This window comes from Photobacterium sp. GB-56 (assembly GCF_003026105.1).
In the GTDB taxonomy this organism is placed as follows: Bacteria; Pseudomonadota; Gammaproteobacteria; order Enterobacterales; family Vibrionaceae; genus Photobacterium.
The window spans coordinates 1-115,343 of sequence record NZ_PYNW01000009.1 but is presented as its reverse complement, the minus strand read 5'-3'; the positions used below and the strand labels follow the sequence as shown (position 1 = coordinate 115,343).

Below are 115,343 nucleotides of genomic sequence, written 5' to 3'. Positions count from 1 at the left end.
GCTCCTTTTTTTATTACTCTGTTATTACAGATAATAAAAAACGGCACATTGATCGTGCCGTTTTTTTATTGTTACGTACTTAATAAGGCAAGCTAGCAGGAAATTATAGGCTGCTAGTGAAAGTACGTGCGATAACGTCTTGTTGCTGTTCACGAGTTAGTGAGTTGAAACGTACAGCGTAACCAGAAACACGGATTGTTAGCTGTGGGTATTTTTCTGGGTGCTTAGCAGCATCTTCTAATGTTTCACGCTTAAGAACGTTTACGTTTAGGTGCTGACCGCCTTCGATTTTTGCTGGTGCTTCGATAGCTAGCTCACGGTATTCGATGTCACCTAGATCTGATTGAGCAATAACTTGGTCAGCTTCAAAACCAGATAGTGCACATACACAACGAGCTTGGTTTGTTTCGCTGTCTAGGATCCAAATAGTGTTTAGTAGATCGTCGTTTGCAGCTTTAGTAATTTGAATACCAGTAATCATAACTTATCTCCGAGAAAGTGGTGTTAATTTAATCTTTTTGCTGAGTCTTTAATGCTATAACTCAGCACGGCTACTTGTGTATTGATCTAGATCAAATTACAACAAAAAACCTTAAATAAAGTAGGGCTGTTTTATTGAGCTAAGTCAATCTAACGCCATTTTAAGGGTTAATCAACAACAAATTTTAAGCGATAAAAAATAGTTTAGTTTAATAATGTTGTATTTTTACAACATTATTGAAGTGTAATTGTGATTATAATGTTTGTTAAATGTTTCTCTTTGGCTTGAAATGCCAAATAATATGAATAAGGTGAAAATTGTTATGAAACTGATTGGTGCTCATGTTTCTGCTGCTGGTGGTGTATTTAATGCGCCAGTAAATGCTGACAAAATTGGTGCGAATGCTTTTGCCCTGTTTACTAAAAACCAGCGTCAGTGGGTGGCTAAGCCGTTAGAGGCCGATGTGATAGCGGCATTTAAAGCGCGTTGTTCTCAATTAGAATTTAATGCCAATGCTATTTTGCCACATGACTCTTATTTGATTAATTTAGGTGCACCAGAGGCTGAAAAGTTGGAAAAATCGCGTGCTGCTTTTATTGATGAAATGTCGCGTTGTAAACAGCTTGGATTGCACCTTTTGAACTTCCATCCGGGGAGTCATTTAAAAAAAATTTCTGAAAAAGAGTGTTTAAAATTGATTGCTGAGTCCATAAATCTTGCGCATAAAGAAGTCAGTGATGTGGTTGCAGTGATCGAAAATACCGCGGGACAAGGTTCAAATTTAGGTTGGCGGTTTGAACATTTGGCAGAAATTATTGATCAAGTTGAAGATAAAACGCGGGTAGGTGTCTGTATTGATACCTGTCATACCTTTGCGGCGGGATATGATTTACGCACTGAAACTGCAACTGATCGAACTTTTGCTGAATTTGATGACGTTGTTGGAATGCAATATCTCCGAGGGATGCACTTAAATGATTCCAAAGGTGATTTAGGGAGTCATTTAGATCGCCACCATAGTCTAGGTGAAGGAGCGATCGGTTGGGATTGTTTTCGTTATATCATGCAAGATGATCGTTTTAATCATATGCCTCTTATTTTAGAAACGATTAATCCTGATATTTGGCATCAAGAAATTGCGACATTGCGAGATTTTGCCGCTCAAAAATAAGTGGCTATAAATGAAGGCGTCGATTATTTATCTCGCTTGTGATCTGATTTTGATATTCTTACTGAGTAAATTCTATTTATGAGGAAGTATTTATGACCGCTAGCTGGTCTACATTTATCGAGCAACAACGAGCACAAGCGTATTTTTCTGGGATTGAACAGGCGGTTGACGCTGCTCGTGCATCAGGAAAAGTGGTATTTCCTCCTCAACAAGATATCTTTAATGCATTCACTTCTACGCCATTAGAGAACACCAAGGTCGTGATTTTAGGACAAGATCCTTACCATGGGCCAAAGCAAGCTCATGGATTAAGTTTCTCTGTACTTCCAGGAGTTAAAACGCCACCGTCATTGGCGAATATGTATAAAGAATTAGCCACTGACATTGAAGGCTTTGTAGTACCTGAACATGGTTATTTACAGCCGTGGGCAGAGCAAGGTGTTTTATTACTTAATACCGTCCTAACAGTAGAGCAAGGGAGCGCGCATTCTCACGCTAAGATTGGTTGGGAAACATTTACCGATCGTGCGATTGAGTACATTAATGATAATACAGAGGGAGTGATCTTTTTACTGTGGGGCGCCCATGCTCAGAAAAAAGGTAAAAAGATAGATACCGAGCGTCATCATGTTTTACATTCAGCGCATCCTTCACCGTTATCTGCATACCGGGGGTTCTTTGGTTGTCAGCATTTTTCTAAAACCAATCAGTTACTCGCTGAAATGGGGAAATCAGTGATTAATTGGCAGCTATAAGTGAATTTATTTCTAAAAACAAAACGCCAGCAAAATGCTGGCGTTTTGTTTTTTTAGTCTGGAACTGTCTGTTAAAAGTCGAATTCATCGGCATTGTAACTACCGCACATATCCATATCTTGAAGTTCACGACGAAGTCGTTGACGATCTTTTAAGGCTTCGATTTCACGCCATTTACGTTTTTCAGGTTTTGCTCGAGAGCGACGAGAGACGGTTTCTGTGGTGAACATATCATCAAATGCAAAGCTATCCATAAAGCACCTCTTCCTATGATCTAGCTAAATATAAGCTACAAGGTCATTAATTATCACACTATGGGGTAGAGTAAAATTGAACTGTTTCTCATTTGTTGCTTAAAGATGAAATTTTTATGTGCTAAAAGTCAAATATATCCTTTTTATGACCGAAAATGTAAGAAAACAACTCGCGATTAGGCTTTATTTATGTTTGGATTTAGTGGGAAGTTTTTAGATATTTACTTAAAAAATATACCCTTAGTGTATTTCATGTGATAATGAATGAAATTTTTTTGATATATCCCCTCATAATAGACTTACAAAAATAAGAGAGGGAATATCCATGTGTAATCACTCTGTTTGGTTACTAAATTGTAATGATTTAGTTTGCGCTGCTTGGGTGGATACCACATCCATTGCCATTATTTATTCGATACGTACGGTGTTGTAGAAGGAACCCACTTGTCTAGCCAAATTACCTTTTTAAATGACTTACTCTGGGGCTCGGTATTAATTTATTTACTGATAGGAGTCGGTATTTACTTTACCTACCGTTTGAGCTTTATCCAGTTCCGTCATTTTGGACATATGTTTAAGGTGATGAAAAACAGTCGCAAATCAGACAGTGCCGGAATTTCTTCCTTCCAAGCATTATGTACGAGCTTAGCGGCTAGAGTCGGCACAGGTAATATGGCGGGAGTCGCCGTGGCCTTAACTTTGGGTGGCCCCGGCGCGATTTTTTGGATGTGGCTGATTGCTATGCTTGGTATGGCGACTGCTTTTGCAGAAAGTGCATTAGCTCAGCTTTATAAAACCCGCGATAATGATGGTAATTATCGTGGTGGTCCTGCGTATTATATGGAAAAAGGATTAGGCATGCGCTGGATGGGCGTTATGTTCTCGGTCTTTTTGATCATTGCTTTTGGCTTAGTGTTTAACTCGGTTCAAGCTAACTCGATAAGTCAGGCGGCTCATGTCGCTTTTGGCTGGTCACCGATATATGTTGGTATTGGGCTTGTGATCATGACTGGAGTGATCATCTTTGGTGGTTTGCGTACGATTGCAAGAACCGCGGAAATTTTAGTTCCTGCAATGGCATTATGTTATCTAGTGCTTGCCCTTTATATTATGGCGATCAACATAGAAAAACTGCCTGATATTATCATGATGATTTTTCGCAGTGCTTTCGGTCTAGAAGAAGCGGCATCGGGAGCACTGGGATATACCATCGCGCAAGGAATGATTAATGGGTTAAAGCGTGGCTTATTTTCGAATGAAGCCGGCATGGGATCGGCACCGAATGCGGCAGCCTCTGCAACACCTTATCCGCCCCATCCTGCCTCGCAGGGATATGTGCAAATGCTGGGGGTATTTATGGATACAATGGTGATCTGTTCATCCACTGTCGCGATTATTTTGATGTCTGGCGAATATGTTCCCCATAGTGAAGTGACAGGGATTGAGTTAACTCAGCGTGCCTTGAGCTCGCAAGTCGGCGATTGGGGCTCTGTGTTTATTGCCGTTGCAATTTTCTTCTTTGCGTTTACATCGCTCGTTGCTAATTATTCCTATGCTGAAACCAACCTTATTTTTCTTGAGCATAACCATAAAATTGGCTTGAATATTTTTCGTGTTGTGGTGCTCTTTATGGTGATGTTTGGGGCGTTAGCTGATCTGCCAACGGTATGGGCAATGGCCGATGTCTCAATGGGAATGATGGCACTGATTAACTTAGTCGCGATTGTTTTACTGTCAGGCACTGTGGTGAAGTTGGCTACTGATTACAATAAACAGTTATCGCTGGGTAAGGTGCCGACGTTTGATAGTAATGATTACCCAGAGCTTCATGCCCAGTTAGAAGAAGGCATTTGGGATAAGAGTAAATCATAGTGAACGCCTATTACTGAAATAACCAAAGCCACTTAGTTTCTAAGTGGCTTTTTTGTTGTTTAGTGATAATCTTTTCAAGTCAGACTTTAAAGGAAAAAGCCTTATGTTAATTGTGGTTTCCCCCGCTAAAACCCTTGATTATGAATCGCCATTGGTAACATCAACCTATACTTTGCCAGAGCTAACGGATCACTCTGCTGAACTGATTGATGTATGTCGTGAGTTAACGCCAATGGATATTGCGAGCTTAATGAAAGTGAGCGATAAAATTGCAGGTTTGAATGCAGCTCGTTTTGCTGAGTGGCAGCCACAATTTACGCAAGACAATGCTCGTCAGGCAATATTGGCTTTTAAAGGAGATGTTTATACTGGTCTTGCGGCTGAAACCATGACAGAACAACAGTTTGCTTATGCTCAACAGCATTTACGTATGCTTTCGGGTTTATATGGTTTATTGCGTCCATTAGATTTGATGCAACCTTACCGCTTAGAGATGGGGACGAAATTAGCGAACCCTCGCGGTACTAATCTGTATCAATTTTGGGGGGATATCATTACCGATAAATTGAACCAAGCATTAGTAGAGCAGGGCGATGATATTCTGATCAACCTTGCATCTAACGAATATTTTAAATCGGTGAAACCGAAGAAGTTGAATGCTCAACTTATCACACCTGTTTTTAAAGATTGTAAGAACGGTAATTATAAAGTGATCAGCTTTTACGCCAAAAAAGCCCGTGGCATGATGGCGCGTTACATTCTTGATAATCAAATCACATCGATTGAAGCTTTAAAAGAATTTGATACCGCGGGTTATTATTTTGTTGAAGCAGAATCAACAGCGAAAGAATTCGTATTTAAGCGTGAAGAACAATAGTAATAAATAATTGTTTTTAAATGAAAAAGGCCAACTCGTGAAAGTTGGCCTTGTTGTTTTATCTATGTGGTAAAAGAGAAATTACGATTTAGCTTGGCCTTTTTTTGCCGCTTGTTTGATTTTCTTTTTCGCTTTCGCTTCTTTTACTTTTTTACTCACTTTTTTCTTTTTCTTGGCAGTGCTTGCTTTTTTGGTCTGTGGACGTAGGCCATGAATAAAGCGTTCTGGCACTTCTTCTTTCATGTAGCGGCTGATACGTTCAATCATGCTTTGATCATGTGCTTCAACCAAGGAGATTGCCGTTCCTTTCTTACCCGCTCGTGCAGTACGACCAATACGGTGTACATAAACTTCAGCTGTACGAGGTAGATCAAAGTTGATCACATGGCTAACATCAGGTAAATCAATACCACGTGCAGCAACGTCTGTCGCAATTAATACGTTCACAACACCATCACGAAAACGAGTGATCATGTTTGTACGTGCAGCCTGTGCCATTTCACCTTGGATCCAGTTACAAGGGATGCCCATGGCTTCTAGTTGACCACGAAGTACAGCTAGGCGCTCACGTGTTTTGACAAAGATGATCGTGCGTTCAGCTTGCTCTTTAATGATGTTTTCTAACAGAGCAAGCTTGTGATCCATATTGTCACAACGAAGGTACATTTGGTGGATCTTTTTACGTTCGCGGCGAGAAGGATCTGCATTTACTTCAACAGGCTCATTCAAAATTGTTTCTGAAAACTCACGTACACCTTTACCTTCTAAGGTAGCGGAGAACAATAAGCTTTGACGACGCCAGCGACACTCATGGTTAAGACGCTCAACAATTTTACCAAAGCCCATGTCTAACATGCGATCGGCTTCATCAAGGATCAAACACTCGATAGCACGACAGTCAAATTTCTCAGCTTCAATGTACTCCATAAGACGACCTGGTGTTGCTACCACGATATCCTGAGTTTTACCCAGCATTTCGGCATGTTCGTCATATGAGATACCACCTGTGATGGTAAATACTTTTAGTGTTGTATATTTTGCTAATGCTCTTGCTTGATCGGCAACTTGAATGGCAAGTTCACGCGTTGGCGTTAAGATCAGAATACGTGCAGGTCCCGGTCTTTTACGTGGGAAATCTTGCAAGTGTTGGATCATCGGTAGAAGAAAGGCTGCTGTTTTTCCGGTCCCTGTTGGCGCAGAAGCCATTACATCTTTACCGTCAAGGGCATGAGGGATAGCCTGCGCTTGAACCACTGTTGGGCGGCTATAGCCGATTTCTTCAATTGCTCGTAACAGCTCGCTATCTAACTCTAATTCGGAAAAGTCTCTCACCAGTTATCTCTCCCAAGACAAATGCTATGTGTCATTATCGTATGCCAATTACAAAGAATAACAACAAGGGTATTAATATTTAAGGGGCGGCATTATAGCCACTCTTGGCGTAAGTGACACCGATTAAAACATAAAAACGTTAATCATTGATGATTATTACAACGTTTACAGGGGATATAAATGTCGTATTCGGTTACATTTTCAGATAGAAATCTTTCGTTAATGCTTTGAATTCAATTGAATAATCACCATTGTTATGAATGCAAAGGTGAGATGAATAACAGGTTTGTTTCTTTTTACTCAATTGTAGAAGTAATCGAATCGGTGCTTTTTTCTCGGTGCTTTGGACATCACAACGTTCAATACAATGTAAATGATATTCAGCAGCGGCTTCAATTAAACGCTGTCCTTCGTAACTTGGCAAGATAATACTGGCGATCCCTTCTTCTGTAAGAAGCCATTGAAGCGTTTTAAGTAGCTGTTGATGGCTAAACGTATCGGTATGTCGAGCAGTAGCACGGTGTGATTGCTCTGCTTGCTGACCAAAATTGAAATAAGGGGGGTTACACACAATCGCATTAATACTATTAGGGGGCTGTGTATGTCGCCATTCAGTGACATCTTGTTCAATACACTGTAAGCGTAGATGCCAAGGTGAATTTGTGAAATTTTGGCGTGCTGCCGCTGCGGCTTGTGGATCGATTTCGATAGCTTCGATAGTAATAGGTAAAGCTAACGTGCTTGTCCGCTGTGCAGCCATGAGTGCTAATAAACCACTGCCTGTACCAATATCCACCACTCTACCTTGTCGAGGCATAGCTGCCCATGCTCCTAGCAATACACCATCGGTGCTGATAGGCATTCCGCAGCCTAAATCATTGACGTGAAATTGTTTAAAACTAAAGCCGCGTGACATGGCTATTTTCCCTTTTCTTGTGTTTTGAGCTAAGTAGTTTGAGCTAAATATGGAATAAACGATTAACCGTAATGGTTATAACACTAATCATCACAACGGCTTGGTTATTGCGCTTTTATTGTTTTGACATAGTTAACTACTATGTTTGCTTTTTGTTTATATTTTAATCTTTTGTGTTTAGTTGGTTTTATATTCTATTCCTGTTTCTTTTATTGGTTTTATATTCTGGTTTTAATGCTTTGTTTATGTATTATGTGGTGTTTATTTCTACACTATTGCCAAGAATGCTGTTTTTATCCATTATGTTTTCGTTGGTTATATATGTTTAATTTTGTAATCAACGTGGATAATTATAAAAACACAACACGTAACCCATAAGAAGAGTGGAAGGTGCAGTTTGAAAAAGACACTCAAAGTAACAGACATTATAGCGTTAGGTTTTATGACTTTCGCTTTCTTTCTTGGTGCTGGGAATATTATTTTTCCACCATTAGCAGGTCAACTTGCCGGTGAAAATATGCTTTCGGCCATGTTTGGCTTTTTAGTTACAGCCGTTGGTCTACCTTTAATTGGCATTATTGCCGTTGCAATGGCAGGTGGTGGCTGGCAGGGGTTAACCCGTGATTTACCCTCAAAAATAGCAACGTTAATGGCGGTGCTGATTTTTATTATTATTGGTCCTGCTTTTGCTGCGCCGCGAACAGGTTTAGTCGCTTATGAAATGGCAGTAAAACCATTTATGGCGGCAGATGCTGGTCAAGCAAGCTTAACGACTTTTTCTGTGATCTTTTTTGCAGTCGCCCTCTTTTTTGCTTGGTCTCGTGGCCAGCTGATCGACATGATTGGTAAGTTCTTAACACCTGCACTGTTTATCGTATTGGCTATACTGGCTATTGCAGTATTTGTAAATCCACAAGGTTCGATTGTTGCAGCGCAAGGTGAGTATGTAACACAGGCGTTTACGAAAGGTTTCCTTGAAGGCTATAACACCATGGATACTTTCGCGGCCTTGATGTTTGGTATGCTGATTGTGGATGTGATCCGCAGTAAAGGTGTTAGTGATGAAAAAACAACCTGTACCTACCTGATCTACGCCGGTCTTATTGCTGCAGCAGGCTTAGCCTTTGTATATATCTCATTATTTTACTTAGGCGCGACCAGTACAGCGATTGCACCTAATGCGGCTAATGGTGGCGTTATCTTAACTGGCTATGTGATGGCGTTATTTGGTGCGCCGGGTCAGGTGATCCTATCTGCAATTGTATTACTTGCCTGTTTAACGACAGCGATCGGTTTGATCAGTGCATGTGCAGATTACTTCAGCTCTTTAACGTCACTGTCTTACAAAAAGTGGGCGGTGATTTTGGCGGTAATTTGTGCGGTGGTAGCCAATGTGGGTTTGAACCAGTTGATTGCGTTATCTGTACCTGTGTTATTTGCTTTGTATCCAGTTGCGATTGCACTGGTCGCATTAACCTTAGTACGTAAATGGTTACCGAATCCACGTTTATCATACCGTGTTGTGTTGTTGGTTTCTTTTATCTTTAGCATGATTGATGTGGCGAAATACTTGAAGTTTGATGTATCAATGTTCAGTGATTTACCACTATTTAATTATGGTATGGCTTGGGTATTACCGACTTTGATTGCGCTTGCGATCACGCGCTTTGTCGGTGGCAAAGCGATGGGGCCACAAGATAAGCTAGCGTAAATTCACTGTTGAGATAGAGATAGAAAAGGGATGCCATGTGCATCCCTTTTTGTTGATATATGCAATGTGATTGCTCACAAGGTTTCGGCGTACTCAAGCATAATTTGCTCACACCACTGGGTGATACGTTGATCGGAATGTTCGTATTGTGAGTCTTCATCCAGCGCAAGACCGACAAAGAATTTTTTATCGTCAGTAAGGGCTTTTGATGCTTCAAATTGGTAGCTATCATCATTGGGCCAGTAGCCAATAAATTGAACGCCTGCTTCTAATAGCTTGTCATGCAGCATTCCCATCGCATCAAGGAACCACTCGGTGTAACCTTCTTGATCGCCTAAGCCAAACAATGCAATGGTTTTATTGGTTAAACGTAATCCATCAAGCTGCTGCCACACGGCTTCCCAATCTTCTTGCAGTTCACCAAAGTCCCAGGTTGAAATACCTAAAATAAGCATATCAAACTGGTTCATCTCATTGATGTCTGCTTCTTTAATATTACGCAGTTCAATCAGCTCGGGACCAATACAATCACGGATCTTTTCTGCTGCCATTTCGGTATAGCAGGTGGTTGAGCCATAAAACAAACCGATTTTCATGCTGAGTATCCTAGTATTTTTATTTATTGTTTGAGTGTACCTGTAATGACCTTACAAGCTCAATAAAGTGAATAAAAGCATCCGATATTTTTTCACTTATTGTCTGTTGTAATAAGCCTCGTTACTTTTGCTTTAAAATATCCTATGATGAATGAAAGTACTGTGTTTTTATCCATGTGTTGAAGCTTTGCTAACACAGATTTTGGAGTGAAAAATGGAAAACGATGACGTTATTATCGAACGTTTTCTGGATGCGATGTGGATGGAGCGAGGATTATCTGAAAATACCTTGTCGTCTTACCGCAATGATTTAACCAAGCTATTACGCTGGTTAAAACAAGAATCACGTAATGTCATCAGTGTTTCAGTTGATGATTTACAGCGTTATCAGCAATGGTTATTTGATAAAGATTATAAGCAAACCTCACGTGCACGTATGGTTTCTGCTATTCGCCGTTTATTTCAATATTTACATCGTGAAAAGATGCGTGATGACGATCCGAGTGCGATGCTAGTGACACCTAAATTACCCAAACGCTTACCCAAAGATTTAAGTGAAGCACAAGTGGATGCGTTATTAGAAGCGCCCGATGTTAATGATCCGATTGAACTGCGCGATAAAGCGATGCTTGAATTGTTGTATGCAACAGGCTTGCGTGTAACCGAGCTTGTGACATTAACTATGGAAAATATTAGCTTGCGCCAAGGTGTCGTTCGCATTACTGGTAAAGGTGATAAAGAGCGATTAGTCCCGATGGGAGAAAATGCTGTCGATTGGATTGAACAATTTATTGATACGGGGCGTCCGCAACTGCTGGGAGAAAAAAGCTCTGATGTGTTATTTCCGAGTCGTCGAGCAAGACAAATGACCCGTCAAACGTTTTGGCATCGGATTAAACACTATGCTGTTTTAGCGGGAATTGATGCAGAAACATTATCACCTCACGTGATGCGTCACGCCTTTGCAACGCACTTATTAAATTACGGTGCTGATCTTCGTGTGGTACAAATGTTGCTTGGACATAGTGACCTATCAACCACACAAATTTATACCCATGTTGCAACGGAAAGGTTAAAACAATTACACCAAACTCACCATCCTCGCGCATAATTGTGAGAGAGTGTTAGGTAAATTCGTGAATACTGTTTGCGTTCCGTTAGAGTTGACTTATTCTTGCCTAGCAAATGAGAGTAGAAAATTTGAAACTATTTTACGATGAATTAGGTCTCATAAAGATTGAGAGTATCATCATTAATTAAGGATAAATTAAATGCACTTTATCAGCCGAACAATTGTGGCAACAGCGGTTGCTTTAACGGCTTTTTCAGCGGCAGCGAAGCCAGATGAAGCGGCGATTAGTCAGCAACTTGCGAAAGTCGGCTTAACCCCTTCATCGATTGAAGCGTCTCCGATTTCAGGATTAAATGAAATTATGACAGAGCGTGGCATTGTTTATGCTTCTGATGATGGTAAGTATTTTGTCGTTGGTCACTTATACGAAAATAATGGTGCGCAGCCTGTTAACTTAACAGAGCAAAAAATGGCAAAAATGAACAAGGATAAAATTGCAGCGATGGAAAAAGACATGATTGTCTATCCTGCAAAGAACGAAAAATATGTCGTTACCGTGTTCACCGATACAAGCTGTGGCTATTGTCGTAAATTACATAATGATATCAAAGGTTATAATGATGAAGGCATTACTGTTCGTTATTTAGCCTTCCCTCGTGGTGGTGAGCGTTCTGGCAACTTTAATCAAATGAGTGCGATCTGGGGTGCTAAAGATCGTGCAAAAGCGATGGATGATGCGAAGAGCGGCAATTTTGATACAAGTAAGATCACACCTCGTCCAGATTTAGTGCGTGCACAATACGAGCTTGGTGTTGCAATGGGTGTGAACGGTACGCCTGCTATTATTCTCGCTGATGGTACGATGATCCCTGGTTATCAGCCGCCTGCAGCATTACGTCAGCTACTTGATAGCCAACCAAAAAGCTAATTTAGCGTCGTAGATGATGGAATAATAGAAAGCCTGAGCATTATGTTCAGGCTTTTTTGTTATAGGCTATTTCGTTACTATGAAAAGATAATAATACTGATAAGAAGCCTGATTATGATTGAAATTAAACGTCGCCCTTTAGCAGATACTGAGGGGTTCTCAGATCAAATCCCTCCGATCTTACAACGTATTTATGCTAGCCGTGGGATCAAAAATGATGCTGAGTTAGAGCGTAGTGCCAAGGGGCTACTTAATTACAATCAGCTTCATGGTATGACTAGCGCAGTTCAGTTGTTAGTGGATGCGCTTTTGCAAAACACACGAATTATCATTGTTGGTGATTTTGATGCTGATGGCGCAACAAGTTCAGCATTATCTGTGCTAGCGCTTCGTATGCTCGGCTGTAAAAATGTTGATTATTTAGTACCTAACCGTTTCGACGATGGATATGGCCTGAGCCCTGAAGTGGTTGAACAAGCCATTGAACGTGGCGCAGAGCTGATTATGACCGTGGATAACGGAGTTTCTTCGATTGCTGGCGTTGCGGTAGCGAAAGAAAAAGGCTTGACCGTATTAGTTACCGATCACCATTTGCCAGGCGATTGTTTACCGATCGCTGATGCGATTGTTAACCCAAATCTTAATGAGTGTGGGTTTCCATCTAAAGCGCTGTGTGGTGTCGGGGTAGCTTTCTACCTCATGCTGGCACTGCGCGCTGAATTACGTCAGAGAGGTTGGTTTGAACAGCAAGGTATCGCCATGCCTAATCTGGCTGAATTACTCGATTTAGTCGCACTGGGAACTGTTGCTGATGTCGTTGCACTTGATGGCAATAATCGTATTTTAGTGCATCAAGGCTTACAACGTATTCGTGCGGGTAAGTGTCGACCTGGTATTCAAGCGCTCATTGAGGTTGCCAATCGCGATCCGGCGCGTTTAGTGACCAGTGATTTAGGGTTTGCCTTAGGGCCTCGCATTAATGCCGCAGGACGATTAGATGATATGTCGTTTGGGGTTGAACTCCTGTTGTGTGACAACATTCAATCAGCGCGTCGTATGGCATCAGAGCTAGATGGCTTAAATCAGACTCGAAAAGAAATAGAGCTGGGCATGAAAGATGAGGCCTTAGCGATTTGTGAGCGTTTGAAGTTTAATCAGCAAGATATGCCTTATGGTTTAGTGCTCTTCCAGCGCGATTGGCACCAAGGTGTGATTGGTATTTTAGCCTCACGTATTAAAGATAAATATCATCGTCCTGTGATTGCTTTTGCCGATGCGGGGAACGGTGAAATTAAAGGCTCATGTCGCTCAATTCCTGGATTACATATGCGTGATGCGCTAGATCTGGTCGATACCCAAAATCCTGGGATGATTTTGAAATTTGGTGGTCACGCGATGGCGGCAGGACTTACTATCCCTGAAGATAAATTAGATACTTTTAGTAAAGCTTTTGATGCGGTGGTTCGTAATGTACTTGATGAAGAAGCGCTAAAAGGGGTATTGATGACAGATGGTGAGTTAGGCAGTCATGAATTAAACCTAGATGTGGCTGAAATTCTTCGTGCTGGTGGTCCTTGGGGACAACAATTTCCTGAGCCAGCCTTTGATGGTACTTTCCGATTATTGCATCAAAAGTTAGTGGGCGGGAAACACCTTAAGATGATGGTAGAGCCGCTAAGTGGCGGTAGCGTAATTGATGCGATTGCTTTTAATGTTGATGTGAAACGTTGGCCTGATGCATCGGTTCAACAAGTTGAATTGGTTTACCGTTTAGATGTTAATGAATACCGAGGCAATCGCAGTGTGCAATTGATGATTGAACATTTGAACGCGAAATAAGTATTATTTTCATTTTTTGATAACGAATATCTTAGTGGCGAGGTTTTCAAGGCTGATTAAGCCTAGAATCTCGCCATTTTATTATTAATTTTCTTATAACCTTTCTCTCCCTCTGTATATTCTATCTACAATTCGATAGAATCTTTCGGTTATGTCCATTTCGACAATGAAGAGTGGCAATGTTCGAGATTAATCCTATTAAAAACCGACTTGAGGATGTGTCAGCACGTACTGATACCCTTAGGGGGTACCTTTGACTACGATGCTAAGAAAGAGCGTCTAGAAGAGGTAAACGCAGAATTAGAGCAACCAGATGTATGGAATGAACCTGATCGCGCACAAGCGTTAGGTAAAGAGCGTGCATCACTGGAAGCGGTAGTTGAAACCATTGACTTACTAGATCAAGGCGTTGAAGACGTTGAAGGTTTATTAGAGCTGGCGGTGGAAGAAAACGATCAAGAAACATTTGATGAGATTGAACCTGAGTTAGCTGAGCTTGAAGCTAAGTTAGCTAAGTTGGAATTTCGTCGTATGTTTGCAGGCGATCACGATGCGTCTGATTGTTACCTTGACCTTCAAGCAGGTTCAGGTGGTACAGAAGCACAAGATTGGACTTCAATGATGCTACGCATGTATTTGCGTTGGGCTGATGCCAAAGGTTTTAAAACCGAAATCATTGAAATCTCTGATGGTGATGTTGCCGGTCTGAAATCGGTTACCGTTCGAATCAGTGGCGAGTATGCTTATGGCTGGTTACGTACTGAAACAGGTGTTCACCGTTTAGTGCGTAAGTCACCGTTTGATTCAGGTGGTCGTCGTCATACTTCTTTTGCTTCAGCATTCGTTTATCCTGAAATTGATGACAATATCGTGATTGATATTAACCCATCAGATCTACGTATTGACGTATACCGTGCATCAGGCGCGGGTGGTCAGCACGTTAACACCACGGAATCTGCGGTACGTATTACCCACCTTCCAACTAACATTGTGGTGCAGTGTCAGAACGATCGCTCTCAGCATAAAAACAAAGATCAGGCAATGAAGCAGTTAAAAGCGAAATTGTTTGAATATGAAATGCAGAAGCAAAATGCTGAAAAGCAAGCCAGTGAAGATACCAAATCCGACATTGGTTGGGGTAGTCAAATTCGTTCATACGTATTAGATGACTCCCGCATTAAAGATTTACGTACTGGGGTGGAAAATCGTAACACCCAAGCAGTACTGGACGGTGATTTAGACCGTTTTATAGAAGCAAGCCTGAAATCAGGTCTTTAACCGAATTCCGGTAAAAATTTAAGGGTTACCCCATGACTGATCAATTACAAGATGAGAATAAGCTGATTGCTGAGCGTCGCGCTAAATTAGATATGATCCGCGAAAACTGCAAAGCAAATGGCCACCCCAATGATTTCCGTCGCGATAGCTTAGCGGCAGATCTCAATGCAAAATACGGTGAAATGACCAAAGAAGAGCTTGAAGAAGCGGGTCATGTATTTGCAATCGCGGGTCGTATTATGGCTAAGCGTGGTCCTTTCTTAGCTATTCAAGATGTATCTGGTCGTATTCAAGCTTACGCATCAAAAGATGTGCAGAAAGAGCTAAAAGAGAAGTATTCAGGCTTAGATATCGGTGACATTATCGGTATTAAAGGTGCTCTTCATAAGTCAGGTAAAGGTGATCTTTACGTGAATATGGATGAGTACGAGCTGCTAACAAAAGCACTGCGTCCTTTACCTGAAAAATTCCATGGCTTAACTGACCAAGAAATGCGTTACCGTCAGCGTTACGTTGATCTTATCGTTAACGATGATTCACGTCATGCTTTTGTGGTTCGTTCAAAAGTGGTATCTGCGATCCGTAGCTTCATGGTAACGAAAGGCTTCATGGAAGTTGAAACACCAATGATGCATGTGATCCCAGGTGGTGCAACAGCACGCCCATTTATCACACACCATAACGCACTCGATATCGATATGTACTTACGCGTTGCACCAGAGCTTTACCTTAAGCGTCTAGTGGTTGGTGGTTTTGAGCGTGTATTCGAAATCAACCGTAACTTCCGTAACGAAGGTCTATCTCCTCGTCATAACCCTGAATTCACCATGATGGAATTCTACATGGCGTACGCAGATTACAACGATCTGATGGATCTGACAGAAGAAATGCTAAGCAGCATTGCGATTGACGTTCTTGGTTCTTCTAAAATGCCATACGGTGAGTTTGAAGTTGAATTTGCAGGTCCATACACACGTATGAGCATGCTAGATGCTATCAAGCAGTACAACCCAGAGCACGCAGAGATCCAAGCATTAACTTACGAAGGCGTTGCTGATCGTGAGCTAATGGTGAAGATTGCTAAGTCTGTACACGTTGATGTTGAAGATTTCTGGACTTGTGGTCAGTTGCTAGAAGAGATCTTCGGTGAAACCGCTGAACCTCAACTGATGCAACCGACCTTCATTACTGAGTACCCAGCAGATATTTCTCCACTTGCTCGTCGTAACGATGAAAATCCATTCATTACAGATCGTTTTGAATTCTTTATCGGTGGTCGTGAAGTAGCGAATGGTTTCTCTGAGCTTAACGATGCACAAGATCAAGATCAACGCTTCAAAGCGCAGGTTGATGCTAAAGATGCGGGTGATGATGAAGCAATGTACTACGATGCAGATTACATTACTGCGCTAGAGCACGGCTTACCACCGACAGCGGGTCAAGGTATTGGTATCGATCGCCTAGTGATGTTATTTACCAATACACACACAATCCGTGACGTGATCCTATTCCCAGCAATGCGTCCTCAAAGCAACTAGTTCTAAGCTCTGATATAAAAAACCACCGCTAAGCGGTGGTTTTTTTTGCTAAAAACAAAACTGAATAACCATTTCCTTATATTTAATGGTGCTATTTTTTAATTTGTTGCATTAAAAATGAATGTGATTTTTAGAATAATTCATTAAGATTGTGATGTATTTCGATAAAATGTAACTTTTAAGATAAAAAATAGATGCATACTTTGAATTTAATAGTAAACATGTTGCTCACTGGTGTGGCGTACATATAGTATTGTTAAGTATTTGGTGCGGTTACTATTAATACACATTAAAACAACAGTCGTGCTACGTAATAACGTTATCAAGGGCGATTAGGGATGGATAAACGAAATAAGATCGGGGCAGCGAATTCAATTGTTGTCTTTGGCGGAGTAAATCAAAAGTGGCTTCCATCAATGGAGGCGGCTGGGTGGTCATGTCACCGTTGTTATGATTTACGCGCAGCAGAATCTTTATTGTTAGAAATGGGCCCCTGTGTAGGTGTTGTAGATCTAAGTAATGATGATTTCAGTTTACATAGCTTAGCCGCACTTGTGAATCGTAATAAGCAAGTACGCTGGATAGCGATTGTGCGTGATGAACAATTAAATAATGAAGCAATAAGTCAATTAATTGTGAATTTTTGCTTAGATTATTTTTCTACTCCTGTTCCTTGTGAGCGACTAAAGCAAACCATTGGTCACCAAAGTGGAATGCTAGCATTAGAACGTCAAGTTTGGCCTCAGTTAGGCCAGTTTGGGCAACAAGGCTTGCAAGGCAATACGCCAGTGATGAAGAAACTTCGTGATCAAGTTAAGCGTGTTGCATTAAGTGATGTACCTGTTTTAATCAGTGGTGAAATTGGTACTGGAAAATTAGTAGTAGCAGAAGCCTTACATCAAGCTTCGGTTCGAGCCAAAAAGCCGCTAGTACGTGTTAATTGTGAAAATTTACAAGCCGGGTGGATAAATGAGGTTGGACAAAATTCTTATCTCGATTATGCCAATAACGGTGTGTTAGTACTTAATGAGTTTACTTTACTTGCAGATGATCGAAAAAAAGAAGTACTGAAAATACTCAGTGATGGTGTCTATTATCATCCTGATGGCAGTATTTTAACGTTAGATATCCGTTTTATAGCCACCAGTAGTCACAATTTTGAAGATCTATCAGAGTTAGATACATTAACCCGTGATCTGTATTTTAGATTAAATGTGGTGTCACTAACGGTACCTGCTTTACGTGAAAGAGGCGGGGATATTGTATTACTAGCAGAGTTTTTACTCTTAAAATATGCTAGGCAATATAATAGTGTTGTTAAGACGTTTTCTGAACAAGCCAAAGCGATGTTGCTTCAATATCAATGGCCTGGCAATGTCCGTGAATTAATTAGTCAAATCAAGCGTTCTGTATTACTGGTTGAAACTAAGTGTATAGAAGCGGAGCATTTAGACATTCCCCGAGTGACTGAAGATAAGCAAAGTTTAAAGAAAATTCGTGAAGAATCGGAACGAACGGCATTATTAACAGTATTAGAAAATAACAAAGGTCAAATCTCTGCAGCAGCGAGAGAATTAGGTGTATCTCGCGCCACTATGTATCGATTGCTGAATAAACATGATTTGATCCCACCTCCTCGTTGTTTCCGCCAAGGTTAATATCATTTAACGTTGATTGATTAATACAACAGCGACTGCAAGGTGGCTGTTTTTTTAGATCTAAATATCATTCTCTCTACCAATACTACATAAATGTTTCTGCTGATATTTCATGAAAATATTGGTTTTAAATTAGTCTATAGCGAATAAAAGTAGAGTCTTATAGCATAAAAACATGCAGTTACATTGATGGCATAAATTTACTTGTTATATGTTAATGATTCGTTAGTATTGGTTTTAAGCATATCTTTCCAATTTGAAAATGTCCGATCCTTTAGCAAAGAACAGCGACATGGTTAGAGTGTGAATCTTAATTTAAAGCCAAGGAGAATGTCATTATGCGCCAGTCTGTGTATATCCGATTTGCTATTTTTTTAATCCAACAAGATGTGAAACGAGAAGAGGCGTTATGGCGACATCAGCAACGCCGAGTCAGTGTCTATTTACCTGTTCTTTCCCCTCACTTAATGCGCGATGTGGGGGTTGAAAGTGATGGACGTATTGCATTGAGTCATCTTGTTCATGCCGAGCGTAAAGTTCGTCATCTCAGACGAACATTAAGATTTAGACACAACACGTAAGGAGTAAGGCCAGCAAGTATTTTTACTTGCTGGCCAACCGTTACGTAATACTCAAACACTAAGGGCAAGGGTTTGAGTATTGAATACCAACTCGCTCTAAATCTGTCATAACTTCTTCAGAAAGCATGAGATCAATACTGTTTATATTGTTTTCTAACTGCTCTAGTGTAGTGGCACCGATGATATTTGCCGCAACAAAAGGACGTTGGTTAACAAACGCGAGTGCCATTTGGACGGGATCAAGTCCGTGCTTATTAGCGACATCAATATAAGCTTGTGTGGCTTGAATTCCTTGCTGATTAAAATAGCGTGAAAAGCGAGGAAACTCAGTGCATCGCGCCCCTTTAGGCTTGGCATTATTTAAATATTTACCGCTTAATGCGCCAAAAGCTAACGGGGAATAGGCGAGTAGCTCTACACCTTCATGATGGCTAATTTCAGAAAGTCCTACTTCAAAACTACGGTTAAGTAAATTGTAGGGATTTTGAATGGATACGATTCTTGGTAAATTGTGTTTTTCTGCGAGCTGCAGATAAGACATGACTCCCCAAGGGGTTTCATTGGAGACGCCGATATATCTGATTTTTCCTGCTGTGACTAACTCACTTAATGCCTCTAGTGTTTCAATTAACGTAACACCACAATGATCTTCTTCATAATGGTAGTTTAACTTACCAAAACAATTGGTTTGCCGTTGAGGCCAGTGCAGCTGGTAGAGATCGATATAATCGGTTTTTAAGCGTATTAAACTATCATTCACCGCATCATGAATATGACGTCGATTAAGCGACATATTGTCACGAATATAAGGCACATTACGGGGGCCTGCCACTTTTGTTGCAATCACAACTCTATCTCGTAATTGTGTTTTTTCTAGCCAATTACCAATATAACTTTCTGTTAAACCTTGGGTATTAGCATTCGGCGGGACGGGATACATTTCCGCAGTATCAATGAAGTTGACGCCATGCTCAAAGGCGAAATCTAATTGGCTATGGGCTTCATCCTGATTATTTTGTTCACCAAAGGTCATGGTACCGAGGCAGATCTTACTGATCTCTAAACTAGAATGCGGGATCGTATGGTATTTCATTCGCTGTCCTTGCCATTAATGTCTTTTATTTGACTATAGCTTGAAGCGTTTGGACTGAGAAGTGCATTAAATATGAAATGAATATTATATTACGAACTTGATAGGAGGAGAAAACTGACACATAGTTAATGTTAGATCTTTTATTTTTTTAGTGTAGATAAACAATGAAGCTATCTCAATTAAAGCCGTGGCTTAAAGCATCACCGAATAAGATCCCACATTGTGTATTAACCTGTTATGCGGGATATTCTGATTATCTGATGGAAATTGAATATAAGCATCAGTTACAGCCACTTAAAGATGAGCAAGATAACTTACTGCATTTTAAGACGATTGAGCAGGCGCAGGTATTATTGAAATCTATTGGGATCAGTAATATGACGTTACGTTTAACTGATCCCTATGATGAATTCTTACCGGAAGGGCTCACGACTGCTTGTGAAGAAGATATGGTGTTGCATTTTTAGTCCCGCGGTTTAACGCAGCACATAGCTTAAATAAAGTATCGAGCTAAAATTTCTGCCGTGAAGTGTGTTTTTAAATAAAAACCACGAGGTAAGGTTTTGATAGGCTGTCCATTTGCGCCGTAAGCTTCTGTGAGTACTTTGCTATTTGCCGCTTTGGGTCGTAATTGCAGTACCTCGCCATGGCGTGCTGTGATGTGTTCGACTTGGCCGAGTACGATCATATCCATTAACTCTTCCCAGTCTTGTTTTAACTGCGCATCTTCGTCTATCGATGGACTCCATATTAACGGTGATCCAACATGGCGTTCTGCTAAGGGAATATCACGTTCACCTTCGACAGGGATCCATAATACCCGTGAGAGCTTATGACGAATATGACTGGTTTCCCATCGTAATCCTTGTACTCCAATTAAAGGGGCGACACAGACAAATGTGGTTTCTAATGGTTTGCCATTATAGCCAATAGGGATCGTTTTAAGTTCAATCCCAAGATCGATAAAGTCAGGAACGGGCTTACTTCCCGCTGTTGCACCTAAATGCCACTCCAACAGCTGCCCAACCCATCCTTTATCTCTTTTTAGATCTGCAGGTGGAATAATGCCAGCAAGATCGGCTAGTTCTCCAAGCGTTAACCCTGCTAGTTGTTGGGCTCGATAGAGGAGTTCGTGTTCAGTGAGAGGGGGGGATGGTTGCTCAGGCTTTGGCATAGTGCTACGCGATGATCATGATCTAAAATAAGAAGAGTCAAGATCATAACATAGCTTTTTCCTGTTTGAATGGATAAATCTAGAGAAAAGGATCATTTTAAAAGATATCCACAGATTATTTTTATTAAATATTTATTTTGATGCTAACTGTTTAAATAGACAGGCTTGAGTTGGTGTTTTATTCATCTTGATTATCTTGTGTTCGATCATTTTTATTGTATGGTGTGGATAAAGTCAGAATTGATTGATCTTTAACCGATCGTTTTTTTGAGATGTGAATATTCTATTTTTTAAAATTTATTATGTATCTTTATTGATTTTAATATTTTGATTTTTATGTGTTTTTCGTTTTATCTTTTGACGTTTCATTGCTATTTATCAAATGATAATTACATATAAAACCGAGGTTTTTTTATCTTCTGCACAAATCTATCCACAGAAAGAGTGAATAAATGTGGGGAATGTCTCATTTAGATGTTTATAACCTCTAGTAGAGAGAGGAGTTATCCCTAATTTGAGGTTTAGTTAGGAAAATATCACGATCTGATCGAATCTTTGTTTACCGATCACGTCTACTATGAAAAAATCACTATTAATAGATATTTATACTTGAGGTCGTCCAGTGATTGATGGCGATGGATACCGCCCTAATGTAGGGATCGTTATCTGCAATAGCCATGGCCAGGTATTTTGGGCTCGACGATATGGACAACATTCTTGGCAGTTTCCGCAAGGTGGTATTGATGATGGTGAAACACCAGAGCAAGCCATGTTCCGTGAATTGTACGAAGAAGTAGGATTAACCAAAAAAGATGTCAGGATAATTGCGTCAAGCCGTCATTGGCTACGTTATAAATTACCTAAACGTTTAGTGCGGTGGGATTCGAAACCTGTTTGTATCGGGCAGAAACAGAAATGGTTTTTGTTGAGCTTGGAGTGCGATGAGTCCAAGGTCAATATGCAGCGAGGTGCTACTCCTGAATTTGATGGGTGGCGATGGGTAAGTTATTGGTATCCAGTCCGACAGGTCGTTTCGTTTAAGCGTGATGTTTACCGTCGCGCACTGAAAGAATTTGCACCTGTAGCCATGCCTTTTAAAGAATGGAAAGAGCGAAAATTCAAGCGTAATAATAAAAAGTAAATAAGGTAATACAGTAATATAGAGGTTATTGGCAATATAGAAGGATAATAAGGCTCGTTATGCTGACACAGCTTAGAGATATAGTTGACAAGGTTGTCAGCGCCCAGACCTTGATTGAAGCGCTAGATCAATTAGTGATGAGCACTTGTCAGGTCATGAAAACAGACTGTTGTTCGGTCTATATTGCTAATCATGAGCGTCAGCTTTATACATTGATGGCAACGCAAGGGCTGCATAAATCGCAGCGGCGTGTAAGTTTACGCTTTAATCAAGGTCTAGTTGGCCTTGTAGGGCGTAGTGCTGAGCTTGTTAATGTTGCTGATGCTCGTGTACACCCCCATTTCAAACATCTCCCGGGGATCGGAGAAGAATCCTTTCGATCTTTTTTTGGGACTCCTATCATTCATCAGCGCCAAGTTCTTGGTGTTCTTGTTATACAGCAACGAGAAAAGCGGGAATTTAATGAAAGTGAAGAATCTTTCTTAGTTACCCTTGCCGCTCAATTATCAGGTATTTTGGCTCACGCGAAAGCACAAGGAATGTGGTTTGAGCAAGGGAATAAATTACACCTTACTGGATCTGCGGCTTCTGCTGGTGTTGCTGTTGCTAAAGCATGGTGGGACGATACCCAACCGCTATTAGAGCATGTTGCTCCCACGTCTTGCCTTGATGTGAATTTTGAGCAAGAACGTTTAGCTATTGCGATAGAAGCGGCCAGTACAGAGTTTCGACGTTTACGCAAACGTTTTGATAGTGAACTGCAAAAAGAAACCCTCGCCATTTTTGATTTATTCAGTCATTTACTCAATGATCCTATGCTGCGCAAAGATCTGAAAGCCCGGGTTGCTTGTGGTGATCAGGCTGAATGGGCAGTGCGTCAAGTGGTCGAATCTTATTCCGCTCGTTTTGCGAATATGAAAGATCAATACCTTAAAGAGCGTGCACAAGATATTCGCGAGTTAGGCCAGCGCTTATTGTTCTTTTTACGTGATGAAGAAGTCGATGAGTTGCAGTGGGATGAACCTGTGGTGCTATTAACTCGAGAGTTAACTGCAGCAATGCTTGCAACAGTCCCTTTAGGAAAGTTAGCTGCGGTTGTTGCTCAAGAAGGTGCCGCTAACTCACATGCTGCTATTTTGTCTAGAGCACTCGGTATCCCTGCTATTATGGGGGTCGACTTTGTTCCTCATATGGTACATAACAATTTAGTTATTGTTGATGGTTATCGTGGTGACTTTCTTGTTAACCCTAATCGTCATGTATTAATTGAGTATCGTCGTTTATTGCGGGAAGAGCATGAACTAGCCAAAACCGTTGAAGGTGATCAGGATAAAGAAGCCTATACCAAAGATAATCAACGGATCATGGTGCACTTAAATGCGGGTTTAAGTGCCGATACCAGTATTGCGATTAATAAAGGGGTCGACGGGGTCGGCTTATATCGCACTGAAGTGCCTTTTTTACTGCAACGTAGCTTCCCTTCAGAAGATGAACAAATTAACCAATATCGTTCTATTTTGCAGACCTATCCCGAGCAAACCGTTGTGATGCGAACGCTCGATATTGGAGGCGATAAGCCGTTACCGTATTTAACGATAGAAGAAGACAATCCTTTTTTGGGTTGGCGTGGGATCCGTTTTACCTTAGATCATCCCGAAATTTTTTTAATTCAAGTCAGAGCGATGTTACGTGCCAGTATTGGCTTGAATAATATGGACATCTTGCTCCCTATGATCTCAGGGATAGCTGAGCTTGATGAAGCCAAAATATTAATTGAGCGCGCCTATCAGGAAGTGTCAGCTCAATATGATGGTGAATTAAGAAAACCTCGCTTAGGTATCATGATTGAAGTACCGTCAATGCTTTATCAGCTCCATGCGTTAGCCGATAAAGTTGATTTTATTTCAGTGGGTAGTAATGATTTAACTCAATATTTGCTTGCCGTGGATCGTAATAACTCTCGGGTCGCCAGTGTTTATGATGCGCTTCATCCTGCTGTTTTAAATGCGTTAAAACATATTATCGATAGTGCAGAGCGGTACCAAATTCCAGTTTGCGTTTGTGGTGAATTAGCAGGAGATCCGATAGGTGCAATTTTATTAGTCGGAATGGGGTATCGATCATTGAGTATGAATACCCGTAATGTAGCCAAAATAAAATATATATTACGTCATGTGTCAGCACTTGATATGACGCAATTGGCGGATGATGTTCTCGCGGTACATTTATCTTGTGAAGTAAGAGAGAGAACAACGTTATTTGTCGAGCAGCATGGTTTAGGTGGGTTTATCCGCGCGGGTAAGTAGAACACTTTTTTATATTGGTTACGTATTATGTATGAAACAACACTTTGGCTATTTAGCATGTGTTTGCTATTGGGATCTGTCGTCGGATTATTGGCTGGTTTATTAGGCATTGGCGGAGGCTTATTGGTTGTACCTGCTCTAGTTTGGTTATTACCGAAAGCCGGCATTGCATCGCATCTTGTGATGCATATTGCGTTAGCGACCTCACTTGCCAGTATTGTTATGACGTCAATGGCCTCAGCCCGTAATCACTTTAAGCTTGGAAATATTGATTTTTCAGTGGTGAAAATATTAGCGCCAGGGATCATTGTTGGTGGATTGGGAGGGAGTGTTGTTGCTGAGATCATCCCTTCACATTACTTACCTAAAATTTTTGCTGTCATCGTATTATGCTTAGCAATTCAGATGTTGCTCTCAATGAAAGTGATAAACAAGAAGCCTCTGCCAAACTCACTCGCATGTATAGCAAGTGGTGGCATCATTGGTTTGATCTCAAGTCTTGCTGGCATTGGTGGAGGATCATTAACAGTACCGTATTTAAGTTATTATGGTATTGAGATGCGACGTGCCATCGGTACCTCTTCGCTCGTTGGTTTCTTAATTGCTGTTTCTGGAATGATTGGCTTTATTTACGCAGGTGTTGGCAGTGAAGCGTTACCAGCGTTTAGTGCAGGTTATGTATATCTACCAGCTTTATTCGGTATTGCTGCAACATCGATGATCGCAACTCGTTACGGCGCGGCGTTAGTGAGTCGACTACCGACCCCGACACTGAAAAAGCTATTTGCGGTGTTATTGTTATTGATCAGTATAAAAATGTTTTTAAGTTAACAGTAAGGCCAACAGGCTTCTGATAGAATAACGATTACTAATTTTCGCGCCTAGCTTTTGCTGGGCGTATTCAATTTACGAGTAGGACTATGAAACAATATTTAGCCTTATGCCAACGCATTGTTGATGACGGTGTATGGATTGAAAATGAACGTACAGGTAAGCGTTGTTTAACGGTTATCAATGCTGATCTGACTTATGATGTTGCTAATAATCAGTTTCCGTTGATCACTACTCGTAAAAGTTTCTGGAAAGCAGCAATTGCAGAGCTTCTCGGCTACTTACGTGGCTATGATAATGCCGCGCAATTTCGTGCGATTGGTTGTAACACTTGGAATGCTAATGCCAATGATAACCAAGCATGGCTGAACAATCCTTATCGTAAAGGTGAAGATGACATGGGGCGTGTTTATGGTGTTCAAGGTCGTCGTTGGCAAAAATCAGACGGTACGCCAATTGATCAATTAAAGATGATTGTCGATGATTTAACCAAAGGTATTGATAATCGCGGTGAAATATTAACGTTTTATAACCCAGGTGAGTTTGATATGGGGTGTCTGCGTCCTTGTATGCATACACATACATTTTCACTACTGGGTGATACGTTATATTTAACGAGCTATCAACGCTCATGTGATGTACCGCTAGGGTTAAACTTCAACCAAGTACAAGTGTTTACCTTGCTAGCGTTAATGGCGCAAATAACAGGTAATAAAGCGGGTCAGGCTTACCATAAAATTATCAACGCACATATCTACGAAGATCAACTAGAGCTTATGCGTGATGTGCAATTAAAGCGTACTCCATTTTCTTCACCACAACTTAAAATCAACCCGAAGATCAAATCATTAGAAGATTTAGAAACATGGGTAACGCTAGATGATTTTGACGTGGTGGGTTATGAGCATCACGATCCGATTCAATACCCATTCTCTGTTTGAACTCATAAAAACATATATGAAAAAGTAAATATAATCAAAGTGATAAGAAATAAATAAAAAGCCCAGCATAAGCTGGGCTTTTTTGTTGCGCAGTATTAATTAAGCAGTTAATGCTAAAATTGTACCTGGGATAGCAATGAATATTAAGACAAGGTAACCTGCGACAGCTACTTTGTTTTTAGTTGCTAAGTCACTTAAGAAGAATGCGCACTTTAACGGAATTTCACGTAAGAATGGAACACCGTAAATCAGTACTGTTGCCATTACATTGAAACATAAGTGTACCAGTGCAATCTGTAATGCAAATACTGCGTTATCACCTGATACTGCTGTTGCTGCTAATAGCGCAGTAATACATGTACCGATGTTTGCACCAAGTGTGAATGGGTATACATCACGTACTTTTAGTACACCTGTACCTACTAGCGGTACCATCAAACTTGTTGTTGTTGATGACGATTGCACTAAAATCGTTACTGCTGTACCTGACGCAATACCATGCAGTGGGCCTCGACCAATTGCACTTTTTAGAATATCACGAGCACGACCAACCATTAGGCTACGCATTAGCTTACCCATAACCGTAATCGCGAAGAAGATTAATGCGATACCAATGAAGCTAAGCGCGACACCACCCATAGAACCAAATGCTTCTAGAGGACCTTTTACTAGCTCTACTGCAGGTTTAGTTAATGGCTTCATAAAGTCCATTCCCTTCATGCTCATATCGCCAGCATTTAAGAATGGAGACACTAACCAACTAGACATTTTATCTAGCAGACCAAACATCATCTCTAGTGGCAAGAAAATTGCTACAGCTAGTAGGTTGAAGAAATCATGGACGGTTGCACTGGCAAAAGCACGACGGAATTCATCCTTACAACGCGCATGTCCTAAGCTCACTAACGTATTAGTTAGTGTAGTACCAATATTTGCACCCATTACCATTGGGATTGCTGTTTCAACAGGCAAACCACCGGCAACAAGACCAACAATGATTGACGTTACCGTACTTGATGACTGAATTAATGCTGTTGCGATTAAGCCAATCATGAGTCCTGCTACAGGGTGAGAGGCAAATTCGAATAAGGTTTTAGCTTGTTCGCCAACAGACCATTTAAAACCGCTGCTGATCATGGATACAGCAACAAGTAAAAGATAAAGCATGAACGCTAGGTTGGCCCAGCGGACCCAACGCATAGAGCTGAACTTAGATACAGCAGTAGTGGCTTGGGTTGTCATAATCATTTCTCCATGACAATAGTATGTCGTTTTGGTGTCATTTGGTTGAAATCTGTGTGGATAGTAGATGGCTTTTATTTCAGAAATATTACACTGATTGTCACAAACATAATTTGTCGCTTTTTTGTGATGGCAAGCGATTAACTGGCACTATTTTATTTTTGTTTTTATATGATTAACTATCTGTTATATATAGATTATTAAGAGGCTTTTGGTGAAAAAGGAAATTTAAGTTTTTTTTTTATATGGTATATCGAAAGGTTGTCTTTTTTTACGATAAGTCGTAAAAATCGGTCAATTATGACAGTTTGCCTATATTTAATAGGGAAGCACATGACAGGGAAATGCGCGCTAATGTCAAAGGTTCGTTAATACAGCACGGTTATTATATTGTTATAGCTCTAATTATTCGGTATTTCCGAGTTATTGTATCTAAACAAACGATTTCACAAGTGCTGATAATGACGTTTACACTGCATTTAATTGATTAATTCATATTGTTTTATAGGAGTGACGGTCGATGACCGATGCTATTCGTAAGTTTCTTAAATTAGAATCAGCTGGTGGAATTGTGCTGATTATTGCTGCGCTTATTGCGATGATCATTGCTAATTCACCGCTAGCATCAGTGTATACCGATACATTGCACAGTTATGTTGCTGGCTTATCTGTTTCTCATTGGATCAATGATGGTTTAATGGCTGTTTTCTTTTTGCTTATTGGCTTAGAAGTAAAGCGTGAGCTAATTGAAGGAGCACTAAATACTAAAGAGAAAGCGATTTTCCCTGCTATTGCGGCAGTGGGCGGTATGGTTGCACCTGCATTAATTTATGTTGCGTTTAACTATAATGATCCAATGGCTATTAAAGGTTGGGCAATCCCTGCTGCGACAGATATCGCATTTGCATTAGGTGTGATGGCACTACTGGGTAATCGTGTACCGGTAAGCTTGAAAGTATTCTTGCTTGCACTTGCGATTATTGATGATTTAGGTGTGATTATCATTATCGCGCTGTTCTATAGCTCTGATCTATCAACGGTTGCTCTTGCGGTTGCTTTTGTTGCTACTGCGACCTTGTTCATCATGAATGCGAAGAATGTTACTAAGCTTTCTTGGTACTTAATTGTCGGTGCTATTTTGTGGTTCAGTGTATTGCAATCAGGCGTTCACGCTACGTTAGCTGGTGTTATCCTTGGTTTTACTATTCCACTAACGGGCAAAGATGGTCGTTCAGATAAACACTCACCATTGAAGCATTTAGAGCATGTACTACACCCGTATGTTGCTTTCTTGATTCTGCCTATCTTTGCTTTCGCTAATGCAGGGATCTCATTAGATGGCGTGTCTTTAGAAAGTTTGTCAGCAATGTTACCTGCAGGTATCGCAGCAGGTCTGTTTATTGGTAAACCATTAGGTATCTTTACTGCATGTATTATCGCTGTGAAATGTGGTTTTGCGAAATTACCTGATGATATTAACTTTAAGCATATTTTTGCGGTATCGGTACTGTGTGGTATCGGCTTTACGATGTCGATTTTCATCTCATCATTAGCATTTGTTGGGGCAGGTGAAAGTTTTGCAACTTACTCACGATTAGGAATATTGTTAGGCTCAACAGTAGCGGCAGTTGTGGGTTACGTGTTACTGAGTCGCTCTCTTCCAAAGGAAGCACAAAAAGTAGAGGCGTAATATGTATAAATACCTATTAGCTATACTGTTTTCAACTTTCGCAACCTCAAGTGTTGCAGCTATGAACTATCAACAATGTACAACGGCTGATAGAACTGAGGTTTGTCAGGCTTATTTGCAAGGTTTAAATGATGGGAAAGAAGAGGTAAAAAAAGTAATCACCTCTAAATCATCTTTCCAAGATCGAGCACTTGAGCAGCGAAGCGGTGAGCTATATCGCAATCTTGAACGATTTAATCGTCAACCTGCGAGTTAATAGGTTTCTATTACGCGCTTATTAGAAATAATAAGATAAAGATTGAAGACCCCAGTGGCACTGCGTAAGCTTTGTCGTTGGGGTTTTTTTATGGGTTGGTAAGGGTATGTCTCACTTAAACTATAATCACTTATATTATTTTTGGATGGTGTGTAAACAAGGATCTGTGACCAAAGCAGCGGATGCTTTATTTTTGGCACCACAGACAGTTACTGGGCAGATCCGTGCTTTAGAAGATCGTTTAAAAGGGCGATTAACTAAGCGCGTAGGGCGTCAGATTGAGCCAACTGAATTAGGACAAATGGTGTTTAAGTATGCCGATAAAATGTTTGATTTAAGTTATCAAATGCTAGATCGGATCAACTATACCCAGCGAGATAATCAGCTTTTTGAAGTAGGGGTTGCTGATGCGTTGTCTAAACGGTTAGTTAGCCAAGTGTTATTAGAAGGCATGCCTGATGATCAGCGAATTCATTTTAGCTGTTTTGAATCAACCCATGAGATGTTGTTAGAACAATTATCCCAGCATAAGCTCGATATGATCCTTTCTGATTGCCCCGTAGATTCAACCCAAAGCCCTGGTTTATACAGCAAGAAATTAGGGGAGTCTGGAATGAGCTTTTTCTGCTCAGATAAACTATCAGAATCGACGTTTCCCGCATGTATTGAAGATTATAAATTGTTAGTGCCAAGCCGCCGCTCTGCGATGGGGAGAAAACTGCACCAATGGTTTGATCAACAAGGGATCACACCTAATATTTTAGGTGAATTTGATGATTCAGCTCTGATGAAAGCGTTTTCATCTTATCAACAATCTATGTTTATTGCTCCCTCTAATTATGCTGATGAGTTAAAGGAATCGTGCCAAGTGCATGAGGTTAAACGAGTGAGTGATATTTCAGAAGAGTATTATGTGATTTTTGCGGAACGGATGATTATGCATCCATCGGTCACGCGTATCTGTGAGGCGGATTTTAGTCGGTTATTTGTTTAAGTAGCCTCATACCCATTTATGAGGCTACTAAAGTTGCAGGCTGATGGATAGCGCGCTTATGAGGGGCTTATTTATCAGCTATCAGAAAGCGTGTCTGTTTCTTCTTTGGTGTTTTTATCATTTTTTCCTTTGGGTGTAGAGATCCCTGCTGTTAGATTGTAGCGCATCGCTTCTTCGAAGGACCAATCAACAAGTGTCAAGTCTTCACGCTTAACCAAGGTTGTCACTCCAGCAATTTGATAGCTTAGTGGGAATAATACAGGAACCCAATCCCCCTCAGGGAGCGCATTAGCGAGCGGTTCTGGCATGTCGTCAGACATAATAAAGCCGATTACATAACTATCATTGGCTTGATGCACTAAAACCGTCTGCTGCCCTTTATTTTTATTATCGCTGCTGATGAGTGAGGCAATGTCATTGATGCTGCTGTATACCGTTTTAAAGAACGGAAAACGCATTAATTGTCGAATAATGAAATCATACAGCCAAGCAATAGGGCTAACAGAGAAAAGAAGACCAGCAATAAATAATAAAGTCAGGATCAATAAAAATCCTGCGCCTTTGAATAACTCAGTTATATGGAATAAACCAAATAAAAAGTTACCGACTTTGTCTAATGACTCAAATAATGACCAAAATAGCCATATGCTCAAGACTAAAGGTAGGACGTTGAGCAAACCTCGTAACAACGTTTTTTTCATGTTTTGCTCTTAATGAAGATAAGAATGAGAAGACAGTGTGCCACAAAAATAGCAGCTGAGAGTCAGAGGAATATAAATTTCAGGTATAAAAAAACCGACTCGAGGTCGGTTTTTTTAAATCTAAACTCAAAAATTAAAAATTAAAGAGCTTTGATTTTAGCAGCTAGACGAGCTTTATGACGTGCAGCTTTGTTTTTGTGGATCAGGCCTTTAGTAGCCATGCGATCCATAACAGGTTGCATTTCAGCGAAAGCTTGTGTTGCAGCTTCTTTATTACCAGCTTCAATAGCGATAATTACTTTCTTGAAGAAAGTGCGCATCATAGAACGACGGCTAGCGTTGTGCTGGCGACGTTTTTCTGAAGTTAGTGCACGTTTCTTAGCAGATTTGATATTTGCCAAGGGTGTAACTCCCAAATCTTGGTACGGTGACAATTTAAGGCCGAGGACTATGCCTTGGTTCTTTGTAATTGTCAAATGATTTGTGCGAATAACCGCCAGACCAATCAAGTTGGCACTTGCGGATTAACACGGTTAATATGGCGGCAGATTTTACCAGTATTTGGAATCAGAAGTCACCTTTCTGAGTCATCTTTTATGAGGTTTTTTTGTGAGTAAGCGTCTTTTACGCTCTGGAATGATAGTTAGCGCCATGACTTTGGTCTCTCGCGTACTCGGTTTAGTCCGAGATGTGGTGGTTGCTAACCTTATGGGAGCAGGGGCTGCGGCCGATGTTTTTTTCTTTGCAAATAAAATTCCCAACTTTTTACGTCGCCTTTTTGCCGAAGGGGCTTTTTCGCAAGCATTTGTACCTGTATTGACTGAATATCATGCGGCAGGCGATGTTGATCGAACACGAGAGTTGATTGCAAAAGCGGCAGGAACGCTAGGCGGCATTGTAACGATAGTGACATTGTTTGGGGTGTTAGGCTCCGGCGCTGTGACGGCGTTATTCGGATTTGGTTGGTTCTGGGATTGGCTACATGGCGGGGCTGATGCGGAAAAATTTGAACTAGCGAGTTTACTGCTAAAAATTACTTTCCCGTATTTGTGGTTTATTACTTTTGTTGCATTATCTGGCGCGATATTAAATACGTTAGGTAAATTTGCGATATCGTCATTTACCCCTGTTTTTTTAAACATCTCTATTATTGGTTGTGCGTGGTTTGTTTCTCCACATCTGGCTCAACCAGAGATTGGTTTAGCTATCGGTGTTTTCGTTGGTGGCTTAGTGCAGTTTAGCTTCCAATTGCCATTTTTGTATCGCGAAGGATATTTAGTTCGCCCTAAATGGGGTTGGAATGATCCGGGTGTGACAAAAATTCGCAAACTGATGTTGCCAGCGCTGTTTGGTGTTTCTGTTACCCAAATTAACTTATTGCTTGATACCTTCATTGCTAGTTTCTTAATGACGGGCTCAATCAGTTGGTTGTATTACTCTGATCGTTTATTAGAATTTCCTCTGGGTTTATTTGGTATTGCAATAGCGACGGTAATATTACCCGCGCTTTCACGTAAACACGTTGATAAATCGCCAGAACAATTTGCCCAGACAATGGACTGGGGCGTAAGAATGGTGCTACTGCTTGGTATTCCAGCCATGCTGGGGATGGTCACACTGGCTAAACCAATGTTGATGGTAATGTTTATGCGTGGGGAATTTAGCGTTTATGATGTAAACCAAACCGCAGCATCGCTATGGGTTGTATCTGCCGGTTTATTAAATTACATGCTAATAAAAATCTTCGCGCCGGGTTATTACGCACGACAAGATACAAAAACACCGGTGAAAATTGGCATTATTGCGATGGTGAGCAATATGGTGTTTAACGGTATATTTGCACCATTTTATGGTTATGTTGGTTTATCTATCGCTAGTGTATTATCGGCATTTTTAAATGCTGCATTACTATATCGTGGGCTGCATGTTGGCAATATTTATCGCATTAGCCGTCAAACGTTATTTTTTGTTCTGCGACTTGCTGTGGCTGGTGTTTTAATGGTGGCAAGCTTGTTATGGTTAAGCCCTACAATTGAACAGTGGTTGGGTTTTCATTTGCTCGAACGTGTCGGCTGGTTGTTTGGTTTAATTGCAATAGGCATTGGTGTTTATCTAATAATTGCGATGATTTTAGGCATTCGCCCACGACATCTGCGTACAGATAGCTGATTGAAAGCGTTGAGTAGTATATAATCCGCCAGCTTTATTGTAGAAAGAGAACATTTTTCGCAGCAATAGCGGCGGAGTTATTAGCTTAAAGGCGGATTTTAATTGGTTGCATCTTTTTGCGTGTAAACATTGATGAGTGGTAAGTAACAGAGCACATGGAATTAATTCGAGGTATACATAATATTCAACCCCAGCATCATGGCTGTGTGTTGACTATCGGCAACTTTGATGGTGTTCATTTAGGGCATCAAGCATTGCTACGTCAAGTGGTAGCTAAAGCCCATGCGATGCAACTTTCCGCAACGGTAATGACATTTGAGCCTCAGCCGTTAGAATTGTTTGCAGGAGATAAAGCGCCAGCACGCTTAACCCGTTTTAGAGATAAATATTTACAGCTAAAAAAGGTCGGTATCGATCGTTTATTGTGCGTAAATTTTAATCATCATTTTGCTACCATGAGTGCTGAAGATTTCGTTGAGTGCTTGTTGGTTAAGCAATTGGGTGTTAAGTTTCTTGTTATTGGCGATGATTTTCGCTTTGGACAAGGTCGTAGTGGCAGTTTTGATATGTTAGTTGCCGCTGGTCTAAAACATGGCTTTGAGGTGGTAAGTACCCAAAGCTTTTGTGTTTCGGAGCAGCGTGTAAGCAGCACAGCCATTCGTCAAGCACTGGCAAATAACGAACTTGAACAAGCGGAGATGATGCTTGGTCGGCCTTACAGTATTCGCGGACGTGTCTCACACGGACGCAAGCTCGGTCGAACTATTAATTTCCCTACCGCCAATATACCTTTAAAGCGACGTGTAGCGCCGGTAGCTGGTGTTTATGCTGTTGAAGTGTATGGTGCAGATAGTCGCCCTGTGATGGGGGTGGCTAATGTTGGTCATCGACCAACCGTAAAAGGTGTACGCCAACAACTTGAAGTACACTTATTTGATTTTAATGCTGATCTCTACGGACATCAGCTAGAAGTCGTGTTACGCCATAAATTGCGTGACGAAAAGAAATTTGAATCCTTCGATGCGCTTAAACGCCAAATCGAGCGAGATGCTCAAACAGCACGGGTGTGGCTGTCTGAGCGTAATAATGTCCAACTTCGCCCAAGTAACGGAATCTAGAATCAATGAGCGACTATAAAGATACCCTGAACCTGCCTGAAACAGGGTTTCCGATGCGAGGCAACCTAGCTCAGCGTGAGCCTGCAATGCTTAAGCGTTGGTATGATGAAGATCTTTACGGTGAAATCCGTAAAGCAAAGAAAGGTAAAAAATCTTTCGTATTACACGATGGCCCTCCATACGCTAACGGTGATATTCACATTGGTCACGCACTAAACAAGATTCTTAAAGACATTATTATTAAGTCAAAGACTCTGTCTGGTTTTGACTCACCGTATATTCCTGGTTGGGACTGTCACGGTCTACCTATCGAATTGATGGTAGAGAAAAAAGTGGGTAAGCCGGGTCAAAAAGTGACAGCAGCTGAATTCCGTGAAAAGTGTCGTGAATATGCTGCAGGTCAAGTTAATGGTCAAAAAGAAAGTTTCATTCGTTTAGGTGTACTAGGTGAATGGGACAAGCCTTACCGCACAATGGACTTCGATACCGAAGCCAACATTATTCGTGCATTAGGTAAAATTGCAGATAACGATCACTTGTTGAAGGGTTTTAAACCTGTTCACTGGTGTACTGACTGTGGTTCAGCACTGGCTGAAGCTGAAGTTGAATACCAAGATAAAGTATCGCTATCTATCGATGTGAAATTTAAAGCGGTAGATGAAGCGGCTGTATTAGCTAAATTTGGTTGTGTGGCTGATCAAGGTCAAGGCGATGTATCGATTGTTATTTGGACAACAACGCCTTGGACAATGCCTGCTAACCGCGCAGTAGCTGTAAGTGCTGATCTTGAGTACGCATTAGTACAAACACCAGTTACAGAAGCACATCCTCAGCCGCAACGTTTAATCGTAGCGGCAGAGCTTGTAAAAGATGTAATGGGTCGTGTTGGTTTTGAAGAATCAGAAATCCTGGGTTTCTGTAAAGGTGAAGAGCTTGAGCTACTTCGCTTTAACCACCCATTCTACAGCTTTGATGTGCCAGTAATTTTAGGTGATCACGTAACGACTGAATCAGGTACAGGTTGTGTACATACCGCTCCTGGTCACGGTCAAGAAGACTTCGTGGTAGGTCAAAAATACAATCTTGAAATTGCAAACCCTGTGGGCAGTAATGGTGTTTACCTACCAGATACTGAGATCTTTGCTGGTCAACACGTATTTAAAGCAAATGAAGCTGTTGTTGAAGTACTACGTGAGCACGGCTCACTATTGAATTTCTCAAAAATCACACACAGCTACCCACACTGCTGGCGTCATAAAACGCCAATTATCTTCCGTGCTACGCCGCAATGGTTCATTTCTATGGACAAAGCAGGTCTACGTACGAAAGCATTGGGCGAAATCAAAAATGTTCAATGGATGCCTGAGTGGGGTCAAAGCCGTATTGAAGGTATGATCGAAGGTCGTCCTGAGTGGTGTATCTCGCGCCAGCGTACGTGGGGCGTGCCAATTGCACTATTCATCCATAAAGAGACGCAAGAACTTCACCCTCAAACCTCTGAGCTAATTGAAAAAGTAGCACAGCTTGTTGAGCAAAAAGGCATTCAAGCTTGGTGGGATCTAGAACTGACTGATGTAATGAGCGCAGAAGATGCCGCAAATTACGAAAAAGTACTCGATACACTAGATGTATGGTTTGACTCAGGTGTTACGCATTTCTCAGTGGTTGATAGCCGTCCAGAATTTAACGGTCATTCAGCGGATCTTTACCTTGAAGGTTCAGACCAACACCGCGGTTGGTTCCAGTCTTCATTGATTTCATCGGTAGCGATGAAAGATAAAGCACCGTACAAGCAAGTGTTAACTCACGGCTTCGTGGTTGATGGTCAAGGCCGTAAGATGTCTAAATCTATCGGTAATGTCGTTGCACCAAAAGATGTCACGAATAAGCTTGGTGCTGATATTTTACGTCTATGGGTTGCTTCGACTGATTACACTGGCGAAGTAGCTGTATCTGATGAGATCTTAAAGCGCTCTGCCGATGCTTACCGTCGTATTCGTAACACGGCACGTTTCTTCTTAGCTAATTTAAGCGGTTTCAACCCTGAAACTGACTGTGTTCCAGCTGAAGAAATGGTAGCTCTTGATCGTTGGGCTGTTGGCCGTGCAATGGCAGCTCAAGAAGAAATTATCAAAGATTACGAAGATTACAACCTACACGCAGTAACACAACGCTTAATGCAGTTCTGTTCTATTGAGATGGGTTCATTCTACTTAGATGTAATCAAAGATCGTCAATACACAGCAAAACGTGGAAGCCATGCTCAACGTAGCTGTCAGACTGCGCTTTACTACATTGTAGAGGCATTAGTTCGTTGGATGGCACCTATCATGTCATTCACAGCAGATGAAATTTGGAACGAAATGCCAGGTCAGCGTGACAAGTTCGTGTTTACTGGTGAGTGGTTCGATGGTCTATTTGGTCTTGCTGATAACGAAGAGCTAAGCAATGAATTCTGGGCTGAAATCCAACAAGTTCGTGGCGCGGTGAACAAGTTACTTGAAACGGCGCGCAGTGAAAAAGTGATTGGTGGCTCACTACAGGCTGAGGTTATTCTTTCTGCTAATGCTAAATTGGCTGAGAAGCTGAATAAGTTAGAAGACGAACTACGTTTTGTTCTATTAACATCTAAAGCTCAAGTTGTTGTTGCTGATAGTAAGCCTGAAAATGCGCAAGAAACCGATATTGAAGGTTTATTCGTAACGGTTAAAGCATCTGAAGCTGCGAAGTGTGAGCGTTGTTGGCACCATGTTGCTGATGTTGGCACAATTGCAGGTCATGAAGAAATTTGTGGTCGCTGTGCAACTAACATCGATGGCGAAGGCGAAAAGAGAAAGTTTGCATAATGACAAGTACAGCACTGAAGCAATCGCTAACAGTTAAACAATCTGGCATCCGTTGGCTATGGTTAGCGGTTCTGGTATTTATCATCGATAATGGTACCAAACTGTTAGTGATGGACACGATGGGCTATGGCTGGCCAAACCGGATCGAAGTACTGCCGTTTTTTAATTTACTTTATGTGCACAATACCGGTGCAGCGTTTAGTTTTTTAAGTGACGCAAGTGGTTGGCAGCGTTGGTTATTTGCAGCTATTGCCTTTGGTGTTTGTGGCTTATTAATGTACTGGATGCGTCGTACACCTGCGACAAATAAAATCGCTAATATTGCTTATGCATTAATTATTGGTGGCGCATTAGGTAACTTATTTGATCGTATCTATCATGGTTTTGTGGTTGATTTTCTAGACCTTTACTATGGTAGCTACCATTGGCCTGCATTTAATATTGCTGATAGTGCAATATGTGTCGGTGCGGCTTTGTTGATACTTGATGGTTTTAAATCAGACAAGCAAGCTAAGTCGTAATTAGTTACCTTTAACTGGTATTAATAACACGTCAATATTAAACGCAGTTCATTTTATGAGCTGCGTTTTTTTATCTGTGCATATTGACGTCTTATTCTTGATTTAACAAATCAAGTGGTACAAATGTAAAACCTTAGTGCCTGTCCGTTGATACGCACGATGGTTTATTGTTAAATGGGAACATTAAAATAAAATGAGCGACTTGTTGTTAGATCAATAAGCGATCATACAAAAGGATGTGCTATGTCGGTGATTAAAGATAACAGCGAAGTGCTGATGCATTTTGCCATTAAACTTGATGATGGATCGGTTGCTGAATCTACTTATGCCGCAGGTAAGCCTGCAATGTTTCGCATGGGAGATGGCAGTTTAACTGACAATTTTGAAAAGTGTTTATTAGGGTTAACTATTGGTGAAAAAGGTACGTTTGAACTATCGCCAGAAGATGCATTTGGTTTACCTAACCCCGATAATATCCACCATCTTGATTTAGCTAAATTTGGTGCTGATGCTCCTGCTGAAGTGGGCAACATTATCGCCTTTGCAGGTCCCGATGGACATGATATTCCCGGAATAATTACAGCCGTTGTGGGTGACTCTGTTACTGTTGATTTCAATCATCCACTTGCAGGGCAAGCTGTCACCTTTGAGGTGGAGGTTGTCTCCATTGAAAGTTAAGAGCAATTGTTGATGAAAATCTTACTCGCAAACCCACGAGGTTTTTGTGCTGGTGTTGATCGTGCGATCAGCATTGTCGAGCGTGCGTTGGAAATGTACCAACCGCCTATTTATGTTCGCCACGAAGTCGTACATAACCGTTTTGTTGTTGAAGGGCTAAAGCAGCGAGGGGCGATTTTTGTTGAAGAGCTTAGCGAAGTGCCTGATGACAATATCGTTATATTTTCAGCTCACGGTGTCTCTCAAGCGGTGCGTAATGAATCTAAGCAACGTCAATTAACCGTGTTTGATGCAACGTGTCCATTGGTGACAAAGGTACATATGGAAGTGGCTCGTGCTAGTCGAAAAGCGATGGAAGTGGTGCTGATTGGACACGCAGGACATCCCGAAGTTGAAGGTACAATGGGGCAATATGCTAATCAAGATGGTGGTATGTACCTTGTTGAAAAACCGGAGGATGTCGATAAGCTGACCTCCATCGTTAAAGATCCAACTAATCTTCACTATGTTAGCCAGACGACATTATCTGTGGATGAAACGGCAGATGTCATTGATCGCTTGCGCCAAGTGTTTCCAAAAATCCAAGGGCCACGTAAAGATGATATTTGTTACGCGACTCAGAACCGCCAAGATGCTGTGCGTGAAATGGCTGAAACGGTTGATGTAATGATTGTGGTTGGCTCAAAAAATTCTTCCAACTCTAACCGTTTACGTGAGTTAGCTGAAAAGCTTGGAACACCGGGTTATTTAACCGACTGTGTTGAAGATATACAAGCTAGCTGGTTTGAAAATAAAACCAAGGTTGGAGTGACTGCGGGGGCTTCAGCGCCAGAAGAACTCGTTAATCAAATTATCGAGCAGATCAAAAAGTTAACAGGCTCTGAAGTGGAAGAGCTTTCAGGTCGTGAAGAAAACATGTTCTTTGAAGTACCTAAAGAGTTACAAGTAAAGAATATCTAATAGCATATTGATTTGTACAGAATAAGCCTCAGTGAAAGCTGGGGCTTTTTTATCGTCTGTAAAACCGCTACAGTATTGAGATAATTATATATTCATCAAGGGAGAAGCACGCAATGGTAAGAATTGCGATAGCCGGAGCTGCTGGCCGAATGGGGCGTCAGCTATTAAAAGCAACACAACTATCAGAAAAAGCAGAATTAGGTGCCGCGACTGAGCGTGCAGGTTCTACATTAGTAGGTGCTGATGCTGGTGAGTTAGCAGGAACGGGTGTTGCCAATGTGATCATTGTTGATGATCTTAACCAGGCTCTTGATGATTTTGATGTGTTAATTGACTTTACTGCACCTGTCGCAACATTGGCGAATATTGAGTTTTGTCAGCAACATAATAAAAAAATTGTAATTGGTACAACCGGCTTTACAGAGCAAGAGCGAGAGTTAATTGATCTTGCTGCTCGTGATATTTCTATCGTGATGGCGCCTAACTATAGTGTAGGGGTTAATCTGGTTTTCAAATTGTTAGAAAAAGCTGCCAAAGTGATGGGCGATTACTGCGATATTGAAATTATCGAAGCGCACCATCGTCATAAAGTGGATGCACCATCAGGAACAGCAATTGGGATGGGAGAAGCGATTGCGGGCGCGATGGGCAATAAATTAAGTGATGTTGCAGTTTATGCTCGAGAGGGGATCACGGGTGAGCGTACTCGTGATGAGATTGGTTTTGCTACGATTCGTGCTGGTGACATAGTAGGTGAACACACCGCCATGTTTGCAGATATCGGTGAGCGTGTGGAGATCACTCATAAAGCGACAGACAGAATGACATTTGCCAATGGTGCGGTGAGAGCGGCGGTATGGCTCAATGATAAATCGCCTGGTTTTTATACTATGGAAGATGTCTTAGGGCTTGATTCATTATAATCGAGACAAAAACCTGCTAATAAGCAGGTTTTTTTATATCTGAATAAAGTGGGAATAAATATTGTAAATACAAATAGAGATGAATTTATTCGTGTTATATCAGTATATTTTTGAGGTGGTTAAATATCGCACTGAGCTGGGTTTATTTACTGTATAAAATAGATGGTTGGTTGTGTTTTTTTTGTTAGATGGTTATTTGTGTTTGCTTAGTTATCATTTTTGGCTTTTTTGATGGGTGTTTGTATTTGTTAATGGTTTGGTTTTGATTGCAAACGGTTGCGTTCTCATTTGATTTGATGTTGATACTAAAAAATACGACTAAACATGTTATTTTAGCATTTTGGATACTTAATTGTGTTGAGATAGTTATTTGTTGAATTTATTTCTGCTCTTATGTTGACAGATTGCTAACAGATCAATAGAATTTGCGCAATTTGTCAAAAATCAGTAAGACGTGGTTTTTGATATGAAAAGGAATGGGTAATTGCAAGTTTATCTGTTTTAATTGCATTTTTATTTAATTGGAGGTTGTCTTGAGCAAATCTGCGCTATTAGTCCTTGAAGATGGGACTGTGTTCCGCGGCGTGTCCATTGGAGCAGATGGTTCGGCCGTTGGTGAAGTCGTTTTTAATACTTCGATGACGGGGTATCAGGAAATTCTCACTGACCCTTCCTACTCACAACAGATCGTTACCCTTACTTATCCCCACATTGGCAATACCGGTACTAATACCGAAGACGAAGAATCCACGGCAATTCATGCACAAGGTTTGGTTATTCGTGATCTTCCTCTTATCGCTTCAAACTTCCGCTCTGAACAATCTCTTTCTGACTATCTAAAATCACAAAACATCGTTGGTATCGCTGATATCGATACTCGCAAGCTAACCCGTATTCTTCGTGAAAAAGGTGCGCAGAACGGTTGTATCGTTGCAGGTAACAATATCGATGAAGGTTTTGCACTTGAACAAGCGAAAGCGTTTCCTGGTCTGAAAGGCATGGATTTAGCGAAAGAAGTGACAACAAGCGAAACTTACAGCTGGAAGCAAGGTTCTTGGACATTAGAGAATGGTTTACCAGAAGCACAAGAAGATAAAGAACTGCCTTACCATGTAGTCGCTTATGATTTTGGTGCTAAACGTAATATTTTACGTATGTTGGTTGACCGTGGTTGTCGCTTAACAGTTGTGCCTGCACAAACGTCAGCAGAAGACGTGCTTGCGTTAAATCCAGATGGCGTATTCTTATCAAATGGTCCTGGTGACCCAGAGCCATGTACTTACGCGATTGAAGCAACCAAAACATTCCTCGATAAAAATATTCCAATCTTTGGTATTTGTTTAGGTCACCAAATTCTTGCCTTAGCAAGTGGTGCAAAAACAGTAAAAATGAAGTTTGGCCACCATGGTGCTAACCACCCTGTTAAAGATTTAGATCGTGATGTTGTGATGATCACCAGCCAGAACCACGGTTTTGCTGCTGACGAAGCAACGTTACCTGAAAATTTACGTGCGACACACAAATCCCTGTTTGATGGCTCGCTACAAGGTATTCATCGTACCGACAAGCCTGCATTCAGTTTCCAAGGCCACCCAGAAGCGAGCCCTGGTCCACATGATGCAGCACCATTATTTGATCACTTTATCGAATTAATTAAGAAACACAGCGCCTAAGCCGGGAGTAGTAAGAAATGCCAAAACGTACTGATATAAAAAGTGTACTAATTCTAGGTGCTGGACCGATCGTTATCGGTCAGGCCTGTGAGTTCGATTACTCTGGTGCACAAGCTTGTAAAGCACTTCGTGAAGAGGGTTACCGCGTTATTCTGGTAAACTCTAACCCTGCGACTATCATGACTGATCCTGAAATGGCTGATGCAACTTACATAGAGCCAATTCACTGGGAAGTGGTACGTAATATCATTGCTAAAGAGCGCCCTGATGCGGTACTACCAACCATGGGTGGTCAAACCGCACTTAACTGTGCGTTAGATCTTGAAAAATATGGCGTATTAGAAGAATTCAATGTTGAGATGATTGGTGCAACAGCGGATGCAATTGATAAAGCTGAAAACCGTTCTCGTTTTGACAAAGCAATGAAAGCCATCGGCCTTGAGTGTCCTCGTGCTGATACTGCAACAACGATGGAAGAAGCTTACAAAGTTCTCGAAATGGTTGGCTTCCCTTGTATTATTCGCCCGTCATTTACTATGGGTGGTACAGGTGGCGGTATTGCATACAACAAAGAAGAATTTGAAGAAATTTGTTCGCGCGGTATCGACCTATCACCAACCAATGAATTATTGATTGATGAATCACTGATTGGTTGGAAAGAATATGAGATGGAAGTGGTTCGTGATAAGAACGACAACTGTATCATTGTGTGTGCAATTGAAAACTTCGACCCAATGGGTATTCACACCGGTGACTCAATCACAGTCGCACCTGCGCAAACACTAACAGATAAAGAATACCAATTAATGCGTAATGCATCGCTTGCAGTACTGCGCGAAATTGGTGTTGAAACCGGTGGTTCAAACGTCCAGTTTGGTATTAACCCGAAAGATGGCCGTATGGTTATCATCGAGATGAACCCACGTGTATCTCGTTCATCGGCATTAGCATCAAAAGCAACAGGTTTCCCGATTGCAAAAATCGCGGCAAAACTGGCGATTGGTTTCACCCTTGATGAACTGATGAATGACATCACAGGCGGCGCAACACCGGCATCATTTGAACCAACTATTGATTACGTAGTAACGAAAATTCCTCGCTTTAACTTCGAGAAATTTGCTGGCGCTAACGATCGCTTAACGACACAAATGAAGTCGGTAGGTGAGGTTATGGCGATTGGCCGTAACCAACAAGAATCATTACATAAAGCACTACGTGGCCTAGAAGTTGGCGCGAACGGCTTTGATGAAATGGTTGATCTTGATGATCCAAATGCGATGAGCAAGATCCGACATGAACTGAAAGAAGCAGGTGCTGAGCGTATTTGGTACATCGGTGATGCTTTCCGTGCGGGTATGTCGGTTGACGGTATCTTCAATCTAACTAACATTGACCGTTGGTTCTTGGTTCAAATTGAAGAAATCATCAAACTTGAAGAGCAAGTGAAAGCTGGCGGTTTTGCAGGTCTTAATGCTGACGTATTACGTAAGCTTAAGCGCAAAGGTTTTGCAGATGCACGTCTTGCTAAATTATTGGGTGTTAGCGAAGGCGAAATTCGTAAACTACGTGATCAGTTTGACATTCATCCTGTCTACAAGCGTGTAGATACGTGTGCCGCTGAATTCTCATCAGATACTGCTTACATGTACTCATCATACGATGAAGAGTGTGAAGCAAATCCAACGGACAAAGACAAAATCATGGTACTGGGCGGTGGTCCAAACCGTATCGGTCAAGGTATCGAGTTTGACTACTGTTGTGTTCATGCATCACTGGCGCTACGTGAAGATGGTTATGAAACTATCATGGTTAACTGTAACCCAGAGACTGTATCAACTGACTATGACACATCAGATCGTCTGTACTTCGAACCTGTAACACTTGAAGATGTACTGGCTATCGCACGTGTTGAAAAGCCAAAAGGTGTGATTGTTCAGTATGGCGGTCAAACACCACTGAAACTCGCTCGTGCACTAGAAGCGGCAGGTGTGCCAATTATCGGTACAAGTCCAGATGCGATTGACCGCGCAGAAGATCGTGAGCGTTTCCAACAAGCCGTTGACCGTTTAGGTTTACTGCAACCAGAAAATGCAACGGTAACAACGATGGAGCAAGCGATTGAGAAGTCGCGTGACATTGGTTACCCATTAGTGGTACGTCCATCGTATGTACTTGGCGGTCGAGCAATGGAAATTGTTTACGACGAGCAAGATCTACGTCGCTACTTCAATGAAGCGGTAAGTGTTTCAAATGAATCACCTGTACTACTCGATCGTTTCTTAGATGATGCGGTGGAAGTAGACGTTGACGCGATTTGTGACGGTGAGCAAGTGGTGATTGGCGGTATCATGGAGCATATCGAGCAAGCGGGTGTTCACTCAGGTGACTCTGCATGTTCATTGCCTGCGTATACCCTAAGCCAAGAAATCCAAGATGTGATGCGTGAGCAGGTGAAGAATCTAGCGTTTGAATTAGGTGTTCGTGGATTAATGAATACCCAGTTCGCCGTAAAAGATAACGAAGTGTACCTTATCGAGGTTAACCCTCGTGCTGCACGTACCGTACCGTTCGTATCTAAAGCGACAGGTGCACCGCTGGCGAAAATTGCTGCACGTGTAATGGCTGGTCAATCACTTGAATCACAAGGCTTTACCAAGGAAATTATTCCACCGTATTATTCCGTGAAAGAAGTCGTCCTACCGTTTAACAAGTTCCCAGGTGTTGATCCACTGTTAGGCCCTGAAATGCGCTCAACAGGTGAAGTTATGGGTATCGGTAATACGTTTGCCGAAGCATTCGCTAAAGCTGAATTAGGTTGTGGTAAAGAGTACCCTGAAGGTGGTCGTGCGCTATTATCTGTTCGTGAAGGTGATAAGCAACGTGTGGTTGATTTAGCTTCTAAGCTAATTAAGCTTGGCTACCAATTAGATGCAACACACGGTACAGCAGTTATTCTTGGTGAAGCGGGTATTAACCCACGTCTAGTGAACAAAGTACATGAAGGTCGTCCTCATATTCTTGACCGTATCAAGAATAATGAATACACCTACATTGTAAATACTGCATCGGGTCGTCAAGCGATTGAAGATTCAAAAGTACTTCGTCGTGGTGCGCTAGCTGAAAAAGTTAACTACACCACAACTCTAAATGCGGGATTTGCAACATGTATGGCGCATACTGCAGATGACCGCAATACAGTGTCTTCAATTCAAGAGCTTCACGCACGTATTAAATAAGTATTACTCAGTACGAAATAAAAAGCCGAACGTTAACGTTCGGCTTTTTTATTGTTAAATACATAATCACATATAACTCATTGAAATTTTATATCATTAGTTTAATCAGTTGCTGTTCAGATTTATTAACGTAAGATACTGGCGTCGCAGCAAGCGATACATTCTTCTTGGAGATTTTAATGAACAATACCGACCATCCCCCGAGTATGAAGCTGGAAAATTAGCTTAGGTAACGGTATTAAATAGTATATTCCGTGCTGCTAGGCTCGGAGTCATGTCTCGTAACCCACTTTTTTGAAATTATTCATTTTCGACATCTCTCCTGTAATTTTCCTCTTTATTTACTTATCAATAATATGAGCTTTAAATCTATGTTTACCACAACAGCGCGACTGTATTGTTATGTGGTGCGCGAGGGTTTATTGCAAATGTTAATGTGGTGGTCGTTACCTTCTCTTTCTAGAGAGACAGCTAATCGGGAGATTCGCCATGGCGGTAATGAATTATGCAGCTTTTTCAGCAACAACCCATATTGCGCAAAAAGAGGCGTTAGCAGTACGTAATGCATTTTTAAAATATGATCTAGTTGAACAAGCGCAATTATTGGCAAAAATGCCAGTCGTAGAGGCTTTAGCTATGTTACAGGAATGCCCATTGCGGCATGTGCAAATTTTATTAGATCGTTTAGATGAATTAGAAGAGGACATACGAGCCCGCCAACTAGCCAGTGGTTTAGGGTTAATTTGCTCTGAGGTTGAACCGAGCGGGCATTATTTAGAAAATAGTGTCTTAAACCATGTTAAGGAACGCATAGGTTGGATTGTAGGGCTGGCTTTAATGGGAATTGTCTCGGGCTTAATTATCTCTCACTATGAAGATACCCTGAGTCAATTAGTCCTACTTGCGATTTATATGCCGGTGATTGCAGCTGCGGGTGGGAATGCTGGCTCGCAGGCGGCAACACTGGTTGTGCGAGCATTGGCAATGGAAGAAATACGCTCAAAAGATTGGTTATTGGTGCTTTGGAAAGAATTTAGAGTTGCGATTATTATCGCGCTGAGTCTTGCAGTAGTGATCATTGGACGGGTGATTTTTTTTAGTGGGGATGTTGTGTTACCTGCAGGAATGGCACTAGACTCGATAGCATTTGCGATTGGGATAGCCATTGCTATTCAGGTGATTATTTCGACTAGTGTTGGTGGGGTTCTACCGATGCTAGCGAGATCATTAAATCTCGATCCTGCGGTATTAGTCAGCCCTGTCTTAGCTTCAATGGTCGATATCACGGGGATGGTGATTTACTTCAAGACAGTCAATTGGATGCTAGGCTTCGGTTAGTAAGATTGTTTGTATTAAAAAAGCCGCTATTGCTCGAATATTTCTAGTTGAAAGTATTTAATAGCGGCTTTTATCTCTCAGGTCTCTTATTTAGTCGTTTTTATACAGTGAGCTATAAAGTTGCTTTTCAAATTGGTAAATAGGCGGTAATGCTGCTTTTTTACCGTCATGCATATGTGGATAGTAATTCGTCACTAGCTGTACAAAGAGTAGTGGTTTACCGTTGTGGGTCTTAATCACACCTGCAAGGTTATAAGTTCCGAATAAAGAGCCACTTTTAGCAATAACCTTACCTTTTAACGGAGCATCACGAAGACTGCGACGGTACTGTAACGTGCCACTTTTACCTGATACGGGTAAATCGTTCATTAAACCTAATTTAGGGTGGTTATAAATGTAAGTGACTACTTTCATTAAATCACTTGCTGTTAAACGGTTGTTACGCGATAAGCCTGAACCATCCACCATCACGGTATCAGAAAGATCGATACCAGCTTTATCTTTTAGTATCGCCTTAATTGCTTCAATGCCATTGGTGTAACTACCGGCTTGGTGGTAATACTTGGCACCAATGGTTTTTGCAATGTTATCGGCAAATAAGTTATCAGAGCGCTTCAGCATAATATCAAGCAGCGTTGATAATGGGGCTGAGCGATGTGTTGCAATGATTTTACCGCTGACTTTATCGTTACGAAGTACCTTACCGTTTAACTTTATCCCTGCACGCTTAAGCTCTTGTTGAATAACTGCAGTTGAATACAAGGTTGTGTTTTGTACTGCAAATTTAAGTGGTAGAGGCTGTTTACGAGGTTGGATACAGCCACTAATTTGATACATATTACGATCATTCGATGTCATTGAAAGCTGGCAGTGCTGCTCTTTTTGCTGTGCTTTTGACACCACAATCGCAGAGGTTTTTACTTGAATTGGCTGGTGGCTAGGCACATTTACGCGTGTAACGTCACCCAAAGATTTATTGCTGTATAGCGCACCTTGAACACAGTTGTGCTCTAAGCTGATACTACTTGATGGCGCACTATAGCAAGAGCCTAAAATATCCCAAGGCCAACCAATAGCACGTTCATAGCCAGTAAAATGTCCACCGTTTAAGTACAGGTTACCTTTAATCGTAGCTATGCCTTGCTGTTTTAGTTGGCGAAGTAAATTGGCAATATCGCTGCGTTTAAGTGTTGGATCGCCATTAAATTTCAAAATGACATCATTACCTTTCGTTTCAAGGTAAGTATCAAAGCGGAAGTTATTACCGAGATATAGCTTTGCGGCAAGGGCGGTGATCGTTTTTTGGGTACTTGCAGGGGCTTGTAATTCATCTGCGCGTTTATCGTATATAACTTTGTTGGTGGCTGGGTTTACAATAAGAAGCGCGACATCACTCCCTTTGGGCAGGTGTTCGATAGCTTGCTGAGGTAAGAACGCAGCAAAAGAAGAAAAGGTCGTTGCCATTAAAGCGGAGCAAAGCAATTTTTTAAACATGTGAAGGCATAATTTTGGTTAAGAGATAGGCCTTAATCATAACGTTTATATGAGAGAGGGTAAAAAAAGAGAGGAAATAAAGACTAAAACTGACACAAAAGTAATAAAAAACGCCGACCGAAGCCGACGTTTCACTATATGTTGCTTTTAATCACAAGGATTAGAAGTCGTAACGAGCACCTAGAACGAATTGGTCAGATGCTGCAACTTTACCTACTTCGTTCTTATTAAGCATGTTGAATGTGTAAGAAGCGTAAGTACGGAAGTTGCTGTTGAAGTAGTAAGTAGCATCAACTGCAGCTGCATTTGCTAGCTCATCGTATACATTGTGAGCGTTTTCATCTTTCATGAAGCCGTAAGTAGTCGTGAATACAGTTTTACCCATAGTGTACGCTGCTGCGAATTCGTAGCCTTGAGTATCTGTTACATCGCCAGTTACTAAGTTAGTACCGTCGCGACGACCGGACTTGTATAGGCCACCGAAGTATAGATCGCCCATTGTGTAAGATGCTACTGCGAAAGTTTGCTCTGAACGTGCTTTGTGAGTATTCGCGTTACCAAGTTGGTCACGTTGCTCGCCGTAACCAGCACCTAGTGCAAGACCTGTATCAGCTACTTTGTATACAGCACCTGTTGAGAAACCGTGTACGTCTGTTTTGTTACCAGCTGTATCATAATCAGCGCCAGCGAAAACGTAGTTAGCTTTGAACGTTAGATCACCAAATGTACCAGCGTATGCTAGGTTGTTAGTTGTACGGTCAGCTACTGCTAGCTTAGTACCACCAACAACAGAACCAGCGTATGCCATGATATCAGTGAAATCAGTTAGCATACCTAGAGAGCCGTCAGCCTTACCGTAAACAATTTGACCGTATTGGTCGCTGTTTACACCAGCATACATGTAACGGTTTTCGTCATCAGAATTGTCGTCTTTGAACTCACGCTCGTAGAAACCAATACCCTGAACGCCATCTGCGATTTGTGTTTTCGCATCAATGTTTACACGTACACGTGAAATATCAGTTACTTCATTTTGTGTTTTTTGTAGTGTTGGTGCTACTACATTATTTTCAGCTTGCTCAGAAAGAAGAGCACGAGCTTCTACACGACCGCCGATAGCAAGAGAAGATGTATCATCTGAATAAACTTGTGCTGCTGATGCTGCGCCAGATAGAGTTGCTGCTGTTACTGCTAAAGCAATAAGGTGCTTGTTCATTACCGAATCCTTTTTTAAATTTTTATGTGTTGCATTTCTATGCCAAATGCATGCTGTTCTTTTTACTTGTGTCTACTGATTTATGTTAGTAAAAAAAACTGAAAAATACCTCATTAGTGTGTCTTTTTTGTTTTTTTTAGTTTTTATTGTTAATTTAATCAGTGTGTTATGTCTATCGATAAAAGTTCTAAATTAATTTTATTTTTTAGTTGTATTTAGGTAATCAATGGGAAATGCCTGAGTGAATATTTGTATAAATATTGTTGAAGTGTGAGATTATAACTTTTCTCAATGAATAAAAGGTGGTAGCGAGAGGCTTATTTCTTTGGTGAATGTTTTAACTATTGATTTGTTACTATGAATTATTGATATAGTATTTTTAGCATATTCATTGTTTTTGACTGTTATTAAAACGAAAAACAGATTAATGACGTAACGAGGATGATCTCTTGTCCATCTTTGTTTAATATGATAAACATCGTGACATATACACTGTTAGCTCAATCACGATTGGGCTAGCTTTTTTATTTCCTGAAATTGGCGTGCGCTATCAGGTTATTGAGGTAATTTATTTATGGAAAAAGTGCCAATGACTGTACGTGGCGAACAAAAGCTACGTAGTGAACTTGAAGTATTGTTGAAGCGTCGCCCTCTTATTTCTCAGGCGATCGCAGAAGCACGTGAGCTTGGCGACTTAAAAGAAAATGCGGAATACCATGCGGCTCGTGAAGAGCAAGGTATTTGTGAAGCGCAAATTCGTGATATTGAATACAAACTATCTGTTGCTCAAATTATTGATGTAACTACGATGCCAAATACAGGCAAAGTGATTTTTGGTACTACAATCACTTTGCTAGATTTAGATACCGAGAGTGAAGTGACATACTGTATCGTGGGTGATGATGAAGCGAATATTAAGGAAAACTTAATTTCAGTGAATTCACCAATTGCACGTGGTTTGATCGGTAAGATGGAAGGTGATGAGGTTGCGATTACCACGCCTGGCGGTCAAAAAGAGTTTGAAATTGTAGAAGTGAAATACATCTAATAATTTTAATGATGATTATATTCATCAGAAAATATAATCACTAAAATAGGTGATATCGATTAGCAATTAATGCATTTTTTTGTATTAATAATAGATACAAAAAAGGCCGCTAGGCGGCCTTTTTTATTTACGAGGAAGCTCGATTTTACGATCTTCACTCTGGCGGTAAAGAACTAACGTTTTACCGATAACCTGCACTTTTTCAGCTTTAGTTTCGCGAACGATAGCGTCGACGATTAAAACTTTAGTTTCACGATCTTCAGTAGCAACCTTAACTTTGATCAATTCATGATGGTTAAGTGCAATTTCAATTTCAGCCAATACAGCTTCTGTTAGGCCGTTTGCACCCATAAGTACAACTGGTTTTAGATTGTGAGCAAGACCTTTTAGGAATTGCTTTTGTTTGGTGCTTAGATTCATGATGACTCTATTTTTTTGGTTATTAGGGTTGAAAACGTGACATTCTACCGCCATCTAGACTAGAAGACTAATTTGTTTGCATTATGACAGCATGAAAATTTGTAGTGTTTGAGTTGTACTGCACATTTTGATTGTACATTTTAATGAATTAGATGCGATAAAGCCTTTGGCAGACGTATACTTAACAAGTATCTCAACTCATTAGGTTAGGCATGAGTAGAAAAAAACAATCCGGCAGTTCTGGCCGCTGGCTAAAAGAGCATTTCGACGATAAATATGTTCAGGAAGCACAAAAACGTGGTTATCGTTCACGTGCTTTCTTTAAAATTGAAGAAATTCAGAACAAAGATAAGTTATTAAAACCGGGCATGACAGTGGTTGACCTTGGTGCTGCACCAGGTGGTTGGTCACAATATGCGGCAGAAATTGTAGGTAGTGAAGGACAAGTCATTGCTTGTGATATTTTGCCAATGGATTCCCTTCCAGGTGTTAGTTTCCTGCAAGGTGATTTCCGAGAAGAGGCTGTGTTAGATGCACTATTGGACCGCATTCAACCAGATATGGTTGACGTGGTGATGTCTGATATGGCACCTAATATGAGTGGTAATCTTGCATCCGACCAACCGAGAGCGATGTATCTTGTTGAGCTTGCATTAGATATGTGTCGACAAGTACTTGCGCCGAATGGCAGTTTTACGGTAAAAGTTTTCCAAGGCGAAGGCTTTGACCAATATCTAGCTGAAATTCGTAGTATGTTCAAAGTGGTTAAAATTCGTAAACCAGATTCCTCGCGAGATCGCTCGCGTGAAGTCTATATTGTGGCTACAGGTTACAAACTGTAGTAATCTACATTCATCTTTTAGTTATCGCGAGGTTAACACCTTGAGTGACATGGCAAAAAACTTGATTTTATGGTTAGTCATTGCCGTTGTTCTTATGTCTGTATTCCAAAGCTTTGGAACCAACAGTAGTAAAGCAAGTGGTCAAGTAGACTATACGACATTTGTCCGTCAAATCGGTCAGGATCAGATAAAGGAAGTGCGATTCAATGATCGTGAAATCACTGTAACCAAACGTGATAATGCGAGCTATGTAACATACTTACCTGTCGCTAATGATCCTAAGCTGTTAGACGATCTAATTAACGCTAACGTAGCTGTTTCTGGTACACCACCTGAAGAGCCTAGCCTATTGGCTTCAATCTTCATTTCGTGGTTCCCAATGCTTCTATTAATTGGTGTTTGGATATTCTTTATGCGTCAGATGCAGGGCGGTGGTGGCAAAGGTGCCATGTCGTTCGGTAAATCTAAAGCGCGTATGATGAGCGAAGACCAAATCAAAACAACGTTCGCCGATGTGGCTGGTTGTGATGAAGCGAAAGAAGACGTTAAAGAACTGGTTGATTACTTACGTGATCCAAGCCGTTTCCAAAAGCTAGGTGGTAAAATCCCAACAGGTGTGTTGATGGTTGGTCCTCCTGGTACAGGTAAAACGTTACTTGCAAAAGCGATTGCAGGTGAGGCGAAAGTACCGTTCTTTACTATTTCTGGTTCTGACTTTGTTGAAATGTTTGTTGGTGTTGGTGCATCTCGTGTGCGTGACATGTTCGAACAAGCAAAAAAGGCTGCGCCTTGTATCATCTTTATCGATGAAATCGATGCGGTAGGTCGTCAACGTGGTGCTGGTGTAGGTGGTGGTCACGATGAGCGTGAACAAACACTGAACCAGATGCTAGTTGAGATGGATGGTTTCGAAGGCAATGAGGGTATTATCGTTATTGCTGCAACGAACCGTCCCGACGTACTAGACCCAGCATTACTGCGTCCTGGTCGTTTTGACCGTCAAGTAGTGGTAGGTCTTCCTGATGTACGCGGTCGTGAGCAGATCCTTAAAGTTCACATGCGTAAAGTGCCACTAGATGGTGATGTAAATCCATCATTGATTGCTCGTGGTACACCAGGTTTCTCTGGTGCTGATTTAGCAAACCTTGTTAACGAAGCGGCATTATTTGCTGCCCGTGGTAACAAGCGTACTGTTTCGATGGTTGAGTTCGAATTAGCGAAAGATAAGATCATGATGGGCGCAGAGCGTAAATCAATGGTTATGTCTGAAGATCAAAAAGAATCAACTGCGTATCACGAAGCAGGTCACGCAATTATTGGTCGTTTAGTACCGGATCATGATCCTGTATATAAAGTATCGATTATTCCACGTGGTCGTGCGCTAGGTGTAACGATGTACTTACCCGAGCAAGATCGTGTAAGTCACTCTCGTGAGTTCTTGGAGTCAATGATCTCAAGTCTTTACGGTGGTCGTTTAGCTGAAGAATTGATTTACGGCGTAGATAAAGTATCAACAGGTGCATCAAATGACATTGAACGCGCAACTGATATTGCACGTAAGATGGTGACTCAGTGGGGCTTCTCTGAGAAGTTAGGTCCATTACTTTATGCTGAAGATGAAGGGGAAGTCTTCCTTGGTCGTTCAGTTACACAAAGTAAGCATATGTCTGATGACACTGCAAAACTGATTGATACTGAAGTTCGCACCTTAATTGATCGTAACTATCAACGTGCTCGTCAAATTCTAGTTGATAATATGGATATCATGCATGCAATGAAAGATGCATTGATGAAATATGAAACTATTGACGCAGGTCAGATTGATGACTTGATGGAACGTAAAGCAGAAATCCGTGCACCGAAAGGTTGGTCGGATAATGACGATACAATGAAACCATCAGGTAAAGAAGCACCTGAAACTGAATTAGCACCTGATGAGCCAATTGGCGATGGTATTGATGCGTTGACGAAAGAAGACGATACCGATACAAAACCTCAGGCTTAATTTAGCGTTGAATAAAAACCCTGGCCTCGGTCAGGGTTTTTTTTATCTTAATAAAATGGAATAGCAGATGCAGTTAACCAGTCGTAATAAAAATTTAGAACTATCTACCCCACAGGTCATGGGAATTTTAAATGTTACGCCAGATTCATTTTCTGATGGTGGAAAGTTTAATCGTATTGATTATGCGCTCAATCATGTGGAAAGCATGCTGCAAGCTGGCACATCCATTATTGATATCGGTGGTGAATCAACGCGACCTGGTGCTAAAGAGGTGGCACTTAGTGAAGAGTTAGATCGCGTGGTACCGATCATTGAAGCTATTCGTCAACGTTTTGATTGTTGGATTTCAATTGATACCAGTAAAGCTCAGGTCATGAAAGAGGCGGTAAATGCAGGGGCCGATCTGATTAATGATGTACGTGCGTTGCAAGAGCCTAATGCATTAGAGGTTGCCGCAAAAGCCAATGTGCCGATTTGCTTGATGCATATGCAAGGCCAGCCTCGTACAATGCAGCACCAACCGAATTATAATCATCTTATTCAGGATGTTTCTGATTTTCTGAGTGAGCGAATTTCAGCGTGTGAAAATGTTGGAATTTCACGTCAGCAGTTGATCCTAGATCCTGGTTTTGGGTTTGGTAAAACGCTTGAACATAATTATCAAATGTTAGCGAAATTTGAACAATTTCATCAATTTGGTTTACCTGTATTAGCCGGGATGTCACGTAAATCAATGATATTCAATTTATTAGGTAAGCCACCTGCTGAATGTCTCGCGGGAAGTTTAGCTTGTGCTACCATTGCAGCAATGAAAGGTGCGCATATTATTCGAGTTCATGATGCTAGAGAAACAGCTGAAGTCATGAAAATTTATAATATGGTACTGCAACAATCGAAATAAAAGTGAATTGTGATGTGTCATTAATTTGTTCGTCACTGAAGTATTCAATATAGCTAGGAGCAAAACATGTCTGAACGTAAGTTCTTTGGTACTGATGGTATTCGTGGTTTAGTCGGTGAAGCACCAATTACACCAGACTTTGTAATGAAGTTAGGGTGGGCTGCTGGCCGCGTATTATCACAAACGGGGACAAAAAAAGTCTTAATTGGTAAAGATACCCGTATCTCTGGCTATATGTTGGAGTCAGCTTTAGAAGCAGGCCTAGCTGCAGCTGGTTTAAAGGCCGCATTCACTGGACCAATGCCAACACCAGCAGTTGCTTATCTCACTCGTACGTTCCGAGCAGAAGCTGGTATTGTTATTTCCGCTTCTCACAATCCTTATTATGATAATGGTATTAAATTCTTTTCAGCTCAAGGTACTAAATTACCGGATGATATTGAACTTGCAATTGAAGCTGAAATGGAAAAACCATTAACCTGTGTTGAATCAGCATTGCTTGGTAAAGCTTATCGTATCGATGATGCAGCTGGACGCTACATTGAATTTTGTAAAGGGACTTTTCCAACACATTTAAGCCTTGAAGGTTTTAAGGTTGTTGTTGATTGTGCTCATGGTGCAACTTATCACATTGCACCCAAAGTATTTTCAGAGTTAGGGGCCGAAGTGATTGCTATCGGTTGTGAGCCTAATGGTGTGAACATTAACGATAAAGTAGGAGCAACGGATGTTGCTGCGCTTCAGGCTAAGGTACTTGAAGAAAAAGCGGACTTTGGTATTGCATTGGATGGTGATGGCGATCGTGTGATCATGGTTGATGAGTTAGGTAATAAAGTTGATGGTGACCAAATAGCCTACATTATTGCTCGTGATGCATTACGTCGTGGCGAACTAAAAGGGGGCGTTGTTGGTACATTAATGACAAATATGGGCATGGAAGTTGCTCTTAAGAATTTAGGCATTCCATTTGTTCGCGCAAAAGTAGGCGATCGTTATGTAATGGAAGAGCTGCAGAAGCAAGATTGGTTGATTGGTGCAGAGAACTCTGGTCATGTCATTTTGCTTGATAAAGTGACAACAGGCGATGGTATTGTTGCAGGTCTTCAAGTAATGGCATCAATCGTTGCAAGTAAGATGAGCTTAAAAGAGCTTTGTGATGGTATGGTTATGTTCCCTCAAGTACTTGAGAATGTACGTTTCAAAGGGACTTCTGATCCATTAAAGTCTGATGAAGTTATTACTGCAACTAAATTAGTTGAAGAAAAGTTAGGTGATAATGGTCGCGTATTGTTACGTAAGTCAGGCACTGAGCCATTAATTCGTGTTATGGTTGAAGGACAAGATGCGGCTGATGTTCAGCAATATGCTCTTGATATTGCAAAAGCAGTAAAAGAAAACTGTTAATTTGCATTTTGCGATAAATTTCAATTACGAATTTTATCGCACAAACAAGAAGGCAGGGTAGCGTGATACTCTGCCTATATTTTTATGTCGACTTCGTTTTGGCTAAATGTTGTGCAAGTGGTGTGGTGTAAAGCATTTTTCATCAAATATTACTTGTCACTACGATAGGGTTTCGCTAGTATTCAGTCGCTCCTTGGAAGATGGAGTGCGCTGGCCCTGCCTAGAGCAAAGCTGGCATAGCAATTTAACCATAGGTGGAAGCCATGTACGAAATTCTACTTGTGATTTATCTTGTCGCCGCGCTTGGTGTGATTGGCCTAGTTTTGGTTCAGCAAGGTAAAGGCGCAGATATGGGAGCCTCATTTGGGGCTGGAGCATCAGGCACATTGTTTGGCTCTAGCGGTTCCGGTAACTTTTTAACCCGAATGACAACAGTTTTGGCTGCAATTTTCTTTGTTATCAGCCTTGTTCTTGGCAACATGAGTGCAAAACAAGCAACAGAGGGAAGTAGTTGGGATAACCTAACTGCACCAGCGACAACACAACCTGTTGTTGAAAAAACAAAAACTGAGAAGGCGCCATCAACTGATGAGATCCCTCAGTAATTAAAGATTTAGCCGAGATGGTGAAATTGGTAGACACGCTAGCATGAGGTGCTAGTGCCGCAAGGTGTAGGGGTTCAAGTCCCCTTCTCGGCACCATTATACTGGTTACTTGAAAAAGTAACGCCCGAACGATATAATCGTTAGAATTCGGACGCGGGGTGGAGCAGCTTGGTAGCTCGTCGGGCTCATAACCCGAAGGTCGTTGGTTCAAATCCAGCCCCCGCAACCACTTTCCTGAAAATAAACTATTCTTAAATACGAATGTTTGTTTTCTTACTGAGGCAGATTTATAGAGTCTCGGTAATCAGGGTCCAGTAATAAAAAACCCCGTAATTCGGGGTTTTTTATTATCTGAAACATGACCATTCAGGTATCTACTGGGCTTTATGCCCTTTTTTTGTTTCCAGGGGGGTTGTTTTGACAGCTTTAGAGACACAATTAACCGAAATGCTTGAACCATCAGTATTAGCTTTAGGCTATGAACTGGTAGGTTTAGAGTTCATTCGTGCTGGTGAGCACTCCACACTTCGCGTATTTATTGACCATGAAAATGGTATCAATGTTGATGATTGCGCAGAAGTTAGTCGCCAAATAAGTGCCGTAATGGATGTTGAAGATCCAATTACTGTTGCTTATAACTTGGAAGTATCTTCCCCTGGATTGGAAAGACCACTATTCAAAGCAGCACATTATCAACAGTTTGTTGGCCACGAAGCTAACATAGTGTTAAAAATGGCGATGGGTAACCGTCGTAAGTGGAAAGGTGACATTGTCGCAGTTGAAGGCGAATTGATCACACTTAAAGTAGATGGCAATGAAGAGTCCTTTGCACTGAGCAATATCTCTAAGGCCAACCTGGTTCCAAAATTCTAACCGCTAAATTGGGGCATTAGAAATGAACAAAGAAATCTTGGCTGTCGTAGAAGCGGTATCCAACGAAAAAGCTGTTCCTCGTGAGCGTATTTTTGAAGCATTAGAAATCGCACTTGCAACGGCAACGAAAAAGAAACATGAAGCAGAAATTGATGTACGTGTTGCAATTGATCGTAAAACTGGTGAGTTTGAAACTTTCCGTCGCTGGAAAGCGGTAGAAGAAGTGACTCAGCCAACGCTTGAGATTACTCTTGAAGCGGCACAGTTTGAAGATCCAACAATTGTTGCTGGCGATTACGTTGAAGATGATATTGAATCGGTAACGTTTGACCGTATTACGACACAAACTGCAAAACAAGTTATCGTACAAAAAGTACGTGAAGCTGAGCGCGCTCAAATTGTTGAGCAATTTATCGATAATGAAGGTGAGTTAATCACTGGTATCGTTAAAAAAGTAAACCGTGATGCGGTTATTATCGATCTTGGTAATAATGCTGAAGCTGTTATCCAGCGTGATGATCAGCTTCCACGTGAAAACTTCCGTCCGGGTGACCGTGTACGTGGTCTGCTATACAAAGTTGCGCCAGAAGCGCGTGGCTTCCAGTTATTCATGACACGTTCTAAGCCAGAAATGCTTTCTGAGCTATTCCGTATTGAAGTGCCAGAAATGGGCGAAGAGCTTATTGAACTAATGGGCGCTGCTCGCGATCCTGGTTCACGTGCAAAAATTGCAGTAAAAACTAACGATAAACGTATTGACCCAGTGGGTGCGTGTGTTGGTATGCGTGGTGCACGTGTTCAAGCGGTTTCTGGTGAGCTTGGCGGCGAGCGTATTGATATCGTGCTTTGGGATGAGAATCCAGCGCAATACGTGATCAATGCGATGGCTCCGGCTGAAGTTGATTCAATCATTGTTGATGAAGATAACCATACGATGGATATCGCAGTGCAGAAAGATAATTTAGCACAAGCGATTGGTCGTAGTGGTCAGAACGTGCGTCTGGCTTCTCAACTTACTGGTTGGGAACTAAACGTAATGACGGTTGAAGATCTTCAGAAGAAGCACCAAGAAGAAGCGAAAGAGTCAATTGAAGTGTTTACTAAGCACCTAGATATTGATGAAGAATTCGCAACGGTATTGGTTGAAGAAGGTTTCACTACATTAGAAGAAATTGCTTACGTTCCAGTAAGTGAGCTAATGGATGTTGATGGTCTTGATGAAGAGACTATCGATCAACTACGTAGTCGTGCAAAAGCTGCATTAACGACACTTGCGCTTGCTAAAGAAGAATCGCTTGACGGTGCTGAGCCAGCTGAAGACCTATTAGGTCTTGAAGGCCTTGAGCGCGAGTTAGCATTTAAACTAGCAGCAAAAGGTATTTGTACGCTTGAGGATCTTGCTGATCAGGGAACTGATGACTTGACCGATATCGAAGGCGTGGACGATGCAAAAGCGGGTGAGCTAATTATGGCTGCACGTAATATTTGCTGGTTCAGCGACGAAGCGTAATCAATATAAAGCAAGGGAGGAGCATTATGTCAGAGGTTACCGTTAAAACATTGGCGGAAGAAATTGGTACGCCAATTGACCGTTTACTTCAACAGCTCTCAGAGGCAGGTATTGCTAAGAAAGCTGATGAAAATGTAAGCCAAACCGAAAAGCAGGCGTTACTTAACCATCTCCAAAAAGAGCATGGAGGTAACAGCAATACTGACGGCGCTCCAAATCGTCTTACTTTGCAACGTAAGACACGCAGTACGCTGAGCGTGTCTGGTAGCGGCGGCAAGAACAAAAATGTTCAAGTTGAAGTGCGTAAAAAGCGCACTTACGTAAAACGTTCAGCTTTGGAAGAGGAACAACGCGCAGCGGAAGAAGCTGTGAAGCGTGAAGCCGAAGAAGCCGCAAAACGTGAAGCGGAAGCTATTGCCAAAAAAGCAGCGGAAGAAGCTGCAAAACGTGAAGCTGAAGTAGCAGCTAAGCGTGCCAAAGAAGAGCAGAGTAAAGCAGAAGAATCTGCAAAACGAGAAGCGGAAGAAAAAGCAAAGCGAGACGCAGAGGAAAAGGCGAATCGTACCAAACAGGAAAAGCGTAAAGCTGAAGAGAAAGCTTTACGCGCTGTTGCTGACAAACAGGCTAAACTAGATGCTGAGGCACTACAGCGTCGTCTGGAAGAGGAAGCCAAGCGAAAAGCCGAAGAAGAAAGTCAGCGCCAGCTAGAAGAGGCTCGCAAGATGGCAGAACAGAATGAAAAGAACGGGGTAAAACCTGATCAAAACGTAAGTATGGAAAAATCTGATTACCATACAACGACATCAACTTACGCACGTGCTGCGGAAGATGAACAAGACCGCAAAGAAGAAACTTCTCGCCGTCGTAAGAAGAAAAAGCCAGCTGCTAAGCAAGATGAGCGCGGTGGCCGTGGTGGCCGTAACCAACGTGGTCGCGGTAAACCTCAAATGAACAAGCCAAGCTCAATGCAACATGGCTTCGACAAAACAGCGCAAGTTGCTAAGCAAGACGTTGTTATTGGCGAAACAATAGTTGTTTCTGAACTTGCTAACAAGATGTCTGTAAAAGGCGTTGAAGTTATCAAGGTGATGATGAAGATGGGCGCTATGGCGACTATCAACCAAGTTATCGACCAAGAAACAGCAGCACTTGTTGCTGAAGAAATGGGTCACAAAGTTATTCTACGTAAAGAAAACGAGCTTGAAGAGTCAGTGCTTTCTGATCGTAACGCAGATGACCTAGCAAAAGTTTCTCGCGCGCCTGTTGTAACTATCATGGGTCACGTTGACCACGGTAAAACATCAACACTTGATTACATCCGTAAAGCGCACGTTGCTTCTGGCGAAGCCGGTGGTATTACTCAGCACATCGGTGCATACCACGTTGAAACTGACAACGGTATGATCACTTTCCTTGATACTCCTGGACACGCAGCGTTTACAGCTATGCGTGCTCGTGGTGCTCAAGCGACAGATATCGTTGTACTAGTGGTTGCAGCTGACGATGGTGTGATGCCTCAAACAATCGAAGCAATCCAGCACGCGAAAGCGGCAGGTGTTCCTTTGATCGTTGCGGTAAACAAGATCGATAAAGAAGATGCTAACCCAGATAACGTTAAAAACGAGCTTGCTCAATACGACGTTATTCCTGAGGAGTGGGGCGGTGAGAACATGTTTGTTCACATCTCTGCGAAACAGGGTACAAACATCGAAGGCTTACTAGAAGCTATTCTACTTCAGTCTGAAGTACTTGAACTAACAGCAGCCTCTGAAGGCATGGCTAAAGGTGTGGTTGTAGAATCACGTCTTGATAAAGGCCGTGGTCCTGTAGCGACTGTTCTTGTTCAAGAAGGTACGCTTCATAAGGGCGATATCGTTCTTTGTGGCTTAGAGTACGGTCGTGTTCGTGCGATGCGTAACGAACTAGGTCAAGAAATCGAAGAAGCGGGTCCATCTATCCCTGTAGAGATCTTAGGTCTTTCAGGCGTACCAGCATCTGGTGACGAAGCGACTGTTGTACGTGACGAGCGTAAAGCACGTGAAGTTGCACTTTACCGTCAAGGTAAATTCCGTGATGTTAAACTAGCTCGCCAGCAGAAAGCGAAACTAGAGAACATGTTCTCTAACATGACAGCTGGTGAAGTTGCAGAGCTTAACGTTGTGCTTAAGGCTGACGTTCAAGGTTCTGTAGAAGCTATCGCAGATTCTCTACGTAAACTTTCTACTGATGAAGTTAAAGTGAATATCGTAGGTTCTGGTGTTGGTGGTATTACTGAAACTGACGCAGTACTTGCAGCAGCTTCTAACGCTATCGTGCTTGGTTTCAACGTTCGTGCTGATGCGTCTGCGCGTCGTACTATCGAAAATGAAAACCTAGACTTACGTTACTACTCAATCATTTACCAGCTAATTGACGAAGTTAAAGCGGCAATGGGCGGTATGCTTGCTCCTGAATTCAAGCAAGAGATCATTGGTCTTGCTGAAGTTCGTGACGTATTTAAGTCACCTAAGATTGGCGCAATCGCTGGTTGTTTGGTAACTGAAGGTACTATCAAGCGTAACAACCCTATCCGTGTTCTACGTGATAACGTAGTAATCTACGAAGGTGAGCTTGAGTCACTACGTCGCTTTAAAGATGACGTTAACGAAGTTAAGAACGGCTACGAATGTGGTATCGGCGTTAAGAACTACAATGATGTTCGCGTTGGTGATCAGATCGAAGTTTACGAAATTGTTGAAATTCAGCGTACTCTTGATTAATTATCAACGTCGCTAACTGATTCAACAACATGATTATGGGGAGCTTCGGCTCCCCATTCTTTCAAGAGCCCTATTCTTAGAGAGAGCAACAAAATGGCAAAAGAATTTAGCCGTACCCAACGTGTAGCACAGCAGCTACAAAAAGAATTAGCTGTAATTCTACAGCGTGAAATCAAAGATCCAGCGATCGCAATGACAACGATTTCAAGCGTTGATGTATCACGTGATATGAATTACGCCAAAATCTATGTGACGTTTTTCCCAATCGGTGAGCAAACCGCTGAAGGTAGCCTAGAAGCATTACGTGAAATGGCGCCTTACATTCGTTCACTATTAGGTAAAGAGATCCGTTTACGTGTAACACCTGAGCTGAACTTTATTTTTGATCAGTCTCTAACAGAAGGTATGCGTATTTCAAACCTAGTATCGAAAGCGGTACGTGACGATGAAGATCGTCGTGGTGATGAAGACGAAGAGAAAGGCGAGGAATAAGCATGGCACGTCGTCGTAAAGGTCGCCCAATTAATGGTGTCATTTTAGTTGATAAGCCTACGGGAATTAGTTCAAACGATACCTTACAGAAAGTAAAACGTATCTTTTTTGCTCAAAAGGCGGGCCATACTGGTGCGCTTGATCCTTTGGCGACGGGTATGCTGCCCATCTGTTTTGGTGAAGCAACAAAGTTCTCTCAGTTCTTGTTAGATTCAGATAAACGCTATCGTGTGATCGCAAAACTGGGCGAACGTACTGATACTTCTGATTCTGATGGCGAAGTAGTTGAAACACGTGATGTGAACGTTAATCGTGAGCAACTCGAAGCGTGTATTGATAAGTTCCGTGGTACAACAGATCAGATCCCATCAATGTATTCTGCGCTGAAGTACAAAGGGCGTAAATTATACGAATATGCACGTGAAGGCGTCGAGGTTCCTCGTGAATCACGAAAAATTACTGTTTATTCTGTTGATTTACTGCGTTTTGATAATAATGAAGTTGAAATGGAACTTCATGTATCAAAAGGTACTTATATTCGTACTATCGTTGATGATCTGGGCGAAATGTTAGGTTGTGGTGCTCACGTTATCATGTTGCGTCGTACAGGGGTTTCTAACTTCCCGTATGAGCGAATGGTTACTATTGAGCAGTTACAAGAGATGCTTGATGATGCAAAAGCCAATGAGGTAGAACCAGGCTCTGTGCTGGATGCGTTATTGCTACCAACTGACACCGCAGTACAAGATTTGCCTGAAGTGAATATCAGTGCTGAGGTTGCGGTGCATGTGCTTAATGGTAATCCGGTAGAAGCTGACAATGTTCCTGCAAAAGGGACCTTAGTACGTATTTCTGTCGGCTCTGAGCGTGAGTTTATTGGTGTGGGGACTATCGATCTTAAAGGTATGCTAGCGCCAAAACGCGTCATGGCGAATGAACATCAGCAAGATTAATTGACAACGGTAGAACCACTTACTGCTTTGCTTTTAAAGAATGCAATGAAGACTTCTATTTATTGTTTATTATTGTCGTGGTTACTAATTATTCGCTTGTAGTTATCTATATCGATCAGTATAATCCGCGGCTTGGGTGCCGGCTGAATCAGAGATTGGCGGCACAAATTAAAACATCTTTGTATTAGGAATGAGTTATGTCTCTGAATGCAGAAACTAAAGCAGCAATCGTTGCAGAATACGCACAATGTGAAAATGATACTGGTTCTCCTGAAGTTCAGGTTGCACTTTTAACAGCGCAAATCAACCACCTTCAAGGTCACTTTGCTAACCACAAACACGACCACCACAGCCGTCGCGGTCTGCTACGTATGGTTTCTCGTCGTCGTAAGCTTCTAGATTACCTAAAAGGTAAGAACCTAGATCGTTACCAAGACCTAATCAAGCGTCTAGGCCTACGTCGCTAAGATTGCTTTTAGAAAGGAGCCTTATGGCTCCTTTCTTTTTGTTTTAAAAGATAATACATACCGCAGTTTATATTTTTCCTTCTGTTATTTTCCTCAATTTCGTCTACTATCTGTACCGAAGTTAATCTTATGTTTGTTGTATGCATGCTAAGGCAGGAATATGATAGATAAAAAGAGAAGCTGTAGTTAATCCCATTTTTATGTATCACGAGTCGTTTTCGTCGACCTTTAGGTCGCGGCTAATAAAATACCTCATCATGATGAGATATTTCCTTAGTCGCGATACGTGAAATTACATGAAAGTGAATATCATCACATGACGCTGTTGTTTGTCTTAGTTATAATTAGCAAGCAAATAGAAAGCGGAATATATTTAAGGAAATTCACGTGAATCCTATCGTAAAGACTTTCCAGTACGGTAACCACACGGTTACTCTAGAGACTGGTGTTATGGCACGTCAAGCGACGGCTGCAGTAATGGTTAGCATGGACGACACTTCTGTGTTCGTTTCTGTTGTTGGTAAGAAAACAGCAGTAGAAGGCCAAGACTTCTTCCCACTAACAGTGAACTACCAAGAGCGTACTTACGCTGCAGGTAAAATTCCTGGTGGTTTCTTCAAGCGCGAAGGTCGCCCTTCTGAAGGCGAAACTCTGACTGCACGTCTAATTGACCGTCCAATCCGCCCACTATTCCCTGACGATTTCAAAAACGAAGTTCAAGTTATCGCTACTGTGGTTTCTGTTAACCCTGCAGTAAGCCCTGACATCGTAACTATGATCGGTACATCTGCAGCACTTGCTATTTCTGGTATTCCATTTAATGGTCCTATCGGTGCGGCACGTGTTGGTTACATCAACGATCAATTCGTACTTAACCCAAGCAATGTTGAGCTAGAAGAAAGCCGTCTAGATCTTGTTGTTGCTGGTACAAAAGATGCTGTACTAATGGTTGAGTCAGAAGCTGATCGTCTATCTGAAGAGCAAATGCTACAAGCGGTTGTATTTGGTCATGACCAACAACAAGTTGCTATCAATGCAATCAACGAGTTTGCTGCTGAAGTGGCTACACCAGCTTGGGATTGGGTTGCTCCTCAAGAGAACACTGCACTTAAAAATAAGATCGCAGAGCTTGCTGAAGCTAAGCTTGTTGATGCTTACCAAATCACTGAGAAAATGGCGCGTTACGACCGCATTCATGAGATTGCTGGTGAAGTTAACGATGCAATTCTTGCTGAAGATGCAGAAGCAAATACAAAAGAAATCCACACTATCTTCCACGATCTAGAGAAGACAGTTGTACGTGGTCGCATTATTGCGGGTAATCCACGTATTGATGGTCGTGAAAAAGACATGGTTCGTGCGTTAGACGTACGTACTGGTGTCCTTCCACGTACTCACGGTTCTTCACTATTTACTCGTGGTGAAACTCAGGCACTTGTTACTGCAACATTGGGTACACAACGTGACGCACAGATCATTGATGGTCTAACTGGTGAGACGAAAGATCACTTCCTACTACACTACAACTTCCCTCCATACTGTGTAGGTGAGACGGGTTTTGTAGGTTCGCCTAAGCGTCGTGAAATTGGTCACGGTAAACTGGCTAAGCGTGGTATTGCTGCTGTAATGCCATCTGTAGACGAATTCCCATACACAGTACGTGTAGTATCAGAAATCACTGAATCTAACGGTTCATCTTCAATGGCTTCTGTATGTGGTACGTCTCTTGCTCTTATGGACGCTGGTGTGCCAATTAAAGCGTCTGTTGCGGGTATCGCAATGGGTCTTGTTAAAGAAGGCGACGATTTCGTTGTTCTTTCTGACATCCTTGGTGACGAAGATCACCTAGGTGACATGGACTTTAAAGTAGCAGGTACTGATGACGGTATTACTGCACTTCAAATGGATATCAAGATCGAAGGTATCACTAAAGAGATCATGCAGATTGCTCTTAACCAAGCTAAAGGCGCGCGTAAGCACATCCTTAGCGTAATGGATAACGCAATCAATACTCCACGTGAAGATATCTCTCAGTTCGCTCCTCGTATCCATACGATGAAGATCAACCCTGAGAAGATCAAAGATGTTATCGGTAAAGGTGGTGCTGTTATTCGTGCACTTACTGAAGAAACGGGTACTACAATCGAGATCGAAGATGATGGCACAGTGAAGATCGCTGCGACTGAAGGTACTGCTGCGAAAGAAGCAATCCGTCGTATCGAAGAAATCACAGCTGACGTTGAAGTAGGTCGTATCTACACAGGTAAAGTAATGCGTATCGTTGATTTCGGTGCGTTTGTATCTGTGATTGGTACTAAAGAAGGTCTAGTACACATTTCTCAAATCTCACAAGATCGTGTAGAGAAAGTGTCTGACTACCTACAAATGGGTCAAGAAGTTCAAGTTAAAGTGCTAGAAATCGACCGTCAAGGCCGTATCCGTCTAAGCATGAAAGAAGCAGTTGAAACACCTGCTGCTGAAGCGCCAGCTCAAAACGAACAGCCTCAAGGCTAAGTTTTTTGCTAAAAGCATGATATAAAGGGGCTATCTAGCCCCTTTTTGTTATCTAAAAAACATCATGCCGTGTTCTATGGTGTAGAGTAATACAATAGGATCGTGATTATTAAGCCTTAGGGAGAAGCGCTTTGATAGCAACTCGCTTTACATTTGCCGTTATGACTGTAGCGATGATGCTAACAGGCTGTTCGGCGATGCCAACCAAGTGGACTCATCCACCGATGGCTATTCCATTTCAGCCAACTTTACAGCAGCAAATTCAATTAGCTCGCATTGATCAAATTTTGCAGCGAGACGATATTCCACAGGCAACATTAGCGAAAATATATTACGAGCGTGGGCTAGTTAATGACAGCTTAGGGTTGCGTGATTTAGCGCGATTAGATTTTAATAAATCCCTCAATTTAGAGCCGAACCAACCCGATTTATATAATGTGTTAGGGGTCTATTTTACCCAAATGGCACATTTTGATGCGGCTTATGAAGCGTTTGATTCTACCTTAGAGTTAGCGCCTAACCATCTTTATGCACAACGTAATCGCGGTATTGCCCTGTACTACGGTGAGCGCTATGAATTAGCGAATCAAGATCTTTTGCCTCATTACGAACAGGATCATAATGATCCGTATCGCGTGATCTGGCTATACCTTAATGATGTTGAATTAAGCCCAGAGAAGGCGCAAGCTCAATTAAAACAGCGCTATGATGCCAGTGATAAAAAAGCGTGGGGATGGCAATTGGTACGTCTGTTTTTAGGGCAAATTACAGAGCGAGAATTACTCAGTGATATTGCACAGCAGAGCGAAAATAACGATCAACTTGCTGAACATTTAACAGAAGCGTATTTTTATCTCGGTAAGCTACATCAGAACAATCAGGATTATTCTACTGCGGTAATGCTCTATAAATTGGCGTTAGCGGGGAATGTGTATGAGTTTATTGAACACCGGTTGTCGCTCCTGGAGCTCAGTCGATTATACTCTGCGTATCAAGATCAATCCCCTGATACACAAAATGAAGAAACCGTCCCAGTAGTCCCTGGGGGATAAAAAGAAAAGCCGCATTAGCGGCTTTTTTTATTTAAATAATTACTCGCTGATGTTCAATCCAGCTAAGCTATGCCAATAACCATTACATTGATGGCTATCCTCTAGTTGATGACGAGTTGCACTTTGTTCATTAGCACGGAAATCATCCACTAAAGATAATGTATCAAGACCCAGTGGACTTAAACGCACGACATCAACGATATCAGCCATACCTTTAAGATCGTTTATTAGGTTATAGCAGTAGCCTGATTGAGTCTGAATACCATTTAGGGTAAAGACTTTTTGGTTTTCTTGGCTATTAACCGTGATCCCTTGTGGATACTTGATACAGCAGGTTTCACAGTCATCTTTGGCGCGATTTTCTGCGCGAGCGGTAAAGCAACGGGCAGAATATGCTAACGGTAGATAGCCATAGCTAAACACTTCCGTTTCAAATTGATTGCGAATGCCAAGTTTTTCACATTCAATTAAGGTGTTATTTAACCATTCACGTGATAACTCAACTGGCATACACCAGCGGGTCATACCTTGTTTTAAAAACAGGTTTAATGTTTGGGCGTTATAACAGTTAACCGCAGGACCGACGACAAAAGGAATTTTTGCTTCAGAGGCTAATTGAATCGCAGAGACGTCGTTAGCTTCAATGATAAAATCACCATTATCGATGTACTTTTTCATGATATTCACTTCGCTTGGCGCTTCGAGTAGCGCCATTGTCGATAGCACGACTTGTTTTCCACTATCGGCAATATCTTTCGCGATCTCTAACCATTGTGCAGGCTTTAGCTCACGGCGTTTTGAACATACACTTTCGCCTAAATAAATGATATCAACATTGCTGTTTTTTGCTTGTTGGTAAAACGTTTCAACATCATTTTTAGGCCAGAAGTAAAGTAATGGGCCAAGAGAATATTTCATGGTTTGGCTCCTATTGCCATTTACGGTGATAAGCACCGAGTGTGGTTTGTTTACCTTCTGATACATTACCAAGACATGCATTCCAAGCAGGATTTACTTGGTAGCCTTCTGGATTAGCTAAATAGTGATCAATCGCTGCACGCCATGTGCGGGTGACCTGTTCAACATAAGCAGGGCTACGCTGACGACCTTCAATTTTTACTGAGGCGATATTGGCCTTAAATAGCTCAGGAAGAATCTCCAGGGTATTGAGGCTCGTTGGCTCTTCAAGGGCGTGATAGCGTTTGTTCTCACCATCGATGTTGATATCAAAGCGACCTTTACACAGTGTAGGGTAGCCAGCGTTTTCACCATGGCCATAGCGGTCAATCAGTACTTCGTTTAAGCGAGACTCTAAGCCTTGTGGCGTTTCTTGCCAACGGACAAATTTGGCTGGTGAACAAGCGCCTACAGTATTAGGAGATTCACCGGTCATGTAAGACGATAAGTAGCAACGCCCTTCAGACATAATACATAGGCTACCAAAAGCAAAGACTTCTAGCTCCATATCTGTATTACGCGCCAGTTGTTTTACTTGATGAATCGATAAAACCCGAGGCAGTACAACACGCTTTATATTGAAATTTTGTTTATAAAAATCAATCGCGGCAGTGTTAGTTGCTGAAGCTTGTACTGATAGGTGAAGTTCTAAATCTGGATACGTTGTAGCGGCATATTCAAGCACTGCAATATCAGCGACAATCAGCGCATCAACCCCCATAGCGGCTGCATTATCTACCGCTTTTGTCCAGCGGTTGAAACCATCGGGATGGGCAAAGGTGTTGAGTGCAATATGTAATTTACGGTCGTGATCTTTTACGTACTGTACGGCTTTTTCGAGTTTACGGCCTGTAAAGTTTAAACCTGCAAAATGGCGGGCGTTAGTATCATCCTTGAAACCGATATAAACGGCATCTGCACCATTATCAATTGCGGTTTTTAAGGCTGGAAGGTTACCAGCGGGGCAGAGAAGCTCCATTATTTTTTATCATCCAGTCTTTGAATAAAATTATGACCTTTGATACTAAAATTCTTTATCTTATGGCGCTTTGATTTTAGGCAGGTTTTCGTTGTTTTTATTAATAAAAAGGAGCGTTATTGCTCCTTTTTTTTGTGGTATTTTTGACTCATTTATTTTGCAGTAAAATGGCTTCTAATTCATGCTTTGGCATGGGACGATAGAAGTGGAAACCTTGGATATAATCACAATTTAAATTAGATAGCAGTGTGGCTTGTTGACGGGTTTCAATCCCTTCGGCGACCACACTCATTTTTAGTGATTTACCTAAGTTGATGATGTTTTCAATTAAGGTTACCTGTTTAGGAATGGTGTCGATATCTTGAATAAACGCGCGATCCACTTTAAGTTCATCTAACGGAAAACGCGCAAGATATGAGAGTGACGAATACCCAGTACCAAAGTCATCAATCGACAGTGCAAAGCCAAGTTGCTTAATGGCATTGAGCATTTGGATGGTATGTTCACCATCACTCATTACCGCACTTTCTGTCAGCTCAAAGGTAATATCGGCAGGGTTGACATCTGTTGATAAACGTAATTTATCAACAAAGTTTATTAAGCCTGAATTACCAAACTGTTGCGGCGATAAGTTAATCGCGACTCGTCCTGTTAGCAATTTACGTTTTTTCCACAGGCTGACGGTGGTGAAGACCTCACGCATGACTGCGCAGCCGAGTTGTTCAATTAAGCCAGAGCTTTCTGCGACAGGAATAAATTGGGCAGGGCTAATATAGCCTTCGACAGGGTGTTTCCAACGTACTAACGCTTCTGCGCCGTCAATCGCAAAGTCACGGGCATTAACTTTTGGTTGATACCAAACTTCGAGGCCATTATTTTGCAGCGCTTTTTGTAGCTCTATTTCCAGCCATAAACGCATTCGTGCTTCTTTGCTCATCGCATCATTAAATTCAACTAAGCGATTTCGACCTCGATGTTTTGCTTCATACATGGCGGTATCGGCATTTTGTAGCATCATGCGTGCATCATTACCATGCCCCGGGGAGGTGACCATTCCAATTGAGCAGGCTAAGTGCTTTCTAAAGTGACGCAGCTCAAACGGTTGATTAACCAGCGCTATGATTTGCTCTGAGATAATCTCGCCAGTGCGTTCATGCTCAGGGTTTGGTAATAGGATCGCAAACTCATCACCGCTTAAATAGCCCAAAATTGCGGTTTCAGGTAGTAATCGACGTAAGCGTTGTGCAATTTCTTGCAGCACTTTATCGCCAATGTGGTGACCGAGTGAATCATTGATATTTTTAAAGTTATCAATATCAATATAGAGCATCACGACAGGCGTTTCTGCTTTCATCAGTTGGTCTAATTGACGAGTAAAGCCGTGACGATTGAGCAAACCAGTTAATGGATCCATTTGTACTAGTTGTTCAATTTGTCCTTGTTGGCGCTTATTGTCTTTTTCTTGAATTGTTTCGAGTTTCACCAGTAACGCTTCAGTCCCCATTTGTTTCACAGGAGAGATGGTCAGCTTTAAAGGCTTAGTCTGTTCGTTATGAATAATCGGGAAGTAGGTGATAGTTTCTTTATTATCATTATTTTTTAAGCGATGACTGGTGCAAGGTTGTTTCTGATTATCGTGCAGTAGTTGATCCAGTGGGCGACCCAGTAGTTCTTTTTTTGAATGACAACCAAGTTGGATCGCGGCTTGTTCATTCGCATTAATAATAATGTTATTTTCAACTAAACAAATGCCTTCAGTGATCAAGTTATTCAATTGTGTTAACTGGTGTTCTGTCTCTTCTAATGAATGGATCAGGATCTGGCGTTCAGAGGTATCAATGGAATGTAGAATAATATGTTGTACGGTGCCGTTGCTATCTAATAATGGAGCAAGACTAAAGTGTAAACTTGATTCATGTCGGCTATCGTTAAGCACGACTTCTGCCTCAATACTTTCGCCGTTAAATGCACGTTCATAGTAAGGTTTAAGGGAGTGATAATAATGTTGACCGAAGACATTGGTGTCGTTATTGCCGAGTAATTCTTCTCGCTCAAGACCACTAACTTCACTAAAGCGATTATTTACCGAGTGATAGTTATGTTGGCGATCAAGGATGGCAAAAAAGAAGGGGCTATTATCCGTCAGCAAAGGAAACCAATAATCTAGTTGCTCTGTTGGCATGTCGTCACCATTCTCCATGATTTGTGCGGATATGTGCATTGCTGAATAGTAGGCAATCGTATTTTCATTTATCTATGTACTCTAACTCGAATATGTACAACATAGCGAAAATTATTATCAACTTTGCTGAAACAGAAGCATTTTTTTTGACTCAAGGCATAAAACGAAATAGCGTTCTTGCCATACAATCGAAGACTAAGTGCGATTTTAAACAGGAATAAATCATAGTGATTGCTCAACTTCGAAAACAACTCGTTCAACATGGTCCTTCATTACTGCGTGTACCGGCCAAACTGACACCTTTTTCGCTTCAGAAAAAAGTGATGTTGGATGGCTTAGCTATGGTTTTCAAAGAGGCACTAGAGGATGGTGATTTTGAGTTTTTAGAAGATCGTTGGCTTAAAGTTGAAGTGCGTGATTTAGGCTTACAGTGGTTTATAAGTTACGAAAATGAAAAGTTAGTTGTAGCGGAATCTTGTGAACAAGAAGATGTGAGTTTCAGTGGTGAGTGTAATGATTTAGTACTTATTGCTGCACGGAAAGAAGATCCTGATACACTGTTCTTCCAACGTCGTCTTCGAATTGAAGGGGATACTGAGTTAGGGCTAGAAGTTAAAAACTTGATGGATAGTATCGATCTTGATTCTTTACCTGCTCCTGTGAAATTTATTTTGCAGCAATCTGCCGATTTCATTCATCAAGGTATGCATGATCGCAGTGCTGCCCAAGAGGCCTTAAATGCTCATTAGATCCGAAGCTCCCGCTGATATCTTAACGATTGATACGCTATTAAAAGCCGTATTTCCCACTGATGCTGAAGCTAAACTTGTTATGGCGTTACGCGAAAATGGAAATCGAACCCTATCGCTGGTGGCGTGTAATGATGAAGGTGAAGTGGTGGGTTATGCCTTTTTTAGCCCTGTAACGGTTGATGGTGTTGACACCAATTGGCAAGGCCTAGCGCCTTTAGCGGTTCGTGATGATTACCAAAATCAGGGAATTGGTTTGACGTTGCTTGAAGAAGCAAAAAGTGTACTCGCTGATTTTGATTATCCCGTTATAGTGGCGGTGGGAAATTCTGAATATTATGAAAAAGCGGGTTTTACAAAAGCTGTTGATCATCAGCTTACTGCTACTTTGCCTGATACAGAAAATACGTTTATGGTTTATGAAGTTTTTCCTGAATCCGTCGCACAATATCAAGGTAAAGTTGAATACTGTAACGAATTCAACGCACAATAAATACATCGTACGTATTTATTGATTAATGCTTTAATGTCTGACAATGAAAGCACAGCGATACTACGCTGTGCTTTTTATATTGAAAAATCATTAGTATTGAGAAGTAAGATATCTAATTTCTACATATAGCTAATTACTACATCGTGATAGTTTGTTATTTATATAAATATAATTAGGACTGTCACCGATGATCCCTCGCAGCATCACATCGCCAAAAAAATTCATTATTGGTCAAGATTTACTTTCTCAACTTGATGTTTTTATAAAAGACTTTGGCAATAATGCCTTATTGATTTGTGATGATTTCATTTTAGATCGTGTTCAACAAGAAGCGTTGCCTTGTTTAGAACTCGCGGGGATCAAGGCATATTGCGAGAAATTTCAGTATGAATGTACTGATAATGAAATTGAACGTTTACGTAAGATAGCCATAACACAAAATTCAAATGTTGTTGTTGGTATTGGTGGTGGTAAAACCATGGATGTGGCGAAAGCCGTTGCGCATTATAGCAATGCATCAGTGGTGATCTTCCCAACAATAGCCTCAAGTGATGCACCTTGTACCGCGGTGTCTGTTATTTATAAAGAGAGCGGTGAATTTGATCGTTATTTGTTATTGCCGCAAAACCCTGATGTGGTATTAGCAGATACTCGTATTATTGCTCAAGCGCCGGAAAAATATTTTGCCGCGGGTATTGGTGATGCGATAGCAACCTTTTTTGAAACGCGTGCTTGTTGTTACGCTGCTGGACTTAATCTAGTACAAAAACGTGTGTCACGTACCGGACTCGGTATGGCTCTTATGTGTTATGAGTTGATTGTCGATAACGTTGAAATGGCGATGGAAGCTGTTCGCCGTCAGGAAGTTACACCGGCTTTAGAAGAAATGGTAGAAGCCATTGTGTATTTAAGCGGTGTGGCGGCAGAATCAGGCGGCATTGCGTGTGCACATGCGATTTGTAATGGCATGTCATCACTTGAGAAGTTTAATTATATTCAACATGGTGAAAAAGTAGCATTTGGTTTATTAGTACAATTAGTACTAGAGGAAGCCGATATTGAAGAAATAGAGAATGTAATTTACGTGATAAAAATGGCAGGGTTACCACTGACATTGGCTGATTTTGGTATTAATGAATGGGTTGAAGATGATTGGCGTCAGATTGTTGATCTTGCCTGTTCACCAAGCGGCTCAATGAGTAATATGCCTGTTGCTGTGAGTGCGGAGCAAGTGTACCAAGCGGTGATTGCAGCCAATGAATTAGCACAACGTTATCACGACTAAGTTGATTTTATGTGAGAGAAATACCGGCCTAGAGCTGGTATTTTTTTATCTCTGTTTTGAGTAAGCTTTATGAGTACAACCGATACGTAATTTGGTAGGATCTGCGCTCATTGCTCCTCATAGCGTGCTCAAGACATGCTGTGATTGATAGAAAAGATAGCAGGTGTGGAATGAAACAACGTGATATTCAGGTTCTACAAGAAATGGGACTCACTTATTGGCAGGTTAGAAAGCCTGAAATATTTCCCAATCAAGAGATCCCTGTTATCGATCTACCTGAACATTGCAAGTTACTACTGATAACCAATGATGAGCTTAATGAGCATGATGCTTGGCTCTTCGGACGGATCCTGAGCAGTATGAAACTAACGCCAGAACAAGCATTATGTTTACCGCTTGAAGCCGTTGAACAAGTCGGTGAGCATTATTTAACATGGTGTTGGTTTGCTGGTTGCCAAGGGGCTCACCCGACAGGCTGTCAGGTATTAAATTCCGTATCTTTACACTTAATGCATAATGATCCTTCATCGAAGAAAGCATTATGGCAACAGATCTGTAGTTATGACGTATAAAATTATTCCATTAGACACCCAGCATGTTGATGATGTTTGGCGTATTGAACAAGCGGCTCATGCTTTTCCATGGGCAGAGTCGATGATCCGTAAAGAGCCAAATCGTATTGCAGCAAACTATGTGTTAGTCGTTGATGATCAGGTAGTAGGGTACTGCTTTGGTCAATTAGTCGCGGGTGAAGGAACACTGTTAAATATTGCTATTGATCCTGCTCATCAACGAAAGGGATATGGCAAAGTGTTACTCAATGGTTTTATTGATGCGTTAGAAGCCAAGCAAGCGGAAGAGATTTGGTTAGAAGTCCGAGAGAGTAATACCGGTGCGTATAAACTTTATGAAGCAACTGGCTTTAATGAAACTAACCGCCGTATTGATTACTACCCAACGGAAAATGGGCGTGAAGATGCCTTGATCATGGCGTATATGTTTATGCCTTTTGGCTAGGCCAATAATCAGTGAGTAAGTGATATAAAAAAGCCGAGCGTGATGCTCGGCTTTGTTCTATCTAGCTGAGGTGATTAGTGCTCACGAGTTGCACGGAAATCAACTTCAGGGAAACGCTCTTTTGCAAGGTTTAAGTTAACCATCGTTGGGGCGATATAAGAGAGATTATCGCCACCATCTAGAGCAAGGTTAGATTGGTTCTTACGCTTAAACTCTTCGAGTTTTTTCACGTCATTACACTCAACCCAACGCGCAGTTGCTACATTAACGCCTTCATAGATTGCTTCAACGTTATATTCCGCTTTAAGACGGGCAACAACCACATCAAACTGAAGTACACCAACCGCACCAACGATCAAATCGTTGTTTTGCAGTGGGCGGAATACCTGTACCGCACCTTCTTCTGAAAGCTGTACCAGACCTTTTAATAGCTGCTTTTGCTTTAGTGGATCTTTAAGACGAATACGACGGAATAATTCTGGTGCGAAGTTAGGAATACCTGCGAACTTCAGGCTTTCACCTTGAGTGAAGGTATCACCAATTTGAATCGTACCGTGGTTATGTAGGCCGATAATATCACCAGCATAAGCCGTTTCTGCGCGAGAACGATCACCTGCCATAAATGTTACCGCATCAGAAATACTTACATTTTTGCCAGTACGAACATGGTTCATCTTCATACCTTGGGTGTAAGTACCCGATACAATACGCATAAAGGCAATACGGTCACGGTGTTTAGGATCCATGTTTGCTTGGATCTTAAATACGAAGCCAGAAAACTTCTCTTCTGTTGCTTCAACTTCACGCTCATTCGCTTGGCGAGAAAGTGGTGCAGGTGCCCATGCCGTTAAGCCATCAAGCATGTGATCAACACCAAAGTTACCCAGTGCGGTACCGAAAAATACTGGTGTTAGTTCACCAGCTAAAAATAGCTCTTCATCAAATTCATTTGATGCGCCCATTACAAGCTCTAGCTCTTCACGAAGTTGTTCCGCAAGCTCTGTACCAACAGCTTCATCAAGATCAGAATTTTCCAATCCTTTAATGATGCGTTGCTCTTGAATTGTGTGGCCTTGACCTGTGCTGTATAAGATCGTTTCATCACGGTGGATATGGTAAACACCTTTGAATTCTTTACCACAACCGATAGGCCATGAAATAGGGGCACAAGCCATACCTAATTCATTTTCTACTTCATCAAGAAGCTCCATTGGATCACGAATATCACGGTCCAATTTGTTCATGAAAGTAACAATCGGTGTATCACGTAGACGCGTCACTTCCATTAACTTACGAGTACGATCCTCGACACCTTTTGCCGCATCGATAACCATTAAACATGAGTCAACAGCGGTTAGGGTACGGTAAGTATCTTCAGAGAAGTCTTCGTGTCCTGGAGTATCAAGAAGGTTTACTAGGCACTCGTTATATGGGAACTGCATTACAGATGTAGTTACCGAGATACCACGTTCTTTTTCCATCTCCATCCAGTCTGATTTGGCGTGTTGGTTTGAACCACGGCCTTTTACTGTACCGGCTTTTTGGATAGCGTTTCCGAATAACAGTACTTTTTCAGTAATGGTGGTCTTACCCGCATCGGGGTGAGAGATGATAGCGAAAGTACGACGTTTTGATACTTCGCCCTGAAACTGAGTTTGCGACATTAGCGTGTTCTTTTTTAATAAAAGTACTCCGTTGCTGCCGTATTACATCAAGCAAAGCAACAGAACAGAATGAATGGAGTGAGTTACTGCTTATTGTCGCTGATTTTAGCGCGAGACTCAATCTAGGTGTATAAGAATCATTAAGGGTAGTTAGAAATAATATTAAGATTATATTGAATCATCACTATTTACGTATTAGTTACTACAGGAATATTTATGATAGATACCCACTGCCATTTTGATTTCCCCCCCTTTAATGATGACCCAAAGCGAGCATTGGCATTGGCGCAAGAGGGAGGGGTGAACCAGATAGTGATCCCAACGGTAGGGCAATCGAATTGGGCTAAAGTACAGCTGTTATGTCAGCGCTATCCCGCACTTTATTACGGTTTAGGTATTCATCCTTTCTTTAGTGCTGAGCATACGAGTGATGTTTGTCAGCGTTTACATTTTGAGTTGAAGGAAGCACTTCAACAACCATATTCAAAATGTGTTGCCGTAGGTGAATGTGGATTAGATTTTGCCATTGAAACCCTTGATAGAGAATTACAACAAACATGGTTACAAGCACAATTACAGTTAGCGAATATCTATCGACTGCCAATTATTTTGCATTGCCGCAAAGCCTTTCCTGAATTAGTGCGAGCCATAAGAGCAGATACGCCATCTCAAGGTGGGGTCTATCATGGGTTTAGTGGCAGTTATCAGCAAGCAGTTCAATTAATAGATCTAGGCTTAAAAATTGGTGTTGGCGGTACTATCACCTATGAGCGTGCGAAAAAAACGCGAGAGACTATCGCGAAATTACCTCTCTCTGAGATTGTGTTAGAAACCGATGCGCCAGATATGCCCGTCTGTGGTTTCCAAGGTCAGCCGAACAGACCGGAAAGAATCGCTTATGTAATGAATACTGTTGCGTCTCTTAAAGGGATAAGTATCGAGTCTGTCACTGAAGCGACAACCTTAACGGCACATGAACTTTTCAAAATCCCATCGTGATCTTGGTGCAAAAGGTAAACGATTGCGTAAAACGTTTGCGTTTCATGGGTGAACTTTTTGTGATGGTGTTCACGTATCGATTAACTCTTTCATGATTGTGGCATCAAAATTGTGAACTTAGCATTACTTTGTCCGCGCATCGATGGGTATAATGCGCCCGACTCTTAATAGAGCCGAATTGTCGAGACGCCAAACTTAACTTAATAGGATATACATAAACCATGAGCATGTTTATGAGCCTGGTTGGGATGGTTGTACTGCTACTTATTGCGGTACTACTATCAGACAACCGTAAAGCAATTAATCTACGTACTGTTGGAGGCGCGTTCGCTATCCAATTTTTATTAGGTGCATTCGTTCTTTATGTACCAGTTGGTCGTGATGTGCTATATGGCATGTCTCAGGCAGTTGCTAATGTTATTGCTTATGGTAATGACGGTATCAATTTCCTATTTGGCGGTCTAACATCGGACAAAATGTTTGAAGTGTTCGGTGGTGGCGGCTTCGTATTCGCACTACGCGTTCTTCCTGTTATTGTTTTCTTTTCCGCGTTGATCAGTGTTCTTTACTACCTAGGTGTGATGCAAATTGTTATCAACATCCTTGGTGGTGGTCTACGTAAAGTATTGGGTACTTCTCACGCTGAATCTATGTCAGCGACAGCAAACATTTTTGTTGGTCAAACAGAAGCGCCACTAGTTGTTCGTCCATTCATTCCTAAAATGACTCAGTCTGAGCTATTTGCAGTAATGTGTGGTGGTTTGGCGTCAGTTGCTGGTGGTGTACTTGCAGGTTACGCATCAATGGGTGTTCCTCTAGAGTACCTAATTGCAGCATCATTCATGGCAGCCCCTGGTGGTTTATTGTTTGCTAAAATCATCAAGCCAGAAACAGAGCAGCCTGTAGAGCAGATTGCCGGTGTCGACGAAGAAGGCGTTGAAAAACCAGCTAACGTTATTGACGCAGCAGCGGCAGGTGCATCATCAGGTATGCAGCTTGCGCTAAACGTAGGTGCGATGCTACTAGCATTCATCGGTCTAATCGCACTAATCAACGGTATGCTAGGTGGCATTGGTGGTTGGTTTGGTATGCCTCAGCTGACACTAGAACTTATCCTAGGTTACATTTTCGCACCACTTGCGTACCTAATTGGTGTGCCATGGGGTGAAGCACAAGTGGCGGGTTCATTCATTGGTCAGAAGATTGTTGTTAACGAATTCGTGGCTTACTTAAACTTTGCACCGTACTTAAAAGACGTGGCAGATGGCGGTATGGTTGTAGCACAAACAGGTGTTGCAATGACTGAGAAGACGAAAGCTATCATCTCATTCGCACTATGTGGTTTCGCAAACCTATCATCGGTTGCAATCCTACTTGGTGGTCTAGGTGGCCTTGCTCCAAGTCGCCGTGCAGAGATTGCTCGCTTTGGTATGAAGGCAGTAGCAGCAGGTACATTATCTAACCTAATGTCTGCAACGATTGCTGGTCTGTTTATCTCTTTAGCAATGTAATTGCAGAGATAACTGAATAAAGAAGAACGCCTCAATGAAAATTGGGGCGTTTTTTTATGCCTGATACTTTTGGTTATCAACAGGAAAAGTAAACATTATGGCTATTGTTCTAAATTAACTTCATAAAATCGATTGCGTTCCCTTTTCTTATATTCCACTCTGCTATTCTTATGCTAAAGATTATAAGTGTGTTGAGACAGGTAGTATCAGACTCAGCAGTAAATAGTGACGTCAGAAGTGCTCATTAACTGTTTCTGATTCTCTATTTTAGTAAACACATTATCCACTGGTGGAAACATAAGTTTGATAGGCTTAAGACGGCGGTCTTGCTATTATTGAGCCTAACAAATACAGCGATTTGTAAGAGCAGGCGAGTTGTTCGGCTCTTGCGCGGGAATAGGGATAAGTCATTTGGTAAGTATTCACTTACTAAAACTTCAAGGAATCAAGTCCGCTCATTTGTTGCAGTAGTTCTTACTGCATTCGGTAGCCTAATGAATAATCATTAGCGCTTTACCTTCGTTTATACTGATATTTAGAGCCTTATAGCTAAGCGCTTTAAATGTAATATTACGACTGGAGATAGTCATGAGCGATTTAAAAACTGCTGCACTACGTGCACTTAAATTAATGGATTTAACAACACTGAATGACGACGACACTGACGCAAAAGTGATCGAGCTTTGTAAGAATGCAAAAACAGTGGTTGGTAATACTGCAGCAGTGTGTATTTACCCTCGCTTTATCCCAGTAGCGAAAAAGCAACTACGTGAGCAAGGTACGCCAGATGTACGTATTGCAACGGTAACGAACTTCCCACATGGTAATGATGATATCGAGATTGCTGTTGCAGAAACCAAAGCGGCAGTGGCTTACGGTGCTGACGAAGTAGACGTAGTATTCCCATACCGCGCACTTATGGCGGGTAATGCAGAGGTTGGCTTTGAACTTGTGAAGCAATGTAAAGCGGCATGTGGTGATAACGTACTGCTTAAAGTCATTATCGAAACGGGTGAGCTAAAAACTGAAGCGCTAATTAAGCAAGCATCTGAAATCTCAATTAAAGCTGGTGCTGATTTTATTAAAACCTCAACCGGTAAAGTGCCTGTTAATGCAACACCAGAATACGCACAAATCATGCTTAACGTGATCAAAGATATGGGCGTTGCTAAAACTGTTGGCTTTAAGCCTGCTGGTGGTGTTCGTACTGCTGAAGATGCACAGCAATACCTAGCAATGGCTGATGATATTCTTGGTGCAGAGTGGGCTGATAGCCGTCACTACCGTTTTGGTGCATCGAGCTTACTTGCTAATTTGTTACACACACTAGGTGAAGGTGAAGAAGCGGCGCAAGGCGGCTACTAATCCTTTGTAAACAAGGTGGTGATGTGCCACCTTGTTTTAACTCTTTGTCGGCATTATAAATGCCGTACTAATTCTTGAATTGGCTTTTTCCAGCACTGCATTTTCGCGGTTGTTGCCTTTTTTGCACCTAAAATTTAGAAATAAAGCAAAATAAAACACAATTTAAGCATTGGTGACCCTACTTCGCTGAATTAAAAGTAAGAGGAACAGCATGTACTTACCTCAAGAAATCATTCGTAAAAAGCGTGACAATATTGAATTAAGCGCCGATGAAATTAACTTTTTCATTCAAGGTGTAGCGAAAGACACCGTCTCTGAAGGCCAAATCGCCGCATTTGCAATGGCGATTTATTTTAATGATATGACGATGGATGAGCGCGTTGCCTTAACTTGTGCGATGCGTGATTCAGGCATGGTGATTGATTGGGGATACATGCACTTTGATGGTCCTATTGTTGATAAGCACTCAACTGGCGGTGTCGGTGATGTTACTTCACTGATGCTAGGTGCAATGGTGGCAGCATGTGGTGGTTATGTACCGATGATCTCTGGTCGTGGCTTAGGTCATACGGGGGGGACATTAGATAAGTTAGAAGCTATCCCTGGTTATAACATCACACCAACCAATGACGTTTTCGGTAAAGTAACCAAAGAAGCCGGTGTGGCAATTATTGGTCAGACCGGTGATTTAGCACCAGCGGATAAACGTGTGTACGCAACTCGTGATGTAACCGCGACGGTTGATAATATCTCACTTATTACCGCTTCTATTTTATCGAAGAAATTGGCGGCGGGCTTAGATTACCTCGTCATGGATGTGAAAGTAGGCTCTGGTGCTTTCATGCCAACGTACCAAGCCTCTGAAGAGCTTGCGAAATCAATTGTAGCAGTGGCAAATGGTGCGGGTACATGTACATCTGCATTGCTAACCGACATGAACCAAGTATTAGCATCAAGCGCGGGTAACGCAGTTGAAGTGCGTGAAGCGGTCCAGTTTCTAACTGGTGAATACCGTAACTCTCGTTTGTTTGAAGTCACCATGGCACTGTGTGCTGAAATGTTAGTGATCAGTAAATTAGCAGCTGATACCCAACAAGCGCGTGTAAAACTACAGGCCGTATTAGACAACGGTCAAGCCGCTGAGCGGTTTGGTAAAATGGTAGCAGGCTTAGGTGGCCCTACTGATTTTATCGAGAATTATGACAACTATTTAGAGAAAACTGAGATTGTAAAACCAGTATTTGCTGAAACAACAGGTTTTGCTCATGCTATGGATACGCGTGGCTTAGGTATGGCGGTTGTTGGTATGGGCGGTGGTCGTCGTGTTGCTAGCGATAATATTGACTATGCGGTTGGTTTTAGCGACATGATCCGTTTAGGTGATGAAGTTTACGCTGATACCCCTCTTGCAATGGTACATGCTCGTACTGAAGCGCAATGGGAAGAAGCAGCGAAAGCGATTCGCAGTAATATTACGGTGAATGAGAACAAACCTGAAGCGACACCTGAAGTTTACCGACGTATCACCAAACAAGATGTGTAATGGAGTAACGATGAAACGTTCAATTATTTTAGTGCTAGATTCTTTTGGTATTGGTGCCTCTGCAGACGCTGATAAATTTGGTGATGTAGGTGCAAATACCTTAGGCCATATAGCACAGGCGTGTGCGCGTGGCGAAGCCAATAATGGCGATCGCAACGGTCCATTACACTTACCTAATTTAACTAAACTTGGTTTAGCGAAAGCGTGTGAAGAATCATGCGGTAGCTTCCCTGAAGGCATGGATCCAAATTCCGAGATCACTGGTGCTTATGGCCATGCGCAAGAACTTTCTTCTGGTAAGGACACACCGTCTGGTCACTGGGAAATTGCCGGTGTACCCGTATTGTTTGAATGGGGTTACTTTAGCGATAAAGAAAACAGTTTTCCTAAAGAACTGACCGATCGTATTCTTGCTCGTGCAGGTTTAGATAGTTTCTTAGGTAACTGCCATGCATCAGGTACACAAGTGCTTGATGATTTGGGTGAAGAGCACATGAAGACAGGGATGCCTATCTTCTATACGTCTGCTGACTCAGTATTCCAAATTGCGTGTCATGAAGAAACATTCGGTTTAGAGCGTTTATTAGAGCTTTGCCAAATTGCGCGTGAAGAGCTAGAAGATTACAACATTGGTCGTGTTATCGCGCGTCCATTTATCGGTGCGGGTAAAGGTCAATTTGAGCGTACAGGGAATCGCCGTGACTTGTCGCTTGAGCCGCCAGCAGCAACGATCTTGCAAAAGCTTGTTGATGAAAAACAAGGTGAAGTGGTATCGATTGGTAAAATTTCTGATATCTATGCCGGCTGTGGTATTTCAAGCAAAGTAAAAGCGACAGGTATTCCTGCTTTATTTGATGCAACACTTGAACAAATGAAACAAGCGGGTGACAACACTATTATATTTACCAACTTTGTTGATTTTGATTCAGCCTACGGTCACCGTCGTAATGTTGCGGGTTATGCGGCTGCGCTTGAGTATTTCGATCGCCGTCTTCCTGAGATTTTAGCGTTACTTCAAGGTGACGATGTACTGATCATTACCGCCGATCATGGTTGTGATCCAACATGGCCTGGTACTGATCATACACGTGAGCATATTCCTGTACTTGTTTCAGGACCTAAGATTAAGCCGGGCTCATTAGGTTTACGTGAAAGCTTTGCTGATATTGGTCAGAGCCTAGCTGAGTACTTCGGTACAACAGATATGGAATACGGTAAGTCGTTTCTATAACTAAAATTTAAAATAAGGGTAAATCTTATTTACCCTTATTTATTCTTTAAAAGACATGATTGTTCAGCATTTTCCACTTTATAATGTCGGGCAATCACAGCATGTTTAGCTAAACGTTAGTGATTAATTTTCAACACTGACAGCTAACTAAAATTAGGAAAAGGATACAACTATGGCTACTCCACATATTAATGCTGAAATGGGTGATTTTGCAGATGTCGTTTTAATGCCGGGCGATCCGCTACGTGCTAAATACATCGCTGAAACTTTCCTAGATGATGCAAAAGAAGTATGTAACGTACGTAGTATGTTAGGCTTCACGGGCACATACAAAGGTCGCACGATCTCAGTTATGGGCCATGGTATGGGTATTCCATCATGTTCTATCTACGCAACAGAATTAATTAAAGATTTTGGTGTGAAGAAAATCATTCGTGTGGGTAGTTGTGGTGCTGTACGTGATGACGTTAAGTTACGTGATGTTGTTATCGGTATGGGCGCATCAACAGATTCTAAAGTAAACCGTATTCGTTTTGGCGGTCATGACTTTGCAGCGATTGCTGATTTCGGCATGGTACAAAATGCGGTAGATGCAGCAAAAGCGAAAGGTATCCCAGTTAAAGTGGGTAATATCTTCTCTGCTGATCTGTTCTACAATCCTGATTTTGAATTCTTCAAAACAATGGATAAGTACGGCATCGTTGGTGTTGAGATGGAAGCGGCTGGTATCTATGGTGTTGCAGCTGAGTTTGGTGCTAAAGCATTAACTATCTGTACTGTTTCTGATCACATCCTACGTGGCGAAGCAACAACATCGGAAGAGCGTCAATTAACATTCAACGAGATGATTGAAATCGCGTTAGATTCTGTGATCCTAGGTGATGCAGAAGCATAATCTTTACTGATTGCGCACAAAAAAACGGAAACAGCGAGCTGTTTCCGTTTTTTTTATCTTGTTAATTTGCCTGCGATTAACAAACCGTATTTAGTCTTTCGCGTTTGCGGTAAGAAAAAACGGAAAGTGCCAAATATCCTTTCTGCGACCGAAGGTAAAAGCAAGCAACACCCCAATCATCAATGAAGCCAGTGTTAAGCCTCGAATAATACGGGTCATATAATGAATTTGGTCTTTGGCATTGGCTAACAATTTATTGTGCTCAAGCGTAATACGAACAAAACCAATCACATGCTTATTAGCAAAAATAGGCTCAACAATTTGCTGGCGACCAATGCTGGCCATCGCAAGCGGTGTTGATAGCCCTGTCAGTTGTGTCAATGGCATTGAGTTATCAGTTTTCGCCAAGGTCACACCTTCAATATTGTAGATAGTGGCGTCCAAAATTAATGGCTCATCGGATAAGTTATTCACCAATTTTTGTAATTTATCTTGGTTATTATCCGTAATATCACTGGCTGCATTTTCTGCTGCTTGTCGTACTAACATACGTGATAATGTTTGAGTTTGCTCACTTAGCATTTGGTAGTTACGCTGGGTTAAGAGCGCGCTGTATTCCAGCATTCCAATTAATACTAAGCCACATAATAGGAGAACAGAAAGCCGTCCTAGATGTTGCCAGCGTTTCTTTTTCCACTTTATCATCGAGTTAACCTTTGCTGTGTTCTGATGGTATTTTACACGATAATAGAGTCGTTAAGAATATTCCTGTTTATTTGATTTATTAGTAATAAAAACAGATGGTTAAATGTCCGTTCTGATATTTAGTCATAAATAATTACTCTTTTTATTGTATTTATTTAAGATAAATAAGTGAAAATTAACTATGTTTCATTACAGTTTAGTAACATTTTTGGGTTGCTCTTCACTATCAGTATCGGTAGTTTGTAAAGAAGTAGCGACAAATTGCACCATTATTACGATATTGCCATTTAAATCATCGTAATATAGCAATAAGTTACTTTTAGGATAAATAATATGGATATTGAGTACGTGCTGAAAATAAAAAAACACCCCACGCTGTATAAACGTTTCCCACAATTATTAACGGTAACCAATGGTGATAAACGCCAAGCGCAATGGTTATTTTATGGGAAAAATATTAGCCATTATGATGTTGAATTATTAAATAGTGCAGTACACGGTGATCTTCAATTGCTGGCTGGCTGGAAAGTGGGATCTTATGATGTTTTCACGATCGCTAATGATCTTACTGAGCAAGCAGAGCAAATACTGGCTGAATTACAGTTAGATTACTTCCAACTTTCCGATCTTCCTGAATTAGCGGAGCCAGGTTTAGTTGTTTTTGATATGGACTCTACCGCGATTCAAATTGAATGTATTGATGAAATCGCTAAGTTAGCTGGTGTGGGAGAGCAAGTCGCTGAAGTGACAGAGCGAGCGATGCAAGGTGAACTCGATTTTGAGCAGAGTTTACGTCAACGTGTTGGTACACTCGAAGGTGCCGATGAAGCGATATTGGCTCAAGTAAAAGAAAACTTACCCTTTATGCCTGAGATGCGTGAAGTAGTGGCAACATTGCATGCCTATGGGTGGAAAGTCGCGATTGCGTCTGGTGGCTTTACTTATTTCTCTGATTATTTACAGCAAGAGTTAAACTTAGTTGGGGCGTTCTCAAATCAATTAGAAATCGTTGATGGTAAATTAACGGGGAATGTTCTTGGTGATGTGGTGGATGCGCAAGCAAAAGCGAATATCTTGCAAAGTCTTGCTGAGCAATATGATATCGAACCACATAATACGGTCGCTGTAGGTGATGGAGCAAATGATCTGGTGATGATGAAAGCGGCAGGTTTAGGGATTGCTTATCACGCGAAACCGAAAGTTGAACAACAAGCACCTGCCGTGATCCGCCACGCTGATCTCGGTGGTATTTTATGTATCTTATCAGCATCGCTCGTACCGCAACGACTAAGCTGGTAAGCCATTTAGAAATAGATAAAAAGCCGTTGATTGTCTCTATTTATTATAGAAACGATCAACGGCTTTTTTAATGGCTAAAGAAAAGCGTTATTAGCTGATCTCTAATCGAACTAACACTTCATCTGTTATATCAAAGATTTCGCCGCAACCGATCAAAGAAATAAATTCGGCTTCTAAAGCTCGTGCTCGATGGAGAGTTAAACGCGCTAATTCACTCAGTTTTTCACCAATTAATGCTGTTAAAGGATTAAAAATAGGTAAGGCGGTGACACGAATAGCGATAAAGCTACCGCTTTTTCGTGCAAATGAGATAAAGCGAATACGCTCTTCGACGCTTTCAAACTCATAGCTAGCTTTAACTGCTATCTTTTTTACCTTGCCATCAATTTGCTCAAAAGCGATATAGAGTTCATGGACATAAGGTTCACGTATATTCTCGATAGGACGCATTGGATAAGCTAACATTTCATTTACTCGACGCTTAAACAGTAAGCCAAGTTCAAAATGTTTTTGCTCGCCCAGCTGATAAAAAATATCAGCGAGTGGCGACAGTGGAAAGTTTGATCCAACAGCTTTGACTTTTATTTTGTGATCTATCTTTTCGGCAAAATAAGGAATGCTATTTAAACGGGTTAATAGCATTTGGTGCATAGCAAGTAACATAGCAGGCGAGGGAAGTTGCTCCTCACAAAGAGCGAACCTTTCTTCATTATTTTGAATAAGTTTACGTAAAAACTTTTCACCGATGCGTGATTCTTGACTATCTCGTATCGTAAGTTGGATATTTTTTCCGTTAGGGCTAGTCCGAATCACTTGATAGGGCATACGGGCTAAGATGTCGAGTTTAGCCAAGCGCTGTAGTTGCTCAAATTTAATCGTAACGTGATCATCTTTTTTACAGCGAAATGGCGTATCAAGATTAATATTGAGTCCACGGCTCGAAAAGTCGATAGAGTGGCCATGGCTAATTAATTGCCCTTGTTGATATAACGAGATCGTTGTTTTATAGCTAAAACGAGATTCACTGCGTTGAGGTTTTGGATCAAAATGGATCGCTTCAGCCAAACAAACCGGATTTTTAGGATGTCTAAATGGGTTGATCGCTTGGCTGGATAACGTTGATTTCTGCGTTAAATGATAATCTGATTGGGTATTTTTATGGGTGATATCTTGCAGAACCCCAACATGGGTGAGATCTTGGAATTTCTCAATCATTTCAGGGGCAACATCATTGAGCTTCTCAAGCTCTTGTTGACGTAAAGGGGAAACCGTCAACCGCATCACTCGCCAACTATCACGGTGCGAGCCTAATTGCCAAAAAATACGGCGTTGTTCTTGGTCCATTTCAGGTAAAGCGGCAGAATAAAAATAACGGTGGCCTTGATGATCGTGATGGAAGCAATAAATTAAGGTGCTAGATTGCTTTAGCCCTTTATGTCCAAGTGAAGCAATACGCTGCTCTGATAATAATTGATTGATCACGGGCTGATTACGTTCATCGTGCCAGTATTGCCATAAATAACGGTTGTGATCGGTCAGTAAAGCGTATTTAAGCTCAGTATCAGAGAAAAAGAGAGGCAGCCCGACGGTATGTTTAAGAAAGCAATGTTCATAGCCTTGGGTACGCGCCTGAATAATTTTATCTTCATGATTATTTCGATGGCGGAGTATGCCTTTATTTTGACTAGCGATGATCAGCTTTTTTAACGCTTCATTTTCACTTAGCGCAATGAGACGTAGCCATTTAAAGCTAGCGTCTTCAGGGTTATCATCAATGCCTAATACCCGATAGCGATGAGGTTGCTCTAAAAGAGGCTCATTGTGTATTTCTGCCAATTGTGGGAAGTAAGCATCAATAGTCTGTCCTAACCGATAGCTAAAGGCCGAAGGGACTTTAAATTTCGCTCCTGATGAAGAAAGATCCGTTGTCATTCCCCAGATCTGTTGATTAAAAGGAATGCTGATAGTTACGGGGGTGCTAATTTGCAGTCGGTTTTCTTCTCGATGGAGATAATGACCAAAACGGATCAAATTAGCGGTAAATAACTCTGTGGTTACTTTTTTCTCCGTCGATGTTGCACGCTCACCTTGTTGATGTAATTCTCTAAAATTATTATGCGTGTTCACCAAGGCCTCATAGAGACCAACGCAATATTGATTATTGAAGACCTTACTACGGCGGTGAAGAATATTAATAGCAACATCATCAAGCCAATGGGTTTGACCATTAAAAGTATAAGAGCGGCATTGACCTTTTACACGACCACGTAAATCAATGATTTTTTTGCACGGGGCCATTAACCGATTAATTTCCATTTTGATACGGAGTTTGATCGGCCCTGATTCATTACTGGTTAAACTATCAAAAACTTGGTGGAAATCTTCACTTCCATAAGCAGGTAGTAGTTGCTCTATGAGTGCTTTGTAATCGTCCAACTGCATTTTATTTTCTGTTAAAAGATTCACTGATAGTATTATCTGCTAATGGTGATAAAAGTTTAATGTAAAGTAACAAAAATTCACATTTAAGTTGAGGTTTACATTGAATAATATTGGTTTATTCGATGGATTAGACATTTAGGGTAAAGAATGGCAAAAGCAGCAAAACGAGCATATGTTTGTAGTGATTGTGGGATGGACTTTGCTCGTTGGCAAGGTCAGTGCTCTGGATGTAAATCGTGGAATACGATCACTGAATTTACGATCCCTAACACCAAGTCTGGCTTAACCAGTAGCTCGGCACGTTCAAGTATTGGCGGCTATGCGGGTGTTGTGGGGGGCGGTTCTAAAAAACTCAATGAAGTTGAAACCGTTGAAGCTGAAAAAATGCTAACGGGCATTGGCGAGCTTGATCGTGTGTTATGCGGTGGTTTAACGACGGGATCAGTGAATATTATTTCTGGTGATCCAGGGGCGGGTAAAACAACGCTATTGTCAGATCTGGTTTCTCGGATGTCACAGCTGATGCCATCACTTTACTGTACAGCAGAAGAATCTCTGTCGCAGTTTAAGAACCGTGTAAACCGACTTAAGTTAAATTGCAATGAAGATAATTTATATCTGATGGCGGAAACCAGTGTTGAAGCGATCATCGCAGAGCTTGAAGTTAAGCAAATCAAGTTTGCGGTGATTGACTCCATTCAGGCGGTATCAACAGAGCTTGCCAATGGTAGTCCGGGTTCGCCATCGCAAGTAAAGGCGGCAGCGCAAGCATTAACGCAGTACTGTAAACAAAATAATGTGACGATGTTTTTGATCGCACATGTGAATAAAAACAATGAAATTGCCGGTCCTCAGACCCTTGTTCACATTGTCGATTCTCTGCTGCACATTGATACCAATGATGGGCAGGTACGTACATTGCGTGCCAATAAAAACCGTTTTGGTGATGTTGATACGGTAGGTATTTTCCGTATGACAGAGCGCGGTATGCTCAGTGTTGATAATCCAAGTGAGATCTTTTTATCTGGCTCAACAACAGAATCTTCAGGCTCTGCCATTACCTGTATTCGAAAAGGTAACCGTAACCTATTGTTAGAGATCCAGTGTTTAACCACTGAAACTGAAGGTGAGTTTCCACAGCGTGTTTGTGTGGGGTTGAATATGAACCGGATAAAGATGCTAACGGGGATCTTACGTAAACATGCGAAGACCAAGATTTATCACGATACTTTTTTCAATATTGTTGGCGGCTTGAAAATTGACGAGTCGGAAACCTGTATTGATTTGGCGCTGGTGGCGGCGTTGTTAAGTAGTCTGAATGAATTTGTGGTGCCGCGTACTACGTGCATTATGGGAGAGCTCAGTCTTAACGGTGATGTGCGCCCAATTGATAGCGGTGTACCTCGGGTAAAAGAAGCAGCGCAGCATGGTTTTACCGAAATTTTTATCCCTTACCGTAATTACCATAAATCGATGGAAGGCTTAGGGGCGAAGATCACGCCTGTCAAAACCATTCATGAGCTGTTAGATCTGATCAATTAATGAAATGCGAGAGGTGTTTCTTTTGAATAAAGAACCGTGCCTCTCGTTTTTCGTTATCGCTCACCGTTAAGGTGTGTTGGTTTGTTTGGGATTTGATTTCGGCTGATTAACGGTTTGAAATGTTGCTTCATGATTTTTAGAAGCAAGCTGTATCTGCATCTCAACCATACTACCCACCGTGTTGAGTAAGGATGCCCATTGCACATTGGGTTCTTTTTTAAAGATCGTGTTGAAGTTTTTAATATCCCAATTGACGAAGGGACGTGGATTTAACGGTTTTCCTAAAAAGTGGATCTCATAATGGAGATGAGGGCCTGTGGAAAGACCTGAATTTCCTGTCCAGCCAATCAATTCCCCTTTATTCACAAATTGTCCTGCTTTGACATTAAATTTGCTCATATGGGAGTAAGTCGATACAAATCCCATGGCGTGATTTAAGATCAGTTGATTACCATAACCATGTTTGCTGCTCTTCGCTTTTTCTATTACCGCATCGGCTGGGGCATAAATAGGCGTCCCGCTTTTTGCCGCAAAGTCTAAACCATCATGCCTTTTTCGTTGTTTAGTTATAGGGTGCACACGGGTACCAAACCCTGATGTTAATTGTACATTTGGAGTGGGTTCACCATTAGGAATAAGCTGAAACAGGGTAGCTTTTACCGCCGAATTGATCGCAGCGGTATTAACGCGTTTTTGAAGATCAAGATCTTTATTTTTTTCACCTAATCCCAGCACACTCTCCATATCATCAATACGTTGATTAAGTATTGTTAAGGCTTGTTTTTTTTGCTCTATTGTCGCGTTCAACGTTCTATTTAATGCGGTTTCTTCAGATAATGATGCACTGAGCTCTAAGGCTTGTTTTTGTAGTTTAGAGACTTGCTGGTGGGAGCTTTGGGCTGAGGTATAAAGCTCAAATATGGCATGTGTACTGTAGGTAAGCGCGCCACAAAGCAGAAAAAGGGCCCCATAACGAAAACTATTAATCAGTAATGCTTTTTTATTACTTTTATGTAGTTGGGTAGCAAGCGATTTTATATTAAATATCATGAAAGAAGACACATTGAGCAATTTCTGAAGCTAGAGTCTATGTGCTTAGATTAATTATTGCTAGTTACCTGTCTCTCATTTGTGTAATAGCCTTGCAGTTTAATGGTCTTATCTCCCTTGTTTTATTAATAAACAAAAAGAGCGACCGAAGCCGCTCTTTTTCATTTATCACGAGTGAATTGCTTATTTAGCAATACGCTTGTACTTGATACGGTGTGGTTCTGTCGCATCTGAGCCTAGCGTTTTCTTCAGCCAATCAGCGTATTCAGTGAAGTTACCTTCAAAGAAGTTCACCTGACCCTCGTCACGGTAGTCTAGGATGTGTGTTGCGATACGGTCTAGGAACCAACGGTCGTGCGAGATCACCATTGCACAGCCTGGGAACTCTAGTAGCGCTTCTTCTAGTGCACGTAGCGTTTCAACGTCAAGGTCGTTGGTTGGCTCATCGAGGAGTAATACGTTACCCCCTGCTTTAAGTAGTTTCGCAAGGTGAACACGGTTACGCTCACCACCAGATAGATCACCAATGCGTTTTTGTTGGTCACTACCTTTGAAGTTAAAGCGAGACACGTATGCACGCGCAGGGATTTCAAAGCTGTTGATCTTGATGATATCAGCGCCTTCAGAAATCTCTTGGTAAACCGTGTTGTTGTCGTTCATGCTATCGCGGAACTGCTCAACCGATGCCAGTTTCACAGTATCACCTAGCTCAATAGTACCTGAATCAGGTTGCTCTGTACCACTTAGCATCTTAAATAGGGTCGATTTACCCGCACCGTTGGCACCGATGATACCAACGATAGCACCCTTAGGAATGCTGAATGATAAGTCATCGATAAGTACGCGATCACCGAACGATTTGGTTAGGTTGTTCACTTCGATAACTTTGTCACCGAGACGCTCACCTGGCGGAATGAACAGTTCGTTTGTTTCATTACGCTTTTGGTGATCGTTGCTTTGTAGCTCTTCAAAGCGTGCCATACGTGCTTTTGATTTCGCTTGGCGACCTTTAGGGTTCTGACGTACCCACTCAAGTTCTTTCTCGATAGTCTTCTGTAACGCGCGCTCTTGAGATGCTTCTTGTTTTAGACGTGCATCTTTTTGCTCTAGCCATGAAGAGTAGTTACCTTGCCATGGAATACCTTCACCACGGTCAAGCTCTAAGATCCAGCCAGCAGCATTATCTAGGAAGTAACGGTCGTGCGTGATAGCCACAACAGTACCGCTGTAATCGACGAGGAAATGCTCAAGCCATGCCACAGATTCAGCATCTAAGTGGTTGGTTGGTTCGTCAAGTAGGAGCATGTCAGGCTTATCAAGCAGTAGACGGCAGATAGCAACACGGCGACGCTCACCACCGGATAGGTTCTTAATCACAGCATCCCATTCTGGAAGACGAAGTGCATCTGCTGCACGCTCAAGTTGCATACCTAGGTTGTGACCATCTTTGGTCTCGATTAGTGCTTCAAGCTCGCCTTGCTCTTTAGCAAGTACATCAAAATCTGCATCAGGTTCTGCGTAAGCTGCGTATACTTGGTCAAGACGGATCAGTGCTTCTTTTACATCAGACACTGATTCTTCAACGATCTCACGTACCGTTTTACTTTCGTCTAGGATTGGTTCCTGTGGTAGGTAACCAATTTTTAGGCCAGCTTGTGGACGTGCTTCACCTTCGATATCAGTATCGATACCCGCCATGATACGTAGTAATGTTGATTTACCTGCACCGTTTAGACCGAGGACACCGATCTTAGCGCCAGGGAAAAAGCTCAGTGAAATATCTTTTAGAATTTGACGCTTAGGTGGGACGATTTTTCCCACTCGCGACATGGTATAGACGTAATCAGCCATATCCGTGTGTGATCTCTACTTAAAAAATGAAAGGGAATATTTTACCTGTTCTGGACTGAAGTTTAACAGAATTGTTTATATTTGGTGGCGAGAGCAATAAAAAACTGACTCAAAAAAGCAGGTTGATTTCGCATAAATGTAACAAAAGGCTATTCCATTATCTGAATAGGCTTATGAATTATTTGCTAATATGATTGTCTCAGATGTAGTTGCTGGTACCGTTTAGCCCAAGCAACTGGGATTCTACTTTCATCTATTTGATATGGAGCTTCTAGTGCCACGCATTCCAACTTCCCCCAATATTTTTTCGATTGCACTGTTATCACTGGGCATGATTAGCACGTTTACCGTGCAGGCAGCCTCGTTAGAGCAACAGCGTACTTGGTATGATCAGGCGCAAACAGCGTTTGATAACAATAACATGGCGGTATTTAATGCCAACAAAAGTAAATTAGGTGGGTATCCGCTATACCCTTACTTGGAATACCGTCTCTTTAATAAAGACTTAGATAATAAAACACCTAGCCAAGTAAAAACCTTTGTTAACCAATATAAGGCATTGCCTTTTAGCCAAACCATTCAGCGTAACTACCTGTCTGATCTTGCAGGGGCTGAGAAATGGCGTGACTTCCTATCGATGCAGCCAACAGAGCCAAGTAGTACTTCTCTAAAATGTTCTTACTTTTATGCTAAGAGCCAAACCGGTCATGCAAGCCAAGCATGGGCGGGAGTAGAGAAACTGTGGGAGACGGGGGGAACATTACCTGCGGTTTGTGACCCATTATTAGAAGCATGGACGGCTGCGGGTAAACGTACTAATACCTTGATTCTTGATCGTATGTTGCTAGCGTTTAAGAAAGGGAATAAGAGTTTAGCTACCTATCTTGATAAGCAACTAACAGGCAGTTCACAAGCCACGGGCGACAAAATCCTTGCGCTATTAGATAAGCCTCAAGGTGTGGCTGATTTTGCTAAACAGAGCAAAGTGACCAAGTTCAACCAAGCGTTAACTGAAGCGGCCTATTATCGCTTAGCGCGTGCTGATGTTAAGCAAGCTGTTGCTTCATATAATCAAGTGGTTGCGGGCCAGCATTTTGATAAAGCAACCAAGCAAGCATTGGCTGATGCGGTGGCATCACGACTCATGTCAACCAGTGATCCTGTGTTAGCGAAATGGCGTGATAGCAAACTGAAAACGAGCCAAAACGTGAGTATTTTAGAACGTCGTATTCGTAATTCGATCCGTGAAGCGGATTGGAGCGGCGTACAAACGTGGATCAATCGCTTGCCAAAAGAGGCGAAAGACAGCTCTCGTTGGACATTTTGGCAAGCGCAGCTACTTGCGAAAAAAGGGCAAAAGAAGCAAGCCGATAAAATTTATCAATCACTGTTAGGTGAGCGTGATTTTTATAGTGCTGCTGCTGCAACAATCTTACATAAGCCGATTGTATACCCTAATCAAAAAGGGCCAACATCGACTAAGTTAATTCAACCTTATACTAAGACCTTAAAACGTATTGGTGAGTTAATAGATACTGATAGGCTAATAACAGCAAACCGTGAATGGGGCTACTTATTATCGAGAGTACAAGGGGTACAAACTAAACGTGAGTTAGCGGTATATGCGGAAAAACATAAGTGGCATCACTTAGCGGTTCAGGCGACGATTTCAGGTAAATTATGGGATCATATGGCACTTCGTTTCCCACTCGCGCATAAATGGTGGTTTGACTTCTTTAGTAAAAAACGGGGTATACCGACATCTACCATGATGGCATTAGCTCGACAAGAAAGTGCCTTAAATATTCATGCGCAATCACACGTTGGTGCGCGTGGTTTAATGCAATTAATGCCAGCAACAGCAGCGCATACAGCGAAGAAATTAGGCCGAGATTATGCTGGTAAAGAAAGCTTATTTGATCCTGGCGTTAATATTCGCTTAGGCAGTGGCTACCTAAAAATGATGCTAGATAACAATGACGATAATCGTATTTATTCTTTTGCTTCGTATAACGCAGGGCCTGGTCGCGTAAAACAGTGGAGAAAACAGACCGACGGTAAGTTAGATGTGTATAGCTTTATTGAGCAAATTCCATTTAATGAAACCCGAGGTTATGTGCAAAATGTGCTTATGTTCGATGTGTACTACAATGAACTAATGGGTAAAAAGGCACCGTTATTAACGCAGAAAGAGTTAAAAGCCCGTTATTAATAACAGTGACTTACTATCGTGATTAACCATAAAAGCCGAGTGTTGTGACACTCGGCTTTTTCTTATTTGTAATATCGAGAATTACTGGCTGATATCTTGGTGTCGATAGATTATCAAGGTACACTGCAGCAAGATGACATACCTGATGAGGTAACTATGACAACAACTTCTGATAGCCCTGACTTCACCGAGTGGCAGAATGTACTTGATTTGATCCGCCATGCTTCTGCAGAGGAGCGAGATGCGTTGTTATTCCAAGTATTATTAACTCATGATGAGCGAGAAGCATTAATTTCACGTGTGAATATCGTCCATGAATTACTCAATGGTGAACGTAGTCAGCGTAAGATCAGTGAATTATTAGGGGTCGGTGTTGCTACAATCACCCGAGGTTCTAATGAGTTAAAACATCAGGATGATGAAACAAAAGCATGGTTAGCGAATTTTCTTGCGCAGAATAAACCAGAGCAATAATCATGTTGAAAATAGGATATTGTTATTTCAACAATATCCTATTTTTTATTAGAACAATTGCGGATTAAGGAAAGGGATCAAAGCCAAGATTAACGCTTGCTGATAAACCGAGCTTCGCGTTAATAAATCATTGGTGAGCATCGCAATCGCTCCGCCTTTTTGTTTCACATTTTGTTGGTTAAACATTTCATCCATAATGTCACCTAATTCCATGCCTTGTTGTATTTTCTCAAGGGCTAATGGCGGTAACGGTAATGATGCTGAGCGTGATTCACTATATTGCCCGTCATGCTCTATCACCATCCATGCAAAGGTAAATTTGTCGTCAATCCCCGCTTCTAATCCCACAATGTAGTTAGCATCAGGACATTGTTCACGACAGTGTTTTACCCTATTTCGAGCGCCCAACAAGGTTTCTTCACTGGTAAGGGGCTGATCTCGAACACCACTTTGGGCCGCAATACCTTCAACATTAAAACAAAGCAGAGGAAACGCGAGAGAGAAAGCATCGCGTACAGCAGCAACTTTTGCTGGGTTGGTTGAAGCGACCATAACTGTTTGCATGAGTGAATACCTAAATCAAATCGAATGCGTCTCAGTGTACTGGAAAGATATTGAGTCGGTAAACTATTGAAATGGTATCGGGAAAAGGAAAATAAAAAAGCCCGCGATTTCTCGCAGGCTTTCGTATATTCGATGTTTTCTGATAATTACAGGCGATCGTAAGCCCAATCAGATTGGATGATGTAACCGTGAATTTGAAACTCATCGTTATTAACGAATAAGTTAGGAAAATCAGGTTGTGATGTAGAGAATACAACACCATCAGCGAGTTGCGTCATATGGTAAAAATCAGGCTCACTACCACGAACAGAAGCAAAAACAGGTTGCTTAGGACGGTAATCGGCTTTTTTTGTCGCTAGCGCATAGCTACCAACAGGCGCACATTGTGAAATATTTTCGTTATCGATTAACAGGCCTAAACACTCTTCACGCTCTAGGTGCTGGGGGATCGCGCGCTTGCTGATCACCTCGACAGAGCTACCGTCGTTATATGCTGAAAAGTCTTTACGGTGAATAACAGGGATGTAAGTGCATGTCGCAGCACTATCTAACTCAGTACTGATTGTTGTTGTTGCTTGAGTACCTGTATCGACCTGACCTGTTAAAATATAACCAATAGAGGTATTTAATGTATCTGCAATTTTTTCTAGTTCACGAACTTCAATGCCGTACTTGCCGGATAGTTTACGGCTCATCGTGCCTTGTTGAAGATCTAGAGCTTCGCCAAGTTGTTTTTGGCTAATACCTTGAACCTTAGCTAAACGCTTAATTCTCTCTAAATATTCCATAACATTAGCTTCCTGCTTTAAAATAAGGTGAATGCAAAAGGGCATTCTTAAAAGTCATAATTGAGTTTACTTATTATTGTAATAAAGGAATCCCTTAAGCAACAAAAGTGAGATTTATCTAGGTAAAGAAATATACCCTGAGGGAAATATGGGTAAAAAAAGGGACAAAATGCGCGATTAAAAAAAAGTGACTAGAAGAGAATATCGCTAATACTGTATGAAATGTCACTGTAATAGTGGTTAGTGATTATAAGGTATTGATTAAAATAATTATATTAATAAATTCGATTGGTTTTCATGATGTCTCATTAAGGATTGATATGTATTCTGGTGCATATTTTATTTGAAATGGATATTAATAACCGCATTGGTTAGTGTTTGTAGGTATTTAATCGGTATTGTGTTTATTAATAGATATTTAATATTAAAGATCTTGACTATTCTCTCTTGGAATAAGTGTAAGTGCGGTTATCATCATAGAAGGAATTTTGAATATCAACAAAGACTGCCATGATAATTTAAATAAAATCAATGTTTAAGTTGTAGATGAGAGGTTGAGCTAAGGAATCATCGAATACACTATTACTTGTTATGCATCCAGATGCGCAACCTGTATGCTCTTGGTTGAATTGTATTGATTAAGGGAATGCTTGGTGAGATATATAGTGGTTTCAATTATGCTTTTGGCTATGTTTGGTTGTAAGGAAGATAATGAAAAAAGTGATATTGGACCTTTATCTGATGTAGAGTCTTTTGCCCGCTCTAATGAGCAAGACGTTGTTGACAGTAATGATGCATTACCCCCAGAAAACCCTTCCGTTATAAATGATAATGTTTCTCCTCATCCTGAAGGTTCAACGGTTGTTGATGAAGACATAGAAAATAATGTTTCTCCTCATCCTGAAGGTTCAACAGTTGTTGATGAGAATATAGAAGGAGATGAGACGCTTCCGATACCGGATCAAAATGAAAAAAAACAAGATATTAACCTACTTGTTTCAATTGATGGTGTAACCGTTTCTCATTCAGATTTATTAGTATTTGATAAAGAAAATCGATTTATAATAAAAGATAATACTCAATATATATTACATAAAATTTCTGGCTGTAACGGTTACCTTGATAATGAATATTATATTATTAATGATATAAGTAGTTGTAACATTAATGCTGAATTTAAGAAGAAAAAATATCACGTAACATCTAACATTGAGGGTGATGGTGAGCTATTACCATCAGATTTTCATATTGGAAAAGATAAACAAATTAATGTAAGTATATCCCCTGGTAAGTTTAATAATCTGATCTCTATAAAAGGTTGTAACGGTGAATTAAATGGTGATTTTTATACCATTGATCGTGTTAATAACGATTGTAAAATAGAAGCTTTATTTGAAAAGGAACCGTTGACATCGATTAAATATGAAAATGTAAAATATACTGAGACAAACTTGCTGGTATCACCGAAAAAAACACCGATGGTTGATGCTGTTATCACTAACATTGAAAGCAATCAACCGAGCCATCAATTTAATTTCACAGATATATATTTCAATTATATTGATGGCGACTGGCACATAGATAATAAAACATCATTACCTTTAAAAATGGTTTCTGTTAAGTTTGACGATAATATAGTGCTAATACAATTATCACAACAATTACCCCCATATAGCTCTGGAGTGCTCGATTTTTATTCTGTATCTCCAGCTAATATTAAACTTGAAAGCCAAACTAAAATGTTTAACCCTCAGATGATAATAGGACCTTATCAAGATTTATGTTCTGAAAAAGAAGGCGATGGTACAGCGTGTTATTCTTTACCTGATGAAGTAGAAAGAAAAATTATTGAGGTCTATTTAGCTAATATGCACTTATTGGCGAATACATTTAATTATACAAAAGAAAAAGAGGCTTTTTTTGAACGACGATGCAGTCTAAATAATGAAGATTGTGATAATTATAGTGACGATTTACTTCCTATTTCACAAAGAAATTTAATGCGATTTGGTGCAGAAGGTCACCGATTGACATTAAAAGTGATGAGAAATGAATATAAAGCAGAAGGCGTTGGAGGGGGAAGTACGCCAAACTTATCGTTATTTGAAACAACGACAGGTGGGTGGGCTTCGATTTACTACAAGTACACTAAACCTGAGTATAGTAAGTACAGGCATTTTACTAATTCAGCGTACACGATTTGGTATCATGAAATCGCTCATGGCTTTGGTTATGGGCACGCGAGTGGCATGACATATGGTTTTGCTGATTATTTTTCAGCAAGTCTCGTTTCAAATGATCTAACTGATATTGAGAGAACGCAATTACCTTTAAATCCTATTCCTGATTTATTATTAGACACTGAATTTATAGATGATAATACAATTAACATCGAATTTTTATCTAAAACAGGCGCTGAATTAAAAAATGTAAAACTTGATGTTTTAACGTCTTGTCAATGGAACTACTCTCTTGAATATTATGACTCTTATGAAAATGATTCTGTTGTTATCCATTATGATGATGCCCCTAAGTGTCCTTTATTTTTAAGAGCTATATCGAGTGATTTAAAATTCATTGCCACTAAGAAAATAAGTAAGTTTGAACTAACAACATCGAAGCAATATAAGATAAAAAATAAAACATTTACTATTCTCAGTGATAGGCTTTTAGATAGAGAAGCAAATGGGTGGGGAATTAGAAGCCTTTGCCCTTTAAATAACCATTTAGCAACGAAAGATGAGTATAGTGAATTATGGCAATACTTATATGATGCTGATAAGTTAGCGTCTTTATCGAAAAAACTATATTTGGCATCAGATGGTCCCAGAAGTTATGTTATTTGGCAACTTAACCTCACTATGGATGAAATGGTTGCTAAACATTATGGAATGACGAAATTGTTAAACTACCAGGGGCTGGCTTGTGTGACAGATGAACAATTAAAAGCGAATGATGAATATCAGGAACTTAATCTTGATAAAGAGTTTAATGAGCCAAAGTATTGGCATACAAGTGAATTAAATGATGTACTTTTTGGTAAGGTTAAAAACAAAAACTTCTGGCATATAAATAAAGTAGAAAAAGCATTGTTTAATAAACACTATTCCCTAAAGTTAAATAATTAGTTTTTTATAATAAAAAGGCCGACTCTTTCGAGTCGGCCTTAAAAATTAATAGCTATACTATTTATTATTGGGTGCAGGGGTGCGAATTAAGTAATCAAATGCCCCTAGACTTGCTTTAGCACCTTCACCCATTGCAATAATAATTTGTTTGTAAGGAACTGTTGTAACATCACCGGCTGCAAAAATACCGTTAACGTTAGTATTACCGTGAGCACCAATTTCAATCTCACCACGTGGTGTTAATGCAACGGCGGATTCTTTTAGCCACTCAGTGTTTGGCACTAAACCAATCTGAACAAAAATACCGGCAAGTTCGATGTGTTTGATTTCATCCGTGTTACGATCTTTGTAGCTGATACCTGTAACGCGAGTACCATCGCCAACGACTTCTGTCGTTTGTGCCATTTTAATAATGTCGATGTTAGGCATACTTTCTGCTTTATTGATCAACACTTGATCAGCACGTAATGTGTCAGCAAATTCAAGCACAGTCACATGTTCAACAATACCCGCAAGATCAATCGCCGCTTCAATACCTGAGTTACCACCACCGATAACGGCTGTGCGCTTGCCTTTGAATAATGGACCGTCACAGTGAGGACAGTAAGCCACACCTTTATTGCGATACTCTTGTTCACCAGGAACGTTCATTTCACGCCAGCGAGCGCCTGTACTGATGATCACGCTACGTGCTTTTAGCATTGCGCCGCTTTCTAGATAAACGTGCGTATAACCATCTTCAGTATCAGCAGCTTCAACAATGTTATTAACACGCTGCTCGCTCATAATATCAACGTTGTATTGTTTTACGTGCTCTTCAAGGCTTGCCGCTAAACGGGGACCTTGGGTTTCTTTAACAGAAATAAAGTTCTCGATAGACATGGTATCCATTACCTGACCGCCGAAGCGCTCAGCAACAACACCGGTACGGATGCCTTTACGTGCCGCGTAGATTGCAGCAGATGCACCCGCTGGGCCACCACCGACAACTAATACATCAAATGGGGCTTTTTCGTTTAGGCTTGCCGCTACTTTTTTAGCAGCGCCCGTGTCTAACTTATTTAAAATTTCAGTAAGCGACATACGGCCTTGACCAAAGACTTCACCGTTCACATAAACAGTCGGTACTGCCATGATATTACGTTCAGTGACTTCGTCTTGGAAAGCTGCGCCATCAATCATGGTTGCTTTAATGCGTGGGTTAATCGCTGCGATCATGTTGAACGCTTGCACAACATCAGGACAGTTCTGGCAAGATAATGAAATAAAGGTTTCAACAACAATATCTTGATCTAAAGCTGCGATTTGGTCGATAACCGCTTGCTCTAGTTTCATTGGGTGACCACCACTGTGTAGTAGCGCCAATACCAATGAAGTAAATTCGTGTCCCATTGGAAGACCGGCAAAGCTCATTGAGGTCTGTTTGGTTGGGTTAACCACTTGCATTACAGGCTTACGTACACTGGCATTATTATCTTCAATAACACTCACTTTATCGTTTAGTTCTGCGATCTCGTGAGCAAGCTCATGCAGTTTTTGTGCAGTGTCACTATCATCTAAACTTAATACCAGTTGGATATCTGTTTTTAAATTTTCTAAATACGCTTTTAATTGCTGCTTCATGCTTTGTTCTAACATAATCTCGCCTTTTTAATTTATTTACGGCTTAACAGCAGATAAAGAATGCGGATCTACTGTTATACGACATATCGCCTATATAAAAAGGCTTAAATATGTTTGAAGGTATTTGAATGAATAAGGCACCAAACATGACGTTTATGCTTGATGCCTTATTACTTTTAAATAAGTGAATTATTTAAAAGTAGGATAAGTAATAAGTGAATCTATATAAGAAATACAATCACTCATTATTATCAAAGGTAAATAAGATTAGATCTTACCTACTAGGTCTAGAGAAGGAGTTAGTGTTGCTTCGCCTTCTTTCCATTTTGCAGGGCAAACTTCACCTGGGTGTGCTGCAACATATTGTGCTGCTTTCACTTTACGCATTAGATCATCAGCTTCACGACCGATACCTTCAGCAGTGATTTCCATTGCTTGGATAACACCTTGTGGATCGATGAGGAAAGTAGCGCGGTCTGCAAGACCTTGACCTTCACGCATAACATTGAAGTTATTAGTGATGTTACCCGTTTGGTCGCCTACCATGTAGTAGTTGATTTTACCGATAGTGTCAGAGCTGTCGTGCCATGCTTTGTGAGTGAAGTGAGTATCTGTAGATACAGAGAATACTTCAACGCCGCGCTCTTGAAGCTCTGCGTAATGGTCAGCTAGATCGCCAAGCTCAGTTGGACATACAAAAGTAAAGTCAGCAGGGTAGAAGAAGAATACCGCCCACTTACCTAAAACGTCTTTCTCAGTGATTTCTACGAATTTGCCTTCTTTGTAAGCTGTTGCGCTAAATGGCTTGATTTCTGTGTTGATCATGATGGAATCCTTTTAACTATAATTTTAAGTTTTTATGCTGTAGTGCAAATCAAATCTCTGAAGCCATTATTGTTAAAACAGCAAAATTTAGGAAATCGTTATAGCCGATACATTCAATAGCTTAAACCTATTAGGTTGAACGATTATTTTTAAACAGATGTTTAGATCGAGGTTAACGGGAGAAGATAAAGAATAGCTTTAGTTTAGGGGGGGACGAGATCTGGCTCTGTTATTGAAATAAAAGGGTAATGGAAGTCAGGATCTTTAACACTCAGGCGTTCAATATTTCGATGCTCTTTGCGTTAAGAAAATAAGAAAAGAAATGACAAAATCAGATACAAAAAAGGCCACTTCCTAAGAAGTCGCCTTTTAAATGTTTGTAATTAGTTCACATTGATCTTATGAAATAATTATCTGTTTTATTGTTTATTCTACAGAGCTATTCATGCATTTACTTATAACATCTGTTGGTGTCCACGTAGTACCATCGTCAGAACAATAGTTTTCGTAAATACCTGATTTAAATTGAATTATCTTACTCCATAGTCCTTGAGTGAGATCGCGGTCAATCCAGATGTAACGATCTTCTAGATTGGTTGCTTGGTTACGTAGTGCCGATGTTGAGTTGTGTGTTAATGAATCGGTAAAGTCTTGAGAAATGTAGTTGTATTGATCTAAGTCCTCAGGGGACATTGTTTCAAAAGCTAACGCCAAATCGCGATTGGTATATATATCTTTCTCATCGAACCTAAATTGCCCACCTTCGTCTATTTTTCCGATGTGCTCTAGGCCATTCGTGCGGAAAGTTAAAATAGTTTGAGCGGTTAACGAGGTCGAGTTCGTTACATCTTGGCAGTCCTGCAAAGAGGTAATGTCAGCAGCATGATGTTGGTTACGTAAACCGTAGCCATCAGTCGATGCTTGTACCACTTCAATCACAGAGTTACAGCCGTCAGGTTCAATCGCAAAGTTTTCAAGCAATGTAAGGCCGCGTTCAGTCCGTTCGCGCTTCATTGAATCTTCCATTGTTTTAACTACAGTGGTTAAGTCATCTGACATGCGTTCGATACGTGCGGTGGTTGATTTATCTTTGTACTGGACTCTTGTTACACGATGCCAATGAGTAGAGTTAGTTTCGTCTTCCATCATGTGGTTCCAATGCCCTTGCATATACTCAACGTCTGCATATACCACATTTGGATCTTGTAACATTACACGTGTTTCTTCATAAGATAACTGCATTCCCTTTACAAGGTTAGCAGCGCTAGAAGCTAACTCTGTATTACCGGATGCAATGAAATCACTGTATAGCTCTTTTACAGGTACGTTGAAGCGAAGCTGTAAACGGTACTCCTGCTCTTTCAACATCCCACTGATACGCTCGCGAGTTTCAGATTGTTCTTGAATAGTTGAGCAGCTAAGCATTCCTAGATTACTGGTTTCGAGATCTCGTTGAATATTGTCCCAAAGTATCGTTGTTAGCGGCGTGATATCACGAATATCTTTGTCACTAGGTATGAATATCGCTGGCGCAATTGTCATGATATATGCCGTTTCGACAACACCAAGATCTTCATCGATAGCACCAACAGGAACATTAACAATTGTGGGTACATAGTCAGCACAAGAAGCATCGCTATTTGATTTGATATCTAAAATATACGCACCATTGTCGCCTGTGATTGTTGTTGGTTCTCCTGCATCCAATTTACCGTTAAAGTTTAAATCTAAACCGACAGTGGCACCTTTGACATAACCATCAATGGCTTTACCTTGAATACTTCGAGTTGGGGCTGTGGTTGTGTTATCTGAATCAGAGCCACCGCCTCCTCCTCCACAGGCAGATAGCAGTAGCGTTGATAATATCGCAAGAGCAAGAGTTGATACTTTCAATATTTATCCCTTAATGAAAATATGTTTTAGATAAGTTTTATGTGTGAGGTAATCAGCGAGGCCGCATTTTATGTTGCGTGAGGAGGGAAATATAATGCTATGAATTGGAATTGTATTACGGGTAACTTTTTTGTATTGGTTATGTGTTCGTCTTCAAATTAAAAGCTATATCGTCGGTGGGAATGGGCATAGGTAGGGCATATGTTTTATCTCCCTAATTATTGTGGATTCTGTTGTTGCTGAATTATCAGTAGTTGGCTTATTAGGTTGTGGTGAGGAATTACGGATAAGTGTATTGTATATGTCTCATTTTAATGCTGGTGGAACAAAAGAAAGGTTATGAGCAAAGATCACCGCAGCAGCATTGCAGTTAAATGCCACTTTTACTACCTCTCTCGGATAAACACTTGCAGCATCAATGGTGCCAAAGAACAATTCTTTGTACTCAATAAGCCGATGTTGGTTATCTAGCAGTAATACAGCAAAAACTTCACGTTCATAGCCTGCCATCTTGTATTGCAGAAAATCTTTCGTTGCCTGTGGATTGGTAAATACATCACCGCGTAAATATCGGTTAGCCACAATCTCTGCGGCTTTTTCTAATACTTGATCTGCTGTCATTGGAGTATGAACAACATAGTCGTTTGGTTTATGCATAGCCTAGATCCCTTATGGTTAACAGGCTTCTACACAAAGATGATATATCTGATATTTCTTTGATTATGATTTTCGAAGTAAGACTGAGTGACTAGAGGTTGATAGGAATAATGAAAAATATTTATCATTAATTTCTGATTATATGAATGTAAGTAATTGAGTAGAATGAATTAGTTATGTGGGTCTCTGGTCATTATTAATAATAGTGATAACATATAAAACAGAAGGTATATTGATGGGATAATGTATATGACCTCAAAGAAAGGTGATTTTGTTCGTTACGTAGATGCCACACCTTATGCTTCCTCACTTATTGAGGGGCATAGAGATTTTGGCTACAGTCTCAAAACTGCCTTGGCTGATATTATAGACAATTCAATTTCTGCTGGTGCAGATTGTATTCGTCTCGTTGTTGATACTATCTCAAATGCTCCATCTGTTGTTATTGCTGATAATGGATGCGGCATGACAGGAGATGAGCTGTTGGAGGCTATGAGATTAGGTAGTAAAAACCCTACGTTAGATAGATTACCTTCTGAACTAGGTCGATTTGGTTTAGGTTTAAAAAGTGCAAGTTTCTCTCAATGCCGTTCGCTTACTGTTATTACTAGGAAAGGTGATCTTACATCATGCGCTCGTTGGGATTTAGATCTAGTTGCAAAAACAAATGCATGGTCATTAGAGTTGATTGAAGACTATGAGAATGAACTAGGCTTTGACTTGCTTGGGGAGACAGGAACGGTTGTTACTTGGCAAAAACTAGATCGTTTAGTTGGTGAAATCGATACACCAGACAAAAGAATTGAGCATATGAATGCAGAATTCTCTCTTACGGAGAGACATTTAAGGCTTACTTTTCAGAGATTTCTAGAAACTTCTAAGCCACAGCTCCAAATCAGTATCAATAATCGCCAATTGACCCCGCTAGACCCAATGGCTTCTTTACATCCGTCTACTCAAAAGGATCCTGACGATAACATCCTTTTATCGAATGGCAATGTTCGTATACGCAGTTATACCATTCCGCATTACAAAAGAATGAATCAACATGAATGGGATGAGCTTGGTGGGCCAGAAGGCCACCTAAAATCTCAAGGGTTATACATCTATAGAGAAAATAGATTAATTATTGCAGGAAGTTGGTTGGGGCTTGCTAAGCAAACTGAACTAACAAAATTAAGTCGAATTGCGATCGATATACCTAACACGATGGATTCGCAATGGAAAATTGATGTAAAAAAATCTTCGGCGCAGCTTCCTCTGCCAGTACGAGAGCGACTCAAGCGAATCATAGAGCGTTTCGTTGGTTCCTCTAAAAGAACATATCGAAGTCGAGGGCAAAGACTAGTTGAAGGTACGATGTATCCTATTTGGAATCGAGTTCAAGTGGAGGGGCGAATACACTTCAAACCCAATTCAGAACACCCAGTATTTCAAGCTTATTCAATTTGTTTACCTCATGAATTACAAGAAGGATTTGAACGCTGTATCAGATTACTTGGTGTTGGCTTACCTATTGATGCGCTTCATGCCGAACTAGTGGGTAACGCTGAGTCAATTGTTGCAATGCAGAGTTCTGAATCAGATTTGAATAAAGTCGTAATTGATCTCACTGATGCACTGCTTGTTAGCAATGTTACTCCGGACAGAATTAAAGATGTTCTTCAAAATTATCCATTATTGCAATCAAACTGGGAAGTCTCAGAGCGATTAGTTGCAAATTATCTCAAGGAAAAAGGCTTATGAACAGCAAACAACTAGTCTTAGATATGGTTGAAGCAGGACTATACAACCAGCCTCGTAAATCAGAGGATGAACTGAGATGTTTGGTTAAGGATATTGCAAAGGTAGTGGATCGTAATTTAAATGACACAGTGATCGAGGACATAGCTCGTGAAATTGAGTCAAAACAGGGTATCAAAGTTGGCCTTGGTGCAATAGTTGATAGTGACAAGTTTAAACCTTGGTTAGACGATACAAAATCGGAAATAGATCCCTTCTATTGGAAAAGATATGAGAAGTTGCTACTAAAAACTGGATTGCCTAGAGATGTAATTACAGGCACGGATATCGTTACCGACAAGATACTTGGCCGATTAGGAAACCCTAGAGAGTATTCTTCATGGGATCGTAGAGGTATGGTTGTTGGTCACGTACAAAGTGGCAAAACACTCAATTATACCAGCTTGATCTGTAAGGCGGCTGATGCAGGGTATCGTCTAATTATTGTTGTTGCGGGTATACATAATAACCTTCGTAATCAGACTCAAATTCGAATAGATGAGGGATTCATAGGTCGAGATACAGGAAAAAGCTCAGATAAGAAGAATGGAAATGCTAAGCATGTTATCGGTGTTGGACATTTTGATTCGAATAGAACTCCAGTTAGTCTGACGAATACGTCGAGGGATTTTAATAAGCCAACAGCATCAACAAATACTAGTGAGATAGATTCGTATAGAGTGCCTGTCGTTTTAGTTATTAAAAAGAATCACCGAACGCTTGAAAATCTTCTTGAATGGCTTAAAGACAATAGCGCTCGTGGTGATAAAGAAATGATCGACCAGCCAATGTTGCTTATCGATGATGAGGCTGATAACGCATCAATCAACACTAAATACAGTGATCAATTGGTAACCAAGATAAATGGACAAATACGTGATCTCTTAAAAATGTTTCATCGCAGTTGTTATGTAGGTTATACAGCAACTCCTTTTGCTAATATTTTCATTGATCCGGATGAAAAACACGATGTACACAAAGAGGATCTATTCCCTAAAGATTTCATTATCGGTCTCGATGCGCCAACTAACTACTTTGGCCCAAAGAAAATCTTTATTGATGGTCTTCCTGAGGACGCTGAGCCAACTTGGTTAAGGAGCATTTCGGATAATGAAGGTCTCCTACCGATAAAGCATAAAATTGATCATGATATCTACCAGTTACCAGATTCACTGATGTTTGCCTTGCGTGCTTTTCTATTATCGCGAGCCATTAGAAATCTGAGAGGTCAATCAAGCTCTCATTGCTCAATGCTGGTGAATGCCAGTCGATTTACACGAGTGCAAAGTCAGCTTAAAAACCGATTGCATGAAGCGTTAGAACGGATTCAAAACGCTTTGAGGATAAACTCATCTTCAATAAGTTCATTGATGGATCCTGAAATTAAAGCTTTATTTGATGTTTGGATTACGGAGTATGCTGGAGTAGGAAGAGTAGAGAGTGGCGAAACTAAATTTAAGTGGGAGGAAATTCAGGAATCTATATTTGATTCGATAGCTTCTGCGAAAGTTGTTGAAGTTAACAGTAAAGCCAATGAGTTAGATTACTCGAATACAGGTGATAGAGGGCAAACTGTTATTGCTGTTGGCGGTTTTTCTCTCTCTCGAGGGTTGACGCTTGAGGGGCTCACAGTTACTTGGTTCCTGCGCAATACAATGATGTACGACACCTTAATGCAAATGGGACGATGGTTTGGTTATCGAAATGGATTTGAAGACCTGTGCCGAATTTGGATGCCTGATGATGCTATAGATTGGTATGCCTTTATCGCCAACGCAGCTGAAGAACTTCATGATGAACTTAAAACAATGGATCAAGCCAATGCGACCCCTGAAGACTTTGGACTTGCAGTTCGCAGTCATCCAGCATCATTGTTGGTTACCGCAAAAAATAAGATGGGAGCTGGTCGCGAAGTTACAACTCTTATTGGTCTTTCAAATAGATTTATAGAGACAGCTAAAGTCAGTATTGATCCTAAAGAGATAAATGCGAATTTAGATGTAGCTAAAAAGCTTATTTCTAAGCTACAACAAGCCACTTTCACATTCGAAGATACCCAGTGGGGTTTATTACTTCGTGATGTGCCAATTCAATATATAGATGAGTTCCTAGCTGGTTGGAGCAATACACCTGAGAGTGTGATTACTGAAACAGAGCCAGTAAGAAGCTATTTAAGCGCACAAAAAGAAGATGAGTTGGCTCTATGGGACTTGCTAATACCAAGTCTACAAAAAGGAGATAAAGACGATACGCTAGGGGTTGGGATTATCCCTACAAACCGTTCTATTAATCTAGATGATTTGAAAAATGGGTATATGTCCTTTAGTGGTAAAAAAATGAGGATTGCATCTAGAGGTATCGAAAAAGCAGGTGTTGAGCCAAGTAAGGCGCAAGCTGCTGAAAAATCTTATGATAAAAATGGTAACTACCCAGATTCAATTTATCGGCAGGTGCGAGATAAGCCTTTGTTTATTCTTCATTTTGTTAAAGCTAAAGCTCCAAGAGGTAAGGAAGGTGATGGTAAAGTTGCTTTGATTCCTGATTATCCTATTGTTGCTTGGGGAATTAGCCTTCCAGTTTCAAAAAAAGCACCGAAGAAAGTTGCTTATATTGTTAACACACAACGCTACAAAGAACTTTACGGTGAAAATGATATCGATGAGGAATATGAGGCTGAATTGAATGGATAATTCACCATGGAAAGAGCTAGATCCCGGCAATGCAATAAGGGTTAACAATAACGGTCAGTTTGACTTTTTTTGGGTAACGGTGGAGGAAAAAATGCCTGCGCTTATGCTTAGATTGCCCATTGAGCCAATCGGCAAGCCCAAGCTTCCTGAACTCAAAAATCTTATTGCCAACTTTAGGATGATTTCTGGCCGTTGGGCATTCGTTCTAGCTCTTAAAGAAAATAGCCAAGCGGAGCTTTTTGAAACTCTCTGCAGAGATGTCGTTGAGTCAGGTGAGAAGGCTTCCAATTTAGATGAAGCACTCTCTAAGGCAATACAACGGACTAAAAGATGGCATCACCTTTTGCGTTCAGGCCGTTCAGAGGGGCTTTCTATTGAGGAACAGCGAGGCCTAATAGGTGAATTAGCTCTTCTTCGAGAGCTTGCGAGTAGTTTTGGCTCTGAAATGGCAGTTGAAGCATGGAAGGGGCCCTCTGGGGCACCAAAAGATTTTGAGTTAATTGGATGCTGTATTGAAGTTAAAACACGACGAACAGCAGCAACACCTTCAATTTCGATTTCATCAGCAGATCAACTGGCTGATTGTGATGGTGGGCGTTTATTTCTGAGTGTTACTAATGTTGAATCTGCAATTATACCTGAAGGCATGACGTTGCATGACTATGTAGCCCTTACCGAGGAGCTGTTTCAGGAAGATTGTAGCACTTATATAAAGTGGGAAGATGCTATCTACTCAACAGGGTATGACCCATTAAATAAGTACGATAATCGCCGTTGGTTGATAAGGTCCACCACTTATTATGAAGTATTTGAAGGTTTTCCTCGTATTAATTGCCCATTGCCACAAGGCGTACAGAACGTAAGATATTCTATTTCTTTAGATACCTGTGAACCGTTTAAAATAAATGATAATACCGTTAATTATCTTCGTGAGTTTATATAGAGATGACAGAGCTTGCAGATTTCAACCTTCAATTTATTGCCGACGTACAATGTGATGCCGATGCCTTAGGGCTTGTAACGGTAGAGGCATTTTTTGAAAAAATTGGTGATTTATTAAGTGAGGCAGGTGAAATAGAAAGCGCTAATCGAGCTTTTCATGAATGTTTATATTCGCGTGGACCAGCACAAATTGATGGGTATGGTGGTGATCCTAGGGAGAATGAAGGCATATTGAGCCTGATACTGTGTGATTTTTCGCTAGATAGAGATATTCGCCCCTTACACAAAGATCATATACAGCGTTTGTCCCAAAAGCTTTTTAGGTTTTTAAACGCAAGTATTGATGATCGTTTCCGAGAGAAGCTTGAAGAAACTAGTCCTGGGTTTGGTGTGGCTGATTTAATCAATGCAACGTGGAATAGTGTCGAAAAAGTAAAATTAATTATAGCGACGAATGGGGACTATCGAGCTAGAGCCGATGCTACTAGCTTTGACTTTATTGATGATAAGCCAATTACGTTGAGTATTTGGGATATTAAGCGTCTTAAACGCTTTATGGATCAAGGGATAGTTAGAGCTGATTCGATTATTAATTTTAAAGACGATTTTGGAGGTGGTATCCCTATCTTGAAAGCGTCTGGTGGAAATGATGCGCTGGAAAGTTATTTAGCGGTTGTACCTGGAAAACAGCTTGCTGAAATTTATGATAAATGGGGGCCGAGATTACTTGAAGCTAACGTAAGAAGCTTTCTTCAAGTTCGAGGAAAAGTGAACAAGGGCATTCGGGATACTATTCGGGATGAACCTCATATGTTTTTTTCTTATAACAACGGATTAAGCGCTACTGCTGATAGTATTGAAATTGATAAGACCGACTCAGGTTATCAATTAGCCAGCGTCAATAATCTTCAAATAGTTAATGGTGGTCAAACTACTGCGTCACTATACGCAGCTAGCAAGATCCTCAAAGAACAAATACAGCAAGTATTTGTACAAATGAAATTAACTATAACCCCAAAAGAATGTGCTGAAGAGATTGTTCCTAGAATTTCTGAATATGCCAATAGTCAGAATAAGGTAAATGCGGCGGATTTCTTTGCTAATCATCCATTTCATATACGTATTGAGGAATTATCTCGACGCATTTTAGCTCCATCAGGTACAGATAGTTATCGAGAATCGAAGTGGTTCTATGAACGAGCTAGAGGTCAATTCGCAGACGAAAGAAGCCGAAGAACGCAAACGGAGCGTAAGAAGTTTGATGCTGAATATCCTCGGAGTCAGTTCTTTGTCAAAACAGATCTTGCGAAATATGAAAATACTTGGGCATGCTTACCACACGTTGTGAGCCTCGGTGCACAAAAAAACTTTTCAGAGTTTGCGAAAACAATAGGCAAAAATTGGGGGACCGAGGGATCTGCTTTTAATGAGATTTGGTTTAAAAGATTGATAGCCAAAGCGATCATCTTTAGAACAACAGAAAAGCTCGTCTCAAATGCCGAGTGGTATGAAGGAGGTTATCGAGCCAATATTGTCACATATTCAATTGCAAAACTTGTTAATGATGCAAAGACTTTAGGCATGGTCATAGATCTTGACCTCATATGGAAAATACAATCGGTTCCAGAAGATTTAAAGGCTTCCATTCTTTTGTCTGGTGAGCTAGCCCAACAGGTTATAACAACTCCACCAGAGGGTATTAAAAACTATAGTGAATGGGCAAAGAAACCACTTTGTTGGCAAAGGCTTGTTGAAAGTAAATTGCTGCTGAGTAACTCTTTTAAGAGAATTATAATTCCTTCTGAATTAGCTGATGAAAATGTTCGGGAAGTAAAGGCTGAAAATGCCTTAGATAACTCAATTAATGTTGAAGTTGAGGTGTATACTCTAGGTGCTAAGTTTTGGGGGAATGTTAATAATTGGGCAAAAGAGCATGGTATACTGAGTCCTAGAGAAAACAGCATTATTGAAATTTGCTCGGCTATTCCCAGAAAAATGCCGTCGTCGAAACAATGTGAAATTGCATTGAAAGCGCTTAAGAAACTGCAGGCAGAAGGTTTTCATGTATAACAAGTTTCTATCAGTAGCCATCAAATTTGAGTGAGTTCATAGAACATAAATTTGTTTTTCTAAAGTAATCTATTGCCCGTTAATTTTAGCCTGGTATGATTGCCAGGCATTTTTATTGGTGGTAGTGAAATGATGACAGGTGAAATTCTTGTAATTGATCTCTTTGCGGGACCTGGCGGGTTAGGCGAGGGTATATCTTCAGTCGCAGACGAGAGTGGAAACTATCCATTCAAAATCGGTATATCTGTAGAAAAAGAGCCATCTGCGCATAAAACATTAACAACGCGAGCTTTTTATCGCAGAATTAAAGCTCTGGATGGTGGTTTAGATAGCTACTTCAGGTACGTTCGTGGGGAGCTAACCCGTGAAGAATTATTCTGTTTGTATCCAGAGCATGCTCAAGAGGCAAGTAAGGAAACATTAGAACAGCCTAGAGCGCTTGGTGACGATAATGAGTTAATTCACGACCGCATTCGAGAACTGTTGGCTACTCATATAGGGCCTAAGGTTGTCATTGGTGGGCCTCCTTGCCAAGCCTATTCTTTAGCTGGTCGTTCTCGCAATGCGGGAAATAAGGATTATAAGGCTGAAGACGACCACCGAAATTTCCTATACAAGGAATATCTTAAAGTACTTTCTATTGCGCAGCCTGATGTGTTTGTTATGGAAAATGTACGAGGCATTTTATCTGCCAAAATTAATGGTAAGGTTATGTTTCCTCAAATATTGGAAGATCTAAGGAACCCTAGCAAGGTAACGGGCTCGCGCAGTGTAACTAAATATAGAGTTTTTTCGCTTGTTGTGGAAGCTAAAGATCCAAAGGATCCAAAGTATGATAAATCTTCTGATTTTCTTATTCGTTCTGAGCAATATGGAGTGCCTCAGGCTCGTCATAGAGTAATTCTGTTAGGGATCCGGCAAGATATAAACCGCATACCAGCAACTATTGCTCCAATTGCAGAAACAATCACTGTTCAACAAGTACTATCAGATTTGCCTCCTCTCAGAAGTGGCTTTTCTAAGCAAAAGGATGTTCAGAAGGACTGGGAGAAGCAAATTCGATTAAATGCTAAGAAGCTAAAGCGTATATTGACAACTAAATTTGATAAAGAAGTTGTGGATAATTTAGATCTTGAGCCTATGCTTAGGCTTGAGCGCCAAAGCTGTCTATTTATGGAAAAAGAGCACAACATCCCCCCACATTTAGAAAGCTGGTATTTATATAACCATCCCGGTTGTGTGCTAAACCATGCAACTCGCGGACATATGGTATCTGATTTGCTTCGTTATGGTTTCAGTGCTGCGTTTACAAAATTAAGTGGTGGTATTTCACCTAAGGCGAGAGATTTCCCTACAGAACTGGCACCTGAGCACGAAAATTGGGATAGCGGCTCACATGCGGATCGTTTTCGTACCCAAGCCGCAAACAAATGCGCAACGACAGTGACTAGCCATATATCTAAAGATGGCCATTACTTCATTCATTATGACCCACAGCAATGTCGAAGCTTGACTGTTAGAGAAGCTGCTCGTTTACAAACTTTTCCAGATAACTATTTTTTCGAAGGTAATAGAACACAGCAGTATGTTCAAGTAGGAAATGCTGTCCCACCATATCTAGCCAATCAGATAGGTAAGATCGTGTTAGGTATATTGGATGTAGATCAAGTCTGAATTTGTACTAGTGACATATCGGAATTTTTTATTGTAGAGAAGGTGACGAGTTGTTAAGAAACCAGCTATAGCCTCTTTGACTGACGCTGGTTTTCTTTTAGTAAATATCTACCAACGTTGGTACGTCGCTTTATGTTAAATTCTTCTTTTCCATGTACCAAGGAGTGTTTAAAGTAGAAAAACTCCTGTCTCCTATGGTGGAGAGTGGAATCTATACACTAGATTACTTTTAACTGCCTCGTCCCAGTCACAGAAAGACTGCCTTGTGCAGCCTCTTCTATGTTGCCTACTCCACCAAATCATCACTGGAATACGTCTCTCCAAATAATCAGTGCGGTTATAAGCACTGCGCACTTGGTTATCATCAACGTGTGCCAATGCTGCCTCAATCAAATCCGCTTCAAAACCTTGCTCATTTAGTGTGGTGCTGGCAAGTGACCGCAAACTATGATTCACCAATCTTCCTGCAAACCCCATACGTTTCAGAGCCATATTAGCCGTTTGGCTATTACAAGGCTTTTTAGGATCTCTATCTGATGGAAAGACAAATTCTCGATGCTGACTGATAGGCATCATGGTTTCTAGTAGGGCAATAGCTTGTTCAGTTAATGGAATGCGGTGTTCGCGACGTTTCTTTGTAGGGTGAGTGTAGTTGAGTAACCACAGTTTAGAGCCGTTTTTTTTAACTCTAAAACGAAGTCCATCACCATCAGAGAGTGTATATTCTTTCTCTTTTGGTTTAGCAGCTTTGACTTCCTTATCTGTCAACCGTGTAGTTGTTCTTGCCATAATGGGTACACCAAATAAACATCGTTATAGCAGTGTACCCAGTGGTGTACCTATAAATCACAGATATTACTGGACGATTTAGGAAACTATAGATACAAGAATGTAGTGGTCAACAAATACTAGCCACGGTTTTAGAGGTTAACCAATATAATCGTTCTGATTCATTCGGTGTTAATCCGCCATTATATTGATGTGGTCGTAATTGGCTGTAATAACCAATAATATATC

The 115,343-nt window shown here is 41.1% G+C and carries 91 protein-coding genes, 2 tRNA genes and 2 pseudogenes; 67 read left to right on the top strand and 28 right to left on the bottom strand.

Going from position 1 to position 115,343, the window contains the following annotated elements; translation table 11 throughout:
• Positions 1-103: 103 nt before the first annotated feature.
• The gene (gene grcA / locus C9J42_RS13655; RefSeq protein ID WP_107302080.1) at positions 104-481 is read right to left on the bottom strand and encodes an autonomous glycyl radical cofactor GrcA; all 378 of its coding nucleotides are present in this window, start codon (positions 479-481) and stop codon (positions 104-106) included.
• Between the two features lie 316 nt (positions 482-797).
• Here grcA and nfo point away from each other — a divergent pair, with 316 nt between their 5' ends.
• The gene (gene nfo, locus C9J42_RS13650; RefSeq protein WP_199187070.1) at positions 798-1,652 is read left to right on the top strand and encodes a deoxyribonuclease IV; all 855 of its coding nucleotides are present in this window, start codon (positions 798-800) and stop codon (positions 1,650-1,652) included.
• A 92-nt stretch (positions 1,653-1,744) separates the two neighbouring features.
• Positions 1,745-2,407: a uracil-DNA glycosylase gene (ung, locus tag C9J42_RS13645; RefSeq protein ID WP_107207245.1), complete on the top strand. Its 663-nt coding sequence runs from the start codon at positions 1,745-1,747 to the stop codon at positions 2,405-2,407.
• 71 nt (positions 2,408-2,478) lie between these two features.
• Here ung and C9J42_RS13640 read toward each other — a convergent pair whose 3' ends face one another.
• Positions 2,479-2,661 (bottom strand): DUF3545 family protein, encoded by a 183-nt coding sequence (locus C9J42_RS13640; RefSeq protein ID WP_005369686.1) that lies wholly within the window; start codon positions 2,659-2,661, stop codon positions 2,479-2,481.
• A gap of 444 nt (positions 2,662-3,105) precedes the next feature.
• Between C9J42_RS13640 and C9J42_RS13635 the strand changes: the two genes are divergently transcribed.
• Together C9J42_RS13635 and yaaA are read left to right on the top strand one after the other, a co-directional pair.
• Positions 3,106-4,533: a sodium:alanine symporter family protein gene (locus C9J42_RS13635; RefSeq protein WP_107207246.1), complete on the top strand. Its 1,428-nt coding sequence runs from the start codon at positions 3,106-3,108 to the stop codon at positions 4,531-4,533.
• A gap of 103 nt (positions 4,534-4,636) precedes the next feature.
• Entirely contained in the window at positions 4,637-5,410 is a 774-nt protein-coding gene (gene yaaA / locus C9J42_RS13630; protein WP_107207247.1) for a peroxide stress protein YaaA, read from the top strand.
• 81 nt (positions 5,411-5,491) lie between these two features.
• Here yaaA and srmB read toward each other — a convergent pair whose 3' ends face one another.
• Together srmB and C9J42_RS13620 are read right to left on the bottom strand one after the other, a co-directional pair.
• Positions 5,492-6,742, bottom strand: coding sequence for an ATP-dependent RNA helicase SrmB (gene srmB, locus C9J42_RS13625; protein ID WP_107207248.1), 1,251 nt, complete (start codon positions 6,740-6,742; stop codon positions 5,492-5,494).
• Positions 6,743-6,935: 193 nt separating this feature from the next.
• A complete protein-coding gene (locus C9J42_RS13620; RefSeq protein ID WP_107302079.1) occupies positions 6,936-7,658 on the bottom strand; it encodes a tRNA1(Val) (adenine(37)-N6)-methyltransferase in 723 nt (240 codons plus the stop codon).
• A 397-nt stretch (positions 7,659-8,055) separates the two neighbouring features.
• Here C9J42_RS13620 and brnQ point away from each other — a divergent pair, with 397 nt between their 5' ends.
• The gene (gene brnQ / locus C9J42_RS13615) at positions 8,056-9,369 is read left to right on the top strand and encodes a branched-chain amino acid transport system II carrier protein (protein ID WP_107302078.1); all 1,314 of its coding nucleotides are present in this window, start codon (positions 8,056-8,058) and stop codon (positions 9,367-9,369) included.
• A 74-nt stretch (positions 9,370-9,443) separates the two neighbouring features.
• On the opposite strand, the gene fldB is transcribed toward brnQ, so the two are convergent.
• Positions 9,444-9,965 carry a flavodoxin FldB gene (gene fldB, locus C9J42_RS13610; RefSeq protein WP_107302077.1) on the bottom strand — a complete coding sequence of 174 codons (522 nt, stop codon included), beginning with the start codon at positions 9,963-9,965 and terminating at the stop codon, positions 9,444-9,446.
• Positions 9,966-10,179: 214 nt separating this feature from the next.
• Between fldB and xerD the strand changes: the two genes are divergently transcribed.
• The 7 genes from xerD to C9J42_RS13575 all read left to right on the top strand — a co-directional run bounded on the left by xerD (position 10,180) and on the right by C9J42_RS13575 (position 18,859).
• Positions 10,180-11,076: a site-specific tyrosine recombinase XerD gene (gene xerD / locus C9J42_RS13605; protein ID WP_107207252.1), complete on the top strand. Its 897-nt coding sequence runs from the start codon at positions 10,180-10,182 to the stop codon at positions 11,074-11,076.
• 160 nt (positions 11,077-11,236) lie between these two features.
• Positions 11,237-11,965 (top strand): bifunctional protein-disulfide isomerase/oxidoreductase DsbC, encoded by a 729-nt coding sequence (gene dsbC / locus C9J42_RS13600; RefSeq protein ID WP_107207253.1) that lies wholly within the window; start codon positions 11,237-11,239, stop codon positions 11,963-11,965.
• Positions 11,966-12,079: 114 nt separating this feature from the next.
• Complete coding sequence (gene recJ / locus C9J42_RS13595) at positions 12,080-13,804, top strand: single-stranded-DNA-specific exonuclease RecJ (protein ID WP_107207254.1); 1,725 nt, start codon at positions 12,080-12,082, stop codon at positions 13,802-13,804.
• 179 nt (positions 13,805-13,983) lie between these two features.
• Positions 13,984-15,082 (top strand): peptide chain release factor 2 gene (gene prfB / locus C9J42_RS13590; RefSeq protein ID WP_105059510.1). Its coding sequence is split into 2 segments (ribosomal slippage): positions 13,984-14,058 and positions 14,060-15,082, totalling 1,098 coding nucleotides; the frame shifts between segments, so codons are not numbered across the junction.
• A 32-nt stretch (positions 15,083-15,114) separates the two neighbouring features.
• Positions 15,115-16,620: a lysine--tRNA ligase gene (gene lysS / locus C9J42_RS13585; RefSeq protein ID WP_005369658.1), complete on the top strand. Its 1,506-nt coding sequence runs from the start codon at positions 15,115-15,117 to the stop codon at positions 16,618-16,620.
• 338 nt (positions 16,621-16,958) lie between these two features.
• Positions 16,959-18,278, top strand: coding sequence for a sigma-54 dependent transcriptional regulator (locus C9J42_RS13580; protein WP_107207255.1), 1,320 nt, complete (start codon positions 16,959-16,961; stop codon positions 18,276-18,278).
• A gap of 338 nt (positions 18,279-18,616) precedes the next feature.
• Positions 18,617-18,859, top strand: a complete 243-nt coding sequence (locus C9J42_RS13575) for a hypothetical protein (protein ID WP_107207256.1) — start codon at positions 18,617-18,619, stop codon at positions 18,857-18,859.
• A 58-nt stretch (positions 18,860-18,917) separates the two neighbouring features.
• Here C9J42_RS13575 and C9J42_RS13570 read toward each other — a convergent pair whose 3' ends face one another.
• Positions 18,918-19,952, bottom strand: a complete 1,035-nt coding sequence (locus C9J42_RS13570) for an NADP(H)-dependent aldo-keto reductase (RefSeq protein WP_107207257.1) — start codon at positions 19,950-19,952, stop codon at positions 18,918-18,920.
• Between the two features lie 164 nt (positions 19,953-20,116).
• On the opposite strand from C9J42_RS13570, the gene C9J42_RS13565 reads away from it, so the two are divergent.
• A complete protein-coding gene (locus tag C9J42_RS13565) occupies positions 20,117-20,419 on the top strand; it encodes a DUF6482 family protein (RefSeq protein WP_107287480.1) in 303 nt (100 codons plus the stop codon).
• 26 nt (positions 20,420-20,445) lie between these two features.
• On the opposite strand, the gene mutH is transcribed toward C9J42_RS13565, so the two are convergent.
• The gene (gene mutH, locus C9J42_RS13560) at positions 20,446-21,126 is read right to left on the bottom strand and encodes a DNA mismatch repair endonuclease MutH (RefSeq protein WP_107207259.1); all 681 of its coding nucleotides are present in this window, start codon (positions 21,124-21,126) and stop codon (positions 20,446-20,448) included.
• A 622-nt stretch (positions 21,127-21,748) separates the two neighbouring features.
• Between mutH and rppH the strand changes: the two genes are divergently transcribed.
• From rppH to C9J42_RS13540, 4 genes are all read left to right on the top strand, one after another.
• Positions 21,749-22,267: an RNA pyrophosphohydrolase gene (rppH, locus tag C9J42_RS13555; protein ID WP_005369648.1), complete on the top strand. Its 519-nt coding sequence runs from the start codon at positions 21,749-21,751 to the stop codon at positions 22,265-22,267.
• Between the two features lie 59 nt (positions 22,268-22,326).
• Positions 22,327-24,573 carry a phosphoenolpyruvate--protein phosphotransferase gene (gene ptsP, locus C9J42_RS13550; protein ID WP_107207260.1) on the top strand — a complete coding sequence of 749 codons (2,247 nt, stop codon included), beginning with the start codon at positions 22,327-22,329 and terminating at the stop codon, positions 24,571-24,573.
• A gap of 27 nt (positions 24,574-24,600) precedes the next feature.
• Positions 24,601-25,404, top strand: coding sequence for a sulfite exporter TauE/SafE family protein (locus C9J42_RS13545; protein WP_107207261.1), 804 nt, complete (start codon positions 24,601-24,603; stop codon positions 25,402-25,404).
• Between the two features lie 89 nt (positions 25,405-25,493).
• Positions 25,494-26,345 carry a thymidylate synthase gene (locus tag C9J42_RS13540; protein WP_107260515.1) on the top strand — a complete coding sequence of 284 codons (852 nt, stop codon included), beginning with the start codon at positions 25,494-25,496 and terminating at the stop codon, positions 26,343-26,345.
• Between the two features lie 99 nt (positions 26,346-26,444).
• On the opposite strand, the gene C9J42_RS13535 is transcribed toward C9J42_RS13540, so the two are convergent.
• A complete protein-coding gene (locus C9J42_RS13535; protein WP_107207263.1) occupies positions 26,445-27,587 on the bottom strand; it encodes a Na/Pi symporter in 1,143 nt (380 codons plus the stop codon).
• Between the two features lie 520 nt (positions 27,588-28,107).
• On the opposite strand from C9J42_RS13535, the gene nhaA reads away from it, so the two are divergent.
• The 3 genes from nhaA to nhaR all read left to right on the top strand — a co-directional run bounded on the left by nhaA (position 28,108) and on the right by nhaR (position 30,527).
• The gene (gene nhaA / locus C9J42_RS13530; protein WP_107207264.1) at positions 28,108-29,277 is read left to right on the top strand and encodes a Na+/H+ antiporter NhaA; all 1,170 of its coding nucleotides are present in this window, start codon (positions 28,108-28,110) and stop codon (positions 29,275-29,277) included.
• Between the two features lies 1 nt (position 29,278).
• Complete coding sequence (locus C9J42_RS13525) at positions 29,279-29,533, top strand: hypothetical protein (RefSeq protein ID WP_107207265.1); 255 nt, start codon at positions 29,279-29,281, stop codon at positions 29,531-29,533.
• Positions 29,534-29,639: 106 nt separating this feature from the next.
• Positions 29,640-30,527, top strand: coding sequence for a transcriptional activator NhaR (nhaR, locus tag C9J42_RS13520; RefSeq protein ID WP_107207266.1), 888 nt, complete (start codon positions 29,640-29,642; stop codon positions 30,525-30,527).
• Between the two features lie 74 nt (positions 30,528-30,601).
• Here the strand turns inward: nhaR and C9J42_RS13515 are convergent, their stop codons facing one another.
• Complete coding sequence (locus C9J42_RS13515) at positions 30,602-31,228, bottom strand: DUF502 domain-containing protein (protein ID WP_107207267.1); 627 nt, start codon at positions 31,226-31,228, stop codon at positions 30,602-30,604.
• Between the two features lie 140 nt (positions 31,229-31,368).
• A complete protein-coding gene (gene rpsT / locus C9J42_RS13510) occupies positions 31,369-31,629 on the bottom strand; it encodes a 30S ribosomal protein S20 (RefSeq protein ID WP_087845855.1) in 261 nt (86 codons plus the stop codon).
• 208 nt (positions 31,630-31,837) lie between these two features.
• Here rpsT and murJ point away from each other — a divergent pair, with 208 nt between their 5' ends.
• The 10 genes from murJ (at position 31,838) to C9J42_RS13460 (ending at position 46,690) form a co-directional block, all read left to right on the top strand.
• Positions 31,838-33,397, top strand: coding sequence for a murein biosynthesis integral membrane protein MurJ (gene murJ, locus C9J42_RS13505; RefSeq protein ID WP_107207268.1), 1,560 nt, complete (start codon positions 31,838-31,840; stop codon positions 33,395-33,397).
• Positions 33,398-33,552: 155 nt separating this feature from the next.
• Positions 33,553-34,515: a bifunctional riboflavin kinase/FAD synthetase gene (gene ribF / locus C9J42_RS13500; protein ID WP_105059524.1), complete on the top strand. Its 963-nt coding sequence runs from the start codon at positions 33,553-33,555 to the stop codon at positions 34,513-34,515.
• 5 nt (positions 34,516-34,520) lie between these two features.
• On the top strand, positions 34,521-37,361 hold the full coding sequence (gene ileS / locus C9J42_RS13495) for an isoleucine--tRNA ligase (RefSeq protein WP_107207269.1): 2,841 nt from the start codon (positions 34,521-34,523) through the stop codon (positions 37,359-37,361).
• Positions 37,361-37,882 (top strand): signal peptidase II, encoded by a 522-nt coding sequence (lspA, locus tag C9J42_RS13490; RefSeq protein WP_107207270.1) that lies wholly within the window; start codon positions 37,361-37,363, stop codon positions 37,880-37,882. Before ileS ends, lspA begins: the two co-directional genes overlap by 1 nt.
• Positions 37,883-38,125: 243 nt before the next feature.
• Positions 38,126-38,560 carry an FKBP-type peptidyl-prolyl cis-trans isomerase gene (gene fkpB / locus C9J42_RS13485; RefSeq protein WP_045083744.1) on the top strand — a complete coding sequence of 145 codons (435 nt, stop codon included), beginning with the start codon at positions 38,126-38,128 and terminating at the stop codon, positions 38,558-38,560.
• Between the two features lie 12 nt (positions 38,561-38,572).
• Positions 38,573-39,520: a 4-hydroxy-3-methylbut-2-enyl diphosphate reductase gene (ispH, locus tag C9J42_RS13480; RefSeq protein WP_107260507.1), complete on the top strand. Its 948-nt coding sequence runs from the start codon at positions 38,573-38,575 to the stop codon at positions 39,518-39,520.
• A 113-nt stretch (positions 39,521-39,633) separates the two neighbouring features.
• A complete protein-coding gene (gene dapB / locus C9J42_RS13475) occupies positions 39,634-40,443 on the top strand; it encodes a 4-hydroxy-tetrahydrodipicolinate reductase (protein ID WP_107207272.1) in 810 nt (269 codons plus the stop codon).
• Between the two features lie 533 nt (positions 40,444-40,976).
• Positions 40,977-42,116 (top strand): glutamine-hydrolyzing carbamoyl-phosphate synthase small subunit, encoded by a 1,140-nt coding sequence (gene carA / locus C9J42_RS13470; RefSeq protein ID WP_006646195.1) that lies wholly within the window; start codon positions 40,977-40,979, stop codon positions 42,114-42,116.
• A 17-nt stretch (positions 42,117-42,133) separates the two neighbouring features.
• Positions 42,134-45,352: a carbamoyl-phosphate synthase large subunit gene (gene carB / locus C9J42_RS13465; protein WP_107207273.1), complete on the top strand. Its 3,219-nt coding sequence runs from the start codon at positions 42,134-42,136 to the stop codon at positions 45,350-45,352.
• 489 nt (positions 45,353-45,841) lie between these two features.
• On the top strand, positions 45,842-46,690 hold the full coding sequence (locus C9J42_RS13460) for a magnesium transporter (protein WP_107302076.1): 849 nt from the start codon (positions 45,842-45,844) through the stop codon (positions 46,688-46,690).
• Between the two features lie 90 nt (positions 46,691-46,780).
• Here the strand turns inward: C9J42_RS13460 and dacB are convergent, their stop codons facing one another.
• Together dacB and C9J42_RS13450 are read right to left on the bottom strand one after the other, a co-directional pair.
• Positions 46,781-48,184, bottom strand: a complete 1,404-nt coding sequence (gene dacB, locus C9J42_RS13455) for a serine-type D-Ala-D-Ala carboxypeptidase (RefSeq protein WP_107207275.1) — start codon at positions 48,182-48,184, stop codon at positions 46,781-46,783.
• 160 nt (positions 48,185-48,344) lie between these two features.
• Positions 48,345-49,400: a porin gene (locus C9J42_RS13450; protein WP_107302075.1), complete on the bottom strand. Its 1,056-nt coding sequence runs from the start codon at positions 49,398-49,400 to the stop codon at positions 48,345-48,347.
• Between the two features lie 574 nt (positions 49,401-49,974).
• Here C9J42_RS13450 and greA point away from each other — a divergent pair.
• Positions 49,975-50,448: a transcription elongation factor GreA gene (gene greA, locus C9J42_RS13445; RefSeq protein WP_107207277.1), complete on the top strand. Its 474-nt coding sequence runs from the start codon at positions 49,975-49,977 to the stop codon at positions 50,446-50,448.
• 123 nt (positions 50,449-50,571) lie between these two features.
• Here the strand turns inward: greA and yhbY are convergent, their stop codons facing one another.
• Complete coding sequence (gene yhbY, locus C9J42_RS13440; protein WP_045128373.1) at positions 50,572-50,868, bottom strand: ribosome assembly RNA-binding protein YhbY; 297 nt, start codon at positions 50,866-50,868, stop codon at positions 50,572-50,574.
• Between the two features lie 212 nt (positions 50,869-51,080).
• Between yhbY and rlmE the strand changes: the two genes are divergently transcribed.
• The 15 genes from rlmE (at position 51,081) to nlpI (ending at position 67,245) form a co-directional block, all read left to right on the top strand.
• Positions 51,081-51,710 carry a 23S rRNA (uridine(2552)-2'-O)-methyltransferase RlmE gene (rlmE, locus tag C9J42_RS13435; protein ID WP_005369560.1) on the top strand — a complete coding sequence of 210 codons (630 nt, stop codon included), beginning with the start codon at positions 51,081-51,083 and terminating at the stop codon, positions 51,708-51,710.
• 49 nt (positions 51,711-51,759) lie between these two features.
• A complete protein-coding gene (gene ftsH / locus C9J42_RS13430; RefSeq protein ID WP_107207278.1) occupies positions 51,760-53,715 on the top strand; it encodes an ATP-dependent zinc metalloprotease FtsH in 1,956 nt (651 codons plus the stop codon).
• Between the two features lie 67 nt (positions 53,716-53,782).
• Positions 53,783-54,616 carry a dihydropteroate synthase gene (gene folP, locus C9J42_RS13425; protein WP_107207279.1) on the top strand — a complete coding sequence of 278 codons (834 nt, stop codon included), beginning with the start codon at positions 53,783-53,785 and terminating at the stop codon, positions 54,614-54,616.
• A 66-nt stretch (positions 54,617-54,682) separates the two neighbouring features.
• Positions 54,683-56,020: a phosphoglucosamine mutase gene (gene glmM / locus C9J42_RS13420; protein WP_107207280.1), complete on the top strand. Its 1,338-nt coding sequence runs from the start codon at positions 54,683-54,685 to the stop codon at positions 56,018-56,020.
• A 263-nt stretch (positions 56,021-56,283) separates the two neighbouring features.
• Entirely contained in the window at positions 56,284-56,625 is a 342-nt protein-coding gene (gene secG / locus C9J42_RS13415) for a preprotein translocase subunit SecG (RefSeq protein WP_107260501.1), read from the top strand.
• A gap of 11 nt (positions 56,626-56,636) precedes the next feature.
• A tRNA-Leu gene (locus C9J42_RS13410) sits at positions 56,637-56,721 on the top strand.
• A gap of 56 nt (positions 56,722-56,777) precedes the next feature.
• A tRNA-Met gene (locus C9J42_RS13405) sits at positions 56,778-56,854 on the top strand.
• Positions 56,855-57,042: 188 nt separating this feature from the next.
• Positions 57,043-57,498, top strand: coding sequence for a ribosome maturation factor RimP (gene rimP, locus C9J42_RS13400; protein WP_005369547.1), 456 nt, complete (start codon positions 57,043-57,045; stop codon positions 57,496-57,498).
• Positions 57,499-57,520: 22 nt separating this feature from the next.
• Complete coding sequence (nusA, locus tag C9J42_RS13395) at positions 57,521-59,008, top strand: transcription termination factor NusA (protein ID WP_107207283.1); 1,488 nt, start codon at positions 57,521-57,523, stop codon at positions 59,006-59,008.
• Positions 59,009-59,034: 26 nt separating this feature from the next.
• Positions 59,035-61,767, top strand: coding sequence for a translation initiation factor IF-2 (gene infB, locus C9J42_RS13390; protein ID WP_107207284.1), 2,733 nt, complete (start codon positions 59,035-59,037; stop codon positions 61,765-61,767).
• A gap of 93 nt (positions 61,768-61,860) precedes the next feature.
• Positions 61,861-62,259, top strand: coding sequence for a 30S ribosome-binding factor RbfA (gene rbfA, locus C9J42_RS13385; RefSeq protein ID WP_105059538.1), 399 nt, complete (start codon positions 61,861-61,863; stop codon positions 62,257-62,259).
• A 2-nt stretch (positions 62,260-62,261) separates the two neighbouring features.
• Positions 62,262-63,212, top strand: coding sequence for a tRNA pseudouridine(55) synthase TruB (gene truB / locus C9J42_RS13380; RefSeq protein ID WP_107302074.1), 951 nt, complete (start codon positions 62,262-62,264; stop codon positions 63,210-63,212).
• Between the two features lie 197 nt (positions 63,213-63,409).
• Positions 63,410-63,679 carry a 30S ribosomal protein S15 gene (gene rpsO / locus C9J42_RS13375; protein WP_005369538.1) on the top strand — a complete coding sequence of 90 codons (270 nt, stop codon included), beginning with the start codon at positions 63,410-63,412 and terminating at the stop codon, positions 63,677-63,679.
• 387 nt (positions 63,680-64,066) lie between these two features.
• Entirely contained in the window at positions 64,067-66,193 is a 2,127-nt protein-coding gene (gene pnp, locus C9J42_RS13370; RefSeq protein ID WP_369917577.1) for a polyribonucleotide nucleotidyltransferase, read from the top strand.
• Between the two features lie 131 nt (positions 66,194-66,324).
• Entirely contained in the window at positions 66,325-67,245 is a 921-nt protein-coding gene (gene nlpI, locus C9J42_RS13365; RefSeq protein WP_107260496.1) for a lipoprotein NlpI, read from the top strand.
• Positions 67,246-67,284: 39 nt separating this feature from the next.
• On the opposite strand, the gene C9J42_RS13360 is transcribed toward nlpI, so the two are convergent.
• From C9J42_RS13360 to C9J42_RS13350, 3 genes are all read right to left on the bottom strand, one after another.
• Positions 67,285-68,163: a U32 family peptidase gene (locus tag C9J42_RS13360; RefSeq protein WP_107302073.1), complete on the bottom strand. Its 879-nt coding sequence runs from the start codon at positions 68,161-68,163 to the stop codon at positions 67,285-67,287.
• Positions 68,164-68,173: 10 nt separating this feature from the next.
• Complete coding sequence (locus C9J42_RS13355; protein ID WP_107207288.1) at positions 68,174-69,181, bottom strand: peptidase U32 family protein; 1,008 nt, start codon at positions 69,179-69,181, stop codon at positions 68,174-68,176.
• A gap of 148 nt (positions 69,182-69,329) precedes the next feature.
• Entirely contained in the window at positions 69,330-71,363 is a 2,034-nt protein-coding gene (locus tag C9J42_RS13350; RefSeq protein ID WP_199187067.1) for an EAL domain-containing protein, read from the bottom strand.
• Between the two features lie 227 nt (positions 71,364-71,590).
• Here C9J42_RS13350 and C9J42_RS13345 point away from each other — a divergent pair, with 227 nt between their 5' ends.
• From C9J42_RS13345 to rimI, 5 genes are all read left to right on the top strand, one after another.
• Positions 71,591-72,112: an SCP2 domain-containing protein gene (locus C9J42_RS13345; protein WP_107207290.1), complete on the top strand. Its 522-nt coding sequence runs from the start codon at positions 71,591-71,593 to the stop codon at positions 72,110-72,112.
• Positions 72,102-72,605, top strand: coding sequence for a GNAT family N-acetyltransferase (locus C9J42_RS13340; protein WP_107207291.1), 504 nt, complete (start codon positions 72,102-72,104; stop codon positions 72,603-72,605). The genes C9J42_RS13345 and C9J42_RS13340 overlap by 11 nt, the downstream gene beginning before the upstream one ends.
• A gap of 187 nt (positions 72,606-72,792) precedes the next feature.
• Positions 72,793-73,890 carry a glycerol dehydrogenase gene (locus C9J42_RS13335; protein WP_107302072.1) on the top strand — a complete coding sequence of 366 codons (1,098 nt, stop codon included), beginning with the start codon at positions 72,793-72,795 and terminating at the stop codon, positions 73,888-73,890.
• A 170-nt stretch (positions 73,891-74,060) separates the two neighbouring features.
• The gene (locus C9J42_RS13330) at positions 74,061-74,462 is read left to right on the top strand and encodes a DNA polymerase III subunit psi (RefSeq protein WP_107207293.1); all 402 of its coding nucleotides are present in this window, start codon (positions 74,061-74,063) and stop codon (positions 74,460-74,462) included.
• Positions 74,452-74,907: a ribosomal protein S18-alanine N-acetyltransferase gene (gene rimI, locus C9J42_RS13325; protein ID WP_107207294.1), complete on the top strand. Its 456-nt coding sequence runs from the start codon at positions 74,452-74,454 to the stop codon at positions 74,905-74,907. The genes C9J42_RS13330 and rimI overlap by 11 nt, the downstream gene beginning before the upstream one ends.
• 74 nt (positions 74,908-74,981) lie before the next feature.
• Here rimI and prfC read toward each other — a convergent pair whose 3' ends face one another.
• Positions 74,982-76,571 carry a peptide chain release factor 3 gene (gene prfC / locus C9J42_RS13320; protein WP_107207295.1) on the bottom strand — a complete coding sequence of 530 codons (1,590 nt, stop codon included), beginning with the start codon at positions 76,569-76,571 and terminating at the stop codon, positions 74,982-74,984.
• Positions 76,572-76,787: 216 nt separating this feature from the next.
• On the opposite strand from prfC, the gene C9J42_RS13315 reads away from it, so the two are divergent.
• The 6 genes from C9J42_RS13315 to deoD all read left to right on the top strand — a co-directional run bounded on the left by C9J42_RS13315 (position 76,788) and on the right by deoD (position 84,115).
• The gene (locus C9J42_RS13315) at positions 76,788-77,570 is read left to right on the top strand and encodes a TatD family hydrolase (RefSeq protein WP_107260488.1); all 783 of its coding nucleotides are present in this window, start codon (positions 76,788-76,790) and stop codon (positions 77,568-77,570) included.
• A gap of 221 nt (positions 77,571-77,791) precedes the next feature.
• Positions 77,792-79,081 carry a NupC/NupG family nucleoside CNT transporter gene (locus C9J42_RS13310; RefSeq protein ID WP_107207297.1) on the top strand — a complete coding sequence of 430 codons (1,290 nt, stop codon included), beginning with the start codon at positions 77,792-77,794 and terminating at the stop codon, positions 79,079-79,081.
• 588 nt (positions 79,082-79,669) lie between these two features.
• A complete protein-coding gene (gene deoC / locus C9J42_RS13305) occupies positions 79,670-80,446 on the top strand; it encodes a deoxyribose-phosphate aldolase (protein ID WP_107207298.1) in 777 nt (258 codons plus the stop codon).
• A gap of 211 nt (positions 80,447-80,657) precedes the next feature.
• Entirely contained in the window at positions 80,658-81,989 is a 1,332-nt protein-coding gene (gene deoA / locus C9J42_RS13300; RefSeq protein ID WP_107246723.1) for a thymidine phosphorylase, read from the top strand.
• Positions 81,990-81,999: 10 nt separating this feature from the next.
• Positions 82,000-83,220 (top strand): phosphopentomutase, encoded by a 1,221-nt coding sequence (locus C9J42_RS13295; protein ID WP_107246722.1) that lies wholly within the window; start codon positions 82,000-82,002, stop codon positions 83,218-83,220.
• Between the two features lie 172 nt (positions 83,221-83,392).
• Complete coding sequence (deoD, locus tag C9J42_RS13290) at positions 83,393-84,115, top strand: purine-nucleoside phosphorylase (RefSeq protein ID WP_107207301.1); 723 nt, start codon at positions 83,393-83,395, stop codon at positions 84,113-84,115.
• A 90-nt stretch (positions 84,116-84,205) separates the two neighbouring features.
• On the opposite strand, the gene C9J42_RS13285 is transcribed toward deoD, so the two are convergent.
• Positions 84,206-84,820, bottom strand: a complete 615-nt coding sequence (locus C9J42_RS13285) for a YtjB family periplasmic protein (protein WP_107290864.1) — start codon at positions 84,818-84,820, stop codon at positions 84,206-84,208.
• A gap of 333 nt (positions 84,821-85,153) precedes the next feature.
• Here C9J42_RS13285 and serB point away from each other — a divergent pair, with 333 nt between their 5' ends.
• Positions 85,154-86,119 (top strand): phosphoserine phosphatase, encoded by a 966-nt coding sequence (serB, locus tag C9J42_RS13280; RefSeq protein WP_107302071.1) that lies wholly within the window; start codon positions 85,154-85,156, stop codon positions 86,117-86,119.
• A 90-nt stretch (positions 86,120-86,209) separates the two neighbouring features.
• On the opposite strand, the gene C9J42_RS13275 is transcribed toward serB, so the two are convergent.
• The gene (locus tag C9J42_RS13275; protein WP_107287472.1) at positions 86,210-88,561 is read right to left on the bottom strand and encodes a PilZ domain-containing protein; all 2,352 of its coding nucleotides are present in this window, start codon (positions 88,559-88,561) and stop codon (positions 86,210-86,212) included.
• 147 nt (positions 88,562-88,708) lie between these two features.
• On the opposite strand from C9J42_RS13275, the gene radA reads away from it, so the two are divergent.
• A complete protein-coding gene (gene radA, locus C9J42_RS13270; RefSeq protein ID WP_005369493.1) occupies positions 88,709-90,103 on the top strand; it encodes a DNA repair protein RadA in 1,395 nt (464 codons plus the stop codon).
• Positions 90,104-90,169: 66 nt separating this feature from the next.
• On the opposite strand, the gene C9J42_RS13265 is transcribed toward radA, so the two are convergent.
• Positions 90,170-91,153 (bottom strand): M23 family metallopeptidase, encoded by a 984-nt coding sequence (locus C9J42_RS13265; RefSeq protein WP_107287471.1) that lies wholly within the window; start codon positions 91,151-91,153, stop codon positions 90,170-90,172.
• A gap of 183 nt (positions 91,154-91,336) precedes the next feature.
• Positions 91,337-93,004 (bottom strand): energy-dependent translational throttle protein EttA, encoded by a 1,668-nt coding sequence (ettA, locus tag C9J42_RS13260; protein WP_107287470.1) that lies wholly within the window; start codon positions 93,002-93,004, stop codon positions 91,337-91,339.
• Positions 93,005-93,266: 262 nt separating this feature from the next.
• On the opposite strand from ettA, the gene sltY reads away from it, so the two are divergent.
• Both sltY and trpR read left to right on the top strand, forming a co-directional pair.
• Positions 93,267-95,216 (top strand): murein transglycosylase, encoded by a 1,950-nt coding sequence (sltY, locus tag C9J42_RS13255; protein WP_107287469.1) that lies wholly within the window; start codon positions 93,267-93,269, stop codon positions 95,214-95,216.
• Between the two features lie 156 nt (positions 95,217-95,372).
• Positions 95,373-95,690 carry a trp operon repressor gene (gene trpR / locus C9J42_RS13250; protein ID WP_107207326.1) on the top strand — a complete coding sequence of 106 codons (318 nt, stop codon included), beginning with the start codon at positions 95,373-95,375 and terminating at the stop codon, positions 95,688-95,690.
• Positions 95,691-95,738: 48 nt separating this feature from the next.
• Here trpR and yjjX read toward each other — a convergent pair whose 3' ends face one another.
• Together yjjX and C9J42_RS13240 are read right to left on the bottom strand one after the other, a co-directional pair.
• The gene (gene yjjX, locus C9J42_RS13245; protein WP_107207308.1) at positions 95,739-96,254 is read right to left on the bottom strand and encodes an inosine/xanthosine triphosphatase; all 516 of its coding nucleotides are present in this window, start codon (positions 96,252-96,254) and stop codon (positions 95,739-95,741) included.
• A 146-nt stretch (positions 96,255-96,400) separates the two neighbouring features.
• Entirely contained in the window at positions 96,401-97,042 is a 642-nt protein-coding gene (locus C9J42_RS13240) for a helix-turn-helix transcriptional regulator (RefSeq protein ID WP_045128392.1), read from the bottom strand.
• A 653-nt stretch (positions 97,043-97,695) separates the two neighbouring features.
• Here C9J42_RS13240 and C9J42_RS13235 point away from each other — a divergent pair.
• Entirely contained in the window at positions 97,696-100,170 is a 2,475-nt protein-coding gene (locus C9J42_RS13235; protein WP_146144303.1) for a hypothetical protein, read from the top strand.
• 57 nt (positions 100,171-100,227) lie between these two features.
• On the opposite strand, the gene ahpF is transcribed toward C9J42_RS13235, so the two are convergent.
• The 4 genes and pseudogenes from ahpF to C9J42_RS13215 form a co-directional block, all read right to left on the bottom strand.
• Positions 100,228-101,808, bottom strand: coding sequence for an alkyl hydroperoxide reductase subunit F (ahpF, locus tag C9J42_RS13230; protein WP_107287467.1), 1,581 nt, complete (start codon positions 101,806-101,808; stop codon positions 100,228-100,230).
• Between the two features lie 252 nt (positions 101,809-102,060).
• A complete protein-coding gene (ahpC, locus tag C9J42_RS13225) occupies positions 102,061-102,618 on the bottom strand; it encodes an alkyl hydroperoxide reductase subunit C (protein WP_107207311.1) in 558 nt (185 codons plus the stop codon).
• A gap of 426 nt (positions 102,619-103,044) precedes the next feature.
• Positions 103,045-104,511 (bottom strand): hypothetical protein, encoded by a 1,467-nt coding sequence (locus C9J42_RS13220; RefSeq protein ID WP_107302070.1) that lies wholly within the window; start codon positions 104,509-104,511, stop codon positions 103,045-103,047.
• A gap of 336 nt (positions 104,512-104,847) precedes the next feature.
• A pseudogene (locus C9J42_RS13215) lies at positions 104,848-105,168 on the bottom strand (JAB domain-containing protein); the annotation flags it as partial.
• Between the two features lie 249 nt (positions 105,169-105,417).
• On the opposite strand from C9J42_RS13215, the gene C9J42_RS13210 reads away from it, so the two are divergent.
• The 5 genes from C9J42_RS13210 (at position 105,418) to C9J42_RS13190 (ending at position 114,326) form a co-directional block, all read left to right on the top strand.
• Positions 105,418-106,914, top strand: coding sequence for an ATP-binding protein (locus C9J42_RS13210; RefSeq protein ID WP_107287464.1), 1,497 nt, complete (start codon positions 105,418-105,420; stop codon positions 106,912-106,914).
• Positions 106,911-109,640 carry a Z1 domain-containing protein gene (locus C9J42_RS13205; protein ID WP_107287463.1) on the top strand — a complete coding sequence of 910 codons (2,730 nt, stop codon included), beginning with the start codon at positions 106,911-106,913 and terminating at the stop codon, positions 109,638-109,640. Before C9J42_RS13210 ends, C9J42_RS13205 begins: the two co-directional genes overlap by 4 nt.
• Positions 109,633-110,583, top strand: coding sequence for a PD-(D/E)XK motif protein (locus C9J42_RS13200; RefSeq protein ID WP_107287462.1), 951 nt, complete (start codon positions 109,633-109,635; stop codon positions 110,581-110,583). The genes C9J42_RS13205 and C9J42_RS13200 overlap by 8 nt, the downstream gene beginning before the upstream one ends.
• Before the next feature lie 2 nt (positions 110,584-110,585).
• Positions 110,586-112,652, top strand: coding sequence for an AIPR family protein (locus C9J42_RS13195; RefSeq protein WP_107287461.1), 2,067 nt, complete (start codon positions 110,586-110,588; stop codon positions 112,650-112,652).
• 129 nt (positions 112,653-112,781) lie between these two features.
• Complete coding sequence (locus C9J42_RS13190) at positions 112,782-114,326, top strand: DNA cytosine methyltransferase (protein WP_107287460.1); 1,545 nt, start codon at positions 112,782-112,784, stop codon at positions 114,324-114,326.
• A 218-nt stretch (positions 114,327-114,544) separates the two neighbouring features.
• Here the strand turns inward: C9J42_RS13190 and C9J42_RS13185 are convergent.
• A pseudogene (locus C9J42_RS13185) lies at positions 114,545-115,040 on the bottom strand (tyrosine-type recombinase/integrase); the annotation flags it as partial.
• Positions 115,041-115,343 lie beyond the last annotated feature (303 nt).

What these genes read in the sequence shown, in the direction of transcription:
- nhaA (WP_107207264.1), top strand. Translation starts at nt 28,108, where the DNA reads ATGACCGATGCTATTCGTAAGTTTCTTAAATTAGAATCAGCTGGTGGA.
- C9J42_RS13540 (WP_107260515.1), top strand. Translation starts at nt 25,494, where the DNA reads ATGAAACAATATTTAGCCTTATGCCAACGCATTGTTGATGACGGTGTA.
- radA (WP_005369493.1), top strand. Translation starts at nt 88,709, where the DNA reads ATGGCAAAAGCAGCAAAACGAGCATATGTTTGTAGTGATTGTGGGATG.
- nhaR (WP_107207266.1), top strand. Translation starts at nt 29,640, where the DNA reads ATGTCTCACTTAAACTATAATCACTTATATTATTTTTGGATGGTGTGT.
- yhbY (WP_045128373.1), bottom strand. Translation starts at nt 50,868, where the DNA reads ATGAATCTAAGCACCAAACAAAAGCAATTCCTAAAAGGTCTTGCTCAC.
- ileS (WP_107207269.1), top strand. Translation starts at nt 34,521, where the DNA reads ATGAGCGACTATAAAGATACCCTGAACCTGCCTGAAACAGGGTTTCCG.
- fkpB (WP_045083744.1), top strand. Translation starts at nt 38,126, where the DNA reads ATGTCGGTGATTAAAGATAACAGCGAAGTGCTGATGCATTTTGCCATT.
- lysS (WP_005369658.1), top strand. Translation starts at nt 15,115, where the DNA reads ATGACTGATCAATTACAAGATGAGAATAAGCTGATTGCTGAGCGTCGC.
- C9J42_RS13620 (WP_107302079.1), bottom strand. Translation starts at nt 7,658, where the DNA reads ATGTCACGCGGCTTTAGTTTTAAACAATTTCACGTCAATGATTTAGGC.
- C9J42_RS13355 (WP_107207288.1), bottom strand. Translation starts at nt 69,181, where the DNA reads ATGGAGCTTCTCTGCCCCGCTGGTAACCTTCCAGCCTTAAAAACCGCA.
- yjjX (WP_107207308.1), bottom strand. Translation starts at nt 96,254, where the DNA reads ATGCAAACAGTTATGGTCGCTTCAACCAACCCAGCAAAAGTTGCTGCT.
- C9J42_RS13360 (WP_107302073.1), bottom strand. Translation starts at nt 68,163, where the DNA reads ATGAAATATTCTCTTGGCCCATTACTTTACTTCTGGCCTAAAAATGAT.
- secG (WP_107260501.1), top strand. Translation starts at nt 56,284, where the DNA reads ATGTACGAAATTCTACTTGTGATTTATCTTGTCGCCGCGCTTGGTGTG.
- mutH (WP_107207259.1), bottom strand. Translation starts at nt 21,126, where the DNA reads ATGCCAAAGCCTGAGCAACCATCCCCCCCTCTCACTGAACACGAACTC.
- C9J42_RS13640 (WP_005369686.1), bottom strand. Translation starts at nt 2,661, where the DNA reads ATGGATAGCTTTGCATTTGATGATATGTTCACCACAGAAACCGTCTCT.
- C9J42_RS13525 (WP_107207265.1), top strand. Translation starts at nt 29,279, where the DNA reads ATGTATAAATACCTATTAGCTATACTGTTTTCAACTTTCGCAACCTCA.
- trpR (WP_107207326.1), top strand. Translation starts at nt 95,373, where the DNA reads ATGACAACAACTTCTGATAGCCCTGACTTCACCGAGTGGCAGAATGTA.
- folP (WP_107207279.1), top strand. Translation starts at nt 53,783, where the DNA reads ATGCAGTTAACCAGTCGTAATAAAAATTTAGAACTATCTACCCCACAG.
- deoA (WP_107246723.1), top strand. Translation starts at nt 80,658, where the DNA reads ATGTACTTACCTCAAGAAATCATTCGTAAAAAGCGTGACAATATTGAA.
- xerD (WP_107207252.1), top strand. Translation starts at nt 10,180, where the DNA reads ATGGAAAACGATGACGTTATTATCGAACGTTTTCTGGATGCGATGTGG.
- yaaA (WP_107207247.1), top strand. Translation starts at nt 4,637, where the DNA reads ATGTTAATTGTGGTTTCCCCCGCTAAAACCCTTGATTATGAATCGCCA.
- greA (WP_107207277.1), top strand. Translation starts at nt 49,975, where the DNA reads ATGGAAAAAGTGCCAATGACTGTACGTGGCGAACAAAAGCTACGTAGT.
- rlmE (WP_005369560.1), top strand. Translation starts at nt 51,081, where the DNA reads ATGAGTAGAAAAAAACAATCCGGCAGTTCTGGCCGCTGGCTAAAAGAG.
- glmM (WP_107207280.1), top strand. Translation starts at nt 54,683, where the DNA reads ATGTCTGAACGTAAGTTCTTTGGTACTGATGGTATTCGTGGTTTAGTC.
- C9J42_RS13200 (WP_107287462.1), top strand. Translation starts at nt 109,633, where the DNA reads ATGGATAATTCACCATGGAAAGAGCTAGATCCCGGCAATGCAATAAGG.
- recJ (WP_107207254.1), top strand. Translation starts at nt 12,080, where the DNA reads ATGATTGAAATTAAACGTCGCCCTTTAGCAGATACTGAGGGGTTCTCA.
- C9J42_RS13205 (WP_107287463.1), top strand. Translation starts at nt 106,911, where the DNA reads ATGAACAGCAAACAACTAGTCTTAGATATGGTTGAAGCAGGACTATAC.
- fldB (WP_107302077.1), bottom strand. Translation starts at nt 9,965, where the DNA reads ATGAAAATCGGTTTGTTTTATGGCTCAACCACCTGCTATACCGAAATG.
- C9J42_RS13575 (WP_107207256.1), top strand. Translation starts at nt 18,617, where the DNA reads ATGCGCCAGTCTGTGTATATCCGATTTGCTATTTTTTTAATCCAACAA.
- deoC (WP_107207298.1), top strand. Translation starts at nt 79,670, where the DNA reads ATGAGCGATTTAAAAACTGCTGCACTACGTGCACTTAAATTAATGGAT.
- ptsP (WP_107207260.1), top strand. Translation starts at nt 22,327, where the DNA reads ATGCTGACACAGCTTAGAGATATAGTTGACAAGGTTGTCAGCGCCCAG.
- C9J42_RS13275 (WP_107287472.1), bottom strand. Translation starts at nt 88,561, where the DNA reads ATGCAGTTGGACGATTACAAAGCACTCATAGAGCAACTACTACCTGCT.
- deoD (WP_107207301.1), top strand. Translation starts at nt 83,393, where the DNA reads ATGGCTACTCCACATATTAATGCTGAAATGGGTGATTTTGCAGATGTC.
- C9J42_RS13350 (WP_199187067.1), bottom strand. Translation starts at nt 71,363, where the DNA reads ATGCCAACAGAGCAACTAGATTATTGGTTTCCTTTGCTGACGGATAAT.
- prfC (WP_107207295.1), bottom strand. Translation starts at nt 76,571, where the DNA reads ATGTCGCAAACTCAGTTTCAGGGCGAAGTATCAAAACGTCGTACTTTC.
- ribF (WP_105059524.1), top strand. Translation starts at nt 33,553, where the DNA reads ATGGAATTAATTCGAGGTATACATAATATTCAACCCCAGCATCATGGC.
- infB (WP_107207284.1), top strand. Translation starts at nt 59,035, where the DNA reads ATGTCAGAGGTTACCGTTAAAACATTGGCGGAAGAAATTGGTACGCCA.
- C9J42_RS13570 (WP_107207257.1), bottom strand. Translation starts at nt 19,952, where the DNA reads ATGAAATACCATACGATCCCGCATTCTAGTTTAGAGATCAGTAAGATC.
- C9J42_RS13450 (WP_107302075.1), bottom strand. Translation starts at nt 49,400, where the DNA reads ATGAACAAGCACCTTATTGCTTTAGCAGTAACAGCAGCAACTCTATCT.
- rpsO (WP_005369538.1), top strand. Translation starts at nt 63,410, where the DNA reads ATGTCTCTGAATGCAGAAACTAAAGCAGCAATCGTTGCAGAATACGCA.
- C9J42_RS13210 (WP_107287464.1), top strand. Translation starts at nt 105,418, where the DNA reads ATGACCTCAAAGAAAGGTGATTTTGTTCGTTACGTAGATGCCACACCT.
- C9J42_RS13190 (WP_107287460.1), top strand. Translation starts at nt 112,782, where the DNA reads ATGATGACAGGTGAAATTCTTGTAATTGATCTCTTTGCGGGACCTGGC.
- ettA (WP_107287470.1), bottom strand. Translation starts at nt 93,004, where the DNA reads ATGGCTGATTACGTCTATACCATGTCGCGAGTGGGAAAAATCGTCCCA.
- C9J42_RS13330 (WP_107207293.1), top strand. Translation starts at nt 74,061, where the DNA reads ATGAAACAACGTGATATTCAGGTTCTACAAGAAATGGGACTCACTTAT.
- carB (WP_107207273.1), top strand. Translation starts at nt 42,134, where the DNA reads ATGCCAAAACGTACTGATATAAAAAGTGTACTAATTCTAGGTGCTGGA.
- C9J42_RS13315 (WP_107260488.1), top strand. Translation starts at nt 76,788, where the DNA reads ATGATAGATACCCACTGCCATTTTGATTTCCCCCCCTTTAATGATGAC.
- nusA (WP_107207283.1), top strand. Translation starts at nt 57,521, where the DNA reads ATGAACAAAGAAATCTTGGCTGTCGTAGAAGCGGTATCCAACGAAAAA.
- C9J42_RS13335 (WP_107302072.1), top strand. Translation starts at nt 72,793, where the DNA reads ATGATCCCTCGCAGCATCACATCGCCAAAAAAATTCATTATTGGTCAA.
- C9J42_RS13195 (WP_107287461.1), top strand. Translation starts at nt 110,586, where the DNA reads ATGACAGAGCTTGCAGATTTCAACCTTCAATTTATTGCCGACGTACAA.
- C9J42_RS13285 (WP_107290864.1), bottom strand. Translation starts at nt 84,820, where the DNA reads ATGATAAAGTGGAAAAAGAAACGCTGGCAACATCTAGGACGGCTTTCT.
- C9J42_RS13265 (WP_107287471.1), bottom strand. Translation starts at nt 91,153, where the DNA reads ATGATATTTAATATAAAATCGCTTGCTACCCAACTACATAAAAGTAAT.
- C9J42_RS13240 (WP_045128392.1), bottom strand. Translation starts at nt 97,042, where the DNA reads ATGGAATATTTAGAGAGAATTAAGCGTTTAGCTAAGGTTCAAGGTATT.
- C9J42_RS13460 (WP_107302076.1), top strand. Translation starts at nt 45,842, where the DNA reads ATGGCGGTAATGAATTATGCAGCTTTTTCAGCAACAACCCATATTGCG.
- C9J42_RS13310 (WP_107207297.1), top strand. Translation starts at nt 77,792, where the DNA reads ATGAGCATGTTTATGAGCCTGGTTGGGATGGTTGTACTGCTACTTATT.
- grcA (WP_107302080.1), bottom strand. Translation starts at nt 481, where the DNA reads ATGATTACTGGTATTCAAATTACTAAAGCTGCAAACGACGATCTACTA.
- ahpF (WP_107287467.1), bottom strand. Translation starts at nt 101,808, where the DNA reads ATGTTAGAACAAAGCATGAAGCAGCAATTAAAAGCGTATTTAGAAAAT.
- dacB (WP_107207275.1), bottom strand. Translation starts at nt 48,184, where the DNA reads ATGTTTAAAAAATTGCTTTGCTCCGCTTTAATGGCAACGACCTTTTCT.
- ung (WP_107207245.1), top strand. Translation starts at nt 1,745, where the DNA reads ATGACCGCTAGCTGGTCTACATTTATCGAGCAACAACGAGCACAAGCG.
- rimI (WP_107207294.1), top strand. Translation starts at nt 74,452, where the DNA reads ATGACGTATAAAATTATTCCATTAGACACCCAGCATGTTGATGATGTT.
- ahpC (WP_107207311.1), bottom strand. Translation starts at nt 102,618, where the DNA reads ATGATCAACACAGAAATCAAGCCATTTAGCGCAACAGCTTACAAAGAA.
- C9J42_RS13340 (WP_107207291.1), top strand. Translation starts at nt 72,102, where the DNA reads ATGCTCATTAGATCCGAAGCTCCCGCTGATATCTTAACGATTGATACG.
- dapB (WP_107207272.1), top strand. Translation starts at nt 39,634, where the DNA reads ATGGTAAGAATTGCGATAGCCGGAGCTGCTGGCCGAATGGGGCGTCAG.
- ispH (WP_107260507.1), top strand. Translation starts at nt 38,573, where the DNA reads ATGAAAATCTTACTCGCAAACCCACGAGGTTTTTGTGCTGGTGTTGAT.
- C9J42_RS13295 (WP_107246722.1), top strand. Translation starts at nt 82,000, where the DNA reads ATGAAACGTTCAATTATTTTAGTGCTAGATTCTTTTGGTATTGGTGCC.
- truB (WP_107302074.1), top strand. Translation starts at nt 62,262, where the DNA reads ATGGCACGTCGTCGTAAAGGTCGCCCAATTAATGGTGTCATTTTAGTT.
- lspA (WP_107207270.1), top strand. Translation starts at nt 37,361, where the DNA reads ATGACAAGTACAGCACTGAAGCAATCGCTAACAGTTAAACAATCTGGC.
- C9J42_RS13515 (WP_107207267.1), bottom strand. Translation starts at nt 31,228, where the DNA reads ATGAAAAAAACGTTGTTACGAGGTTTGCTCAACGTCCTACCTTTAGTC.
- C9J42_RS13580 (WP_107207255.1), top strand. Translation starts at nt 16,959, where the DNA reads ATGGATAAACGAAATAAGATCGGGGCAGCGAATTCAATTGTTGTCTTT.
- C9J42_RS13535 (WP_107207263.1), bottom strand. Translation starts at nt 27,587, where the DNA reads ATGACAACCCAAGCCACTACTGCTGTATCTAAGTTCAGCTCTATGCGT.
- ftsH (WP_107207278.1), top strand. Translation starts at nt 51,760, where the DNA reads ATGGCAAAAAACTTGATTTTATGGTTAGTCATTGCCGTTGTTCTTATG.
- rbfA (WP_105059538.1), top strand. Translation starts at nt 61,861, where the DNA reads ATGGCAAAAGAATTTAGCCGTACCCAACGTGTAGCACAGCAGCTACAA.
- C9J42_RS13565 (WP_107287480.1), top strand. Translation starts at nt 20,117, where the DNA reads ATGAAGCTATCTCAATTAAAGCCGTGGCTTAAAGCATCACCGAATAAG.
- dsbC (WP_107207253.1), top strand. Translation starts at nt 11,237, where the DNA reads ATGCACTTTATCAGCCGAACAATTGTGGCAACAGCGGTTGCTTTAACG.
- serB (WP_107302071.1), top strand. Translation starts at nt 85,154, where the DNA reads ATGGATATTGAGTACGTGCTGAAAATAAAAAAACACCCCACGCTGTAT.
- sltY (WP_107287469.1), top strand. Translation starts at nt 93,267, where the DNA reads ATGGAGCTTCTAGTGCCACGCATTCCAACTTCCCCCAATATTTTTTCG.
- C9J42_RS13545 (WP_107207261.1), top strand. Translation starts at nt 24,601, where the DNA reads ATGTATGAAACAACACTTTGGCTATTTAGCATGTGTTTGCTATTGGGA.